The organism is Pseudomonas sp. P5_B3, assembly GCF_056400405.1.
This window is the reverse complement of record NZ_JBFULI010000027.1, coordinates 1-109573: the sequence shown is the minus strand read 5'-3', so window position 1 is coordinate 109573 and position 109573 is coordinate 1. Positions and strand designations below refer to the sequence as shown.

Below are 109573 nucleotides of genomic sequence, written 5' to 3'. Positions count from 1 at the left end.
CTGTCGGCTAAGAGCAAAACTGCCGGTGGTGAGAACCACGAATGATCACCACCGGCATCCCCAAACTTCTCCCCTCCTCGCACCCCGAGTCACTGCTCAGTCAGTACTCCTGTCTTCTAAACAGCTCGGGAAAACTGGGCGAGAATCCAGTCGCGTAGCCGGCAACACGCGTCGTCATTGATCCGGTCTTCACGAAAGGTCAGATAGTGCTGACTTTCATGGAGAACCACTTCCTCTTCGATCGGCCGAATCAGCGTGCCGTTTTCGATCAGGTTTGCAACCAGGTGATTCCATCCGAGGGCTACGCCCTGATGGGTCAACACCATGCTGATTACCAGGTTGTAGTCGTTCGCGTTGAACACGTGAGGACTGTCGTGGGGGCGTTTCTCGATATCGACATCGTGATAAGCCAGCCAAACGCCCCAGTCAACGTGCTCCGCTACCTGGGATCTGCCATAGGGACTGAGGTTCAGCAAAACCCCGTCGCGTAGTGCTTCCAGGCTGGACAGCTCAGGGTGCTGCTCTTTGTAACGAGGAGTGCACACCGGGTAGATGACGTCATGAAACAACGGATAACTGCGGTAGCCATCCTGAATCCTGGCCATTTTTGTGATGAAGATGTCCGGAGTTACACCCGGCTCCATCGACAAAAAGTTTTGAGTGGTGACCAGATTGAGGTCGATATCTGCGTTTTTGGTAAAAAAACCCGGCAGCTTCGCTGCGAGCCAGAGGGCTGAAAACGCGGGAGAACAGCAAAGCGTCAACGTGCGCTTGCCTGCATTGTTGGTACGAATGCGCTCCGCCGCCTGGGAAATGTTGACGAAAGATATCTGTGCCGCATCAAAAAAGATGGATCCGGCTTCCGTCAACTCGACTGCTCGCCCCACTCTCTTGAATAGATCCACCCCAAGGTACGCCTCAAGTTCCCGAATCTGACGGCTGATTGCCGCTTGAGTAACGCACAGTGCTTCTGCCGCACGGGTAAAGCTCTGATATTTTGCGGCGGCTACGAATGACTTCACTGCTTTCAGAGACGGCATTTTCAGCAGCGTCATGTCTGGATCGATGTGCTTAACCATAACCTAGAGTATTGAATATCCGGTTCGGGGCCCTTCGGAGGGCCGTTAGGGACGAGATCGGCGAGAGGGTTCCACCTGGAGCCTACGCTGGAGCGTAGCTCAAACACAGGGGCTAAAACAGGGCCAGCCGCATTCGTCTGCGCAACTGGCACTGCCGCGGTCGCAAATTGGCTTAATTAAATAATTGATAACATGACGTTATTGATTGGCTGGAAGAAATGTTGTTAGACGCTGACTCTATTAGGTAATAACTTGGTCCTCAAGGTACTGCTTAATTCAGCACCGATAAAACAAAAATAATAAACACCACATAATAAAGAGGATGGTCACAATGACTATTTCCCAACCTTTCTCCCAGCTTGACTGCCCCCACAAGCACCGTCTGAACTGATCAAGACACGTACACCTGAATTCTTGGTCTTATATCGTAATTGCAGCAGGAGGGGTTATGAGTCTTGGTGACGAGATACTCTCGGTAAAAAACATTTACAAAGTCTTTGGTGCTCAGCCAAAACTCGCGATGGAGATGCTGGCTCGCGGTGCTGATAAAAGTGAAATTTTCAGCAAAACCGGTCAAGTCGTTGGCGTTTTTGACGCCAGTTTTTCCGTAAAACGCGGAGAGATTTTCGTCATCATGGGGCTTTCCGGTTCCGGGAAGTCGACGATGGTCCGCTTGTTCAATCGACTGATCGAGCCAACCTGCGGAACAATCCATCTTAACGGACAGGAAATTACCGGTCTGTCGGATGCTGATCTGCTCAGCGTTCGTCGCAAAGACATGAGCATGGTATTTCAGTCGTTTGCCCTGATGCCCCACATGAGTGTGATCGACAACGTTGCTTTCGGTCTGGAAATCTCGGGTGTCGAGGAAAGTGAAAGGCATAAACGTGCACTCGAGGCACTCAAACAGGTGGGGCTCGATGGCCACGCCTACAGCTATCCGCACCAACTTTCCGGCGGTATGCAACAGCGGGTAGGCCTGGCCCGAGCGCTGGCCAATGATCCCGCTATCCTGCTGATGGACGAAGCCTTCTCGGCACTCGACCCGTTGATTCGCCACGAAATGCAGGGCGAACTGATCCGCCTGCAGGCAGAACAGCATCGCACCATCATCTTCATCTCCCATGACATCGACGAGGCGATTCGCATCGGCCATCGCATTGCGATCATGGAGGGTGGCCGGGTAGTACAGATCGGTACCCCGCAAGAGCTGCTTTGCAACCCGGTGAACGATTACGTCAGGGCTTTCTTCAAAGGTTTCGATGCCTCGAAGATCCTGAAGGCTGGCGATGTTGCCAGGATTTGTGCAGAGCATCCGTACGCCGTGGATCAATCCACGCCTACGCTGCGCGACGATGTACTCCTGCAGGACGTCTTTCACATCGTTGCTGATGCCGTTAATCCAGTTGCCGTGCTGGATCGCCAGGGTGTGTTCAAAGGCACGATCTCCAAGAGCCTGCTGCTTCAGACAATGAGCCGACACTAATAGGCTCTATTTGCTGGCTTGCCAGGCAAGGACATTCAGGTAATGACATGAACGAATTCAATTTTCTAGACCCATTTCAATCCATCAACGTCCCTTTGGGCCAATGGGTAGAAGTTGCCCTGAATTTTCTGGTTCATAATTTCCGCGAGGTATTTCGCTCGATCAGATGGCCAATCGACCAGGTACTTAATGGCATCCAGTTCGGATTGTTGGCTATTCCTCCGTCAATATTCATTATTATTGCAACGCTCTTCGGCTGGCAGATCGGAGGGAAAAAGATAGGAATCCTTTGCCTCGTCACCCTCACCCTCTTAGGAGTGATCGGCGTATGGAATGACGCCATGATCACCCTCGCCCTGGTACTCACTTCACTGTTTTTCTGTGCAGTTATTGGCATACCGCTGGGCGTCCTGTGTGCCCGGAGTGACCGGCTTGAGATGCTTCTGCGGCCGGTGCTCGATGCAATGCAAACACTGCCTGCTTTTGTTTATCTGGTACCCGTGGTGATGCTGTTTGGTATCGGCAACGTACCAGGGGTACTGGTCACGATCATCTTTTCGGTAGCACCACTGGTCAGGCTCACCAATCTGGGAATTCGCCAGGTACCGGAAGACAAGGTTGAAGCAGCCCGGGCTTTCGGATGCACCCCACGCCAGATGCTGAGACGGGTTCAACTCCCTTTAGCTGCACCGACGATCATGGCGGGTCTGAATCAGGCGTTGATGCTGTCACTTTCCATGGTGGTGATCGCATCAATGATTTCGGTTGGCGGGTTGGGGATGATGGTACTTCGCGGGATTGGCCGCCTTGATATGGGCTTGGCAACCGTCGGTGGATTGGGGCTGGTATTGCTGGCGATTTTCCTCGACCGACTGACCCAGGCAATGGGCGAACGCAGTAACAGGGCAACCAAAGGCGAGCACTGGTACCAGACAGGCCCGGCGGGTGTCATTTATCGCCTGAAGAAAAAAAATACTCTTACGAAAATAGAAGTCAGTCCCAAAGAAAACTAACTCCGCTCAGCGGCGCGTCGTGAACCAAAAGAAATGCCAACTTCTTTAATCCAGCCAAGGCAAACGATAATGAACTTCACAACATTCGGAATAAAACAGAAATTCATTCACTCTGTGGCGCTTTTAGTACTAGCGGTTTCACCTGTTTTCGCATCGGCCGCCACGGCGCAGCTGCCCGGAAAAGGGATATCAATCACTCCCATATTCCCGTCAATCGCCGAAGAGCGATTCCGCGGAGAGATTGCAATGGCAGGTCTCAAGGAATTGGGCTATGACGTTGAGACGCCTAAGGAAACCGAGTACTCCACCATGATGATTGCGATTGCCAATGGTGACGCTGATTTCTCGGTTCATCTGTGGGAGGAACTACACAAATCTTTCTACGAGAAGGCCGGCGGCGATGAGACGATGGTGAAAACCGGCGCTATTATGCCGGGCGTACTACAGGGCTACATGATCGATAAGAAAACGGCTGACGAGTATCACATCACCTCTATCGATGATTTGAAAAAGCCAGAGATTGCCAAGCTGTTCGATAGCAATGGCGACGGTAAAGCCGACCTGACAGGTTGCAACCCCGGCTGGGGCTGTGAGCTGATCATTGCCCACCATATGAAAGCCTATGGCCTGGAAAAAACCGTCACAAATAACCAGGGCTCCTATTTTGCCCTGATGGCCGACACTATTGCTCGTTATAAAGAAGGCAAGCCGATTCTCTATTACACCTGGGTACCTCAGTGGATTTCCGGTGTTCTGGTTGAAGGTAAAGATGTTGTGTGGTTAACCGTGCCGCGTACGGATCTTCCAGGTGGCAAAAACGATACCAACACTACCTTCAATGGTAAAAACCTTGGTTTCGCGGTAGACAGTGTCAAAGCGGTCATCAATAAAGAGTTTGCCGAGAAAAATCCGGCGGCCGTGAAGTTCCTGTCTGAAATGCAGATCACTACCGACGATGAAAGCGCGCAAAATCTGAAAATGCACAATGGCGAAAAAAGTGCAGCTGACATTACCCGGCACGCCAAAGAATGGATCGCGGCCCATCGCGCGAAATACGACAGCTGGCTGGCAGACGCACGCGCCGCGGCAAATACCGCCACCGCAAAGAACTAGTCCCTTCTTATAAATCTGCATAAAAGGTTGCCCTTCACCGGGCAACCTTTTATCCGTTTCGGCGTTCATCACTCGGGAATATTGAAATGCAGTTGTATTCATTCGTCCAGAATTTCAGTTACAAGGACGCGCCCCTGCATACACGCGAGTTGGTTAAAACTTGCCTGCTCGACATCATTGGCGTGGCCGCCGGTGCTCGCAATAATCAAACCAGCGTGATGCTCAAAACCTACGCTGACACCCACTACTCTGCCAACAAGCTGTCCAGTCGCCTCTGGTTCGACGGCAGAGCCGTACATCCCTTGGGCGCCGCGTATGCCGGCGGTTTCTGCGTTGATAGCCTGGATGCACATGAAGGTCACTTCACCTCCAAGGGACATGCGGGTGCGACCGTAGTCCCGGCCATTGTTGCATTGGTTGACGCGTATCGCAGTCAGGGCAAAGACATCAGCGGCGAGGAATTCCTCAGCGCACTGTGCATCGGTTACGAGACTGCCTTGCGGGCGGGCCAGGCATTGATGGCCACGGCCCCGGAATACCATGCCTCAGGTGCCTTTTCCGGGATCGGGGTCGTTTGCGCCGGTGCCCGCCTGCTGAAGCTTGATGAAACGACGTTCCGTCATGCGCTGGGTATCGCGGAATACTTTGGCCCCAGGTGCCCGATGATGCGCCTGGTGAGCTTTCCGACGATGTTGCGTGATGCCCACGGCGCCGGGGCGTATGCCGGACTGAACGCATTACTGATGGCGCAGCTCGGTGTCACGGGCGCTCCAGCCGCCACCGTTGAACCTTTGGAGATTTCCACTTTCTGGCAGGACATCGGGACCCGTTGGGAGATCGACGAGCAATATTTCAAACCGTGGCCGGTATGTCGGTGGGCGCAACCGGCACTCACGGCCATGACCGATTTGATGCGAGCACATCCAGTCATCACTGCTGAGTTGATCGAGACCATCGATGTCGAGACATTCCACGAGTCTGTGTGCTTGCAGGGGCATTTTCCGAAGAACGCGGATGAGGCCCAGTATGCGCTGGCGTTCCCGCTCGCTGCCTTGATCGTTCGCGGGAAGCTGGGGCCAAAAGAGGTCACCGGGGATTCCATTCATGCACCGGACATCTTGAACATCAGCGCGAAGATAACCCTTCATGAGGCGCCCGACCTGTCCGCCAGGTTCCCTGAGGAAATTCTCTCCCGCGTCACCGTTACCCTGAAAGACGGCACGCGTCTTACGAGCCCCACCGCGACGGCCAAGGGCGACCCCGGCAACCCTATGTCGAGTGCCGAACTCACGGCTAAATATCTTTTGCTGGCTGATGACAGCTTGGGATCCACGCTCAGCAATGCGATCAAGAACAGTGTTGAAGCACTGCCTGAGAGCGATGACTGCGAGTCATTCTTTGATTTGTTGCTGTCTGCTCCAAAAACCGCTGTCTAGATTGCGCAACGGTTTCGCAGCTATTGGTAAAGGTGTCAAAGAGGATTTATGCCATTCGTATTCGAGAGCGTGCTTAAAGACAAGAACATGGGGTACTCCTATACGGCGCAGAAACCATTAATGCCGCAGGCGGTGACTCGTGTAGCTTTCGTGCTTTTGAACAATTTCTCGATGATGTCGTTCACCGGCGCTATCGATGCACTGGTGACCGCCAACCTGATTAACGAGACACCGGCGTTTGAGGTGTTGACGGTCGGCATCAAGAACCGCCTTGTAATGAGCGATCTGGGAATAGCAATTTCAGCGGACCTGGAGTTATCCCAACTACCGGATCGTATCGACGTTCTCATTGTCGCTGGTGGTTTGCGAGTGAAGCTGATCAGCGACCCGCTGTTACGGCGCAAGCTACGTAACGTCGCATCTCTTGGCGCGACCATGGGCGGTTTGTGGAATGGTGCGTTTTTTCTGGCGGAAGCTCAGTTAATGGACGGTGTCGAGTGTGCCTTCCATCCAGATGGGCGAGCGATGATGGAGGATGKTTTCCCCAAAGTCCTGGTCACTTGTCGGACTCACGTATTGGATAGAAACCGTATCACATGCGCCGGCGCCAGCAGTTCGTTACGAATGATGCTGGAGCTCATCACCGCTAAACAAGGCGTGTCGCTGACCCACGCTGTCGAGGAAATACTCAGTTGCGATCAAACCGCTGAAGTCTCCGGGATATCGACTGTCATCGTTGACACTGACCCCACCTTGCCACAAACCCTGAAGCTCGCTTTAGAACTGATGCAAAAGAACATCGAAGAGCCACTATCGATCGACGAACTGGCTGAATGTGTGAAAATTTCCCGACGACAATTGGAGCGGCGTTTCTGCCGATTCGTGGGCGCCACGCCCACACGCTACTACCTTGAGCTGCGCTTGACTCGAGCGCGACAGCTTATTCTGCAGAGCAATCGGCCGATCACCGATATCGCGATTGCGACCGGCTTCTGTAGTTTCGCCAACTTCCATATGCGCTTTCGTGACTTCTTTGGCGTCGCGCCAAGCAGTTATAGAGCAACGTATGAGCGCAGGCGCTAAGTTTTCCGAAACCCGGGCACGCGACAAACATACGAAACCCGCACCGTCTAAGCCGAGTAAACGATGGCTGGCATCATCGATAAGGATTACCGAGAATTATGAATGCTCCATCGCCGGTATTAATACCCACGGCTAACCACAGCGAGCGGATGTCTACACGCATTGCCTTCCTCATCGCGGGCCTGCTCATGTCCGCTTGGGCGCCTCTGGTTCCATTGGTTAAAGCACGCGCCGGCCTGGACGATGGTGGCCTGGGGTTGCTGCTGCTTGGCCTTGGCGGTGGATCTATTGTGGCCATGCCCTTCGCTGGGTATCTCACTGCGCACTATGGATGCCGACCGGTCGTAATCTGGGCGACGATTGTCTTGTGTGCCGTTCTTGCGCTGTTGAGCACCGTGGCCTGGCTGCCTGGCTTGGTCATCGCTGTCACTATTTTCGGTGCCAGTATGGGCATGCTTGATTGCGCCATGAACATACAGTCCGTCATCGTCGAGAAAAACAGCGGGCAGGCACTTCAGTCCGGCTTCCATGGCCTTTACAGCGTCGGAGGCATATTGGGCGCCGGGGCGATGACCGCTCTGCTGACCCTGGGCCTGCATCCGTTGATTGCGGCGCTCTGCATCRTTGCCACCGTTTTGGGAGCGCTTTACAAGGCAGCGCCTGCTTTTCTGACTTATGGCACTGAACGGGGTGGACCAATGTTCGCGGTGCCCAGGGGTATCGTGCTGCTTTTAGGGACGCTCTGTTTCATCGTCTTCCTCACTGAAGGTGCAATGCTTGACTGGAGCGCAGTCTTCCTTGTCTCGAGCCGAGGGTTAGAGCCGAGCATCGCCGGCTTGGGCTACGCATCCTTCGCCGCTGCGATGACGGTGGGCCGCCTGACGGGGGACGCCATCGTCAGCAAACTGGGCGGCGTGCGCGTCGTTGCGCTTGGCGGGCTTTGCGCAGCCGCGGGCATGATTGTGTCGCTCGGAATCGATGGCTGGCCCGCGTCCTTGGTCGGCTACGCCTTGGTCGGGGCTGGCTGCTCGAACATTGTCCCGGTGATCTTTACCGCTGTAGGCCGGCAGCAACGTATGCCACAGGCGGTAGCCATCCCCGCTGTCATCTCGATGGGCTACGCGGGCATTCTGATCGGTCCCGTGTTTATTGGGGCGGTCGCCCATCTGAGCACCTTGTCGTTCGCACTGGGCTGTCTGATTGTTCTCCTCGTTTTTGTCAGTGCAACAGCACGATTTCTTCGTAATTAACCCAATCGTTTCCGGCGCGATTTCAGCATTGGCCATGGCGAATCGAACGCTTCGTCCAGAAAACCAGGAGGCATCTCGATGGATGTATCACTGAATTCTCAAAGTGGCCTGCCATGTTCAACTTTGACAGTGGGGTTGGCGGTAATGGAGCCCGATCTTTGCTATCCGTACCACAAGCATCCTCCGGCAGAGTTTAATGTCGTTTTATCGGAAGGTTACTGGTACCGAAAAGATGTCGGCTGCATGACACTCAGCTACCTTGTTAAACCAGACACGGAGCCGTCGGCAAGCGAAGCCATCATCAATCACCCCTCAAGTACGCATTGATGTTGCTACCCCTGCCCTCGTAGCGCCGCAATATCTCTCTTGGGGGGTACGCCAAACAATCGACTGTATTCGCGGCTGAACTGGGACGGGCTTTCATATMCGACCTTGAAAGCGGCGCTGGATACGTCCTGGTGTTCATTGAGCATCAACCGTCTTGCTTCATTCAGTCGCAGCCATTTTTGATACTGCAAGGGGCTCATTGCAGTGAGTCGGCGGAAGTGGTGGTGAAAGGTCGGAGCGCTCATCTGCACCCGGGCCGCAAGTTCGTCGACGCGAAGCGCCAAGGTGTAATTCAACTTCAGCCAATCGATGGCTTTCGCGATCCGATAACCTTGCCCATCGACAGACGTTATTTGTCGCAGCCGGCTCGCCTGATCACTCTGCAAGAGACGGTAGTGAATCTCGCGTTGGATCAAGGGTGCAAGGACAGGGATGGACTCCGGCTCATCGAGCAGTGCCAATAAGCGCTCGAACGAGGCCAGCATAGCTGGTGTCACGGAACCAATTCCTACCCCCTTCGCAACTGATCGATCACGGGTTGGCGGCAGGTCACTTTGCGCTATCAGCTCAGCCAGCATGCGTAGATCGAGTTTCAACGTCAGCCCCAAGCATGGTTGTTCCGGGCTTGCCGTCAGCACTTCTGAATTGGCAGGCAAGTCCAATGAGGTGATCAGAAACCGCGATGTGTCATAGGGATAGCCCTCGCCACCTACCCAGAGCTGTTTCTCACCTCGGGCTACGAGGATGATGCTTGGCTCAACCATGCAGACGATGGGCGGTGCTGGATGCTCGCGCCTGAAGAAGACGAGACCTGTAATGGCCGTTCCGAAATCACCTGGTTTCGATATCTGCGCGCCGATGATCTGCGCAAGCCTTTCTTGTGGCGATGTCTGTTGAGGAGCTGTGTCGGGGTTGTTCGTCATATTCGTCTTATACCTCTTCACAGAACTCTAACTCGCCAGCTCCCGAGCGTCCTGAAAAAAAACAGAGACTCATAGCATCAGGCAAGTAATCCAGCTAAATGCACTACAGAGAGCCTTGGCAGACCGGGAAAATGTCCATTCGACAAATCCTTTGAGGTCTCTCCCATGCTTGTACAAGCCTATGGCGCTCACGCGGGCGACAAACCCCTTGAGCCGATGCAGATCAATCGCCGCACGCCTGCAGCCCATGATGTTCAGATCGATATCGCCTTCTGTGGCATCTGCCATTCGGATTTGCACCAAGTGCGCGCCGAGTGGGCAGGCACGCAATTTTCGTGTGTACCGGGTCACGAAATTGTCGGTTGCGTATCGGCGGTGGGCGCACATGTAGCGGATTTCAAAGTGGGCGATCTGGTCGGTGTCGGCTGCGTCGTCGACAGCTGCAAGCACTGTGACGACTGTGACACAGGTCTGGAAAACTACTGCGATGAGATGGTCGGTACCTACAACTTCCCGACACCGGATGCACCTGGCTGGACGCTGGGCGGCTACTCGCAAAACATCGTGGTGCATGAGCGCTACGTGTTACGCATCCGCCATCCCGAGGCGCAACTGGCTGCCGTCGCCCCGCTGCTGTGCGCGGGCATCACTACTTACTCTCCTCTGCGTCACTGGAACGCCGGCCCAGGCAAGAAAATAGGCGTGGTCGGCATCGGCGGTCTGGGTCACATGGGCATCAAGTTGGCCCACGCGATGGGTGCCCACGTTGTGGCGTTCACCACCTCTGAATCCAAGTGCGAGGCGGCAAAGGAGTTAGGCGCCGATGAGGTGGTCGTATCGCGCAACCCTGAAGAAATGGCGGCACATACCAAGAGTTTCGACCTCATTCTCAACACCGTCGCAGCCCCACACGATCTTGATGCTTTTTTGGTTCTGCTCAAGCGTGATGGTGCGCTGACGCTAGTCGGCGCACCGGCCTCGCCGCATCCGTCACCCAACGTGTTCAACCTGATCATGAAGCGCCGAACGATTGCCGGCTCGATGATCGGAGGCATCCCGGAAACACAGGAGATGCTGGATTTCTGTGCCGAGCACAGCATCGTCGCCGACATCGAACTGGTTCGAGCAGACCAGATAAATGAATCCTACGAGCGAATGCTCAAGGGTGACGTCAAGTATCGCTTCGTGATCGACAACGCCTCGTTGGCTGACTAAACGCCTGAGTCAAAAACTCCAGTGAACAACCATTCAATCGAAAGGAATATGCAGTGAAAGGAATTTTGCTAGCCCTAGGGCTGCTTGTTATCTCTTTTTCTTCAATGGGAGCCAACATGTCGAACGGCGCAGACAACTTCTACTCCAGCGATAAAGTGATCGTAGAAAAGGTTAACTTCAAGAACCAATATGGCATGAAGGTGACAGGTAACCTGTTCACCCTCAAAGGACTCGAACCGCAATCAAAGAGTGCAGCGATAATCGTCGGTCACCCTATGGGTGCAGTAAAGGAGCAGAGTGCGAATCTTTACGCCACTAAAATGGCCGAGCAGGGATTTGTCACGCTATCACTGGACTTGTCGTTCTGGGGCGAAAGCGAAGGTACGCCTCGCCAAGCGGTTTCGCCCGATATTTACGCCGAGGACTTTAGTGCAGCCGTGGACTATCTCGGCACTCGCCCGATCGTCGATCGAGAGCGTATCGGTGTCATCGGTATCTGCGGCAGTGGCAGCTTCGCCATCAGCGCCGCCAAGATCGATCCACGTCTGAAAGCCATCGCCACGGTCAGCATGTATGACATGGGGGCGGCCAACCGTAACGGCCTCAAGCACTCAGTAACGTTGGAACAACGCCAGCAAATCATTCGCAATGCGGCGCAGCAGCGTAACGCGGAATTCTGGGGCGGCGAAGTTCGCTATACCAGCGGCTCACCACTAAAGCTGACCGGCAACGCTGTGGGTGATGAGTTCTATGATTTCTACCGCACTGCGCGCGGCGAGGTCACCCCCGCTGGCGCATCGCCGCAAACCACTACCATGCCAACGCTGACCAGCAATGTGAAGTTCATGAACTTCTACCCGTTCAACGACATCGAGACCATCTCCCCGCGCCCACTGCTTTTCATTACGGGCGCCACGGCGCACTCAAGGGAGTTCAGCGAGGACGCCTACAAACGGGCGGCCGAACCCAAAGAGTTGCTGATCGTTCCAGATGCCGGGCATGTGGATCTTTACGATCGGGTCAATTTGATTCCCTTCGCCAAGTTGACCACGTTCTTCAACAGTCATCTGAAGTAATCGGATCGGCGACCCACACGGGAACCGCTCCTCTCTCGTGGCTTCGCTTCGGGAGCCGCGACGCTTCACGCAATACAGGATTTATTCAATGACCCATCTTCCCACCTCCAGTGAAGCTCAACATTCATGGAGCGCTGTCCTGGCCATGTCACTTGCCGCCTTCGCACTGGTGGCATCGGAGTTCATGCCCGTCAGCCTGCTGACACCCATTGCCGCCGATCTGCATATCACCGAAGGACAAGCCGGTCAGGGCATTTCCGTTTCGGGGCTGCTTGCCTTATTCACCAGCCTTCTTATCCCTTTGGTGGCGGCGCGGGTTGACCGTAAACCGCTACTTCTTTCTCTGACGCTGTTGATGATCCTTTCCGGAACCGTGGTCGCGTTCGCACCGAACTACGGGGTATTCATGATCGGGCGCGCGCTGATCGGTGTTGCAATTGGTGGCTTCTGGTCACTGTCGGCGGCAACCGCCATGCGCCTTGTGCCTGATGACCAGATCACGCGTGCCATGGCAATCGTCAACGGCGGCAACGCTTTGGCGACTGTGATTGCAGCACCATTGGGCAGTTTTCTCGGCGCCTTGATTGGCTGGCGCGGTGCATTTTTGTGCATCATCCCAGTCGCGACAGTCGCTTGTGTATGGCTATCTGTAAGCCTTCCACCGATGAAATCGCAAAGCGGTTCAGGCACTGGAAACGTCTTCAGGTTAATGAAAAGCGTACCGGTCGCGTTAGGCATGGTGGCGGTCAGTGTGTTTTTCATGGGCCAGTTCATGCTGTTTACCTATTTGCGCCCATTCCTTGAAACGGTCACGCACGTCAGTGTCTCCATGCTGTCTTTTATGTTGCTCGTACTGGGCCTGGCGGGACTTGCCGGAACCTTCCTGATTGAAGCGTTCTTGAAAAATGGCCTGCATCGAACCCTCATCGTCATCCCGATCTTTATGGCGATGATTGCACTGGCGCTTGTTTCATTCGGTAGCTCGGCGACCACCACGACCGTCTTGCTTGGCGCATGGGGACTGGTTGCGACTGCAGCGCCCGTGGGATGGTGGACATGGCTGGCGAGAACGTTGCCAGACTCAGCTGAAGCTGGAGGTGGTTTAATGGTGGCGATCATCCAACTCGCTATTGCGTCTGGCGCAACTGTTGGCGGGCTGGTCTTCGACTCGAGCGGCTATCAAGTGACCTTCGAATTGAGCGCCACCTTGCTGGGCGTGGCGGCCGTTCTTGCCTTCCTGGCTGGACGTGCAGCATCGCGGGAGCCTGTTGCATCGGTAAGCATTGCTTGAAATAACTGTGCCCACTTGCCTTAGGCTAGACAAGCTTCGTTAAAAATGAACACTGGTAGCGACGTCCCTACCCCAAACACATTTGCAGTGGCACGCGAACTCTATTTATTCAGTTACCCAATTTAGCTCATGACTTAGGCCCGCCACGGTGGAAGAGCCCCTTCGAAAAGTGAAAAGGCTCGATGCAGGAAACTGTTGAAGCGAACGGCATCACGCCGCAGCCCTGCCTGTTGACCACCAATCAGGCACAGATGGGCCACCTGAGCAATCACTTCTGCTTCGCCTGGCATATGGACCAAGCGGCGGCACGTCCGTATCGCGAAGTCCAGTCGTCTTGTGTCAACACGCTGCTGAAACTCGCCTACCAACGGATCGTGCAGCGACCAGGCTCGGATGGAAACTTCCCGCCCAGGTTGTTTCTCAGCGGCAATACTCAAGTAGCGTTTCAAGGTTTCGCCCGCGCTACGCCCCTGCGCCGCATAAGCGAGCATGCGCTCCGTGTAGTCTTCTTCCCAAGCGGCCAGCAAGGTACGGACAAAGTCTTCGCGATTGCGGAAATGGTGATAAAACGATCCGCGGGTCACATTCAATCGGCGCGATAGACTCTCGGCCGAAACGCCAATATGCCCTATTTGGTCGAGGGCCTCAAAACCAGCCGCGATCCAATGGTGACGAGTTAGTTTTCTCACCCGTAATTTCACTCCATATTTAGCGCCATACAGACTGTGTATGGTGCGCAACCGATTGATACGCTGCGAACACCAGCAAAGATGGCCGTTGCGTTTTGCACGCCTGCACTTTTCATGGAGCTCGCCTTGAAGAAAATCGTTCTGGTTGCTTTCGACCAATTCACTGATATCGACCTATTCCTGATGTGGGACATTCTAGGCCGCAACACTGAGGACTGGCACGTCCGAATATTGGGTTCTAGCTCTATCGTGCGATCGGCGCACGGCCTGCCTGTTTCAGTGCACGGTCCGCTTTCCGAGGCCAATAGTGCCGACGCGGTATTGTTCGTCAGCGGCAAGGAAGGGATATCCGCTGCACTTGCCGCCCCAGATTTCCTGCCGTCGTTTGAACTTGACTCCAGACGCCAGCGAATCGGCTCCATATGCGCCGGAGCTTTCATTCTCGAACGGCTTGGGCTGCTCAGCGGCCAAGCAACTACACACCCGGATGCACGATCGAGCTTGCAAGCTCTGGGACTTGAGCCCGTGGATCAGCCTCTTGTATGCCAGGGGAACGTTGCAACCGCTGGCGGATGCCTTGCGGCGCTCTATCTGGTGGGATGGTTGGTTGAATCCTGGTTCGATGTCGACAAGCGCCGTGCGACGTTGCTTCCTGTTCTGCCTGCTGGGCAGCAAGAGCTCTATGATGCCTTGATCGGGCTCAGTATCCGACAAGGAGAAATTTGCGCCACAGGGCGACAAGGAGTGTTATACGACAAACCATCGCAACAAGAAACGCGACATGGCATGTCGTCTAATTGGTAGTTAGAACTCAGGAGAGATCCCCGATGCCCCGAGAATTTGAGCTCATTACGTCCGTGCCAGTCCCCTCGAGGTCCGGCATCTCCCACTTTTACAAGTCGATGAACCTTGCGGACGCTTTTACGATTCGGCTCCCTGCGGGCACATGTAGCAATCCAGATTTGCTGGCTCGATTCATCTTTTCCCACCAGCCATCCTGGATCGGATGGCTCATGAAAGTCCGAGACACTATTGTTGCCTGTTTCGGTCTCAAGACAGCCAAACACTTGGCAACACTTGCTAATCGGGTTGGAATCTTCAAGATCTACAGCACGAACCAGACTGAAATCGTGTTGGGAGAGGACGACAAGCACCTCGACTTCCGGATATCGATCCTATGTTCTGGAGAGGCAGAGCCAGAAGGCAGTCACCAACTCGTTGTTTCAACCGTGGTCCAATGCCACAACCGTCTAGGCCGGGCCTACATCTTCGTCATTGCCCCATTTCACCGCTTGGTTGTCAAGGCCAGCCTCCTCCGTGCAGCGCGCGTCGGTTGGCCTCTGGCTACCTGCCCCTAAGGCTGAGAGCGCTGTGTGCCCCCTGAGGTCTAACCCTTCCATCGAAAGGCTGTTCTGGCAAGCCTGGCCAAGTCTCTCATGTCAAACGTTAGGCCTCGATGGGCACGGCCCCGTCTTCCAAGTAGCGTTGCAGAATGACCCGATGCGCAGATGTCATTACTCAAAATTGGGGGATTCTTTTCGAGCCTCGGAGCTTCGATCAACTGGACGATTTGCCATGGAGATCGCGGGAAGCTCCTTCGAGGGTTTTCCATAAGTTGCGCATCGTAGGGTTCTCATTGGTGATGGAGCAGTATGAGCGTATCTCCAGTCGCGTGCTCCATTCATCACCACCCGCTTTTACCAACTGTCCTCGTTGAAGCTCGTCTATGACAGCGCTTTGTGGCAACCATGCCACCCCATAACCCTCGACTGCCATTCGCATCAGTAGCATCGTCATATCCGCCTCGTAGCACCGCTCCAACATGCATGCAGTCGGGCCATTCTTTATGACGATGTCGGCAACACGACCTAGAAAAGTCGTAGCTGTATAAGCGAGGTGAGGAACTGTTTTGCTGGAGGTGCCCGGTAAGGGATACAGCGGAATCCCATCGCTGTCAGGTGCGCACACAGGAATAAACGCGTCATGACCCAAGGTCAAACTCCCGAACTTTTCCGAATCGAGAAGTATGGGTGCCAGGGGATGGTGGTAGACGATCATCAGATCACAACTCCCCTCCTCCAGAGATATGACCGCGTCGTGGATGTTGGCGGCAACGACCCGCGCATTGAATTGCTCATTGTGCTGCTGAAATTGCTTCAGCCATTTCGGCAGGAATGTCATCGACAGACTGTGGCCGGCAGTGACCTGGATGGATCGCCCTGGCATCCGCTCTACCTCGCGAAGGCTTGAGCGCAGCCTCATTAATCCCGCCAATGCCTCACGGCTTTCTTCACAAAATGTGCGGCCAGCAGAGGTCAGTTGGACAGGATAGGTGCCACGATCCACCAACTCCGCACCTACCCATTCTTCAAGAGACTTTATACGCCTCGACAAAGCCGACTGGGTCACACAGCGAACCTCCGCAGCCCGAGAAAAATTCTTCCACTCCGCGACCGCCAGAAGATCATCCAGCCATTTGATTTGCATACCGACACCTCATGTCCCGAATGAGCAGTTTACTGCGCCCCAGCGAGGAAGAAGCAGCAGTTTCGAAAACTATTCTAAAAGCGCATGAGGCTATCGGGATTACTCATCACGCCCTTCCAGGCCCGACCCTAGAATCGAAAACGTTGGTGCGAGGCCACAGAGCTTCGACCGAATGACACTTGTCTCCTGCCAAGTAAAAAAAAAGCAAAAAAACCACTTGAGGAAAGCTCCGTGAAGAAAAATAAACTTCCGCGTCGGATCGCAATTGGCATCGCCTTGGGCGTGCTTGTCGGATGGGCGTGCCACCATTTCGCAGGGAGCGAACAAAGCGCCAAAGAGATCGCGTCTTACTTCTCGATGGTCACCGACATATTTTTACGCATGATCAAGATGATCATCGCGCCCCTGGTATTCGCGACGCTGGTCGGTGGCATTGCCAGCATGGGAAATTCCCGCTCCGTTGGACGCATTGGCCTGCGAGCCATGGCCTGGTTCGTCACCGCATCGGTAATCTCGCTGGCAATCGGCATGGGACTGGTCAACCTGTTCCAGCCCGGTGCGGGACTGAACATGGAGGTCGTCCAGCATGCGGCAAGCCCCGTGGTGAACACCGGGGATTTCAGCCTCAAGGTTTTCATCAGTCACGTGTTTCCCCGCAGCATTGCTGAAGCAATGGCCAACAACGAAATCCTGCAAATCGTGGTGTTCTCGTTGTTCTTCGGATTTGCCCTCGCAGGTGTGAAGCGAGCGGGTTACACAACGATTGTCGATGGCATCGAAGAGCTGGCCAAGGTGATGTTCAAGGTCACGGACTTCGTCATGGCTTTCGCACCAATTGGAGTTTTCGCAGCCATCGCATCGGCGATCACTACTCAAGGTCTTGGCTTGATAGTCGATTACGGAAAGCTGATTGCCGAGTTCTACCTGGGCATTGTGATTCTGTGGTGCGTGTTGTTCGCTGCCGGCTACCTGTTCCTCGGCCGCTCGGTGTTTACCTTGGGCAAGCTCATCCGCGAACCTGTTCTGTTGGCATTCTCGACTGCCAGTAGCGAGTCCGCCTATCCGAAAACCATGGAGGCACTGGAGAAATTTGGTGCGCCGAAGCGCGTATCCAGCTTCGTTCTACCGTTGGGGTACTCATTCAACCTTGATGGCTCGATGATGTATCAAGCGTTCGCCATCATGTTCATTGCTCAGGCCTACAACGTCGACCTGAGCTTCACACAGCAACTGCTCATCTTGCTGACGCTGATGATCACCAGCAAGGGAATGGCGGGTGTAGCCCGAGCATCGGTGGTTGTGGTGGCGGCTACGTTACCCATGTTCAATCTTCCCGAAGCCGGTATTTTGCTGATCCTTGGCATTGACCAATTCCTTGATATGGCCAGGACTGCCACCAACGTGGTTGGCAATAGCATCGCGACGGCTGTGGTTGCCAAATCAGAACCACATGAAGAAGCAGAAGACGCGCCCGGCACTGAGTCTCCGCTCCCAATTCATACTGTAGCCACCGCCTGAGAACCTAAACATGAAAGGTAAATCGAAGCCGTCCAGCGGGTCATCGTTTGCTCGCAAACTAGGTATCGTCGGCGGACTTGGCTCACTGGCCGGCGGCGATCTTTTCTACAAGTTGGTGAAGTCCAGAGCTGTTCTGGAAGATCAAGGTCGCTATCACTTCCTCTTTGAGCAACACCCCTTCAAAGACGTTCTGATGCCTCTGGATCGGGGCGCCAGCATGACCTCTAGAAAGTTCTATGTTTTCCAGGTTTGTCAGACCTTCGAGGCCAGCGAAGTCAATACAGTTTTACTGCCTTGCTTTGCCAGTCACACCTTTCGTGAGGAAATCCAGGAGGAAATTGGCATACCCGTTCTGGATATGATGACGGCGTTACGCAAGCACGTGGATCATGTCGCTGAACCTGGTACAACACTGGGCATAATCGCGTCCGACTATGTCAGGCACTCCGGGTTGTTTGAGCGCTATTTCGGCAATGACTTCAAGCTCGTTTATCCAAACAATAACGAGCAGTCTGGGTTGATGGACGCGATGTATGGCGTTAATGGCATCAAAGATGGGAACCTTGACGGTGTACCGCTGGAGTCTGTCTATAAGGCCTGCCTTTCGCTTCAGGATCAGGGCGCCACAATCATCCTGCCGGGCATGACTGAGCTCTCGTTGGTCTGCGGTGATCTTCAACGGCGTGGCTTGACTGTCCTGGATATCAACGAGATTTATGCCACTTTCGCCACCTTGGAGAAAGGCCAGTCGACCCGCCCGCCGTTCAAGCTTGGGATAGTGGGTGGAGTTGGGCCGGCAGCAACGGTCGACTTCATGGGTAAGGTTGTGGCGCACACACCGGCAGGTCGCGATCAAGAGCACATCAAAATGGTGGTGGAACAAAACCCCCAGATCCCTGATCGCACAGCCAACTTGCTGAATGACGAAACTGATCCGACGATGGCGATGTACGCAACGTGCAAGCGACTGGAAAGTGCCGGCGCCAATGCCATAGCGATTCCGTGCAATACGGCTCATGCATTTGTTGAGCGCATCCAGGCGCACCTGCGTGTACCTATTGTGAACATGCTGACAGAGACTGTAGAGGCAATCGTGCAGCGGTATGGCGCTGGCAAAATCGTTGGGCTGCTTGCGACATCCGGCACAATAAAAAGTCAGGTTTATCACGAAGCAGCGCGGCGAGCAGGGTTGCAAATAATCGCCCCTGGTGTGGATTACCAAGCGTTGGTCATGGAGTCGATTTATGGAAACCACGGAATCAAAGCAGGTTACACAGACGGCATCTGTAAAGACCAGCTCTTGATCGCAGCAGAGCACTTGTGTGAACTGGGTGCAGATGTGCTCATCCTGGGGTGCACGGAGCTACCACTGGTGCTAGAACATAGTGAATCCTACATGATCAAAAATCATGAGGTTGCACTGGTCGATCCAACAACCATTTTGGCATTGAAATGCATTGAGTTAGCCCAAGAAAATACAGCAAAGCCAAGTCAGCCAGATGGCTTATCGACTGAGAAAAACCCGCTCTAGAGTCAAATTCCGCTTTAGCAAAAAGGCCCTTATCGGGCCTTTTTTGTACTCAAACCAATGTCACTTGGTCAGCCACGACTCGACGGTGTCGGAACCATATGTCGCTTTCCACTCTTTCAAGGTTCGGTGATTCCCGTCTATTGTCTCACCGACAACATCTCTCGCAACTCCTTCAATGCCTGGCCAAATGATCAAGATCTGCCACAAAGCGTCCATCTATGTGTTCCCCAGCGGCTCACTGACTGGCGACAACGGCAATGACGCAATTATTTCAGCGTGGCAAACCTCGAGTATTTCATCAGCCAGAGAAGAATCATCTGGGCAGGCGCGCGACAACATGACCGCACCGATTGCATGCGCCAGCATGTCGATCATTTTTGCCCGTACCCCATCCTGCGGCGCGTCTTGCCTCGCGTTGTACTTTTCTTCGAGCGCTGCCAGCGTGCTTTCTACCCCGCTGGCAAAGGTGGCTTTCAACTCATCTGATTGACGCGCAGCGTCTCCACAAAGGGCCGCCATGGTGCAACCGCTGCCCCTGCCGTCTCGGTGATCCCTCGACACATACAAATCGATGAACTCAGCAACTTCGAGACCTTCGGAACTGGTCAGCGAATGCGAAAGACTGTTCGCTGCCGCTTCAGCCATCAAATCGGCCTTGGAGCCGAAATGCTTGTAGAAACCTCCTTGCGTAAATCCGGCAGCTGCCATGAGTTCCGCCACCCCCACGCCATCGTAGCCACGCTCGCGAAACAGCTCTGAAGCCGTCTCAACGATGTGAGCTCTATTGGCGAGTGATTGCGCCTTGGTGATCTTCATTTCCTGCGCCTCTGCATCTCAAAGCAATGCCTTCATCATACTCTGATGTCGATCATAATCAAAAGCATTGACAGTTTTGAGTTCGATCGACATCATAAATGCGCCAACACGAATATTCCCTGGCACGGCGCATGTCGCCTTCATTAATCAACGAGTATGGAAACGATATGAATGATAAGACGTTATTTGAGCCGTACACGCTCGGCTCGCTGACACTTTCCAACAGAATCGTGATGGCTCCGCTGACGCGTAACCGTGCGGGAGAAGGCTTCGTCCCGAGCGAGTTCGCTGCAACCTATTACAGCCAGAGAGCCTCTACAGGCCTGTTGATCTCCGAAGCCTCGCAGATCTCGCAGCAGGGACAGGGCTACCAGGATACGCCCGGTATCTACACGCAGGCGCAGATTGATGGCTGGCGCAAGGTCACCGATGCCGTCCACGCAAAAGGCGGACGAATTTTCCTGCAACTGTGGCATGTCGGACGCGTATCGCACGTTGACCTGCAGGAGAACGGCGCCGCTCCGGTAGCACCCTCCGCTCTCCGTCCCGCAACCAAGGTCTTCGTCAATAATAGCTTCGTGGACGTTTCAGAGCCGCGAGCGCTTGATATCAGCGAGCTTCCCGGGATCGTTAATGATTTTCGCCAAGCGGCGGCAAATGCCATCGCTGCGGGATTCGATGGCGTAGAGATCCACGGCGCAAACGGCTATTTGCTGGATCAGTTCGTCAAGGACGGTGCCAATATCCGCACCGATGCCTACGGTGGCTCGATTGAAAATCGCGCTCGCCTACTGCTGGAAGTGACGGCGGCGGTAGTAGCCGAGGTCGGTGCAGAGCGCACAGGCATCCGTATATCGCCAGTTTCGCCAGCCAATGGTGTCTCCAGCAGCGAACCGCAGGCCCAGTTTGACTACATTGTCGACCAACTCGATGCCTTGGGCATTGTGTACCTCCATGTGGTCGAAGGCGCGACTGGCGGGCCACGCGATATTGCGCCCTTCGACTTTGGTTCTTTGCGCCAACGCTTCAAAAACACTTACATCGCGAACAATGGCTACGACGTGAATTTGGCCACCTCTCAACTCAACGATGACAAGGCTGACTTGTTCGCCTTTGGACGTCCCTTCATAGGTAACCCTGACTTGGTGGAGCGCCTTAAAACCGCTGCCTCTTTGTCGGCGTTCGATCCTGCGACCCTGTATGGCGGCGGTGCAGAAGGCTACATCGACTACCCAACCCTTGCTGAATCCAGTACCCGGCACGGCTAAAAATCAGGTCAGCGCACGTCCTCCGGACACCACGCATGACTCGCCTATCGATATCCGAAACTGAGGATCAATTCATGAGCATCCCTACCACCGTTCTCATTACCGGCGCCTCCACTGGCATCGGCGCTACCTATGCCGAGCGCTTTGCACAGCGCGGGCACGACCTCGTACTGGTTGCCCGCGACAAAGGGCGGCTGGATGCTCTTGCAGCCCGGCTGCTAGAGAAACACAACATCACCATTGATGTTCTCCAGGCTGACCTGACCCAAATCAGCGATTTGACCACGGTCGAGGCCCGCCTGCGCGACGACGCCAGTATTGGCATCCTGGTGAACAATGCAGGCGCCGCACAATCCGGCAGCTTTATCGAACAATCCACCGACAGCGTTGCTCAGTTGGTTACGCTCAACACTACGGCACTGGTACGGCTTGCCAGCGCCATCGCCCCACGCCTGGCACAAGCCGGAAACGGCGCGATTATCAACATAGGCTCGGTTGTTGGCCTGGCACCTGAGTTCGGCATGACGGTCTACGGCGCGACCAAGGCGTTTGTACTGTTTCTTTCTCAAGGTATGAGCCTGGAGCTGTCGCCCAAAGGCGTCTATGTGCAAGCCGTTCTGCCGGCAGCCACTCGCACCGAAATCTGGGAGCGAGCGGGCATCGACATCAATACCCTCAGTGACGTCATGGAAGTGGGTGATCTGGTCGATGCCGCGCTGGTCGGTTTCGATCGTCGCGAGCCAGTGACCATCCCACCCTTGCAGGACGCCGCCCGTTGGGATGCCTTGCAGGCCGCACGCCAGGGCTTGCTGTCGCAGATCAGGCAATCCGATGTCGCCGAGCGTTATCAAGCCAAGGCGTAATCATCGTGCAGCAGGCGCTGGTGCGCAGCACTCGATTTAAAAGCGCCTGCAACACAGTCTCACTTGCAGCTTTTCGACCCGCATCACGGGGCAAACATGAATATTCAAGACACAAAACTTCATCCCGGATCGCGCACGCAGTTCGTAAATGCAGCGAACAAATGGATCAAGGTCGAAGGAACAGCGTTCGCTTACCGTGACATAGGCCCCAAGGGTGAGTTGCCGCTCGTTCTGCTTAACCATTGGGGCGCAGTGCTGGACAACTTCGACCCACGGATCATGGACGGGCTCGCAAGCACCAGGCGCATCATCGCCACTGACTATCGGGGAATCGGCGCATCAGGTGGCACGGCCCCTGCGMCGGTCAGTGAAATGGCAAGCGATGCCATCGCTTTGATTCGTGCGCTGAGTTTCGACAAGGTCGACCTGCTGGGTTTTTCACTTGGTGGGTTCGTGGCCCAGGAAATTGCTCTGAGCGCCCCTGACCTGGTGCGCAGACTGATTCTGACCGGTACCGGGCCTGCTGGCGGCACCGGCATCGACAAGGTCTGGTCAGTGAGCTGGCCGTTAATGCTTAAAGGTTTGCTGACGTTGCGCGATCCGAAGACCTACCTCTTCTTCACCTCGACGGTCAATGGCCGGCGAGCCGCCAAGGATTTTCTGAATCGCCTGAAGGAGCGCAGGAAAGATCGAGACAAAAATCCAACGCCAACCGCTTTTTTGCGGCAGTTAAAAGCCATTCAGGCATGGGGCAGACAACCCCCACAAAATCTCAGTCGCATACTGATACCGACACTGATCGCCAACGGTGACAACGACATCATGGTGCCCACGATCAACTCCACCGACTTGGCAAACCGGATCCCGAATTCACAACTGATCATTTACGAAGACGCAGGGCATGGCGGAATTTTCCAACATCATGCCGACTTCGTGGCCAACGCAACGGTATTCCTGGATGCCTGAGCGTATTCGACCATTCCCATTTGAATCCATGAGAGTTGAATCAACATGAAGGCATTTCTAATCGACCGTTACGGCAAGAATAATGGCCGTGTAGCCGAGGTGCCCGCACCTGAGGTGGGTGCACATGACGTCCTGGTTCAAGTGCATGCCACAAGCGTCAACGTGCTTGATTCAAAGATCAGTACAGGCGAATTCAAACTGATCTTGCCGTACTCATTCCCGTTGATATTGGGCAATGACCTGGCTGGGGTCGTGGTCAGCGTTGGATCCGGTGTGCGGCGCTTCAAGCCAGGTGACGAAGTCTACGCACGCCCTCCTCAGGAGCGCATAGGCACGTTCGCCGAGCTGATTGCGGTACAGGAAAATGCACTCGCGTTGAAACCTAAAAACATCAGCATGGAAGAGGCCGCATCCCTCCCGCTGGTGGCTCTGACGGCTTGGCAAGTGCTGGTTGAAACCGCCAAGCTGAAAAAAGGCCAGAAGGTCTTTATCCACGCCGGCTCGGGTGGCGTCGGTACAATCGCCATCCAACTCGCCAAGCATCTGGGCGCCTTCGTTGCGACAACCACCAGCACAAACAATGTTGAATGGGTTAAAGCGCTGGGAGCGGACGTTGTCATCGATTACAGGACGCAAAACTTCGAAAGCGTTTTGCAGGACTATGACGTCGTATTGAACAGCTTGGGCGTGGATGAGCTAGAAAAGTCGCTCACCATTCTGAAGCCTGGTGGCCAGCTCATCTCCATCTCGGGGCCGCCGACGCCGCAATTCGCTGAAGAGCAAAAACTGTCCTGGGGATTGGGTTTGGTGATGCGTTTGTTGAGCACCGGCATCCGCAGAAAAGCTCGCAGGCGGAACGTCAGCTATGCGTTCGTTTTTATGCGTGCGAGTGGTGCTCAACTGGGTGAAATCACTGCTCTGATCGAGTCCGGCATTATCAAACCGGTGGTCGACCGATCCTTCCCTTTCGAATCAACAGCCGAGGCTTTGAGCTATGTCGAACAAGGAAGATCGAAAGGCAAAGTTGTCATTAAGCTTGCGGGAAGTTCGCTATCGCCAGGAGTATTACCAACGGCGCAAACTGGCTGAAAACTGAGCAAGAAAAAGGGCCCTTCTCTGACCCTTTTGTACTCAAGCTGAACTCTCTTGGTCAGCCAAGACTCAGCGGTCGCGGTGCCGTGCTCAGCTTCCATTACTCCCGCATTTGTATTGCCACTGTATTTCTGGAGACCGTGACGAACCGATTGGGTCGATTGCTGCCCGGTACACGGTAGTTGATGATCGTCCGCCAGACACATTTTACGGCAAAAACCTATCTCTATGCCGAGTCGGCATACGGCTGCAGGTTAGTGAGATTTGAACCAGCTGGGGTGTAGCACTGGAAAATGCTCCTTTAACCAATCCACAAACGCATCCACCTGAGGTGCAAGATGCGTTCTACTTGGGTACAGCACGGAAACCAGGCGAGGCTTGGGACGAAATGCCCTGAGCACTTCAACCAGTTCTCCGCTTTCGAGGAAAGTCTCAACGGTAATTCCCGGCGCTTGAATAATGCCGAAGCCTGCAACACCGCATTGAACGTAGGCATTCGACTCATTCACGGTGATACCACCATGAGGAGTATGTGGACGATCTTCACCATCTACCGAGAAATGCCAAGGCAGCGGTCTGTGATTCTGACCAGAAAGAAAGCTGACACATCGATGGTCTGTTAGATCGTTTAGGGTTCTGGGTACCCCGCAGGCTTGGAGATAACCTGGAGACGCACAGGTCACCATGGTGGCGGTACCAATTTCTCTAGCTACCATGCTTGAGTCCGGGAGGTCACCGATTCGCAATGCACAGTCGATGCCCTCGGCTACGAGATCTACCGCACGGTCGGTCACGCCCAGCGAAAGCTCGATTTCGGGAAATGCCTCCGTAAATTCTCTCAGGTTTTCCATGAAGCTGTGCTGGGAAAATGCAGTGGGGATGTCAATGCGAAGCCGTCCCCGCAACGTCGACCCACTACGGTCGAACATGGAAGTGGCTTCTGCGATTGTTGCCAAAATCTCTTTGACACGCTCATAAAACCGCTCGCCCTCAGCAGTCAGTTTCACTTTACGAGTAGTGCGTTGGAACAGGCGGACACCCAGCGAAGCTTCCAGATCCTGAATGGTGCGTGTGACGTGCGGGCGTCCTGCCTGCATTGCCTCCGCGACTTTGGTGAAGCTTCCCAACTCAGCCAGCTTGGCGAATACCTGCATCGACTGTAGAAGCTCCATAAGTCTCTTTCTCGGGAAACATGATAACTGGATGATTGTTGCTGATCAGGATAACAATCCTGTTGGTTTCTGCACATTTATCTAGTGCCGCGAAATCTCAACAATGTCCTCAGCGTAAGGGAGGAGCTTTCCTCCCCTGCACATTCAAAATTGCTGGAGACTGAAAATGAAAGCGTGGCTTCTGAAAGATTTCGGATTGGACAATCTTGTGCAGGGGGAAGCTGAGACACCCGTGCCCAAAGCTGGAGAACTGCTGGTAAAAGTGGGGGCTGTATCGCTCAACTTCCGAGATAAGGCTATCGTTGACGGCATCTATGAGCCTCATATGGTGCCCAAGCCGCTAATCCCTGTAAGCGACGCGGCAGGTACTGTCGTAGCAGTCGGTGATGGCGTCAGCCGCTTCTCTATCGGAGATCGAGTTAACTCACACCTTTACTCACGTTGGTTGGATGGCATGCCAGGGCCTGATGAGCCCAACTACTGCTTCGGCTCGCCATTGCCGGGCGGTCTGGCGGAGTACATGATTATCCATGAAGACAGCGCGGTACGTGCGCCCGACAACATGTCGGATGAGGAAGCTGCGACCCTTCCAATTGCTGCTCTGACCGCATGGTATGCGCTCGTTGATTTCGGCCAGATCGAGGCAGGCCAAACCGTTTTGGTTCAGGGTTCAGGGGGTGTTTCTGTTTTCGCAGCACAAATTGCAACGGCACTTGGCGCCAAAGTTATCGTCACTTCCAGTCGAGATGACAATCTGCAAGCAGTGAAAAAACTGGGTGCTGTTGCGGGTGTAAATTATCGCACTAGCCCTGAGTGGGCAGAGGAAGTACTAAAGCTCACTGACGGCAAGGGGGTCGATCTCCTGCTGGATGTGGCAGGCGGGGATGGCATCAATCAATCGGTTGCAGCGACAAAGGCAGGAGGACGTATCGCACAGATCGGCTTCCTGACCGGCCAAACCTCTGCACTGAACCTGATGCCTTTGATCTTCCGGCAAACAACGATTCGTGGCATCGCCGTTGCTCCTCGCTCCTCATTTGATCGCATGAACGAATTCTTGAATGAGCACAAGATTCGCCCGGTAATCGACCACGTGTATCCATTTGATCAAGCACGCCAAGCGTATGAGCACTTGGCCAGAGGCGCCTTTGGTAAAGTAGTAATCAAAATTTCGTAAGATCAAGAAAGGACTGGGTYATCCGGCGGTTGAATACCGACTTCACTAACTAAAGTCGATGGCTGTGATCGAAGGGTTCCAGCGCAGAAGCCCTAGATAGTCGAGCACAAAGCCGCCGGACGGCTCAAGTAATTAAGGCGCTACATGCGTTTGGAAAATCTTGCTAACCACAGTCCACTTGCCTTCGACTTTCAGCAGATGAAAGAAGTCGGTGAAGGAGATGCCTGACATATCGTTGGCGTCGATGCGAGCACTAGCGGCAGTACCGACGATCTCTATGCGGGTAATAGCGGTCTTTGCGTCAGGAGATGGACGGAAACCCTTGTCGATCCCATCGAACAGGATTGGTATCGCGCCGCCGGCTAGCTTGCCATCGGCGCCGACGCTGTACATCGTCGCATGTTCGTTGAAAGCGGGCTTCATGATACTGCTCTTGGCCTGCTTGCAACCCTCAATATACTTGTTAAGCACCTCAGTGATAGCTTGGTATTCTTCTACGTAGGTAGGTTTGCTCACTGCTTTACTACTGTCTTGTTGGTCACTCGGTAGGCTATCTGCTTGAGCAATCGCGCCCAAGCTCGAAATCAGGGCGACAAAAAACAAACTCTTGATAGAAGTAATTTTCATTTATTCACTCTTAATTTAATAAGGATTGCGATTATTGATTTATGCTCAACTCTGCAAAAAGCACAGCAGGTGTTCCGAAAACTTTGGTGCTACTGTAGCTTCGCAATGAAATTAACGATGTGTTTTCAATAAAGAATTCCGCAGTTTCACCGAGGCCTGCGGACTCTTTGTTTTTGAAACTACTTGTTCAGGCTGGTCTTAAGTTCTTGAGATGCCTGCTCGATCGCGGTGCGGGGCGTCGGCAGATGGCTGAATGCGTTCGACAGCCCAAAATCGTGAATCATGCCGTTGTAGCGTACCGACTTCACAGGTACACCCGCAGCGTCGAGCTTGCGGCCGTAAGCTTCAGCTTCATCGCGCAGGACATCGAATTCGGCAGTCTGGATCAGCGTCGGCGGCAAGCCCTTCAACTGCTCGGTTGTCGCCTGCAGCGGCGAAGCGTAAATCTGCTTGCGTGCTTCGGCGTCGAGTGTGTAATTGTCCCAGAACCACGCCATCATGTCCTTCGTCAGGAAATAGCCGTTGGCAAACTCCTTGTACGACGGCGTGTCAAAGTTGGAGTCTGTCACTGGGCACAGCAACACTTGCGAGCGCAGTGCAGGTTCACCCTTCTCGTTCGCCATCAGGGCAACTACGGCGGCAATGTTCCCGCCTGCGCTGTTGCCGGCTACGGCGAGGCGAGTGCCGTCTACCTTAATATCTTCGCCATGTTCGGCGACCCATTTTGTCGCGGCATAGGCTTGCTCGGTGGCGACGCCATATGCCGCCTCTGGCGAGAGGCTATAGTTGACGAAGACCGCCACCGCACCCGAGCCTACCACCAGGTCACGCACCAGTCGTTCGTGGGTCGGGAAGTCGCCCAGCACCCAGCCACCGCCGTGGAAATACATGAACGCGGGCAGGGTCTTCTGTTGAGTACCGACCGGACGCACGATAGTCAACTTCAGATCGCTGCCGTTGACGCGTATTGTCATCTCGCTGACATCAGCTGCCGGCAACGCCACTTGGGGGGCCGCCTGGGCACCCGCCAGCGCGGCACGGGCATCGACCGGCGTCATGGAATCGAGAGTCTTGCCACCTTCAAGCGATTGCAAGAGTTTCGCCGTGTTGTGCTCAACTCCCGGGTATGTGGTGGCGGAGGCAGTACCGGGCGCAAGAGTAACGACCGTAAGAGCGAGAGCAGATGTAAGGGTTTTCATGACGTTTCCATTATTATGTCTGAGTGCTGGGAAGCCTCAACTACCGCAGACTCAAGGACGACAGAGGGTCAAGGCGCGACGTGGGTATGAAAGATCTTGCTGACGACCGTCCACTTGCCATCGACTTTCAACAGATGGAAAAAGTCGGTGAACGAAATGCCTGACATGTCGTTGGCGTCAATGCGCGCGCTAGCCGCCGTACCGACGACCTCGATGCGGACTATAGCTGCCGGTGCGTCAGGAGATGGGCGGAAACCCTTGTCGATCCCATCGAACAGGATTGGAATCGCGCCGCCGGTCAGCTTACCGTCGCCATCGACGCTAAACATCGTTGCTTGCTCACTGAAAGCTGGCTTCATGATGCTGCTTTTGGCGTGTTTGCAACCCTCAATGTACTTGTTCAGCACCTCGGTGATGGCTTGGTGTTCTTGTACGTAAGTCGGTTCGCTCATGTGTTTACCCTGCTTCATTGGATTGCTATTGATCACTGATTTGATTTACGCAGAAAAGCTTCAGGCTTTGGTATCAAGCCAGACAGATCCATAACGTGTGTAGGCCTCAGGAATCTCTATGACTTCCCTCAGATCATCTGCTGCGGTGCGCACCCAGAATGGATCGCGCAGCATTTGTCGCCCTACAAACACCAGATCAGCGCGGCCGTTTTGCAAGATTTCTTCGGCTTGACGCCCACTCTGAATCACACCCACAGCACCTGTAGCAATATGCAACTCCTTACGCAGTAATTCAGCGGCCGGTACCTGGTACCCCGGGTAGGTCTGCACCTTGACCATCTTGATTCCGCCGGAGCTGCAGTCGATCAGGTCAACACCCTGCTCTTTCATCCAGCGACCATATTCAAGGAACGACTCAGGCGTGTTTCCGCCTTCGGCGTAATCAGAGCTGGATATCCGTACGAACAGAGGACGATCTTCCCAGTGAGTTTTAACCTCTTCCAAAACTTCGCGCAGGAAGCGATAGCGACGCTTGGCATCACCTCCATATTCGTCGTCGCGCATGTTGGCTAGTGGCGAGAGAAACTCACTAAGCAAGTAGCCATGCGCGGCGTGGATCTCGAGCACATCGAATCCCGCTTCGCGGGCGCGCCGTGCGGCATCGCCATATAGCTTTACCAAACCCGGAATCTCATCAGCTGCGAGTTCGCGGGGAACAAGGCTGGTATCCGTGAAGGGAATCGCCGACGGAGCGATATGAATGAGATTAGGCAAATCGGCATTGCGCCCGGCATGGCCAATTTGAGCGCCAGCTTTTGCCCCAAAGCCGTGGAGCAGTTCAGTCAGCGCCTTCAGGCCGCCAATATGCTCATCGCTCCAGATACCCAAGTCACCGGCCCCTATACGACCATCAGCCTCGATAGCCAGCGTTTCTGGAAAAATCAGCCCCGCCTGACCTAAAGCTCGAGCACCATAATGAACTCGGTGCCAGTCAGTGACAAAGCCATCATCAGCGGCCATGTGCATGCACATAGGGGACATAACGACCCGGTTTTTCAGTTTCAGGCCTTTAATTTCATGGGGGGATAGCAACAAGCTCATCTGGCGGATTCCATAGTGGTTAATATGGAATCATGCTAACGTCCACAGCATCTTTACGTAAGTACGCACAATTTTGTGCTGTAGGCACATTTTTTATACCATGGAGATACCCAGTGAAGAAATGCGCTCCTCAGGGAGAAGTTGAAGCGTTTGCTTGCCCCGTCGCGTTTACCGTTGATGTGATCGGCGGGAAATGGAAATCGCTCATACTGTTCCACCTGATGTCCGGAACAAAGCGGTTCAACGAGTTGCGCCGGTTAATTCCGGATGTGACTCAGAGGATGCTCACCCTTCAGTTGAGAGAGCTGGAGACAGACAGAGTTATCCATCGCGAAATCTATCGCGAAGTGCCGCCCAAGGTGGAGTATTCGCTCACAGAATTAGGCAACACACTTGCGCCTTTGGTCAGTGCGATGCGGGAATGGGGAGCGGCGCATGAGAGTACGATCTTAGAGTTCAGGCGCTCTGCGGTCGATGACGATCAGTTTGAATCTCTGGCCTAGTTTTAGATTCTATTGCCTCAATGACTTTGTGTTTGATGGGCTGGCTCACATTAATGAGGCAGCAGTTGGACGATCTCATTCGCTTGCTGCGTCGGCAGCCGCGTCAGCAAATCTTTGAGATAGGCGAAGCCTTCAAAGGAACAAACTCAGTAACCTTTATGGGTCATCAGCGACTTCGCTACATCAATGATGTGCTGCCGCATGTCTTGAATAGGTTTCTTCATAGGGTGGATAGCCCACAGAAAACTAGACCGGTCGTCTATAGACGTTTTCCCGATCTAGCTTTCTTCCATCCCTCAAATCACCAAGCCTCACCTCAGTGCCCGACGATGGAAACGGAAACTGTTGCTCAGATCGAATTATTTGTTTGGAAATGACGAATTATTTGACCAGCATCGTTACTCCCCTGCCCCTCGGGTCTGTCACCGGTTCCGGGATACCGCCATTCACCTTGATCGCCTGAATATCACCATTGAAACCCTGGTTGACGAGATTGTAGCCCTTGGCGTCGAGATCCCTGGCTAACTGCCCCGTGATCGGAGAGTAAGGCTCCCAAAAAATGGTATTTGCCGGCAGCAATTGATGATGAAAGCGCATCGCGCTAACAGCATCCTTTAGCGGCAATTTGAAGTCATAGATATTGCTCACCACTTGAAAGATCGATGTAAAAATTCTAGGGCCACCCGGCGTGCCGATGACTAACGCGACCTTCCCGTCCTTCAGAAAAATGGTCGGAGACATCGAGGAAAGTGGTCTCTTTCCGGGCTCAATCGCGTTGGTGTCATTACCGACAACCCCCAACTGGTTGGGCACTCCGGCAAGGGCAGAGAAGTCATCCATCTCATCGTTGAGCAGTATTCCGGTTTTACCGGCAACCACTCCAGACCCGAAGAAGCCATTCAATGTGTAGGTGTTGGATACCGCGTTCCCCCATTTGTCGACAATCGAAAAATGCGTCGTTTCCGGTTTTTCCGGGAAGGTAATGTTCAAACCTGCGACTACTTTACTGGTGTCTGAGGTGGCCGAAACATTCACTTCCGCCGCCCGCCGCATTAGGTAATTCTCATCCACCAACTGTCTTACCGGAACCTTGTAGAAATCGGGATCGCCCAGGTACTGCGCTCGGTCGGCAAACACTCGCTTTTCGATTTCTGCTACGAGATGAATGTACTCTGGCGAGTTCAGCGGCACGCCACTAAAATCCGCGTTGCGCGCTTCTTTCATCTTCAATAGCTGAACCAGAGCGATCCCACCGGAGCTGGGCGGTGGCGCGGTCACCACCTGGAAACCATTCCAGTTTGCCTGTATCGGCTCTCGCCAAATGGCCTTGTAGTTCCGCAGGTCGGCTTCGCTGATAAGTCCGCCATGTTCCCTCATATCATTAACGATCAGTTCGGCAGTCTTGCCGGAATAAAAACCTGCAGTGCCGTGCTTCGCGATTCGTTTCAATACTGCTGCCAGTTCAGGCTGCTTAAAAAGCATGCCTGACTGCAACGCACCAAAATGCTCAGAGAAATTGGTTTTTCCAGCGAATCGCTGCTTATTTTCCGTTGCCGCCAAACCGGCTAGCATTTCATCAACTCGAAAGCCTGCATCTGCATAGTGGATTGCCGGCTCGACCAGCGCCTGCCAGCTGAGCTTGCCAAGACGCTGATGGGCTTCCCACAGACCGACGACCGTACCTGGGACGCCCACGGCCTTGTAGCCAAGCACGCTGCTTTGGGTGCTATCAGCAGGGATCACTTGACCATTGCCGGCGACGAACATGTCCCTGGTCGCCTTGATCGGTGCCCGCTCGCGGTAGTCAAGGAAGTAAGGTTTGCCCTCGTGATAGATCGTCATGAATCCACCACCGCCAATGTTCCCCGCTTCCGGATAGGTAACAGCTAGCGTGAATGCAATGGCCACCGCCGCATCGACGGCGTTGCCACCTTTGGCAAAGATGGCTTTGGCGGTTTCAGCCGCATAACGATCAGGTACTGCCACGGCAGAATGGGTCAACAGATGCGATTTAACAGTATTGCCTGAAGCGGCCTGAGCATTTCCCACGGTCAGGAAGCTGGCAAGTAAAACCGCACACAACAAAGCAAACTTACGGTGTGAATCGGGAAAGAATTCTTTGCGCATAAAGCACCTTATTTTTTTATTAATAATCGGCAGCAAAACGCGGAAATCCGAATTGATACAGTTAAGAAAAAATCTAACTGCACAGCTCAGAACCCGGCAAAGAGAACAGACATAAACATTTATTGTTGAATGGCGAAAACAGGAAGAGCCATAGACTTTTGATAGCCGATGACTCCTCATGAGTAACTATGCTTTCTGTGCTACGCGTTCGATTCGTGAAGGCTCAAGGGCCGCCTTCTCCCATTTGGCGATAACCAATGGTGCGATCGCATTACCCAGCACGTTCAACGTGGTTGTGCCGCTATCAATAATCCTAAAGATCCCCGCAATAAGCGCTACCCCTTCCAATGGAAGACCGGCAGACGCCAACGTCGCAGACAAAATAATGATGGCAAATCCAGGTACCCCGGCAGCACCTTTGGAGGTCAGCACCATTGTGACCACCAGCAGAATCTGCTGAGAAAGCGACAGGTCGATACCATAGAGTTGAGCGACAAAAATCGTAGCCACCCCAAGGAAAATCGACGCGCCATCCAAGTTGAATGCATAACCGACCGGAACCACAAAACTGACGATGCGGCGCGGAACGCCATAGCTTTCCAGCTTGGTCATCAACTGCGGCATAACCGCTGCCGATGCGGCACTCGAGAACGCAAGGATCAGCTCATTTCGGAAATACTTGATCAGCTTGAAAATGTTCTCGCCGATCAGATAGCAAATACCGCCGAGTACCACCAACGCAAAGACAATCAGCGCCAGGTAGACCACACCAATCAGCTTGAGCAAGGGCAATAGCGAGGCAAAGCCAAAGGTCGCAACGGTAGCGCCGATCATGCCAAATACGCCTATCGGAGCGTACGCCATGACGATTGAGACGACTTTGAACATCGCATCGGAAATACCCTGAACCACGGCGACCACTGGCGCGCTCTTCTCCCTGGGCAGCGAGTTCAATGCCATGCCGAACAACACGGCGAAGAACAGCACCGACAACAGCTTGGCTTCGGACATTGCCACAAATACGTTGTCCGGGACGATGTTCTGCACAATCACGAGAGCGCCCTTCGAAGGCTCCATCGTGATGGACGCAGCGCTATGCGTAATACCGGAAATATCAGTCCCTGTGCCAGGCTCGAAGATGTTCGCGAAACAAAGACCCATCACAATCGCCAAGCCGGTGATCGCAAAGAAATAGCCCAGCGACTTTGCGCCCATACGACCAAATGACTTGTTATCTCCGCCTCCCGCGATGCCCAGGATCATGCAACAGAACACGATCGGTACGACGACCATCTTCATCATCTTGATGAAGATATCGCCAAGCGGTTTCAGAATTTCTGCACTGACCCAAGATTGATACTGCGGATGGGTATTGAAATACCAACCGACGAGCACACCAAGCAACAGCCCGGCAATGATTTGCCACACCAAGGGAATACGTTTCATGTCTAGCCTTCTTGTTGGAATGAAAGGACTGCGTTAACTGGCAGTTGCTAGAGTCATGAGCTTCCAGCTCACTTGAGTTCAAATGGCACAACGCTGTTGTGCCAACACTTTTCTTATTTTGCGAAGAGCTGGCTCATATCCTTGAACGCCTTGAATTCRAGGGCGTTACCGCACGGGTCGAACAAGAACATGGTGGCTTGCTCGCCGACCTGCCCTTTGAAACGAATGTAGGGTTCGATCACAAACTCCGTGCCGAAAGACTTCAAGCGCTCGGCCAGCGCTTCCCATTCCTCCCAGCCCAGGATGATGCCGAAGTGCGGAACAGGTACGTCGTGGCCGTCTACCGGGTTGCTATGGACGCTTTCCTGGGAAGCGGTTTTGGGGTGTTCGTGAATAACCAGTTGGTGGCCATAAAAGTTGAAGTCGACCCACTGGTTGCTGGAGCGACCTTCTTCCAGGCCGAACACATCGCCGTAAAATGTGCGTGCGCCAGCGAGGTTGTAAACGGGGATTGCGAGGTGGAAAGGCGAGAGGCTCATCAGAACTCCAATACAGTTTTTTTGTTGGTGAAGGACGGAGCGTATGAATGCTGGCCGTTGGTTTTTCGCGACGCTTCAAGTTCCGCCGTCCCACCGACATCGGCTTATAGGCTCGGGCAGTTGCCGGGGGATAGACACATCGTAGGGCGGCCAACAAAGTAAAAAAATCAATATAATTTTCTTAGAAACACAATTAATATTTGTGAATGATTAAAGAACTCAAAACACTCATCGCCGTTGCACGGGAAGGTACGTTTGCCGCTGCCGGGAATAAAATCGGCCTCACCCAAGCAGCGGTGAGCGCCCAGATTCAGCGTCTGGAGGCCGAGCTCGGCTTTGAGATATTCGACAGGAAGGGACGCTCAGCCCACCTAAACAGGATGGGCCATCAAATACTCCTGCAAGCGCAAGAGCTGCTTCGGCTTTACGACAATCTGGGCTCCACCACGGTCGGACTTCCTGCGAGCGTTCTGGTGAACATCGGTGCTATCGCTTCCGTACAGCGCTCCTATCTTCCAGATGCACTAGCCAAGTTTCACCAACAATGCCCTCAATGCCGAACCCGCGTAATCCCGGGGCTATCGATGGAGTTGGTCAACCTCGTGGATGCCGGCGAAATCGACATGGCGGCAATTATTCGCCCGCCCTTCTCTCTTCAGAGCGATCTACGCTGGACGACCTTGGCGCTTGAGCCCTACCGGCTGATCGTTCCGCGTGAACTGCCAGGAGAAGATTGGTCAGCACTACTTTCCAGCGAACCGTTCATTCGGTATGACCGATCATCATTCGGGGGCAGGCAGGTGGATCGCTTCCTTCGGCACATGCATTTCACCTTGCGGGAGGTTTGCGAGCTGGATGAACTAGAGGCGATCATCAAGCTAGTGGCCAATGGCGTTGGTGTAGCGCTGGTGCCGCAGACAGCAACCCATCAGGAATGGCCCGTAGGTGTACGAGCGCTCGATCTCGGACAGCACACCTTCCACCGTGATATCGGGCTCGTACACAGGTCTCGACAGAGCTTTACCGAACCGGTGCGGATACTTGCCCAGCTTATAAGTGATCAAGTAAAAATTGGCTCCGAATAAATTCCGGGCAATAAAAAGCACCCGCGAGGGCCCTAGTTTGTATTCAATCCGAAATCACTTGGTCTGCCACGATTGAACGGTTGCTGAACCGTGCCCAGCATCGCCTTTCAGCGCTTCAGCGCGACAGCTTATTCTGCAGAGCAATCGGCCGATCACCGATATCGCGATTGCGACCGGCTTCTGTAGCGAACCGGGTTGCAAATAATCACCCCAGGTGTGGATTACCAGGCGTTGGTGATGGAGTCGATTTACGTCTTGATCGCTGCAGAGCACCTGTGTGAACTGGGTGCCGATGTGCTCATCCTGGGGTGCACAGAGCTACCCCTGGTGCTCGAGCATAGCGAATCCTGCATGATCAAAAATCATGAGGTTGCATTGGTCGACCCGACAACCATTTTGGCATTGAAGTGCATTCAGCTTGCCCGTGAAAACACGGACAAGCCTCAGTCACTGAGCAAGCAACAGTGTGTCGGTTGATAACAACGGAGCTACGTCAAAGACAGTGTTTCACAAGGTGATCTAACCCCTGCCCATTCACTCCTTGCTCGACTTGGGTATCGCTATACGGCTACTGGTCTTGACCTCGCGTAAAGCCAGACTGGACTGGATGGACGCAATACCCACCTGACGCCTGAGCACCTGCTCGATAAAGTCACTGTAGCTATCAAGATCCTCTGCCAACACTTGCAGCACGTAATCGGCATCCCCGGTGATCTTGTGACAGGACAACACTTCGGGCAATTGCGCAATCACCGCCTCGAAGGCGTCGGGAGCGTGATCGGCGTGGGTGGAAAAACGGATGTGCACGAACGCCATGATATCCAGCCCCAGCATTCGTCGATCAAGGTTCGCCTGATAGCCCTTGATCACGCCCGCCTCCTCCATTCTCTTACGCCGCCTCCAGCAAGGTGTCAGGCTTAACGACAAGCGCTCACTGAGCTCAGCGTTGGAAATACTCGCATCCTCCTGCAGCAATGCGAGGATTGCCAAGTCGGTATCGTCGAGGCTGATGCGTTTGGATAATTTTTTCTGCATGACGCCATTCCAGAGTAAAAACGCCCGAATAATCTACTAAACCACGAAAACAAAGCAAAGAAAGCGCATCCCGGCCGGAACAGAATATTTGCACTGGCTCACATTAACGGATGCGCAGAATGTTTACAGTTTTCAGTGATTCCCACCGCTTGCACCACGGCACCGAATTGAAAGACGGCGTGCTCAAGCCATCGTTCGAACAGCCCAGTCGGGCCGATACCGTCCATAAGCGTGTCCAGCAGGTAGGCCTTGGCCAGATCATCGAACCGCGAGCATTTGACCGGTCGTGCTACGTCAATGCGCACAGCGAGCGCTACGTCAGCTTTCTGGAAAGCGCCTGGTCAGAATGGTGCGCGACCGGGCGTACGCACGATGCCCTACCGCTGGTATGGCCAGTGCGTGACCTGTCCAACGAGCAAGTCCCGACGTTCATCGACGGCAAGCTCGGTTTCTACGCCATGGACGCCGGCTCCCCGATTACCGCGACCACTTGGCAAGCGGTGAAAACCAGTGCAGACATCGCCCTCACCGGCCTGGCACTGATCGATGAAGGCCATGACAGTGCCTTTGCCCTGTGCCGACCGCCCGGCCATCATGCAGCGCGCGAATACATGGGCGGCTATTGCTATCTCAACAACGCCGCCATTGCTGCACAGCAGGCCATTACCCAAGGTGCCAAACGTGTCGCCGTACTGGACGTCGACTTTCATCACGGCAACGGCACCCAGAACATTTTCTACAAGCGTAGTGACGTCATGTTTGTCTCGCTTCACGGCGAACCGGCGGTGTCCTACCCGTACTACTCAGGCTTCAGCCACGAAGTAGGCACAGGCCAAGGCGAAGGTTACAACCTGAACTATCCGATGCCGAAGAACACCACTTGGGAAAGTTATCGCAACGCCTTGCTCCACGCCTGTAAGAAACTCCAGCAATTTGGGCCTGAAGTGCTGGTTATTTCACTGGGCGTCGACACGTTCAAGGACGACCCCATCAGTCACTTCCTGCTGGAAAGTGAAGACTTCATCGGCATCGGAGAGCTGATCGCGAGCGTCGGCTGCCCCACTCTATTCGTCATGGAAGGCGGCTACATGGTCGATGAGATCGGGATCAATGCGGTCAACGTACTGCATGGCTACGAGAGCAAACGCGCCTGAGTCATCCATCCCCTGAATCGCAACGCTTCAACTATTGAATCGGAGAATAAAAACATGACTCTTTTTATAGACGTCGATCATGCTGCACGCCTGTTCGCCACGGTGGGAATCCGCCGGGCAATCCGCGAAATGGCCACTTATATCGAAGCGGACTATTTGCGCTGGGCGCAGTTTGATAAGTCGCCCCGTACCGCCAATCATTCGGCCGACGGTGTGATCGAGTTGATGCCCACCGACGATGGCCAACAGTACTCCTTCAAATACGTGAATGGTCACCCAGGCAACGGTCAAAGCAATTTGCTGACGGTCATGGCCTTCGGTGTCCTGGCCGATGTCCACAGTGGCTATCCAACCTTGCTCAGTGAACTGACGCTGACCACAGCCGTGCGCACTGCTGCTACCTCCGCCCTGGTTGCGCAGTCCCTGGCGCGCTCTGGTGCAAGCTCCATGGCAATCATCGGCAATGGCGCCCAGAGCGAATTTCAGGCTCTCGCCTTCCACGAAATGCTGTCCATCAAGGAAATCCGCATTTTCGATATCGATCGCGATGCTTCACTCAAGTTGAAGCACAACCTGGCCGCATTCCCGGGGATTGAAGTGATTCTGGCCAACTCGGTACAGGAAGCGGTCAAGGGTGCGCACATCGTCACCACTGTCACTGCAGACAAGGCCTATGCAACGATTCTGACGCCCGAGATGATCGAGCCCGGCATGCATATCAATGCCGTGGGTGGTGACTGCCCAGGGAAAACCGAACTGCACGCCGACATCCTGCGCAATGCCCGGGTCATCGTTGAATTCGAACCGCAAACCCGGATTGAAGGCGACATTCAACAGCTGGAAGCCGACTCTCCCGTCGTCGAATTCTTTCGGATTGTTCAGGGCGAAGTCCCAGGCCGCGAGAACGACGCACAGGTCACCGTGTTCGATTCGGTGGGTTTTGCCCTCGAAGACTTTTCGTCGCTGCGCTACGTGCACGATCTGGCGCGGGAGCATGCCATCGGTGAGCGCATCCATCTGGTGCCGACGCCTGCCAACATAAAAAACCTATACCAACTGCTTGATCAACCGCCAGCAATCGTCCCCTCACGCCTGCGCACAGTGAGCTGATAGCCATCGGTGATGCCTCTGAGCAAAGTGCCAAGGGGCTATTCACCGTGTGAGTGGACGACCAACCCTGCCGCCCGCAAACCACCACCGTCAGTAGCCGTTGCATCTCCAACAAGAACGCTAGACACCCACTTTTCTGCCAAAACTCAAAAACATAAAATCAAGAGGTTTTGTAATGAAATCGACTCCGTCCGAGCGGGTTGAACAGCCCGCGCTGCAGCGCACGCTCAGCAATCGTCACATTCAGTTAATGGCCATGGGAGGTGCCATCGGTACCGGTCTGTTTATGGGTTCCGGGAAGATCATCGCCCTCTCCGGCACGTCGATCATCCTCATCTATATGATCATCGGTCTGTTTGTCTACTTCGTCATGCGCGCCATGGGCGAAATGTTGCTTTCCAACTTGAACTTCAAAACCTTCGCGGATTTTGCCGGTGCCTATCTTGGCCCACGCGCAGCATTCTTTCTCGGCTGGTCATACTGGCTAAGCTGGAGCGTTGCAGTGATAGGTGATGCAGTCGTGGTGGGTGGATTTTTTCAGTATTGGTTCCCCGATGTACCCGCCTGGATACCGGCGATCGGCATGCTGATGACACTGTTCGCTTTGAACGTTCTGACTGTCAGGCTCTTCGGTGAAGTGGAGTTCTGGTTCGCGATCATCAAGATCATTGCCGTCGTCACCCTGATTGGCGTCAGTATGGTGATGATTGCCAGCTCCTTTGTATCACCCAGTGGCGTCACCGCATCCCTGAACCACTTGCTGGATAAACAGGCCGCCTTCCCCAACGGCTTGTTCGGTTTCTTTGCCGGGTTCCAGATGGCGATTTTCTCATTTGCGGGCACCGAGCTGATCGGCACCGCAGCCGCCGAAACGCGCTCCCCCGAAAAGACCCTGCCTAAAGCCATCAACTCGATTCCGCTGAGAATCATCCTGTTTTATGTGCTGGCACTGGCCTGCATTATTGCAGTGACTTCCTGGCAACAGGTTTCGCCCAACAAGAGCCCCTTCGTCGAGCTGTTTCTGGTTGCAGGGTTTCCCGCAGCAGCCGGTATCGTCAACTTTGTGGTGCTGACATCCGCCGCCTCATCGGCCAACAGTGGCGTATTTTCATCCAGTCGCATGCTGTTTGGACTGGCCAATCAGGACAACGCTCCGGGGATTTTCCGGCGTCTGTCGAGCAATAGCGTGCCTCTGCTGAGCCTGGCGTTCACCACACTGTTGATGCTGGTGGGCGTGTTGTTGCTGTTCATCGTTCCAGAAGTCATGACCGCATTCACCATCGTCTCTACCGTGTCGGCGATCCTGGTGATTTTCACCTGGTCGACCATTCTCGCGTCGTACATTGCCTATCGCAAAACTCGTCCTGAACTGCATGCGAAATCGATCTACAAGATGCCTGGCGGCGTGCCGATGGCCTGGTTTTCCTTGGGGTTTCTGGGTTTCGTTCTCTGTCTGCTGGCATTGAGACCCGACACCCGAATTGCCTTGATGGTCATGCCGGGGTGGTTCATATGGTTGGCAATTGCTTACCCGTTGACCTGTTCCAGAAAACCCAAACCCGCTGACGGTTCGGCAAATCAATACAGCTGATGTTCGCCTGGTGCCTTTCGGTGCCGATGAGTGAAGAGCGCGTCAGCGACGCAGCACTTCTGGGATGACTACAGGCTAAAGAGCCCCAACTGAAGGCCGTCATATTTCATTGACGGCCAACTCTACGGATGAACGATTCGGTTTGCTGACAAATGGTGAGACGCCGTAAGCAAAACTTCACCAGCTATCCTCAGTTAGTCGTACTGCTTCGATGGCCATCTCGATCCCCATGCAACGCCAGTGCGGGACAGCAAACTAGGCGAAGCTGGGTATCCAGATTCCAGTGGCTGAATGCATCGGAAAGCCAGGTATCGACCCATGCCTGTAAAACCCAATGGGTATTGTCTGCGTGGTGTTTCCGTAATCGCGCCAACTGTTGCGGCTCAACAAACTGGCGCTCGGCCTGACGAATTCCATCAAGCGTTGCAGCCTCAACGAATGTCTGCGCAGATTCAGTGATGATGCCCTGGCAATATTCTGGATACGCTGCAACGCAGCCAACCGCCATGACCAGGTTTACAAACCCTGAGATCATCTGGATGTAGTACTTTCATCAGGTCAACAGAACGGAAGCTGTTATGGAAAATAGCGCAGGCAAACGAGTTGTTGTCATTGGCGCAGGCATTGTGGGCGCGTCCTTGGCGTATCACCTGGCTGGCAAAGGCGCGAATGTCGTCTTGGTCGAGGCTGAAGGTATAGCGTCCGGGGCGACCGGAAGCTCATTCGCCTGGATCAACACCTCGCACAGCGGGCCCGATCCAATCGCAGAATTGCGTAGCGCCGCCACCCAGGAATACCGCCGCCTCCAATCCGAGCTACCGGGTCTGAAAGTGCGATGGACAGGCTCCCTGTCTTACAGCGCGAGCCTGGATAGAGAGCTGCAAGACTCAGGCAAACAGCCTTCGGCAACCCTGGTATCTCGCCCCCAGATACTCGGTCTTGAGCCGAACCTCAAGAATCCCCCTCAACATGCCTTGTATGGAGCTGAAGAAGGCGCACTGGATGCAGTGGCAGCAACTCACGCTTTGATCGCAGGAGCCCAGAATCATGGCGCGAAAGTTCTTACGCATACTCGGGTGCTTGGCTTTCCAACTCAGAACGCAAAGGTGACGGGAGTCGAAACCGTAACGGGGATCATCGATGCAGACATTGTCGTACTGGCAGCGGGGACAGGCATCACGAAGCTGACTGAGACGTTAAAGATGTCCCTTCCAATAGAGGCCTCTGCGGCAATACTCATCCGCTACAAGACACAACCCAATCTCGTGAACACCATCATCTCCAGCCCTCAAATGGAAGTAAGGCAAAGCACCGACGGTACGCTGCTGGCGGCGGAAGATTATTTGGGAGACTCCTTGGAAAACCAGCCAGTAGAGATAGCGCTACGAACTGCTCGGGCCATCCAGAACGAACTCTATGGGATTACTTCGATTGATCCGCAATTGGCTTGTGTCGGACTCAGGCCAATTCCTGTCGATGGCATACCCATCATCGGCTACCTACCCGATATCGGCGGAGTGTACGTTTGCGCAATGCATCCTGGCGTCACTCTGGCGGCGATTGTGGGCCGTCTTGCCAGCGAGGAGATAGTCGACAACAAGGCATCCTCGGCCCTTGGCTCGTGTCGTCCCGACCGATTCTTCCAGACATAAGATCACTTGTCTTTCTCGCAAGCCCGGTTCTCGCGAACAACAGCTTGAGTTCGAAACTGTACTTTTCCAGGCGAGTCCCTCAACGTGCTACCAGCGGAAGTAAGTCGATTCTGTTCAGTCGTGACAGACAGAAAACGGCCCAAAAGCCTTTGGCTGCCGTAAGGATTTATCCTTCTGACCGGCAGCCGATATCAGTAGCTTAGGGCATTTCAGATCCATCCCTTTTAGCCGGGGTCTTTACTGAAGAAACCGGTCGTTTGAGCAAACTCAACAAACCGCTTGTTTGCAACAGATAAGTATTCGTTCGCTCGCCAGCACAAACTGAAACTCATGGTCTGTGCCGGCTTGAACGGAATACCCAACATGCCGGGCACGCATTGTTGAATGGAACGCAGCAGCGTAGAGGCGCCCATTCCATCCATTGTTGCCTTGATGACCAGTGAGACGAAATTGGTTTGCAATGCTATTCGGTAGCGGGCTCCGGAAGCTTCGCAGAAGGCGTCGAACAGATGGCGTTGCAGGAATGTTTGGTCAAAAAGCACCATTTTTTCATCTTGCAGACGCCAGGCCTCGATAAAGGCTTCGCACGAAAGTGGGTGGCTATCGTTCATGCACATCACCATCTCGTCGGTGCCTAACAACACGGAATCCCATCCGCTCTCGACTCGACGAGATTCCAACAACGCGACGTCGATGTCACGGCTTTCCAGCCGCTGGCTGATGTCATCCGCACTGCCTTCAATCACCGTCATCACGATTCCTGGATATCGTTTACCAAAGGCGTTGAGCACCTGTGGAATGTAATTGATCCCGAACATTGGAGGCACGCCGAGTCGAATCTCACCACTGTGCAAATGCGCCATATCCCGTAGCTCTTGGCGTGCCATGTCCAATTCGAGCAAAGCGACTTCCACACGTGCAAGAAAGCTTTGTCCTTCAGCCGTCACAGTGATTTGTCGTGCCGCGCGGTTGAAAAGCGTAACGCCCAACTCCTCCTCCAAGCGAGTGATGGCCATGCTCAGTGCTGGTTGGGCGATATGCAGGCTTTGCGCAGCTTTGGTGAAGCTACCTTGCCGCGCGACCTCTACGCAGCACATCAATGCTTTGAGATTCATGCCGGTCGTACTCGGTTCGAAACCAAAAGCATAACAATTAGTGATGAAATTAATCACAACATAATATTTTTCGTGATGATGGTGGCCCGTTAACATACTTGCGATTACTTCATTGTCGCCTTCTTGAGACCGCCGTCATGACCTTAAATGGATTTTCCTAGATGCCAATCCGTGGCAGTAAAAGCCAATCCTATGAAGGCGAAGGATGGTTCAGGTAGATGACTCGTTTTTTTCAAAGATGGATGTGTACCTAATGCTCAAGTTCAATGCTCATCTCGGCTTTCAATTCAACGACCTGCCTTTTCTGCAGCGTATCGAAGCTGCTGCCGCTGCTGGATTTCGGGCGGTGGAGTTTCCCTCTCCTTATGAATTTGACGCCAGTAACTTAGCCGCTCATTTGACTCAGTACTCTCTTCCTCTGATCCAGTTCGCTGCACCGGCCGGAGTCACCAAAGGCATTGCTGCCCTGCGAGGCAAGGAAGAAGAGTTTCGTGCAGGTTTGGCCTTGGCCGCCCGGTATGCAAAGGTGTTGGATTGTTCGAATGTGCACATCATGTCTGGGATTACGGCACAAGTTGAGGCTACACCTAGCTTCGTGAGCAACCTGGAATATGCAGTCAAATACTTTGAAGATCAGGGGTTGCGGCCCCTGATTGAAGTGATCAGCCCAAAGGAAATCCCGGGGTACTACATGTCTGATTTCAGCAAGGCGCAACGGGTGCTGGAGACCTTCCCGAGTATTGGGCTGATTCTCGACCTTTACCATGCACAGCTTTTGACCGGAGACGCTGCAGGTGTTCTGGCTCGGTTTTATGACCGAACCGTCCATGTGCAGATTGCGGACTGCCCAGGTCGCCACGAACCGGGTACAGGCATAATCAATTTTGCTGAATTGTTCGCGACTCTGGAGCATCGTGGTTACGCAGGATGGATCGGGTGTGAATACCGTCCTTCCAGCACTACTGTTGCAAGCTTAGGCTGGCTCAAGACGCAATTGCTTAGCGCTTGAGTGAGCCGCGTTACTTTGATGCACTCCACAGATGGAGTGTTTTCAGAAGCGCTTGATGAGGCTATCGTTCAGCGATACGGTGCTGGCAAAACCCTCAAGTGTCCAGGTGCGTAAAGCACGTAGAAGCGATTGGGAGCCGACGCGCGAATAGCCCATCATGGCCCTGCATCGAATCGATGCCGAAGTCAGAGGCCGAATATACGTGTGCAGTCGGCACGGGCGCCAAAGCGAAGGAAGCTTCCCAACGAGGAGGAGTCCATATACGGTCACTGCTCGCATTAAAGAAACCGCGAAATATTCGCCATCGCACGCGTTATGTAAATGTCCTTCTCCCCCACTGGGGCAACGTAATGAAGCGCACTGCGTGCGGCCTCGATACCTGCAAGACGTGAGATGAACCAGGCGGCCAGATAATGCGACGACAAGCACCCGCCAGCGGTTGCGACATTGCCCTTGGCCACGAACGGTTGATTGAGCACTGCCACGCCAGCCTCCTCAACCCAAGGCTTGGTGATCAGATCCGTGCAGGCCGGAACGTCGTCCAGCAGGCCCAGCTTTGCAAGTATGAGCGTGCCCGAGCACTGGGCGCCCAGGAGTTGGCGCGCAGGATCAAGCTTCAGGCGAGACATCAGCGCGGCATTCGCGACGACGTCCCGGGTCATTCTCCCACTACCCACCAGCACAGCGTCCGCGCCACATGCGTCCTCCAACGACATCTGCGCCTCGATCATCAGGCCGTTCATCGACAGCACCTTGTCCGTGGGGCTGGCGATAGACACTCGCCAACCAGGCTGTTGAACCCGGTTGAGGATGCCGAACGAGATGAGCGAATCAAGTTCGTTGAAACCTTCGAAGGTAAGGATGGCGATGTGCATTATGAGCCTCGTACCAGTGAAATCTTGTGGCCCATCGTAAAATCCAACAACCAATACATTCAACAAATTGTAATGGATACACTTTGACTCTCTACAGCAATATGGCAGTAACAATCTGCATCACCGACTCCCGATAAAGATCTACGCTCTGTACTGATTACAAACGTGGTCACAGGCGAATCTGATGGCATTCATCGACACATACGTAAAAGAAATTCTCGGTCTTGAGGTCGTTCTGTTCCATGCGCGTAGTCGTCTGGAAGCAGAGACAGACAGCGAGGCCTTGCACGATTTAAGGATCGCCGTCAGACGAATCCGAAGTCTGCTAACGCCATTGCGCTCATTGAAGGAAATGACCGTACTTCGCGAGGCTGCCACCGAGGCGGGTCGGCTGACGACACCGGCGCGGGATCTGGAAGTAATGGCCAGCGAACTTGAGCTTCAGGGCATGCCTGAAGCGGCGGCCACCAGGCGTTCTCGCTTAAAAACAGATTATCGAAAATTACTCAATGATCCCGCGCTGGATGGATTGTTCGTAGCCTTGGATCAATGGCCTTCTGCATTCAGGGCATCAGAGCCAGGCAATGATTCAAGGGTAATGAAACAGGTCATCGTCAAGGCGCTGACCAAGCAAATCGATAAGCTCCATCGCGCTTTGGACGATGAGCAGTTTGACCGGCACGAGTTACGAATTTTGGTAAAGCGCACTCGCTACCTTACCGAAGCATTCCCACAATTGTCCCCGCTGTCGACGACGGCGGCGAAATCCTTGAAGGCGGTGCAATCGGCACTGGGATCATGGCATGACCATTTCCAGTGGTGCCTCAAGGTAAAACTTGAGCCTGACCTTAAGCCGCTGGAGCACCTGTGGGCGGAGGCTTCCATCGGCGAACTTCGACAAGCCGAGGACGAAATGCAAAAACTGAAAATGCTGCTTCCAAAAATCTCAGGCAAAAAAATGGCCGTCCCAAAGGCGGCCAAGAAAACAGGAGTTGATTCGAAGTAAGAGCTATCGATTGCGCGCGAGTTATCGTACTGGCATTTCGATTTCAATTTTATGTTCAGCGCACGGAATCAGATGCGGAACCAAGGCGTGCCATCCCATCGTCAGACGCTGAAGTTTCAACCTTGCTCTTGCGATCAACCGGCTCTTTCCAAAGCGGAAAACAGGCTGATAAATTCCAATGAAAGCTTATGGCGTGGCGCCAGGTGGATCATGGGTACCGTCGCTTCATGGGACTCACGCATTTTGACCGAGCTACTCAAATAATCAGGTAACACGGGCAAGCCTTCGGCCACCAACTCGTCGATCAGCATCTGGTGCAAGCTGGCACGTGCCACAAATTGGTTGACCACCACACCTTCCACGATCAGCGACTCATTATGGTCAGCTTGCAACTCAGCCACTTGCGCGATGACGTTGTAGAGCGCCTGACGAGAAAAGCTGTCGCAATCGAATGGAATCAGCACACGGTCGGCGGCGATCAGTGCGCTGAACGTGTAGAAATTCAGGGACGGCGGCGTATCGATATAAATACGTTCGTAATCTTCGGAAAGCTCCACCAGCAAGCGGCGCAGCTTGTTGATCTTGAATTTGGACTCAAGCTTTGACTGCAGGTCGGCAAGCTCGTGGCTGGCCGTGACCAGGTGCAGATTGTCGTAGCGAGTATTAGTGATAGCCACCCGATTCTTTTTGCTGGCCGGGCCGCCGGATAAGGTTTGCTTGAAAAAATCGGCAATCCCCATGGGGATATCATCGCCTGTCAGCCCTGTCAGGTATTGAGTCGAGTTAGCCTGAGGATCGAGATCCACCAGCAACGTCCTGTAGCCTTCGGCAGCACTGACAGCCGCGAGATTGCAGGCGATGCTTGATTTGCCAACGCCTCCTTTTTGATTGAACACAGCTCGACGCATGAGGGAGGTAACCTGAAAAAGATCTCCCTCGATCATAGGATTGAAACATTTCAGTAATATTTCTACGCGACAATTTTGTTTCATTTTTAAGACAGCGGCTGCCATGCCCTGACTGCGTCACCCGACTGCAGTTAACAAGAGGCGTGTCTGTACTTACGGCAATACAAGGAGGTCGACGATGCAATGCTCGCCGGATGAAATACGCCACCAGATCCTGGATGCCGAACCCCTGTTGAAACGACTCGATATCGAGATGGAAGGGATTCAGTTTGATCCGCTGGTGCCTTCAAGCGTCACTGCTGCCTACGCCAAGGTAGATCGGGTGATTGAGCATCTGTTGGCCCGGTTCAAAGCAAACCCCATCCTTGGGCCGTTAACCAAAGAGCTGAAGTCCCAGTACCTTGACGGAATTCAAGACAAGGTAGCGAATGCCAGAAGGTTCGAATGATGTCTTGTTGGATGACTAAACCAACATAAAACTGAAAACGACTGAAAGCATTGATCTAGAGCCTCTGTTTCATTTTGATACGTCTTCAAAATGCATTACTCTCTGACGCACTAAACGCAAAGGGACTGTGCCAATGAATGTCAAAATCGAAGTGAATGAGCAAGGAAGCGGATGCAAGGTCTGGCTCGACGACAAAGCTGTGTCATTTCAGAACCTGGAAGAAGCGCAGGCCTATGTTGCTCAGCTGCAAGGGCGTATTGAGGCAGCATCCAGTTCGTTCGCTTTGAGGGATAAGGGCTCTGAAAACACCTAAGTGCCGTACAGATGCAGCGCATCAACGCAGGTGCTGGTTGTCGAAGCAGTACCTGCCCCATGCCGCGCTCGCTACGCTTACTGCATTGCGGTAGCGATCATGTTCAGCCCAATCATCCTCGTTAGAGGGGTACGGCGTGGATTCGATGTGCTTGCGATACGCGGTGTAGGCATCTGCAAAATCCTGTTCAAGTCGCTGAGATTCAATCCGATAGTCGCTGCCCATTGGTAGACACTCCCAGGTTCGATACTCGTTCAACGTGGACGCTAACCAGCGGCGTGAGTTGCCAAGTTATGGCCCGAGTCAGACGCGAAGTGTTTGAGCAACGACCTGATTGCCCCCCGAACAGAACGCTTGTCCAAATCCTTTGCGCTGAACCAGCGGCAATCATCAATCTCGTTGCAGGCACAAGGCTTCTGATTGAACGTCCGCCGGGCCTCGAACAAAAAATGAATGACCTTGTCGTCCTCGTACTCACAGACATAAGAGATTTGATCGATAGCCAATCCTGTCTCCTCTGCCATCTCCCGTAAGGCCGCTTGCAAAGGCGTCTCGCCCTGTTCAACGCGTCCACCCGGTAGATTCCACTTGGCGTTGCGTTTGCGCACAAAAAGGATTTGCTCATCCTGGCGTAGGATGACTGTCGCCCGTCGTTTAAGGTCTTTGAAATTCGCGTCAGTGGAGTGCTGGCTGCCCATGAGTGATGCCTTCAATCTGTCCCTTGGCGAGGTAAGTCAAATCACGCACGGATCAATGACTCTAAAACCATCCTCCCTCATGTAGGTGTCAATATCATGACCGACACCTCACTCTAACGGGCAACTGCCATTCCAAGCGGAAGGCGCGCTCGCGAATATGTACCTACAAAACACTGCAGACTTTCTCGATGCCATCAATTGGAGATAATGAGTCAGAAACGTCCACCGATGTTTCGGTAACGTGACCCTGGTTTGACGTGAGCGCGTATCTACTTCTTCGCCCGCCGGTGAAGACGTCACGCAAACTTGATGGATCCGCCTTGGATATCGTCCCGCGCCATTCGCAAGTCATTGGCGTCTTGGTTGAGCCGATGAATCAGGTTGAGTAACCGCTGGCGAAGCACTTCGTCTTGCAGTTGCTCGGCCGCACGCATCACATCCAGCGCCGCGCTCTCATTGTTGGTGGCGACAGCGTCGAGCAGTTTGCGCATGGTTCTTGATGGCCGATTCATCTCCAACCCTCCCAGGTTTCGGTGGTGCGAATCATATGGCCGGAATGTTTCGTTAGTGTTTCAGCTGCACGGACTGGTAGTGCTGGAAGACCAGACACCAACCCGCGCTCTACGGCTATCTCACCGCATCAAGGCCGACGCAGCGAACTTCGCCTACGGGGCATCGAAGGACTCTATAGATCTCAGAAATAACCTGCATCGTTGCGTCTTCGATCGTTCCTTCATTACGGCATAAAACCCAGCCGTGATCTGCAATCGCTCGTTCGAACGCCTTGGTACAAGCGACATGTTCTTCCAGCTTATGGATCACAGTACTGCTCAGCCCACGCCGTCGTGCCGCTGCCCTCGCCCATGAAATATCAGGGGCGGTGACAACCCCGACATGCAGGTCTGGCACTCGCACGTTTCGATCGATGTTCAACTGTAGAATCTCTGCAAACGGGACTATCCGGCGAAACGCGGCATCAGACGGGTACCAGCGATCGATCAAGATAATGCTGCCTGGTGGCTGTTTAGCCAGCACGTGCCGGGAAATCCAGGAACGGCTATCAGCAAAGCGCTCACAAATCTCCAACTCCAAATCCCGGGTGGGATTTCTGACGAGTTTGTTAACGAGGGTCATTGTTTCACCCCTATAGGGATCGCTTTTTCTCTCGCAAAGTCGGATCACTTTTTTGTTGTCTGCCCTCAGTACTTTCGTAACGGCCTCCAACAGTGTGGTTTTGCCGGCTCCCTTGGGCCCATCCAGAGAAACAAACAGCGGACGATTCATTCTTCAAACAACGATTGATATACGGTTTTTTTGCCCTGTTCGTTCGGTGGAACCGCTTGGCGCGACTACGCGAATCGAGTGGAGGGATCCCTTATGAACAGACATTGATGAACACTCTAACCCGGTTTCTGGCTAACGGGCCTCAAAATCCAGGGTTACAGCCGCTTATGTGGACGGAACCTCTACTTGTTCACTTGCGAATGAATGGGTGAAGGCCTTACAGAGGCTAATCCGTTGCGCGCCATCAAGCAGGAAGCCTTAAGCCTGGTCCAATCATCCCCATTTGGCCGCCAGTGTTCATTAGTAAGTGTTCAACGCGGTGAACAATCAAACCGAGGCTTTTAAATCCACGCCCAGTGCCTGGGCAAATGCCTTCACCAAGGGGCTGCGCACAGTGTTATGGCGCAGGATCAGACTGAACGGCGTGACGATGTTGATCAGGTCCGGGCACACCGCGCGAAACTCTCCCCGCGCCACCATTGGCGCGGCGTAGTGCTGGGGCAGGAACCCCAGGAAACGACCCGTCTTGATCAACAGCGCAACAGCCTCCACCTGGGTTGCCGAGGCGGAAAAGCTGTCGTAGTGGGCAAATTTCAGTTTGTCGCGATGAATCGCGTAGCGATGGTTGATGCACTCGTAATCCTTGAGCACATTACCGCCCATGTCCGCGTCCGCCATGGAGAACAGCGGGTGGCCGAGCGCGCAGTAAACCTCCGAGCGTTCTTCGTATAGCTCGTAATAATCAAACTCTTCGCGCTTTTGATAAACCGGCACAATTCCCGCCACCAACCGCCCCTCGACGACACCTCTTTCAACCTCATCAAGTTGCGTTGCCTGCAGTTGAAATCGGACCTTGGGAGATTGTTCGTTAATACGTCTAAGTGCGGCAACTAACGGCGAATTTGCGTCAGAGATTGTGTTATCAATAACCCCCACACCAAGATCACCGACAAGTTCGTTTTGCGCTGAACTAAGGCGGTCGCGAAAGTTGTCGACCGAGGCAAATAAGTCTATCGACGCCTGATACACCAGACGCCCTTCTTCCGTCAGGTGAAAGCCCTCTCGCCCCCGCGTGCAAAGGCGCATGCCGATACGGATTTCCAGGTCGGAAATCTGTTTGCTGATGGCTGCCAGCCCCACATTCAGCTCATTTTGCGCGGCGCTGAAGCCACCCGCCTCGACCACGGCCTTGAACACTTTGAGCAGTTTGAAGTCCAGCCCACTGAGGGCCAGCGGTGCCCGTTGCAGCGTTTTCGGCGGCGGGTTTCCGGAATTGGAAAGTGGGGTTTCCATAATGCTTATTTACCTCTGGCGCCCTATTCAACAATCTGTGCCCAACAACAAAAACATCGTTGGCCTAATAATAATGAACACAGAAAACCAGGCTTGGCAACCGCCAATAAATCCCGAACATCAGTGCCAAACCACTGATCTCAAAACATTAAAAGCTGACACTTCGATCAGCTCTCGCAACGATGCAACTGCCCTCTTGAAAACTGCTCTGGCCTGATTTCGTTCGCTGACTTTTTAGCGACGTTGCGGCCCGGCATACCCATTTCAGTTCGCGATACCGACGAGGAAAACAACAATGTCACAAACCACCGACCGTCTCTGGGGTGCTCGCTTCAAAAGCGGCCCGTCCGAAGCCTTGGCGGCCCTGTCCCGTTGCCCTGAGCGTTACTTCCGGCTCACCCCGTACGACCTCGCCGGCTCCAAGGCCCATGCCCGGGAACTGCAGCGCGCCGGACTGCTGAGCGAGCAAGAAACCCAGACCATGCTCGACGCCCTGGAACGTATCGGCGCTGACTTCCGCGCCGGCAGCATCGCCCCGACCCTGGACGACGAAGACGTCCACACCTTCATCGAGCGCCTGCTGACCGAGCGCCTTGGCGCCCTCGGCGGCAAGCTGCGCGCCGGTCGTTCGCGTAACGACCAGACCGCCAACGACCTGCGGCTGTTCCTGCGTGACCACGTGCGCACCCTGGCCGTTGAAGTGCTGGCCTTGCAGCAGGCGCTGGTGGACCAGGCCGAGCAACACATCGAGAGCATCTGCCCCGGCTTCACCCACCTGCAGCAGGCACAACCGATCGTGTTTGCTCATCACCTGCTGGCCCACGCCCAGTCGATGCTGCGCGACGTGCAGCGCCTGGTGGACTGGGACGCGCGCACTTCGCTGTCGCCACTCGGTGCGGCGGCCATGGCTGGCTCGGCTATCGCTCGTTTACCTGAGCAATCGGCAAAAGAAATGGGCTACAGCGGTGTTTGCGAAAACTCCATCGACGCCGTGGCCAGCCGCGATCACGTCGCCGAGTTCCTGTTCATCGCCAGCATGCTTGGCATCAACATCTCGCGCCTCGCCGAAGAGTTTTGCCTGTGGTCGTCGCGGCAATTCCGCTGGGTCGCGCTGGACGATGCCTACGCCACTGGCAGCTCGATCATGCCGCAGAAAAAGAATCCGGACATCGCCGAACTGGCGCGGGGCAAGGCGGGTCGCCTGATCGGCAACCTGACCGGCCTGTTGTCCACCCTCAAATCCCTGCCGCTGTCTTACAACCGCGACTTGAGCGAAGACAAGAACGGCGTGCTCGACAGCGTCGACACCCTGCTGCTGGTGCTGCCGGCCATGGCCGGAATGGTTGCGACCATGACAGTCAACGTCGAAGAGCTGCGTCGCCAGGCACCGCTGGGTTTCACCCTCGCTACCGAAGTCGCCGACTGGCTGGCGGTGCGCGGCGTGCCGTTCAAGGAAGCTCACGAAATCACCGGTGCGCTGGTCAAGGCCTGCGAGAAACACGACGTCGAATTGTGGGAAGCCTCCCCGGCACTGCTGGCGGAAATCGACCCGCGCCTCACACCGGAAGTACGCGAAAGCCTGACCCTCGAAGCCGCCATCGCCGCCCGCAGCGGCTGGGGCGGGACCGCGCCACAACAGGTGCGTGAACAGATCGGCCGGCTGAAAACCGCCCTCGCCGCCCAGCAGCAATGGACCGAGGACTATCAGGGCTTCCGCCTCTGAAGCAGCACACAAAACCTGTGGGAGCGAGCTTGCTCGCGATTACGGTTTCACATTCAACACCAACGTGGACTGACCCACCGCTATCGCGAGCAAGCTCGCTCCCACAGGGATAGCGTTGAAACCGAGTTCGGAGAAACAACATGAGCCAGACACAGGCAGAACGACTCCAGGCGGAGCGCAAACTGGCGGAAAACCAGTTCGACATCACCCAGTACGATCATGTGCCCCGGCGTTACTACGGGCGGATTTTCTTCGCCACGGTGATCGTCATCGCGATCATCGGCCTGGTGCGCGCCTTTGCCGAAGGCAAGATCGAATGGTCGTACATCGGCCAGTTCCTCACCTCCCAGGCGATCATGTGGGGCTTGCTCAACACCATCGTCATGGCGGTGCTGGCGATGGCGCTGGGCATCGTGTTCGGCGTGATCACTGCGATCATGCGCATGTCGGCCAACCCGATCCTGCGCTATGTGGCGCTGACCTACACCTGGCTGTTTCGCGGTACGCCGCTGATTCTGCAACTGCTGTTGTGGTTCAACCTGGCGCTGATCTTTCCCACCATCGGCATCCCCGGCCTGTTCGAAATGGACACCGTGAGCCTGATGACCCCATTCGTCGCGGCCCTGCTCGGCTTGAGCATCAACCAGGGCGCGTACACCGCCGAAGTGGTGCGCGCCGGCCTGCTCTCGGTGGACACCGGGCAGTATGAAGCCGCCAAGTCGATCGGCATGCCGCGCCTGCAAGCACTGCGCCGGATCATCCTGCCCCAGGCCATGCGCATCATCATTCCGCCAGTGGGCAACGAGTTCATCGGCATGGTGAAAATGACCTCGCTGGCGAGCGTCATCCAGTACTCGGAACTGCTCTACAACGCCCAGAACATCTACTACGCCAACGCCCGCGTGATGGAGCTGCTGATCGTCGCCGGCATCTGGTACCTGGCCACCGTCACCGTCCTGTCCTTTGGTCAAAGCCGTCTGGAGCGTCGTTTCGCCCGCGGCGCCGGCAAGCGTTCCTGAGGAGCCGCACATGAGAAGCATCGTCAAGGCCGTGAGCCTGAACAAATATTACGACCAGTTCCACGCACTCAAGGACATCAACATCGAAGTCGAGCAAGGTGAAGTGCTGTGCATCATCGGCCCGTCCGGCTCCGGCAAGAGCACCCTGCTGCGCTGCGTCAACCAGCTGGAAAAGATCGACAAGGGCGGCCTTTGGGTCGACGGCGAACTGGTGGGCTACCGGATCGTCGGCAACAAGCTGCACGAACTCAACGAAACGCAGATCGCCCGCCAACGCCTGTCCACCGGCATGGTGTTCCAGCGTTTCAACCTGTTCCCGCACATGACCGTGCTGCAAAACATCATCGAAGGGCCGTGCCAGGTGCTCAAGCGTTCACCCAAAGAGGCGAATGAAGAAGCCCTGGAATTGCTCGCCCGCGTCGGCCTGGCCGACAAACGCAACAGCTACCCGATCGAACTGTCGGGTGGTCAGCAGCAACGCGTCGCCATTGCTCGTGCATTGGCCATGCGCCCCAAGTTGATGCTGTTCGATGAACCCACTTCGGCACTCGACCCGGAACTGGTCGGTGAGGTGCTGTCGGTGATGCGCGATCTGGCGCAGACCGGCATGACCATGATCGTCGTCACCCATGAACTGGGCTTCGCTCGCGAGGTTTCCAACCGCATGGTGTTCATGGACGGCGGGCAGATCGTGGAGGCTGGAAGCCCCGAAGAAATACTAATAAGTCCGCAAAACCCTCGCACCCAAAGCTTCATTTCTGCCGTTCGAACCTAAGGGCCTGGCTCGAAAATCAAGAGCCGCCTCACAACACTCATAAGAGAACGACCATGAAGAACTTCGTTATTCCAGCAGTACTCGCCGGCGTTATGGCATCCGGCTTCACTTTCGCTGCCGAATTGCCGGCCAGCATCAAGGCCAGGGGCGAGGTCGTTGTGGCGATCATGCCGAACTACCCGCCGATGGACTTCAAGGACCCGGCCACCAACACCCTCACCGGCCTCGACGTTGACCTGGGCAACGCCTTGGCCGAACGTCTGGGTGTGAAGATCAAATGGCAGGAAACCGGTTTCGAGCAAATGATCAACGCCCTGACCACCGACCGCGTCGACATGGTGATGTCGGGCATGACCGACACCGCCGAGCGTCAGGCCAGTGTGACCTTCGTCGACTACTTCACCAGCGGTCCGCAGTTCTACACCTTGCAGAAAAACAAGGACACGAACGAGATCATCGACCTGTGCGGCAAGAAAGTCGGCACCAGCCGACGTACCACCTTCCCGGCGGAAATCGCCGAGTGGAGCAAGGCCAACTGCGAAGCCGACGGTAAGCCTGCGATCAACGTGATCGGCACTGAAGGCTCGGCAGACGCCCGCGCGCAACTGCGTCAAAGCCGTATCGACGCGGCCATGCAGGGCAGCGAAACCCTGCCGTACCTCAAGACCCAGGAAAAGGACATGTACAAAACCGTGGGCCTGCCGATTTCCAAGCAGTTCACCGGGCTGGGCGTGAGCAAGAAAAAACCTGAGCTGAGTGAAGCGGTGAAAGTGGCGATGCAGAGCATGGTCGATGACGGCAGTTACCAGGCGATCCTGAAGAAGTGGGATCTGGAACTGGGTGCGATCAAGACGGTGACGGTGAACGCTGGCAAATAATCGCACAGACGACCTCATTCCACTGTAGGAGCGAGCCTGCTCGCGATAGCGGTGTGTCAGGCGACGAAGATGTTGAATGTGCCGGCCTCATCGCGAGCAGGCTCACTCCTACAAGGGGCTGGTGTTTACTTGAATATTGTTGGAGCACCGCAGATGTCCTCCTCCCCCCAACCCACCTGGCCCGGCCGGCACAAAGCCTGCCTGGCCCTGGCCTTCGACCTTGACGGCCCCACCGGCGATGCCATGCTCAACGGCTCCATCTGGCGCAAGCCCGAGTATTTCGGCTTTGGCGGTTATGGCCCGTACCGGGCGCTGCCGCGGATTCTCGATCTGCTCGACGAATTCCGTCTGCCGACGACGTTCTTTGTCCCGGCCTGGGTCGTGGAGAACTGGCCGAAACAGTGTCAGGCGATTGTCGAGCGCGGGCATGAGGTGGCTTATCACGGCTACAAACACGAATCCTTCTACGCCCTGACGCTTGAACAGCAAAAGGACGTGATGAAGCTGTCCCGCGAGGTGTTCTGGAAGCACCTGCACATCCGCGCCGAAGGTTTCCGCACGCCGTCCGGCGACTGGCGGGCCGAAACCCCGGCGATGCTGGTGGAGGCCGGCGTGACTTACTCCAGCAGCATGCGCGGCGATGACCGGCCGTACCTGGTGAATGTACCGGGCCACGCCACGCCGCTGGTGGAAATCCCCGGTCGCTGGGAAATGGACGACTACGCCTCCATCGCCTATACCCGCGCGCCGGACTTCCCTTCGGGGCTGGACCGCACCGCCAGCTACGCCCTGACCCTGGACAACTGGTGCCGCGAATACGACGGCGCCATGGATGAAGGGCTGTGCCTGACCACCCTGTTCCACCCCAAGATCACCGGCAAACCAGGACGCATCCTGTTGCTGGAAAAACTCTTCGAACACATGCGCCAACGCGACGACGTCTGGTTCGCCACCTGCCGCGATGTTGCCCAGTGGTGGCTGAAGGAGCATCACCATGGCTGATTCCACTGTCTGGCCCAAGGGCTATCGCTGCGCCGTGGTACTGACCGTCGACTACAACGACATCCACGGCATTCTCACCCAGGCCCCGCAAGTCGCCGGACGCGACAAGACCCTGTCGGTCTGGCGCTACGGCACCCAACGCGGGGTCGAGCGTTTGCTCGCTTTGTTCAAGGAGCTCGGAGTTCCCAGCAGCTGGTTCGTACCCGGTATCGTTGCCGAGGAAAACCCCGGGCATATTCGTGCAATCCAGGCGGGCGGGCATGAGATTGCCTGCGCCGGGTATCACCATCAGAACTACGACAGCCTCGACCTCGCCGCGCAGAGCGCCGACATCGCCAAAGGATGCGCGGCGTTGACGGCGTTGACCGGCCAGCGTCCCACCGGTTTGCGCATCCCGGCCGGCAACGGTTCACCGGGCTTCATCGAGGCGTTGAGGGATCAAGGCATTCGCTGGTCGTCGTCCTGGCGTGGTGATGACTTGCCGTTCGCTCACCCGACCGCGCCCGACGTGATCGAGTTGCCCCTGCATTACGAGCTGGAGGACGAACCCTACTTCGCCTTCAATCTCAGCCCGGCGGTGCCGCCGGCGCAATCGCGGATCGCATCCTACAGCCACACCCTGGGCAACCTGCAAATGGACTTCGCCGGGTTTCATCGCTTCGGCCTGTGCTACGTGCTGCGCCTGCATCCGGAAGTCATCGCTACGCCGGGACGCATTGGTGTGTTGCGTGAATTGCTTGAGGGGATTTTGCAGCACGATGACGTATGGATCGCTACCGGTGCAGATGTCGCCCGGTGGTGGGCGCAATCCGCAACGCCGATCACTGAAGATCATCCGGCGTCGGTGTATGAGCGGCATTATCGGGACTACGTGCTATGACAGAGCGCATGCAACGACTGGCGAAATTTTGCGTGGATACGCGGTTCGAGGACCTGCCGCCCGCTCTGGTGGAACAAGCCAAGCGTCACATCCTCGATACTGTCGGCGCGACCCTCGCCGGGGCAGACAGCGAAATAGCGAAAACGGCACGGCAGGTATTCCAAGACGAAACGGGCGACACCTTGGTCTGGAGCACTCGCCAGCGGGTCGGCGCCGCTCAGGCAGCCATGCTCAACGGCATCGCCGCCCATGCCCTGGAACTGGACGACACCGGTGGCTGCGACCACTCCGGCGCCGTAGTGCTGCCGGCGGTCATGGCGGCGGTGTCGATGGCCGGGCAACCGGTGAGCGGCCGCGAGTTCATCACGGCCGTGGTGATCGGTTACGAAGTCGGGCGCCGGGTGCTCGAAGCCTGCGGCGGCTACTCAGCCCATAACGGCGCTGGCTGGCACTCCACGGCGACCTGCGGGGTGTTCGGCGCGGCGGCGGCCAGTGCACGGATTTTTCGATTGAATGCCGGGCAAACCTTGTCGGCACTGGGCATCGCCGGCAGCTTCAGCGGTGGTTTGTGGGCTTTCATCCACGACGGCTCGCAAAGTAAAAAACTGCACAGTGGCCGGGCCGCCGAAGGGGGGTTGCTGGCGGCGCGGTTTGCGCAGCAGGGCATCAGTGGCCCAACAAGGTTGTTCGAGGATGTCTGGGGCGGTTTTTTGCAGACACTTGCCAGCGCCACCTCAACCCCCGAAGCACTGGATGCCGATCTCGGCGCCGTATGGAAACTCGCCCGCTGCTCGATCAAGCCCTACGCCTCGTGTCGCGGCACGCATTCGGCCATCGACGCGTTGGGGCTTTTGCTCGACCAATTGAATGTGCCAGTGGATCAGGTCGAAGACATACAGGTTTCGCTGTGCAGTTTTCTCAAGGACATGTGTGGCGGCCAGGATGTCGGCACCCTCGCGGCGGCGCAGATGAGCCTGGCGTATGCACTGGCGGCACGGCTGGTACATGGCCATTGTCGATTGCAGGCCTATGACGATGACGCGCGCAACGATCCACGCATTGTCCAGTGGATGTCACGCATTCGCCTTGATGTGGACCCGCTGCTGTCCGCGGATGGCGAGCCTGTGGTGACACTGCGGACCGTGGACGGTCGGCAAGCGAGCCTGTGCGTTGAAGTGCCGTTGGGCGCGCCGGGTAATCCGCTGAGTGATGCGCTGCTTGCGGAGAAGTTTTTCAGTTTGGCGATGCGGGTCATGTCCCGGGAACGGGTTGAGGAACTGCTCGGGCAGTTGTGGCGGATTGAAGAACTGGAATCGGTTCGTACTCTGGATCGGTGGTTGACTTGATGTTTGTGCCATCCGCAAGGGCCTCATCGTCGGAACGCCGCCCGGAGCAAGCCCGCTCCTACAGGTACTGCAGCGCTTTTGTGGGAGCGGCGGTGCGACGATTCGACTTGCCCGCGATGGCAGCGACGCGATATTGCGGCGAACACCAACAATCTGAATAAGGACATTTGCACCACCGTGGCCACTTACTCGCTCGTTATCCGCCGCTTGATGATCGTTTCATTGACCATCGTGGTCAGCCGCGCCATCACCAGCCCCTTGCTCACGCTGTTCCTGAGCAACAAGCTGGGCCTCAACCAACAGGACGTCGGCTTGCTGCTCGGTATCGCGGTGTTCATCGCCACCCTGCTGGCTCTTTATGGCGGCTATATCATCGACCGCCTGGAAAAGCGCCGGCTGCTGATCCTGGCGATGCTCTCCAGCGCCATCGGCTTCGTGCTGCTGACCTTTGCCGAAAACCTCTACCTGACCACCGCCACCCTGGTGATCACCGAGACCGCGTCAGCGCTGTTCCTCATCGGCTCCAAAGCGATCCTCAGCGAAAACCTGCCCATGGGCCAGCGAGCCAAGGCGTTTTCCCTGCGCTACACGCTGACCAACATCGGCTATGCCACAGGTCCCATGCTCGGTGTGGTGATTGCCGGGGTCTATCCGATCGCACCGTTCCTGATTGCCGGTGGCATCGCGTTCTTCAGCATCTTCCTGATGACAGGCATTCCCAGGGATTCGGCGCAGCCACCCGCCATTGGGCAACCCCAGAGTTTCCTGAAAACCCTGATCACCCTGAAAAACGACCGCACCCTGATCATGTTCACTTGCGGCTGCCTGCTCAGCACCGTGGTGCACGGGCGTTACACCCTCTACTTGTCGCAATACCTGCTGGTGACCCACGACTCCAAACGCGCCCTGGAAATCATGGCCGCCCTGCTCGCCTGCAACGCCATCAGCGTAATCCTGCTGCAGTACCAGATCGGCCGGTTCCTCAGTCGCGAGAAGCTGCGCTACTGGATTGCCGCGGGCACCAGCCTGTTCATCCTTGGCCTGATCGGCTTCAGCCTGGCCGACAGCATGGTGAGTTGGTGCGTGGCGATGTTCATCTTCACCCTTGGTGAAATGATCATTTACCCGGCCGAATTCCTCTTCATCGACACCCTGGCCCCGGAAGAGCTGCGCGGCAGTTACTACGGTGCCCAGAACCTGGCGGCCCTCGGTGGCGCCCTGAGCCCGGTGATTTGTGGTTTTCTATTGATGCACACCCCCGCACCCACAATGTTCTATGCCTTGAGCGCACTGACCGCGATGGGTGGGTTCCTGTGCTTCATGAGCGGTCGTCGGGTGGCTCCAGTGCAAAAATAATGCACTGGAACTGCATCAATATGAACCTTTCAACCGTCAGTCCCACCTTGGGCACCGGGTCAATACATGCACCACGCCATCCGCCAGCACCATCACCCCCGGCACACCCGCTGCACGCAAGGCCTGTTCGTCCAGTCGGGTGACATCACGCAGCTGGACCCGCACTCGCGTTATCGCAATGCGTTGTTGCGACGCCAGGTTATCCAGCCCACCCAGCGCGGCGACCACGCTCGACGGCAGGTCCGTAGAACGCAGGGCCGCCACCTTCGGCTCATCCACCAGCAGATCCGGGGTCAATGCCTTCCAGAACGCCCGTTGCATTTTCTCGAACATGTTCAGTTCTCCAACACCTGTGAAGTTTCGACCATCGCCTGCTGCTGCGAAGACAAGGCCTCGCGGACCTGCTCAGCGCTCTCCAGCCCGAGTATCTGATGCGCGACTGCCTGACAGTCGCTGAGCTCGACCTCGCGAATTGCGGCTTTGATCGCCGGAATCAGTGGCACGCTGACCGACAGTTCATCCACCCCCAGCCCCAGCAACAGTGGCACCGCCAGAGTCTCCGAAGCCAGCGCCCCACACACCCCGACCCACTTGCCATGGGCATGGGCGGCCTTCACGGTGCTGGCGATCAGACGCAGTACCGAGGGGTGAAAACTGTCGGCCTGGCTGGCCAGACGTGGGTGATCGCGGTCCATGGCCAGGGTGTATTGGGTCAGGTCGTTGGTGCCTATGGAGAAGAAATCCACCTCGGGGGCAAACAGGTCCGCCATCAATGCCGCGGACGGGACTTCGATCATGATGCCCAGTTTCGGCAGCGCCTTGAGCCCGAGCGCCAGCGCCTCTTCTTCCAGCATCTGCCGCGCCAGGCGCAGCTCCGACAACTGGCTGACCATCGGCAGCATGATGTGCAGACGGGCCAGACCGGCGCTGCTCAGAATTGCCCGGAACTGCTCGCGCAACAGCTGCGGACGCTCCAGGCACAAGCGAATTCCGCGCATGCCCAGAAACGGATTGGCCTCGCTGTCCATTGGCACGTAGGCCAGCGGTTTGTCGCCGCCCACATCCAGTGTGCGCACCACCAGATTGCGCTCTGGCCCAAGGGCCCGGGCAATGGCGCTGTAAGTGACCGCTTGCTCGTCATGGCTGGGCGCGTTGTTGCGCTCCAGATAAAGAAACTCCGAACGCAGCAGACCGACACCCTCGCCGCCTAGCGCCATCGCCTGCTCGACCTCAAGCAGCGAGGCAACGTTGGCCGTCACCTCGAAATGATGGCCGTCACGGGTACAGGCCGCCAGCGAAGCCTGCTCGAGTTCGCGCTGATGCCGTTGCCGTTGCTGCTGACGTTTGCCATGCAGCTGTTCGATAGCCGACAGATCAGGGTCCAGGTGCAACTCACCCTTGTCCGCATCGAGCAGCACTCGGGTTCCGCTGGCCAGCGACAGCACCTGCACCGGTAAACCACACACCGCCGGCAAACCCAAGGCCTGGGCGAGTATCGCCACATGGCTGGTCGCACCGCCGCCCACGGTGGCGAAACCCAACACCTTGTCGGTATCCAGGGCAGCGGTCTGCGACGGTGTCAGTTGTTCGGCAATCAAAATCGCCTGGTCCGGCAACTCCCAGATACCGTCCGGCACACCGAGAATCAGCTTGAGCACGCGCTGGCCAACATCCATCAGGTCCAACGCCCGCTCGGCCAACAAGGTGTTGTCCAGCGACTTGAACAGCGTAGCGGTGGCTTGAGTGGCACTGTTCCAGGCAAACGCCGCGCTCTTGCCCTCGGCAATCAGGGCCTGGGCTTGCTCCAGCAGGCTCGGGTCTTCCAGTAACTCCTGATGTGCCTTGAAGATATCCTCCTGCGCCTTACCTTTCGCGTTGTCGCGCAAGTGTTGCAGCGCCTGCGTCGCGCGGGTCAGCGCACGCTCCAGCGATTCTCGCTCCACGCGTTGATCCGCGGCAAACTCAGGCACCTCCAGGGTGCGCTCAGCCACCTGCACCACCTGCCCAAAGGCCGAACCCGCCGAAGCACAGACACCGCGCAACAGCTTCGTCGACACCTCCTGCGCCTGAACCACCGGCGCTACGACCGCCACCGCAGTCACGGCCTCACCGCAGCCATCCGCTAGTAGTTGGGCCAGTGTGCTTATTGCCAATTCGGCATCTTCGCCCACCGCACTGACCTGCAGCGCATCGCCGTGAACCGTCTGCAACGCCATGATCGCCACCAGGGACTTGGCGTTGGCGCTGTGCTGCTGCTTGTGCAGGCAAATGCTTGCCGCAAAACCTTTCGCCGCCTGCGCAAAGATCGCCGCCGGCCGCGCGTGCAGGCCATTGGCGTTGGGCAGGTGGACCGGTTTGGAGAACAGCGCTTCGCCCTCCTCCTGCGCAACGCTGGAACGCGGATCGCCGAGGCTCAGGCGCAACACGGGCTGTGCACACGCCACCAGACCATCGTCAGGTGTCAGCAGGCTGAAGGGCTCGCCACTGACCAACAGCATCAAGGTCAACAGGCTGCGGGCATGCAGGGCTACATAGTCGGCATCGAACTCGAACAACGGCTGTCCGGCCTCGACACGCTGGCCCTGCTCGACCAAGGCGCGGAACCCCTTGCCCGCCAGGTTCACGGTGTCCAGACCAATGTGCAGCAACACCTGTACGCCGCTGTCATCGGTGATGCTGATCGCATGGCCACTGTGTTGAAGGTTGCTGACCACGCCGGCCAACGGCGCGCAAAGGGTCTGCGAGGTCGGATCGATGCACAGGCCGTCGCCGATCACCCGGCTGGCGAACACCGGATCCGGCACGTGATCAAGTGGCACCAGCACCCCGGACAGCGGCGCCAGCAATTGCAATGGTTGGGTTATGGTCATGACTTCACCTGCGGTTTTGTTCTTTGAAGTGCCGATGGAGCGCGTGCTCCGACAGCATCGCTTATTTCCACCAGTACTCGACTTGCAATCCGACGTTCGCACCATGCAGCGCCGTGCCGAACGCGCCGGTATCGGACAACGCCGAACCTTGTGCCAGTTCGTTGGCTGCACGCTTGGCCGCTTCGTTCCAGCTGGCATAGGTGTAGTACAAACGCACTTCGGGACGTTCCCAGAACCCCGGGCCTTTTGGCGACCAGGTTGGGACAAAGGAGAATTTACTCAACTTGCGCGTACCTCCTGGGGCCTCGACCTGATCGTGTCCCAGCTCAGTCACCAACTTGAATTGGTCAGTGATCGCGTAAGCCGGGCGAACGCCCAGGGAAATCCAGTTCTGGCCGTTACCGTCCGGGCGGATATCCTTCTGATAGACCGCTTCGACCTGACCACCAAAACGCGGTGTCACTTGCCAGTCGAAGAACTCCACCAGCCGGTAGCTCTTGTTGCTGTCGTCCAGGCCCACATCGCCGGTGTAACCCAACCCGGTGCCAGGCCCTTCGCCGTATTGCAGCGCCAGTTTGTTCTTACCGCCGAGGAAGTCTTTCTGCACATGCTGGGCGGTGATGGCCCAACCTGCGTGCGCATCGCTGCGGTCAGGTTTTTCGATGTAACTGAGGCCAAACTCCAGTTCACCGCCGGGGTTGGTCTGAAAACCTGCGACGTTGAAATCCTGCCGGGTGACATAATCCTTCTGGTACAGGTTGTCCTTGCGCGAAAAGGCGTAGCTGTATTTCAGGTCGCCGATCTTCACATCCTCGATACCACCACCCGTCGCGCTCTGGTTCCAGTAGTAGAAGTCGGAAATATGGATGTCGTTTCGTTTGTAATAACGCCGCCCGACCCACAACGAACCACCATTGAGACTCGGCAGGTTCGACCATTGTGCATACATCTGCGGCATGCGCACCGAGCCGTTATCACCGTTGAACGTCAGGTCTTTGTCGTACTGGTTGTACAACGAAGCCATGCCGTCGACGCTCAGCACCGAGCCGTCGTCCAGGGAGTACACGTCCTGACGCAACTCCAGCTCGGCGTATTGCTCGCATTCGTTGCCCAAGCGGTATTTCGACTGAGCACCCTGCAGTTGAAAACACTGCTGAGGACCGCTGTTGACCGAGGTCCCGACGCCGCTACGCAAATAGCCGGCGAACTCCAAAGCCTGGGCCGAGAACGGCAACATCAGGCATGCGCACGATGCTGCAAGTTTGCGATTAATTATGGTTTTCAAGAGCCACCTCATTATTTTTATTGTGCTCATCCGGTAAAATCTGCGCGCAAGAAACCCCACGCAGTGCTCTGCGCGTTGTTTGAAGAGCGTGTTTTTTAGTGGTCGGTCAGGTGCAGGACGAACGACTCGTACGGCCGCAGGAACAGCTGCCGACTACGTGTCACACAATCCGGGAAGTTGCTGATCACCAGGCGTTGCAACATGCAGTCGGTGATTACCCGCTCCGGCAACTCGACTTCACACGCCGTGCCATAGAAGTTATTCACCACCAGCAGACGCTCGCCTTCGCCTTCACGCAGGTACACCCAGACCTGCGGGTGCGTGGGCAAGAGCTGGCGATACACGCCGTCCTGAATCAGCGGTTCGCTGTGGCGCAGGGCAATCAACTGGCGATAGTGGTGCAGCACCGAAGTCGTGTCGTCGAGTTGGTTTTCGACGTTGATCTGCGTGGCGTTGGCCGGCACGCCGATCCATGGTTCGGCACTGCTGAAACCGGCATTGGGTTGCGTGTTCCAGTGCATCGGGGTGCGACTGTTGTCGCGGGATTTCTGCATGATCGCGCTCATGCTCGATGCCTCGGACTCCCCGGCATCACGCTTGAGCCGGAAGATGTTCAGCGTCTCGACATCGCGGTACTGCTCGATGCTCTCAAAGCCCGGGTTGGTCATGCCCAACTCTTCACCCTGATAAATGAACGGCGTGCCCTGAAGAAAATGCAGCGCGGTGCCGAGCATCTTCGCCGACACCACGCGGTGTTCGCCGTCATCACCAAACCGCGAAACCACTCGCGGCTGATCGTGGTTACACCAGAACAGCGCATTCCAGCCGCCACCGGCCTGCATGCCGGTCTGCCAGTCGGAAAGGATGCGCTTGAGTTCGAGGAAGTCGAAGTCAGCGCGAACCCACTTCTGCAAGTTCGGGTAATCAACCTTCAGGTGATGAAAGTTGAAGGTCATCGACAGTTCTTTCGAGTCCGGCCGCGAGTAACGAATGCAATGTTCCAGGCTGGTGGAGGACATCTCGCCGACGTTGATCAGGTCATGGCCTTCGAAGACTTCGCGGTGCATTTGCTGCAAGTAGTCGTGCACGTTCGGGCCATCGGTGTAGAAACGCCGACCGTCGCTGTTGTCCTCGGGAAAGTCCGCCGGCTTGGAGATCAGGTTGATCACGTCCAGGCGGAAACCGCCCACGCCCTTGTCACGCCAGAAGCGCATCATCTTGAAGACTTCAGCGCGCACCTGCGGATTATCCCAGTTCAGGTCGGCCTGAGTGTGGTCGAACAGGTGCAGAAAGTACTGACCGGTTTGCGCCTCGAACTCCCAGGCGGAACCGCCGAACTTGGACTCCCAGTTGTTCGGCTGATCACGCCAGATGTAGAAGTCACGGTACGGGTTATCAAGGCTGCTGCGCGCTTGCTGAAACCAGGTGTGCTCGACGGAAGTATGGTTGACCACGATATCGAGCATCAGCTTGATGCCCCGCCTGCCGGCTTCGGCGATCAGCAACTCGCAGTCAGCCATGGTCCCGTAGCTCGGGTCGATGGCGTAGTAGTCGCTGATGTCGTAGCCATTGTCGCGCTGGGGCGAACGCAGGAACGGGGTGATCCACAGACAATCGACACCCAGCCATTGCAGGTAATCGAGCTTGGCCACCACCCCGAGCAGATCGCCCGTGGGGTTGCCGGCGTGGCTGTGAAAACTCTTCGGGTAGATCTGGTAGATCACCGAACGCTGCCAGTCTTGCATGGCGTATTCCTTCAATTGATTTTGTACTGGCCCTGAGGGCCTCATCGTCGGATCGCCGCCCGGAGCGAGCTCGCTCCCACAGTTGATCGCATTCCAATGTGGGAGCGAGCTCGCTCGCGATGGCGATCTATCAGGCGACCCGGTAACCCGGCCGGACAATCTTCATGCTCAAGCCACAGGTCAAAACGAACGGCACGACCATGGCGATGACCATCCCGACCACGAACATCGGAATGAACTGCGGGATGATCGAGATGAAACCGGGCAAGCCACCGACACCGATCGCCGAGGCCTGAACCTTGTTCAGCGACAGGAACATGCAGCCCAGCGCCGAGCCGATCAACGCTGCGTAGAACGGAAACTTGTAGCGCAGGTTGACGCCGAACATCGCCGGCTCGGTGATGCCGAAATAGGCGGAAATCGCTGAGGTCGAGGCCATGCTTTTATCCCGCGCACTGCGGGTCATGTAGAACACCCCGAGCGCCGCGCTGCCTTGTGCGAGGTTGGACATGACGATCATCGGCCAGATGAACGTGCCGCCCTGCGTCGAGATCAGTTGCAGGTCCACGGCGAGGAACATGTGATGCATGCCGGTAATCACCAGCGGCGCATACAACAGACCGAATATCGCCCCGCCGACCATCGGTGCCAGGTCGAACAAGGTCACCACGCCTTCGGTGATCAGAATCCCCAGGTGACGGGTCACCGGACCAATCACGGCCAGCGCCAACACCCCGGTCACGACGATCGTGGTAATCGGCACCACCAGCAGTTGAATGGCATTGGGTACCCGCGCCCGCAGCCATTTTTCAATGACGCTCATGACGTAGGCGGCCAGCAGGATCGGCAGAATCTGACCCTGGTAGCCGACCTTCTCGATCTTGAACCAGCCAAAAATATCGAAGTACGGCAGGCTCTGGCCGTCCAGCCCGGCCACCGCCTTGCCGTAGTTCCAGGCGTTGAGCAGGTCCGGGTGAACCAGCATCAGACCCAGCACGATGCCAAGGATTTCACTGCCGCCAAAACGCTTGGCTGCCGACCAGCCGACCAGCGCCGGGAGGAACACGAACGAGGTGTTGGCCATCAGATTGATCAAGCTCCAGACACCGTCCAGCGTCGGGTAGGCCTCAAGCAGGGTCTTGCCGGCAATGAACATGCCTTTGGCGCCGATCAGGTTGTTCACCCCCATCAGCAGACCGGCAATGATCAGCGCCGGCAAAATCGGCATGAACACATCGGAGAACACCCGCACCAGACGCTGCATGGCATTGGTTTTATCGACGCCCTTTTTTTTCACGTCGGCGATGGTCGACACGGCGAGACCGGTTTGCCGCCGCAGCTCGGCGTAGACCTTTTCCACTTCGCCGGGGCCGATGACCACCTGGAACAGGCCGACGGTAAAGAACGAGCCTTTGACCAGATCGATCTGGTTCAGCGTGGCGCTGTTGACCAGACTCGGGTCCTTGAGGGCCAGGCGCAGCCGTGTGACGCAATGCGCGGCCTGCTCGAGGTTGTCGCTGCCACCGAGGCTGTGCATCAGCTCAGTGACGATATTCGGATAGTCGTGGCTCATGCTTGTTCTTCCACTGTAGTTTTTTGTTATTGGCAGCACGCCGAAGCGAAAAGTACTCGTCTGTACGAGTTATTGCAACAACTCGTACAGACGAGTTTGATTTTGTTTATCCTGAACCCGGCAGGCGGCGATATTTCCTACCTTCGAAGTCAAAGAATCCCAAAGCCGCATAGACAAACCCCTACCCTGCCCTTAAGGTTCGAAACCTTGAGTACAGCGCGGCATAGAGCCATCCCCATGAGTAAATACAACCAGATCTACAGCGATCTGCTTGCCAGCATCACCACCGAACGACTGGAGCGCGGCGCCCGACTGCCTTCCGAAACCGAATTGATGGAGAGTTACCGGGCCAGTCGCGGTACTGTGCGCCAAGCCATAGAACTGCTTCAGGAACGCGGCTTCGCGCAAAAAATTCACGGTAAAGGCACCTTCGTGCTGTCGCCTAATCCGATCGAATTCCAGCTCGGCGGCATCGTCAGTTTCCAGGAAACCCACCCAAGGCTGGGCAATGACGTCAGCACCGAGGTGGTGGCGTTCGAACAGTTTCCCCTGCAAGGTGCCTTGCGTGAACACCTGAATGCCGAAGAAGGTAGCCTGATCACGCGGATCAAACGCGTGCGTCGAATCGATGGCAAACGGGTCATCCTCGACATCAACCACTTCGTCGCCGATCTCATTCCGGGGCTCAATTGCGAGATTGCCGAGCATTCGATCTATGCCTTCATCGAACAGACGCTGCAACTGCAAATCAGCTATGCCCAGCGCACTATCGAAGCCGTACCGCGAAGCAAGGACGACCAGCAGCACCTTGATCTTGAGGGGCAGAGCCATGTGATCGTGGTCAGCAACCAGACCTTTTTGCAGGACGGCCGGCAGTTCGAGTACACCGAGTCGCGGCATACCCTGGACAAGTTTTACTTTTCGGATGTGGCCAGGCGATGAAAGCATCGGCAGCGATCTGGAACACGTCTGTTTTACAGCTTCTTGGTTTCCAAGGGTTCGGTAACTTTCAAGTACTGAGCGACTGCTCTATCGCAATACAAAAGAGTGAAGTCGTCGTGGTGTGCGGCCCTTCCGGCTATGGCAAATCAACGCTGATCAAAACGGTAAATGCACTGGAGCCTTTCCAGAAAGTCGAAATTGTTGTCGACGGTATCAGCCTCCCGGACCCGAAAACCAACCTGCCCAAGCTATGCAACCGGGTTGGCATGGTGTTTCAACACTTCGAGTTGTTTCCACGCCTTTCCGTGACGCAAAACCTGACGCTCGCCCAGATGAAGGTGCTCACCAACGCAACTCAAAGGCATTTTTCGCGCCCGGCTGGATGCTGCTGCCCAAGCGTGCACACTCGCGAGAAAGGGTGTCGTGCAGCCATTGACGGTCATCCCCTTCGGCGCGACAGAGGCGAAAGCGCCGCAAGCGGGTGGGTATCAAGTCCAGCGACTGCAGGTGCCCGCCCGGGTCCAGCGAGGCAAAGTATAGAAGCCCCAGGTCGCCGCGAAAGGCTGTGTAACCCTCGATGCCTTCGTAATCGTTCAGAAGATCACCGCAGCCATAGAGAATCAGGTGTTCGCGGTACACCTCGATGCCTTTGACGTGGTGCGAGGAATGCCCGTGCACCACGTCAACTCCGGCCTCGTCGATCAAGGCATGAGCGAACCGGACTTGCTCGCGCGGGATATCGAACCCCCAGTTGCCGCCCCAATGAATGGAGGCGACCACCAGATCCCGCGGTTTTTTGCCCTCGAGAATCCGTTTGGCCACATGGTGCAGGCTTTGCATCGACAGATCCTCCAGCCGCGCGACGCCCGCGCCCTTATCCGTGGCGGCCCAGTCCGACGCAATGCCGCTGTCGGGTGCGCCGAGGCCAAACACCAGCAAGCGCCGCCCGCCAGGCAGCAGCAACACGGCAGGCGCTTCGGCAGATTGCAGGTTGTGCCCGGCGCCGGCGCTGCATATACCATTGCTCGCCAGGGTCTCCAGCGTATCGGCCAGGCCGGCTGCCCCCCAGTCCAGCACATGGTTGTTGGCCAGCACGCAGCAGTCGATGCCGGCTGCGCTGATGGCCGGGAAGTTCTCCGGGCTCATGCGGTAATTGATGCCCTTTGGCTCCGGTCGTCCGCGGCGGGACACCGCAGTTTCCAGATTGATGATGCGTGCGTGTGGCTGGCGAAGTTCGAACTCATCCAGCGCAGCGCCCCAGACATAGGTGAAATCGACTGGGCGGGGAATCGAACCATTGATTCGTTCTGCCAGCCGGACGTAATCGCCGGCATTCTTGACGTAAGCTTCGTAAAGCCGCGGATCGCCAGGATGCGGCAGTACTGCGTCGATGCCGCGAGCAGTCATGACGTCGCCGCAGAGAAACAGCTTAAACGTATCGGTAACAGCTGCCATGGCACCCTCCCGAATATAAGTCGGGGGGATGTTTCCATCCCCCGGCTTATTATTACGCTGACATGTGAACAGGTAGAAACAAGCGTTTTACGCAGGGCTAATGGCCTCTATGCCCCATCCCGCTACTGATCCGGCCGCAGATTCGCTACTATGATTCCCCGCCTTCCTTGTCTGCGGATTTCTTCATTCTGGAGCCCGAATGCCTAGTCAAAAGGACATCGCCGCCGAAAGCGGCGCACCGATGATCCCTGAGCAGCGCCGTGAATTGATGCTGCGCCAGTTGCGCAAGCATCAGGTGCTGAGCGTTCATCAATTGATGGAAATGTTCGACTGTTCGCACATGACCGTACGCCGCGACATTGCGTTGCTGGAACAGGAAGGTCGTGCTTACTCGGTAACGGGTGGGGTGCGGATTGCCAGCCAGCTGCACAGTGAGCCCAGCCATCAGACCAAGGCGGTGGTCGAGTTGCCGCAGAAGCAGGCCATGGCCAGGCTCGCCGCCCGGCTGCTGCATGCCGACATGACGATTTACCTGGATGCGGGAACCAGCACGCTGGAAATTGTCCCCTACATCAAGGCGCTGTCCGGCATGACCGTGGTGACGAACGACTTCGGCATTGTCCAGGCGCTGATCGAAGCGCCCCATGTCACGGTGATTCATACCGGCGGGCAACTGGATCACTCCAATCAATCGTGCGTGGGCGGCCTGGCGGTTGCCACCTTGCGTCAGGTCGTCACCGATATCGCGTTCATATCGACCAGCTCATGGGATTTGCGTCGCGGCCTCACCACGCCTTCGGCGCTGAAGGTTGAGGTCAAGCAAGCCGCGATGCAATCGGCTGCGCAAGTGGTGCTGGTGGCCAGCAGTTCGAAATACGGCACCTTCAGTATGTACAGGATTGCCGGGCTCGAGCAGTTCGACATCATCCTCAGCGATGACGCGTTGACCCCTGCGGCAGCCGACGGCATCCGCAAGCAGGGTGTCGAACTGTTGCTGCCGGCTGACAATACACCGGAGTGAAACGACGGGCTCCTGCTTCCGGCGGAGCCCGTCGCCGCCCTCCTCTATAGTGCCTGGCGAGCCTTCCAGTCGCGCAACCACTGTAAACCGGCAGACGTATTGCCTCGCGGCCGGTATTCGCACCCTACCCAGCCGTCATAACCCAACTGGTCGATCAGCTCGAACAGATAGGGATAATTGACTTCCCCCAGGCCCGGTTCATGCCGGTCGGGCACGCCGGCGATCTGGATATGGCCGATACCATCGAAGTCCCGACGCAGTTTGGTGGCCAGGTCGCCCTCGACGATTTGGCAGTGGTAGCAGTCGAACTGAACCTTCAGGTTACTGGCACCCACTTCCTTGCAGATGGCCTGGGCCTGATCCTGGCGGTTGAGGAAAAAGCCAGGCATGTCTCGCGTATTGATCGGCTCGAGCAATACTGTCACGCCTGCCTTGGCCGCCCGGGCGGTGGCATAGGCGAGGTTTTCCAGGTAAACGCCGTGATGCCGTGGGCGATCGCTTTCCGACGGCAAGAGCCCGGCCATCACATGGATGCGTGAATTGCCCAGCACACCGGCGTATTCCAGGGCGCGATCAAACCCGCTACGAAATTCACTCTCCCGGCCGGGCAACGACACCGTGCCCCGCTCCCCCGCAGCCCAATCACCGGGCGGCGCGTTGAACAGTGCCTGTACCAGGCCGTTGTCGCTCAAGCGTTGCTTGAGTTCTTCCGCGCTGTAGTCGTAGGGAAACAGATACTCCACTGCTTCAAAACCGTCAGAGGCAGCGGCGGCGAAGCGATCCAGAAACTCATGTTCCGGGTAGAGCATGCTGAGGTTGGCAGCAAAACGAGGCATGGTAGCTCCTGAGATAAAGGGTTAGACAAAAGGCCAGATCAACAGGGTAATACAGAAACCCAAGGTGCCGAGCAAGGTGGTCAATACCGTCCAGGTGCGCAAACCGTCGGCCACATTCAGCCCCGCCAGCTTGGTGAAGATCCAGTAACCGGCGTCATTGATATGGGACATGGCCAACCCGCCACCGCCCATGGCCAGGCACAGCAGGGCCATGTGGTTCGGGGTGAGATTGAGGGTCGCAATCAGCGGGCTGATGATGCCGGCAGTGGTCACCAGCGCCACCGTGGTCGATCCCTGCACTGCGCGTAGTAGCATGGTCAGCAGAAAGCCCAGGGCCAGAACCGGCAGACCGGTGGTGCGCAGCATATCGGAGACCACGGCACCGATTCCGGTGTCCACCAGCACCTTGCCGAACACACCGCCGGCACCGGCAATCAGAATCACCATGGCCACACCGGGCAAGGCCGAACCGATCACGTCAGACACCTGAGTGCGGCTCCAGCCCCGACGCGAACCCAGCAGCCAGGCACACAGCAAGGTGTCGATCAGCAGCGCCACCAGCGGTGCGCCGAGCACGGTCATGATGCCGCGCAGGACCGATTCGGCAGGCAGCAACGAGGTGGACAGAGTCCCCAGCAGAATCAGAATGATCGGTAGCGCGATCAGGCTGACGATCAGGCCAAACCCTGGTGCCGGCGCTGGCGGCAACTTGGAAACGATGCTGCTGACGGACTCTTCCAGGCCCATGTGTGATACGGCTTCAGCCGCTCGCTCAGCGCTCTTGTCGTTGCCGTTGGACCAGGCGACCAGATCCTCGTTGGTGACATGCGGGCCATAGACTTCCGCACGAATATCGTCGGTCATTGGATACACCCGACGGGTCATGCGCCCGGCCACGCGGTAGCCGACATAGCAAAGGAATGCGGTGAGCGGCAGACCGAACATCAGCACGCGGCCCAGGTCCGCACCCAATTGACTGGCGGCGGCCACTGCGCCCGGGTGTGGCGGCAGAAAGGCGTGGACAGTCAACAAGGCCGCGCACATCGGCAGCGCAAACACCAACAGCGGCTTACGCGCACTTCGGGCAACACCATAGGCCAGCGGCATCAGGATGATCACGCCCACTTCGAAGAACACCGGTACCCCGACCATGAAACCGGCAATCGTCAACGCCAGGGGCGTACGCCGGTTGCCGAAACGGGTAATCAGGGTCTTGGCCAGCGCCTCGGCACCGCCGGAGAGCTCGATGATCCGACCGATCATCGCACCCAGGGCAATGATGATGGCGATATGGCCCAGGGTCTTGCCCATGCCGCCTTCGATGGTGGCGACCAGATCCGCCGGTTTCACCCCGGCCACCAGCGCCACCAGAATGCTCACCAGCATCAACGCCACGAAGGGCTGGAACTTGTACTTGAGCACCAGGAACAACAACAGCGCGATGCCCACCCCGGCAGTAATCATCAGGATTAACGGGCTCATTTCACAAACCCTCCACGCCGGGTAAATGAAAGAGTACAGCCAATGGATCTGAACATGCCGCAGTGAAGGTGAGTCATACCTGGATTTCCTGTTGTTATTGTTTTTTCAGGCAAGCCGGGGCCGTCGAGAGTCCCTGTGCGTCTCCCGGGCAGTGCCTGTGTTATCGATCTGTCGTGTTCTATCGTGTTCTATCGTTTTAAAAGAATTCAGCGCTCTACCAGTGCGCACCGAAGGTCTCTCGCAGTTCGTCCAGCGCCGCCTGATTCAGCGGTTCCGGCTTGGGATTGCTCATCAGCCAGAGTCGCGCGGTTTCCTCGAGCTCTTCCAGGGCGTAGCTGGCCCTGGAGACCGAACTCTCCCAGACCACTGGCCCAAGCCGTTCGAGCATCACGCCGCGAACACTGTTGGCCAGTTGCGCGACCTGTTCGGCAACCTTCGGCGAACCGGGTCGCTGGTAGGCAATCAACGGGATATGTCCGACTTTCATGACCTGATATGGCGTCAGCGGCGGCAAAATGTCGTTCGCCTGCCAGACACCTGCGAGCGTCAACGCCACCAGATGGGTGGAGTGGGTATGCACCACGCCGCCGACATTCGGGTTGCGGTCATAGACCTGGCGATGCAACGCAAGGGTCTTCGAAGGCTTGTCGCCGGACACCCATTCGCCGGCCAGATTGACCTTGGCGATGGTCGCCGGATCGAGGCGCCCGAGGCAGACGTCCGTCGGCGTGATCAACCAGCCGTCATCCAGGCGCGCGCTGATATTGCCGGCGCTGCCAACGGTGTATCCGCGCTCGTAAAGGCTGCGGCCAACCTCACAGATTTCTTCGCGCAGGGCGTTCTCGTCGCTCATTGCGCAGCTCATTGTGCACCCCCGGCCCGGGCGAGTTGGTTCAAGGCTTTACTGAAGAAATCCCGGCCACCGAAGTTGCCCGACTTGAGAGCCAGCGCTAAAGGTTCGTCGGTATTGCTGACAGTCGCCGGTACACCCGGATCGATCTGCGCGCCGATTTGCAGCAGCTGCACGCCCAGTGCCTGAACCACAGCGCCCGAGGTTTCTCCGCCGGCGATCACGAAACGGCGCACGCCGCTCTGGCGCAGACCCTGGGCAATTTCGCCAAAGGCGTTTTCCACCAGGCTACCGGCCTGCTCGACGCCCAGTTGCTGTTGCACCAACTTGACCTCATCCGGTGAGCTGGTGGCGTAGATCAATACGGTTTGCTCGTTATCACGGGCAAAGGCCAAGGCTTGCGCCACCACCGGTTCCCCCGCCGCCAAGGCCAACGGATCAATCCGCAAAGCCGGCCGGCCGGCTTCGAGCCAGGCGGCCACTTGCCCATTGGTGGCGATCGAAGCACTGCCGGCCAACACCACTTCCCCGCCGGACACCGCCGGAAGTTTCGAGGCGTCGAGATCGCGCAGTTTGCCGGCGCGACGGAAGTTTTCCGGCAGGCCCAGGGCCAGCCCCGAACCACCCGTCAACAGCGGCAGATCGGCGCAGGCGGCACCGAGGGTGTACAGATCGCCGTCCGACAAGGCATCGGCGATGGCCATGCCGACACCTTGAGCCCTCAGCTCTGCGATGCGCGCCCGCACCTGCTCTGTGCCGCGGGCAATGGTGTCGTAGCGCAACAGGCCGACATTCAGGCGGGTTTGCGATTGCAGCACGCGAACCAGGTTGGCATCGGTCATCGGCGTCAGCGGGTGGTTTTGCATGCCCGACTCGCTGAGCAACTGATCCTGCACAAACAAGTGACCGCGAAAGATCGTCCGGCCATTCTCCGGGAATGCCGGGCACGCCAGGGTAAAGTCGCTACCCAGTGCGGCCAGCAGTGCTTCGCTGACCTGGCCGATATTGCCGGCCGCGGTGGAGTCGAACGTCGAGCAATATTTGAAAAAGATCTGCTCGCAGCCTTGCTCGCGCAGCCATGCCATCGCAGCGAGGGACTGCTCGACTGCTTCGGCGACCGGTGTGGTGCGCGACTTCAGGGCAATGACGATCGCATCGGCATCAAGCCCGGCAGCCACTTCCGCGCTCGGGATGCCAATGCTTTGCACGGTGCGCATACCGCCGCGCACCAGCATGTTGGCAAGGTCCGTGGCGCCGGTGAAATCGTCGGCGATGCAGCCCAAAAGCGGGCGTGCGGTGGAGGTAGTCATGGGGTGTTCCTCAAACAGGCTCAGGCTTGGCAGTCGGCAATTCGATGCCCGGGAAAATCTTGATCACCGCCGAGTCGTCCTCACGACCGAAGCCGGCACTGGAGGCCTGCATGAACATCTGGTGAGCGGTGGCCGACAGCGGCAGAGGGAATTTGCTGGCCCGGGCGGTATCCAGCACCAGGCCCAGGTCCTTGACGAAAATATCTACCGCGGACAACGGCGTGTAGTCAGCCTTGAGTATGTGCGGCACGCGGTTTTCGAACATCCAGGAATTACCGGCGCTGTGGGTGATCACTTCGTACAGCGCATCGGCATCGACCCCTTCACGCAGGCCCAGCGCCATGGCTTCGGCAGAAGCGGCAATATGTACACCCGCCAGAAGCTGGTTGATGATCTTGACCTTTGAACCAAGGCCATGGACGTCACCCAGGCGATACACCTTGCCGGCCATACCCGCCAGGATCGACTCAGCCTTGATATAGGCGTCGGCCGGGCCCGAGGTCATCATGGTCATCTCGCCAGCGGCAGCCTTGGCCGCGCCACCGGAAATCGGTGCATCCAGATACAGCAGGCCCAACGCGGCCAGGCGCTGACCAAGATCCACGGCGTAAGTCGGAGCGACTGTGGCGCAGCCGATCACCAGGCTGCCCGGCCGCAGAGAGGCCACGGCCCCACCCTCACCAAACAATACGGTCTCGGTCTGCTCGGCGTTGACCACCACGGTAATGACCACGTCACACTCAGCGGCCATGTGCGACGGTGACAGGCAAGCCACACCGCCCTCCCCGGCGAACTGCTCTGTTACGGCAGTGCGCACATCACAGGCATGCACATTGAAACCGCTGCGCAACAACGAGCGGGCAATGCCCAGCCCCATCGCGCCCAGACCGACCACACCGACATTCTTGTTATTCATGGGGTACTCCAGAGGAAAGCAGCGACTGCTTCCACGCCTGCAAGGCGCAAATATTGGCCGCGTTGTAGATACGGTTTCGACAGACAGAATCAGCACCGGGCGAATCAACCACATGAGGGGCGCTGTCGTTCAGGACGTGAGTCGGGATCTCATCGAACATCAAGGCAATCCTGTTTTTGTCGTGTTATCAGGTTGTCATACCGGCTGATGAAGATCATCTACCAGTGATCAGATTATGTGAAGTATTTTTTTCACATAACATTTTTTAACACGGCTTTCGCCATGCAGAAAAGAAGAGATGCTTCACTGGCCTCGGCCAGCCGGCGAACTGGGTCGTGGTCGATATCCTGCGTTCCGAGGGCGGTGTGATGGTCGAACACCGGGATGTGATTCAGGATGAGGCGAGGCGCGAAAGTTCCGCCGGCGGGTACTCTGTGGTGACCAGCTATCACACAATCAAGCGGTCGCTTTTGGTGATAGCGATATGTTATAACATGTGAGCATATACGCTGTCAGTCGCCCCTGGCACGCCCCTTCACTCCCTGCTTGCGACATTCGATGACAATTTCTACTCACATCCCACCCATCACACGCTTGAACCAACGCCTGCTGTCCATTGATGCCCTGAGGGGATTGGTAATCCTGCTTATGCTGCTGGATCACGTGCGCGAAACGTTCTTTTTGCACCGTCAGGTAGCAGACCCGATGGACATTGAGTCCACTGAGCCGGCGCTATTTTTCAGCCGCACACTTGCCCATTTGTGTGCGCCGGTTTTCATACTGCTCACTGGACTTTCCGCTTACCTGTATGGCCAAAAGCACCAGGGCAAGGGCGATGTGTCAGCCTTTTTGTTCAAGCGCGGTCTGTTCCTGGTACTGCTGGAGTTCACCCTGGTGAATTTCGCCTGGACATTTCAGTTCCCACCTACGGCAATTTACATGCAAGTGATCTGGGCCATTGGCATCTGCATGATTGCCCTGGCCGGACTGGTCTGGTTACCCAGGCCCATTCTGTGCTGCCTGGGTCTGGTGATCGTGGCCGGGCACAATCTGCTGGATGATGTGCACTTCGCGACGGGCTCGCCAATGCATATACCTTGGGCGATTCTGCATGATCGCGGCTGGATCGGATTCTCCGACGGCTTGCGTCTGCGCACCTCTTATCCTGTACTGCCGTGGATCGGTGTGATCGCTCTTGGATACAGTATCGGCCCTTGGTTCGCTGGCCAGGTTTTGGCTGCGGAGCGTCAACGTGCTCTGCTAGTTGCAGGGGCCGGGACATTGATCGGATTTGTCGCACTGCGTGCAGTCAACGGTTATGGCGAGGTGCATTGGGTCGCCCATGAAGGCCTCACACAAACCCTCATGAGTTTCTTCAACATCACAAAATATCCACCTTCCCTGCTGTTCCTTTCGCTGACCTTGGGCATGGGCCTGTTACTGCTTCGTGCCCTGGAACGGGCTCAACAACGCCAGTGGGTCAATGCATTGGCAGTGTTTGGCGCGGCGCCGATGTTCTTCTACTTGCTCCACCTTTACGTACTCAAGGCGCTGTATCTGGTCAGCGTGGCGTTGTTCGGATTGAACCGGGGGATTTTTTTCGGCTTCGACAGCATTTGGGCTGTGTGGCTGACGGCGGTGATCCTGGCTTTATCCCTGTATTTACCCGTGCGCTGGTTCGCGGCATTGAAGGCACGCCGTCGCGATATCGGATGGCTCAAATATTTCTGATCAGGACATGTGGTCAAAAAGGGGCGCCTGGAGAGTAGTGCCTGTCAGTTAAGCCCCGGACCTTGTGGGAGCGAGCTTGCTCGCGATGGCGGACTGTCAGGCACCCCTTGTGTGACTGTCCAACCGTCATCGCGAGCANNNNCATCGCGAGCAAGCTCGCTCCCACAAGGTTTGCGGTGTTCAAACGCTTAACTGACTGGCATTAGCCCCTGGAGACCCTTTTTTCAAGATGCCCCGCCCTGAAAACCTTTATCAAAGCGGAATGAGGCTCCGTAGGCAGAATCCGGTAAATGGTTGGCACCATCGTCCCGTAACCGCGAACGGAAAGTACCGCTCTGTGGCCGGGTACGATACAAGCCACGTTTTTGCAGTTCAGGAATGACCAGTTCAACGAAGTCTTCGAGGCTGCCTGGGCTGATCAGCGGGTTGAGCATGTAGCCGCTGGTGCCGGAAATACGGGCGTGCTCTTCGATGCGATCGGCCACTTGTTGCGGCGTTCCCACCAGAATCAGATCGCTGCCCCGGGTGACGTTGGCAAAGCGCTGTTTGACATCGCCGGCGGTCAAGGGCTTGCCACTGCCATCGGGACGCATCACATAGGAGGTCATGCCTTCGGTGTGAGTCGACAACGCGTCGCCGTCCGCGTAGCGGCTGATGTCGATACCGGTATCACCGGCATAACTGACCAGTTGCGCCTGCAAGTGGTAGTTGCTTTGCAGTTCGTCATATTTGCGTTGGGCTTCGATCTCGGTCCTGGCCGTGACGATGCGCAGTACCGTCAGTGATTTGACATCATCGGCGTGACGACCCCGTGCCCTGGCCTGCGTCCATATATCTTCCAAGCCCTGGCGAATTTCCAGCGGGTTGGACTTGGCGATGAAAATCAGTTCGGCGTGCTTGGCCGCAAACTCGCGACCACGGCCTGACCAACCGGCCTGGATCAGCAAGGGTGTACGTTGCGGTGACGGGGACGTCAAATGCGGCCCGGCCACCCGGTAATGCTCGCCGACATGATTGATCGGGCGCACGCGATCGCCCTTGGCATAGACCTGGCGAGACTTGTCGGCAACCACAGCGTCATTTGCCCAGCTGCCTTCCCAGAGCTTGTAAACCACATCGAGAAATTCATCTGCGCGTTCATAGCGATCATCGTGCTTGATCATCTGCTCCAGGCCGAAGTTGCGAGCGGCACTGGTCAGGTAGGAGGTAACGATGTTCCACCCGACCCGGCCATTAGTCAGGTGATCCAGTGTGCTGAAGCGCCGGGCATGGGTGAAAGGATGCTCGTAACTGGTGGTGACAGTGACGCCGAAAGCCAGGTTTTCTGTCACCGCAGCCAATGCCGGAATGATCATCAACGGATCGTTGGCCGGTGCTTCCACCGCCCACTTCATCGCCGCGTCGGCATTACCGCCAAACACATCGTAGAAACCCAGCACATCACCAAAAAACAGCATGTCGAGATGGGCCTGGTCGGCGATGCGTGCCAGGTTCGACCAGTAGCCCAGGGAGTTGATGGTCAGTCGTTCGTCAGCCGGGTGCGTCCAGAGGCTTGGCGCGCCGCCACAGCCAACACTGGCTTGCTCGTATAACGCAAACAACAGAGGTTTTGGATCGGACATCGTAGTACCTGTAAAAGTCATTAAAAGGATGGGTCCGCGCTGATGCTTGAAACCTTTGCCGTAGTGGCGTTCAAGACGGTTCTGTATCAACTCCAGTCCAATGGACAGGAGCCAGTAGATAACGGCTGCGGTGGTGAGCATTTCGATGTAGCGGTAGGACGAGCGACCGTATGACTGCGCCAGGAACATCACTTCCCAGACGCCCATCACCGATATCAACGATGAGTCCTTGAGCATTGAAATGAACTGACTGGTTGTCGGTGGAATGATCGTGCGCATGGCTTGCGGCAGGACGATGTGCAGGAAAGTTGCCGCCGGCCCCAGCCCCAGAGCCATCGCCGCTTCGCGCTGCCCGGGTGCCACAGCGATGATGCCGGCTCGAAAGATCTCGCTGAGGTAGGCACCATAATTGAGCGATAGCGCGATGATCCCCGCGCTGATGGCGCCAGGAACCACACCCAACTGCGGCAGACCCAGGTAGATCAGCAGAATTTGAATCAGCAGCGGAGTACCGCAAAAAAAAGACGCATAGAAACTGGCAATGCCGAAAGCCACCGCACTGCGAGACAGGCGCGCCAGCGCCGTCACAAAGCCAAGGAGCGACGAAAGCCAGATCGAACAGAAGCACAAGAACAGCGTCAGCGCGGCGCCCTGCAAGAAACCGTCAGGCCCCAAATGCAGGCCGACCAGATTGGGCAACTTCTGCACAATGATCGAGAACTTCAGATCGAAGCTCATGAAAAACACGACGCACAGGCCGAACAGCACCGTCCAGGTCAAATACAGGCGAGTGCGAAAACCAACTAGCTGGCTGAAACGACGCGTCTCGGTTTCGGGGGCGACAGTCGCCTTGGCCGGGTGTGGTTTGAGGGCTGTCATTGGCTGATATCGGCACCGATCCACTTCTGTGAAATCTTGCTTAAGGTGCCATCGGCCTTGAGCTGGGTGACGACCTCAGTGACTTTGGCATTCCATTGCGGATCGCCCTTTTCGATCGCTACCACGTTGGGCTCCGCATACAGCGTGGCACCAGCGAAAGCCGTCGAGCATGTAGCCAGTAATGCCAAGCCAAAAGGTAAAAACGCCTTAGTTTTCACAGACAAGTGCTCCAATCGATTCAAAATACTGAATAGATTAAAACGCACTATAAAAATAGCTTGTACTTCATTTATGGAATATGCGACTACGTTCAAGCTATATCGGATCGAGCGGTCCAGGCGCTTGCACCGCAGCCCCTTCGTGGCAAGCGCTTTGCGCAGCCAAACAACCGAGCGAATCAGGCATTTTCGTCTAACGTGAGTGGATGCGTTTGCATGATCCACTTCCTCTGAAAATGGAGTTTGACGATGAAAACTATCGCTTCCTGGCTGACGATTACGCTTTTTGGTCTTGTGCTTGGCGGCTGTGCCGCGGTCGGCGCCGGGAGCGGAGGCGCTGGCGAGATGGAGATTCGTTCGGGGAAAATCGAGCAGATTACACAGACCCAGATGCAGACCAATCACGATAGCGGTGTCGGCGCCATCATGGGGGGTATTGGCGGTCTGGCCCTGGGAAGCCTGATCGGCCACGGTACCGGCCGGGATGTGGCGATGGTCGCCGGTGCCCTCGCTGGCGCGGCGGGCGGCAATTACGCCGAAAAGAAAAAATATGATCAGCCCGTGGACGCACAGCAGATCATCGTTCGCACCCATAGCGGCGTACTGGTTCAGGTGACCCAGCCGATCAACCCGGGGCTGAAAAATGGCATGAACGTTTATGTCGAGGGTGCCGGAAACGAAGCGCGGGTGGTGCCGCAAAGTTAAGGGCGGCGACTGGACATTGTACAGCCGCCCCATGATCCATGACTGCGCGCAATCCTGACTCGAATGGCGCGCGGCCATGGGTCAAGGATCATGGGCTACTTGAATACCGGTACGCTGGCTGACCCGCTGGGCTTTTTCAGGTACTCACGCAACCGAACGCCAATCTCGGCAATTTTCGCCTCTCCCGCACGCAAGGCTTGCGGGTTGGTGTGCACCGAGTAATTTCCCAGCGCCAGATCATAGGGATGAGGTATGGCTGAGCCGATCACGAAGACCGTATCTTGTTGCAGCGCCTTGAGCGTCACGGCGCCGTTGCCGGGTTCGAAGATGGCCATCTCTCCTGCGTTGACCAGGCCTGGTGCGGACAAAGCGCCGCGGCTGACGCTCAACCACAACGACTCATGTTCTCCAGGTGGAACATAAGTCCAGGATTCCCCGGCACGTAGTGTGACCAACAGGTAATTCATTCCGGCAGGAGCACGGACCGGGCTCTGGACACCCTGGTAGGTGCCGAGAATCAACCGCGCCGGCCCGACTTCAGGCATCACGCCTGACTCCAGGTACTGACTGTCGACACTGGCGTTTTCCAACTCGGGCGGTAGTGCAACCCACAGTTGAAAACCCTGAATCCGTTTCGATGTGCCCACCGACATTTCCTTGCCGTGCCACACCCCGCCTCCGGCACGCATCCATTCGACACCGCCGTAGTCGATCATCCCCTTGCCCGAATCCGCATCCTCGAAGCGCAAATTACCTTCGGTGATGACGGTGACGGTGGCGATTCCCGAGTGCGGGTGCATTGGCATGCCGTTGATGAATGAGCTCTCGCCTTCGAACAGATCAAGGAAAACGAACGGCTTGATCAAATGGCCCAGATCCGAAGGACTCATCAGCCGGACAATTGCGCCATGCCCGCTGCCGGTGGTGCGATAACTGATTGCGCGGTGAGTTTCGGGTTCGCGTGCGCAGCCAGGATCAATCGCGAAGAGAGGTTGTTGCTGAAGGTTCATCATGATCTCTCGAACTGGGAAGCCTCGCGGCCCGATACCTCAAACAATAGATCGGGGCCGATTGCTTGATTAGCCGATACAATTGGATTGCACTCGTCCACCATCGACAGGAATGAACGGCCATGCTCGACCTCAATGACATCGCCATGTTTGTGCAGGTAGTCCGCTGCGGCAGCTTTGCAGAGGCGGCGAGACGGCTGGGAATGCCGCCCAATACCGTGAGTCGTCGCATCCAGCAGCTCGAAGCACACCTCGGCACTCGGCTGCTACAACGCTCCACCCGCAAGCTCACACTCACCAGTGCAGGCCAGGACTTCCATGAGCGTTGTGCAGGCGCAGTCGACGGTTTGCTCGAAGCCGGACAGGAGTTGATAACGGGTAGTAACGAGCCCAATGGCCTGGTGCGTGTGGCGGCTCCAGCCGACTTCTTCGACTTCTTCCAGATGGACTGGGTGACCGGGTTTCTCGCCGCGTATCCACGCGTGAGGCTCGACTTCATACTCAGCGATGCGAAGGCCGACTTGATCGCAGAGCAGATCGATGTCGCGTTTCGCGGCGGCGCCTTGCGCGATTCCGGTTTTGTCGGCCGTCAGATCCTTGACCCACGCAGCGTCGGAATGGTCGCAAGCCCCGCCTACATTGCCGCGCACGGCTCACCCCGCACGCTGCAGGACCTGGTAAACCACGATTGTGTGATCTCAGCGCAACCCGGCGGCCACGCCACATGGCGCTTGATCGGCCCGCAGGGTGAGGAGGAAGTGCAAGTCACTGGGCGCTTCAGTGGCAATACCGCACAGGCACTGCGCAGGGCCGCCGTGGCCGGCCTCGGCATCGCGCTACTGCCGCCGGTGATGGCCAGGCTCGATGTTCAGGCCGGTGTGCTCGTCCCGGTGCTGGCGCAATACCAACCCAAAGGCTATGGCCTGAACGTGCTGTATCCAAGCCGCCGACAGTTGCCGCTCGCGGTATCGGCCTTCATCGACCTGGTGATCGAGAAGTTGAATGCGTCGCACGCACCAGAGGTGCACCTGTAGCGAGCGGCAGTCGATGCCCATGGATCTATTCCGCTGGTGGCCCTAGACTTTGCAGTCCCCGCCCTCCTCGCCGATTGTTGAACAGGTTTCATGACTGAACATGCCAATTACCATCACGTGTCCGAAGTACCAGGCCTGGTGCTGGGGTCCGCACGCTTTGTGGATACCGGCTTCGATCGCCATTACCACCTCGATTTCCACATTGGCTTTGTCACCGAAGGCATCCAGCGTCATCGATCCAAAGGCGAGTCGTTTCTTTTAGGTCCGGGCAGTATTGCCCTGATGCCACCGGGTGAAATCCACGATGGTCTGCCCGAGGGCGGCGACGCCTATACGCTCAAGACATTCCGTCTGTCCCAGGCGCTGGTCGCGAGTATGACCGAGGAGATCAGCGGTCAACCGAGAGAGCTTGAGTTGACCAGTGTGTTGCTTGAAGACACGGGAGTTGTCGGCAGCCTGCACGGGTTGCACGAAGCGATGCAGCAGGCCGTCGGACCCGGCAGCCTCGCGGTGCAGACGCAATGGATCACCCTCCTTGAACACCTGTTGAGCCAGTCACGGGCGATCAAACCCGAAACGATCACAGGCACGCTATCGCCCCTGCAATGGTCTCGCGTCAGGGACTATTGTTTCAGCCACATCGATCAGCGAATCACCCTCGATGATCTCGCTGGATTGTGCGGACTGGGTCGCTTCCCGTTCCTCAAACAATTCAAGCGGACCATCGGCATGACGCCGCACGCATGGCTGCTTCGCCTGCGTCTAGAACGGGCTTGTGGCCTGCTATCACGTAGCGGGCAACCGATCATCGAGGTCGCCCACGCCGTCGGCTTTTACGATCAAAGCCATTTCAACCGCGCCTTTCGACAGGCATTCGGCGTCGCGCCCTCGCGCTACAGGACTTAGGCCGTCGGCCATCAAGCGAACGTCAATTTTTTACAAGCGCGGCAACCTTCCCTCTCCATAGGATGCGCCAATACGGGCGAAACACCTTCGCCTGCGCAGCCGAGAACTGGATGATGAACGGTGAAACAAACAGACCGCCCGCACTGGGTTTTTCAAGTGACAACATCGCTGGCGCATCGCCGGAGGTGGCACAATCCATCGTCAAACACAGCACGGGCCAGGCGAGCCCCTATGGAACAGACGCGTTGACTGAACAGGTCAAGCGCAAGTTCTGCGAGATCTTCGAGCGTGAAGTGGAGGTCTTGCTCGTGCCCACCGGCACCGCCGCCAACGCCCTGTGCCTGAGCGCGATGACGCCGCCATGGGGCAACATCTATTGCCACCCGGCCAGTCATATCAACAACGATGAATGCGGCGCGCCGGAGTTCTTTTCCAACGGTGCGAAGCTGATGACCGTCGACGGCCCGGCGGCCAAGCTGGATATCGTCCGACTGCGCGAGCGGACTCGCGAAAAAGTCGGCGATGTACACACGACCCAGCCCGCCTGCGTCAGCATCACTCAGGCCACCGAAGTCGGCAGCATCTACACCCTGGACGAAATCGCAGCCATCGGTGACGTCTGCAAGTCATCTTCCCTGGGATTGCATATGGATGGCTCCCGATTTGCCAACGCCCTGGTGTCGCTTGGTTGCTCCCCTGCGCAGATGACGTGGAAGGCAGGCGTGGATGCCCTGTCGTTTGGTGCCACGAAGAATGGTGCGCTGGCGGCGGAAGCGATCGTCCTGTTCAACACCTCGCTCGCGGCCGAAATGAATTACCGGCGCAAGCGCGCAGGCCATCTCTTTTCCAAGATGCGTTTCCTTTCGGCGCAGATCGATGCGTACCTGACCGACGACCTCTGGCTGCGCAATGCACGCCAGGCCAACGCTGCGGCCCAGCGCCTGGCGCAGGGCCTTGGGGGTTTGAGCGGTGTTGACGTGCTCGGCGGCACCGAGGCGAACATCCTGTTCTGTCGCCTGGACTCGGCAATAATCGAAGCGCTGCTGAAGGCCGGGTTCGGTTTCTACCATGATCGCTGGGGACCCAACATCGTTCGCTTTGTCACCTCGTTCGCCACCACCGCCGAGGATGTTGATCACCTGTTGAACCAGGCGCGGCGAACTGTTGATCGGGTACACGAGTAACGGGTCGCGAAACTACGCATTTCCCAGACGTAAAACTTCAGGACTGCCGTATTTGTGCACACGTATGGCATTCATGGAGGTCTCGACTATTCAAAAAAGGGAGAACGCATTGCGCTGCGAGGGGTCGGCCTTCGCAGCGCAGGAGGTATCAACGACGGCGCGCGTCGAGGCTGAAGCGACCGGCACCGAAGGCCACGACCTGCAACAGGCCACCGGCCATCGCGATGTTCTTGAAGAAGTGGATGAACTGGTTCTGATCGCCCAGTGCGTTATGGAACGCCAGTGCGGTGAACACGCTGAACACTGCCAGGACTGCGGCAACGGTGCGGGTACGATAACCGGCGATCAATGCCAGGCCACCGCCGATCTCGACAATGATCGCCAGCGCCAGCGCCAATTGTGGAAGCGGAAGCCCGACCGAACCGATGTAGCCGACCATCATTGCCGGAGCGGCGAGTTTCGAAAAACCGGAAAGGATGAAGATTGCACTGAGCAGTACGCGGCCGATCAACGAGGCCGAGGATTGGGTCACATCGGAACGGGTCTGTTCAGAGGTGGTTGATTGAGCGATGTTTGCAGAAGTCGTCATGGGGTATTTCCTTCAAAGTTTGCGCGACTCGCCATGAATCGCCGCTATGAAGAAATCTTGCGCCTCACCGGTTAATCTGAATAGCTGACTAATTTAGATCATTAGATTCGATAAATTAGAAAAGCAGACCCACGTAGCCGGTATAGGAGTTCAATCGTGCAATTTGCCAAGCGCCGTCTGATTCAAGGAAACAGCCATGATCTCTGACCCGGGAACACCGACGCTGGACCAACTGCGCGTGTTCCTGACGGTCGTGGAAGTCGGCAGCTTTGCGGCGGCCGCCAGAAAACTGCACCGCGCCACTTCGGTCATCAGCTACTCGATCGCCAACCTTGAAATGCAGCTCGGTGTGTCGCTATTCGACCGCCAGACAACCCGCAAACCCCAGCTCACCGATGCCGGTCGCACCGTTCTGGCCGAAGCCAGGACCATTGCCAACGGCATCCATGGACTACGCGCCAAGGTCAAAGGCTTGCTTCAGGGGCTCGAAGCCGAAGTCCACGTGGTGCTCGATGTCATGCTGCCCCCCGAGCGCGTGGTGGATGCACTCAAATCCTTTCGCGAAGAGTTCCCTACGGTTGCCCTGCACTTGCATATGGAGGCGCTCGGTGCCGTCACCGACCTGGTGATCAACGGTGGCGCGATCATCGGTGTCAGTGGCCCCATGAACGAGGGCATCGACGGTATCGAAAGAATTGGCGTCGGCAGTGTCGAGTTGATTCCGGTGGCGGCGCCGAATCATCCACTGGCATCAAGCGATGTGAATATTCCGGGCGCCGGGCGAGAGTTCACGCAACTGGTGCTGTCCGACCGCTCGCTTCTGACCAAGGACAAGGATTTCGCCGTCCTCAGCAACCGCACCTGGCGCCTGGCGGACCTGGGCGCCAAGCACATGCTGCTGCGTGAAGGCATTGGCTGGGGGAACATGCCCCGTCCGATGGTCGAGGAAGACCTGCAGGCCGGTCGGCTGGTACGTCTGAACCTGCCGGAATACCAGAGCGGGATTTATGCCTTTGACGTCATTTACCGCACGGATCTGCCACCAGGACCGGCCGCGAGATGGCTGATTGAGCGATTCGTTCAACAAAGCTCAGCGCAGGAGGCATCCGCTTGAGGGGGCACTTGTCGATTCACGACTCGTCGGCAACCACTCTCACTCTGTGGCAATCGGACGGCCCAAGTTTTTGACCGCTCGAGGAGCGAACTTCTATCGGCATCAGGGACTGGCCGAACGCATTGTCCAACAACACAGAACGGGTCTCTTCCCGCGTGAACAGGAAACGTTCGCCCCACTGCCTCATGCTGACCACCACCGGAAAGATCTCCCGTCCTTTCTCCGTCAGGACGTACTCCTTGTAGGCACTGCCATCCGAAGCAGGTTGAACGTCGAATACACCGACCTCAACCAGCGCTTTCAGGCGCGATGCCAGGATGTTTTTGGCCACTCCCAGGCTTTTCTGGAATTCGCTGAATCGGCGAATGCCGTCAAACGCGTCGCGAATGATCAAGAGCGACCATCGATCCCCAATGGCTTCCAGTGTTCGTGCTACCGGACATTCGCTGCTGTGCGATGAAGCGTCTTCGACCATCGTATTTACCTTTTGGATAAGGACCGCCAAGCCTGTCGTTCAACTTTGAGCAATGTGGTTGCAATTTGAAACTAGATGCAGCAACAATTGAATCAAGTTTTTAATTGAAACCAGTTTAACGCCGCGGAGGCTCATGTGACAGCAGATGCCGACTCAACCACCCAGACTTTCGTCACGCAGGCTTCGGGGCTTTCTCCATCGCTCACGTTTTTATTTTCGCTCACCTGCGCGCTGGCAGTCGCCAACGTTTATTTCGCGCAACCCTTACTCGATTCAATGGCTCAGAGCCTGGGTGTGGCCTCATCGATGATCGGGTTTGTGGTGACGGCTACCCAGGTCGGTTACGCGCTCGGGTTGCTGTTCATCGTCCCGCTGGGTGACTTGTTGAACCGTAAAGGGCTGATTCTGACTCAAGTGCTGCTGTCCGCGATTGCGCTGGCGGGGGTCGGCGCCGCACAGCAATGGTTGACCCTGTTGGGGGCCATGATCGTTGTGGGTTTGCTGGCCGTGATGGTTCAAGTGCTGGTGGCCTATGCCGCCGTGCTGGCAACCCCGTCACAACGTGGCCAGGCCGTGGGAACCGTAACCAGTGGCATTGTCCTGGGCATACTTCTGGCGCGATTCACTTCCGGGCTGATCGCAGATCTGGCGGGCTGGCGCACCGTGTATTTCGTTTCCTCTGGATTGATGCTGACCCTCGCGGCGCTGTTCTGGAAAGTGCTGCCTCCCGCGGTGTCTCCACGCAATCGATACACCTACCCGGCACTCATCCGGTCGCTCTTCACGCTGTTCATGACCGAACCGGTCTTGCGCATCAGGGGCCTGCTGGCCTTGTTGATCTTTGCCGCTTTTTCGGTGCTCTGGACATCCATGGTGCTGCCGTTGAGCGCCCCGCCGCTGTCGCTTTCACACACGGTCATCGGCATGTTTGGCCTGGCAGGCGTCGCCGGTGCACTTGCTGCCAGAAGATCCGGTCGCTGGGCCGATCAAGGTATGGGGCAAAGAGTCACGGGCATTTCGCTGGCGATCCTGACGCTGTCCTGGTTGCCCATCGCGTTTGCGCAGACGTCACTGATCGCCCTGGTTTGCGGAGTGGTCCTGCTCGACTTCGCCGTGCAGGCCGTACACGTCACCAACCAGAGCCTCGTCTTTGCGGCACGACCCGACGCGCAAAGTCGCATGGTCGGTGCGTACATGTGCTTTTACTCGGTGGGCAGTGCACTGGGAGCTGCCGCCGCGACGCAGGTTTATGCGCTATGGGGCTGGATAGCTGTCAGTATGCTGGGCGCCTCGATCAGCGCGACTGCCCTGGTGCTGTGGTTTTTTACGTTGCGATTCACAATGATCGATCAAGGACCTGCGCGAAACCTTGGAATTGACCAACACGCCCTCATAACAATGGCTATACCCAACGCCTCCGAGAGGAACGACAGACCATGACCAGACAAACCGAAACTGCCATTCTCGCCGGAGGTTGCTTCTGGGGCATGCAGGATCTACTGCGGCGCTATCCCGGTGTGCTACACACGCGGGTCGGGTACACCGGCGGCGATGTGCCGAATGCCACCTACCGCAACCATGGCAACCACGCCGAAGCTATCGAGATCGTCTTCGACCCTGCCGTGATCAGCTACCGGCAGATCCTTGAGTTCTTCTTCCAGATACACGACCCCAGCACGCCCAACCGTCAGGGTAATGACCTGGGCCCCAGCTACCGTTCGGCGATCTACTACCTCAGCGAACAGCAACGCGACAGCGCCGAGGACACCGCTGCCGATGTCGATGCTTCACACCTGTGGCCAGGCCGGGTTGTCACCGAAATCGAACCGGCGGGACCTTTTTGGGAAGCGGAGCCGGAGCACCAGGATTACCTCGAGCGTATACCGAATGGCTACACATGCCACTTCATCCGCCCGAACTGGAAACTCCCCAAGCGCGCCTGAGAGTCGTGCTTGTGAAGCGCAGAGGTGACCACTTCCGGTCGGTTTCAGCCGGTCGTCGAAGGCAGAAATCGACTCATTGCTGCCCTCCGCTAAGGGCAGCCAGGGATTGTGAATTCAGCAGGTCGATGCAACACAACTAAATTCTGTGTAAGCGACATGCAGACGGCCTCAGCGATTGAGCCTGGTAATTTTTGAACCCTGCAATCCCAGCCCGGCCATTAAGCCCTTTTGATCAAAGATGAACGCATAGACATCGGACTGAGCCGTCGAGGTAGTCATCGATTTGGCCATGCCCGAATCTACGACCACGATGCTTGGGCCCACGCCGACCTCAAACCCATTAACATTTTTCAGGTCGTTCATCGCTGAATAGGTCATGAAGAACATCACGTATCCAAACCGCTGCACGCCCGCCTGAAGGCCGTATGAGGCTGCTGTGGTCGCGTAGTATCCCGTGACTTTTCCGTTCTCAATCAATTCGCCTTCGCCATGCTGTGCGCCGGCGATGAGGCCCGCTTTCAGCACATCAGGGAAAACGAGGATACCCTTGGCTCGCTGCGCTAGGGCGCGCGCTTGCGGCGTTTTGGCATACAAACTCTGTAACGCCGCTTTCGCCTCACGGTCCATTTCCGCGTTAGCAGCCATCGCATCAGAGGCGGAAGTTGATTGACCCATCTGGCAGCCCGCCGTGATCGCGAGTATTGAAATCATTGCCATCATTCGAAGGTATTTGATCATGAGCAATACTCCGTTTCTGTACCTGCCATTGAGGAACCTGCGTGGCGATAGCCGTTGCGGATCAAAGACTGACGGGGTCGATCTTTCCCTTAGACTTTAATCCTAATAAGCAGTTGGTCAAATGCCATGCACATGCATGTGCCTCAGACGAAATCGACAGTCAGCTGTTGGCCGTTCTCTGCCGATCATGGTTACAAAGCGTGCTGGTCAAATCCGATGCAATCGGTGGTCAGAACGAATGCAAATGACTGGTCAGGTCGAATGCAAGCGGGTGATCAAGTAGAGTGCAATTTCGCAACTGAATATCGGATTAGTGTTGTGGGGACTTGTAAGGGGTGATGATGGGGCTCAACAAACCAGTGCAGGACCTGAAGCGCGATCTGCAGGGTGTCGCCTCTGATCTGAAGTGGTCGGCCGTGGAGTTAGTCCGGATTGCCGAGCGGCTAAGCCACGCAGGTAATGGACCAGACGCTGAGGCGCTTCGAAGGATGATCACAATCTTCCAGCAAGGTGAGAATCGGTTAGATGGCTGGATTAAAGAAATCGGTGCAGGTCAGGTAGTCCGGCCGGCGAAGGCAGACCACTGCCAATGATCGCGGAAGGGATTGGCAGGAGGTTGTCATGGCACTTAACAAACCCAATCAAGAGTTACGCCGCGACTTGAAAGCCGCTGCATATTCCCTCGAAGAAGCTGCCCTGGAAATGTTCAGGCTTGCAAAACAGCGCGGGGATACAGAGCTTCTGGAGGCAATGGAGACGATCGAAAAGCTGCATGAGCAAGCTGATCGGCTGACTGCTTACACAGATGAGGTGAAGGCGGGAAGGATTGTCCGGAAGGCTGAATAGCCATGCGTCTGGCGGGCGTATTCGCGCTAGATCTGAAATACAAGCAATGCCCTGTAAACGGTTACTCAATGAAGAAGAAGCTGACGGACAGTAAAGCAGCAGTGACTGCTGCTGAAATTGAGCGTTCTATCCAAGCCCTGAACAAAATGGCTGAACGCCTATGGGGGGATGGCCGGGAAGCCGAGGCGAAAGCTCTCCTCGATGCCTTGGACGCATTAAACCGGGCGCTTGATCGGATCAGGATTGGAGAGAGTCGCAGGGTTCTCCATTGAACGGCACAAACTAGCTGGCGGGTTATGAAGGCGAGAAGAAGTGTGCGGGGGAAGGCGGAGTAGGCCCGTGGTATGACGGCGAGATGTTGTAGCGGCTTGGCGGTCGTACCGATGTAACTCAAATGCCCGGTCCAGAGCCGGGCTTCTCGTATCTGCCCCTGTCATGCCTTCGTCACACCTACCAAGCACAATGCAGTCAGCCAAAGGGATTTGGCCCATCTACAGAGAGCCCGGCTAATGTGCCGGGCTTTTTCGTTTCTGCGACATGCTTTTCACCAATCGCTCACATGGTGGAGCGCAGATTAACCCTGCTCCTTTGAAGAATTCCCATTTGGCCCGCCCGCATGCGGGCCATTTTTTTGGTCGCTGCCACGATTTCTACAAGAACTGGAGCAGCGACCATGTCAGATGACTGCGAAATTGCACTCCACTTGACCACCCGCTTGCATTCGACCTGACCAGTCATTTGCATTCGTTCTGACCACCGATTGCATCGGATTTGACCAGCACGCTTTGTAACCATGATCGGCAGAGAACGGCCAAGAGCAGTCATTCGTGTTTTCACGCATGGTCCGCATGCATTTTGTATTTAACGGTTCTTTTCCCATTGGTCATTACTCATCGCCAAGCGAAAGCCCAGATGCGACATGGAGTTCATAGGATCTGCGCCCTGCCGGGCACTGGTTCGAAAACTCGTGCAGTAGCTGTCACTACAAAGAAAAGATCCGCCTCGGATTACACGCTGCGGTGCATTGGCCGTCACCCCAAGTTCGGGGTCATAGCTGTCGGATGGCCCCACCGGGTTTACCGCTGCTTCACCCGCCGGTTGACGTTTCAGCCCAACTCTAAATGCGTCGGCACGATACCAGTCGGCGACCCACTGCCAAACATTCCCGGACATATCGTAGAGTCCATAGGCGTTAGGTCGGTAACTGCCTACCGGCTTGGTACCAATTTTGAATTTGTTACTGGCTCCGGTCACGGGAAACGGCTGAATCTCATCCCAGGTATTCGCCATCTTTTCTCCACCAGGCGAGAAGTCATTCCCCCACGCATAATTCGCTTGTTCCAGTCCGCCTCTTGCGGCGTACTCCCATTCGGCCTCGGTGAGTAGGCGCTTGTGCGCCCATGCGGCGTAGGCCTTAACATCTTCACGTGAAACCTGAACAACTGGATGGTTTTCCTTGCCTTCGATGGTACTGTCAGGCCCCAGCGGGTGACGCCAGTCAGCCCCCGGGACAAATGCCCACCACTGGCTGAAATCATTGAGCGGGATTGGTCTGTCTGTGCCGACAAAAACCAATGCGCCAGGCACCAAGTCGCTGTCATCCGGCTCAGGCGTCCCTGGTGGCAGTTGGACTTTCAGATCTTCCCATTTGGGTTTGCGTTCGGCGGTGGTGACGTAATGCGTTTCAGAAATGAAACGGGAGAAATCGGCATTGGTGACGTCGTAGCGGTCGATCCAATACCCGTCGAGTCGAACCTTGTGCGCCGGCCCCTCGTTTGGACGAGCCTGCTTATGATCGCTCCCCATCAAAAATTCTCCGGCAGGAAGCCAGACCATTTCCAGGGGGCCATTTTTTCCATCACCCAGCGTCAAAGGCATAGGGCCACGAATGTGCTGATACACCACAAACGCCAGGCAAACCGACACGATCCCGGCGCAGACAATGGCGATACCTAAACGCCGTTTCCTGATAAGCATTTGCGTTCCTCTTGATTTCAGTCTGCGGCCATTGCTGAACCTGCCTGGTATCAAAATCAGGTATAGACACCACTCCTCCAAAGTCAACGACCACTCGGGTTAACGTTGAGATGGACTGGCGAGAGAAGAAAACGGTTCTACACTCCGAACTTGGGGTTTCGGGGGTTTACAGGAGCTGGCCATGGCCACTGCACACTGGAATAAACCTTTATCGTTACGCCAGCGCATCAGTTCAGGACTGGCAGTTGCCTTACTTGCGCTCTCTTGCGCCAATGCAGCGACACAGGAAGTCAACGGCACGCCCGGTTCACCCAGTGCGACCACGACCCTTGACGGGAATTATCTGCCCGCGCCACCAGCACCGTTCGGCGGCGTCATCAATATGGACGTCAAGGAGTCCAAGCCCTATTGGCCACCAACCGTGGTGCCGCCCAAGGGCGCGCCCAACGTGCTGCTGATCATGACCGATGACCAGGGTTATGGCGTGTCCGGCACCTTTGGCGGCGTCATCCCCACGCCGGCCATGGACCGGATCGCGAAGGCCGGGCTGCGCTTCACGCAGTTCCACTCCACCGCACTCTGCTCGCCGACGCGGGCAGCGCTTATCACCGGGCGCAACCATCACTCCGTGGGCTTTGGTGTGATCACCGAGCAGTCCACCGGATTCCCGGGCTACGACTCGATCATTGACAAGAACAGTGCCACGATCGGCAGGATCCTGAAGGAAAACGGCTATTCTACGTCGTGGTTTGGCAAGAATCACAACACCCCCAACTACCAATACAGCCTGGCTGGCCCCTATGACCAATGGCCGAGCGGGATGGGCTTCGATTATTTCTACGGATTCGTGGGCGGCGAATCCGACCAGTGGAAGCCTTTTCTCTTCCGCGATCATACCCAGATCGAACCGTGGGTCGGGAAGCCTGAGTACAACCTCATCACCGATATGGCGGACGAAGCCATCAAGTACATGAATGGCTTGAATGCGGCCGCGCCTGACAAGCCGTTTTTCGTCTATTACGTGCCCGGTGGCACGCATGCACCGCATCAACCGACACCGGAATGGATCGAGAAGTACAAGGGCAAGTTCGACATGGGCTGGAATGCCCTGCGCGATCAGATCTTCGCGAACCAGCAGCGGCTCGGCGTGATTCCGGTGAATACCAAACTCACCCCTTGGCCGGATGACCTGCCGAAGTGGGACACGCTCAACGCCGATGAAAAGAAAATGTTTGCCCGCCAGGCAGAAGTGTTTGCCGCTTACGTGGCTTATACCGATCATGAGATCGGCCGTGTTATCCAGGCCGTGGAGGACATGGGCAAGCTCGACAACACACTGATCATTTACATCAACGGCGACAATGGCACCAGCGCCGAAGGTTCCACCATCGGTACCCCGTTCGATATGGCCGCAATTCAAGGCATTAATGTTCCGGTCGCGGAGCAATTGAAATTCTACGACATCTGGGGCTCGGACAAGACTATGCCGCATATGTCGGTGGCCTGGTCCTGGGCCTTCGATACACCATTCAAATGGACCAAACAGGTGGCGTCGCACTTCGGTGGAACCCGGCAAGGTATGGTCATGTCATGGCCTGACCGTATCAAGGACGCCGGTGGCATCCGCACACAGTTCCATCACGTGATCGACATCGTTCCAACGATCCTGGAAGCCACGCACATCCTGGCACCGGTGATGGTGGATGGTATCGCTCAGAAGCCCATCGAAGGTGTGAGCATGGCCTACACCTGGGACAAGGTGAACGCGAACGTCCCGTCCACGCGCACCACTCAGTACTTTGAAATGCTTGCCAACCGCGCCATCTACCACGACGGCTGGATCGCCTCCACGACCCCGCCTCTGGCGCCCTGGCTTCTCGGCTTGGGCAAGATGCCCGACGTTGTCAACGGATACAACTGGGAGCTTTACAACATCGCGGAGGATTTTTCGCAGAACAATGACCTCGCCGCGAAGATGCCCGACAAGCTGCGCGACATGAAGGAGCTTTTCCTGATCGAGGCGGCGAAATATAACGTGTTCCCGCTGGATAACGACTTACTCCAGCGCGCCACCACGCCGCGACCAAACGCGACCGCCGGCCGGACTGTCTTTACGTACTCGAGTGAATTGTCCGGGCTGCCCGAAAGCAGCGCCCCCAACACCCTCAACAAGTCCTACTCCATCACGGCCGAGGTGGAAATCCCACCGGGCGGCGCCGAGGGGATGCTCAACACACTCGGTGGGCGCTTCGGTGGCTATGGCTTCTACTTGGTGAAGGGCAAGCCTGTCTTTGCCTACAACCTTCTGGCCGTTGAACACTTCCGCTGGGAAGGCCAGGATGCGCTCACGCCCGGCAAGCACACCGTTGTGTTTGACTTCAAATACGACGGGCACGGTTTCGGCAAGGGTGGCACCGGTGTCCTGTCGGTGGACGGTAAGGAAGTCGACCGCAAATCGATCCCGCACACCATCCCGTTCCTCGTGACGGTCGACGAAACCTTCGACGTCGGGGTGGATACCCGGATGGGGGTGGACGACAACGACTATCTACCGCCGTTCCGTTTCACCGGCAAGCTCGACAAGCTGACCATCAAGCTGGATGCTCCAAAGCTGACTGCTGAGGGACAGCTGCTTTACGATCAAGAAATGCAGCAGGTCAAGAACGCGGCGCAGTAGTTCCTGCCTCTCGCTCGCAAAACGCATGGGTCGCCTCTGCACGGGACGGCCCAAGCGGAGTGAATGAGCACATCAAACGAGCGTATATGAACGCTCCGCCACAAGTTGTGGGCGAAAACTCTACCTACCAGTGCCGTCGGCGCAGTTGCAACTCACGACAACCCCACATGATGGAACAGCAAACCGGTGACTAAGGTCCGCATGCCAGTTGGTTTGATTCGTTGAAGTGGGAGTCGTCGCTTTGCGCTGCCCGTGCTGGCAACTACGAGGCAGTGTTCAACCGGCGTGGTGCCGCCCGGTACCTATTTTACAGGTCAGCTACGAAGCAGCGGTATGTCCCTCTGTTAATGACAGCTTTGGGTCGGTTGCTGCCCTTGGTGACAGGCAGAAATCGGCCGATTCTGTTGAAAAAGTCGGTTCTTCCAGATTGACCGCATACTGACCGCTGAAAACGCCTTTTTTGCGCGCCGCTACGCGAAATCTGAGCCCGGAATCCTCTGCTCAATGTAGAGGTTTCAATCTCAAGCGCGTACTTTTCTATCGTGGAAACTATGGCCGACTTTTTCAACAGAATCGGCCAATAGCAGACCTCGGGCGCGCTGCTAGACTCCGCAATGAGGCCAAAGACAATGCCGCCATTCCTACTCGCCTCATTTCGTGTTTCTAGCGCGACACTCAAGCAAAACAGGGAGTTACGCATGAGCAAGGAACGTTATGCGACAGAAACGACGGAAAATACTACGCTACTTCTGCCGTCTACTTATAGTTAGCCACCATCAACAAGGAAGCCTCATGGAATCTCATAATCCCTACTCCCCACCCACCGCAGTGGTTCTCGAACTAAACGAACAACCGACTGACGAAATGATAGAAAACCTACCGATTTCTGCAGCTTGGAAAGAGCGCTTCAAGGCAATCGCTCATGCAGGCGGGCCAAAGCTACCCAACCTCAAAAATCTTCCAAAGCCGGAGCGAAGAAAAGCCTTCTCTTTTAACATATTGGCGTATCTCTTCGGCCCAATATATTACCTATCCAAAGGAATGTGGAAGAAATCAATCACATACTTAATCTTGTCAGTTGCCATTGTTATAGCCCTAAGTCTTCTTCTAGATGCGCTCGGATACCCCGAATTATCCAATGCCCTTAAATATGGAGTAAGTGCATTTTATGCACTCCGCGCAAACATAGACTTTTACAAAAAAACCGTCCTACATAGCAACGGATGGTGGTAACAGCTAACAATGCGCTCAACCACCGCCTACTTCGTTTGAAAACTGGGCGCATATTCATTTCTTCTACTCTAATCGGCCTCTCCAAGACGGCAGCCCTGGGTTTATTTCAGCCGAGTCCAGCAGACAGGCTTTGTCCGGCAGCTGCCTCTCGTCAACGTCAGTTTCCGGCCAGAAGCAGTCAGTCAGCGCGCTTACAAAAGGAAGGACGATTCAGTTTTCCATTCAGCTGACCTTGCTGCGATACCAGACGGCAGTAGGTTCATTATCAGCTTGGGGTTTTCGTATTTCGAACTGCTGTGACTCGCGCAGGGCATGCTTCCAGTCGCTGCAACCGTAGCGCTTGGGCGTCTGCTCTGGATAGGTACCACCAATCCAGTGGATGGCTGCTTCCAGTCGAGTCCAGCCACCTTTGGCAAGCTTGGTTTCCGCTTCACGTAAACAGCGGCATATCCCACTGCCAGGCCAATAGATTGAACCGTCCTCCCTGATACCATCGATGAGCGCATCTTCAAATGCTTGGCTTAGCATAACCGAAGCCACTTTAGCTGCTGCCACATCAATGGTTTTGGCCCAACATTGCAGATTCAGACAATGCCGATTGATGGTTTCGTAGCTTTCCTCCAGAAAACCATCCGCCGCCTGGCAGCCTGATTCAGTCCAGAGATCGAAACGCTCAATGAAGTGGTGAACCAGTTCATTGCGCAGGTCGACCAGCTCCTTGAGGGCGGCCTTCGTTGCCTCATAGTGCTCGGCTGGCATTTCCAACTGGAGTCGATAGCTGAACCAGATCTGGTCACCGACATCGGCTTCCGTCTGTGATTCTTCATTTTGGGGCGACTGGGTCAGAAAGCTTTCGGTCAGCATTCCGACCAACGTGCCCATGGTCTTTTTCTGGGCACATGCGATCTTTTGCCCACGGATGGTATGCAGCCGATCCGCAGGGCCGCTCAACTCGCCATGCGCGACTATGACTTTCAGCAGCCGTTCGTATTGTTGCAAGCGCAACAGACAGCGCCCGAGCTTGCGCTGCACTATACGTTGAAGGTCAGGTACATCATCCGAGGGCATGGTAGTGACTTCATCCATGATTAACGACTCAGGCATAAGTGGTAGGGCTGGAGCGATTCACTGCAATCCGCTTGCCCTGCCAGGAAGGCTTGCAACGCGTAAATCGGACGCTTTTCAATCTCAGTGTAGGCAGAGTCAATCCGCTCGGACTTTTTCAACAGAATCGGTCGACAGCTTCGGGTCGACTTCTGCCGGTCACGACAGGCAGAAGTCGGCCAATAACTGCCTGCTGGAACCGGCTGAAATCGACCCGCAGCAGTCTTCGCTAACGATTGAACTCACAGGCCTGGACAGCCGTTCGGGCAGGTCCGGCGGCATGATGGGTCAGCCCGTAAAGAAGTACTTGCCTTTGACTTTCCTGGGATTGACGAAGACGAAGTCTGGAAAGATTTTTCCTCGGACGTACCAAACATAAGCCAGGATAACGATACTGATAGCTAATGCGATAGTGGTTGTTGCCGGACTCGATGTAAACCCCGCAAGCGATCTTGGGAATTGGGGAAACGATAGGAGTATGTACGCGTTGTAGGCGCCGACGCGATGGTTGTAGAAGCCCCATACCAAAAACAAGGGAATCAAGGTCATTGAAACACCCATAACCCATTTGGCCGTTGGCCCCATCCTGGCGCCGATATACAATCCCAGAAAGAATGCAATCAAAGCCTGGGCGAGCATTATCGTGATGAGAATATTGACCTTGCGATCGTGCTCGTCACAACGAATTGGATCTGCATACGAAGCTATAAAGTAGGCAAGATGACTGTCTTTTACACCCCGCCCGGAGAGTTGTGAAAACACTTCCGACTTTGCAGTGCCGGCGGCGAGTAGTTCGCGAACTTTTTCCTGAACTTCTTTCTTGCTCAAAGTTGAATGTGAAATACTTTCTCTTTGCGTCAACTTGACAGTTTTCTTAGCAGGAAACACCAGGACAGCTATGGCCCCGATAAAGGCTAGCGTGCCCAAGAAAACGCCCAAGTAAAAACCCCCACCTAGTGAGTAAGTACCTGGCTTCACTCTACCCGGCTTTGCAGGGTCGACAAGAATTTCGATCACTTTTCCTTCCCTGAGTGTTGCAATTGATCTTTCGACCGACTCCAGGCTGGTCCTACAGGGCCGCTGCGATATTTCGAGCGGATAAGTGTATTGCTGTCCGTTCAACTCAAAGGTCACGTTAACCAGAGGGCAATAGGTCATACCCTTACTGCGCATCTCCTCAGAAATGGAGACAGTGGCGACAGTGGCATGCAACTTCTGCCAAGTCTTCGTCTCGTCCACCTCCTTGAACGAGGAAAGAGACACGAGAAGGCAGAGCAAGGCAAAGAAAAATAAAACAACGAACAGGGCAGCCCTTAGCAAGAAGGTCTTCATAAGGCTCCTTGGCCAACGTGAAATGCAGGTCAGTTGGGAAATGACGCCTTGGCAGCAAGTCCCCCTGCGCGCAGTGTAATGATGCACTGAGGTTAGTCCGTAGATACTCAAATGCAATGCAACTTCCCGCGCTTGCGTTACTAGCCGGTTTCTGCCGGTTCCCACCGGCAGCTTCACGCCCTGAGGAAGTCAGTCAACCTAAATCGAGGTTCTTCAGGAGCGGTGAACCACGCTTGCTCAAGGCATTCAAGTAGGTGGTTTCATCTAGCACGAGGAATCACGCCAGGAAGGGCCGGGCAGCATTCCACTTGCCCGCGAAAGCTGCGCCGCGTTCTGTCTGATACGTCGCGTCGTCTGCATCGCGGGCAGGCCCGGCTCTTGCAGGTGCATGTTCCACCCTCGCTGACAGCAATCAGGCCTCGCGCTGAGGACAGTCCAATGGCGACGAACATGTTCTGCAGGTGACGTGACGACCTGGATCAATACTCGGGTTGAAGCTATACCGAAAGGGTTCAGAGTGGGGATGGACCACACGCTCGCTTAGCGACTGAGGAGTACTTCGCGGTGTCGAATCAGCTGGTCATACGCAACATGACCCGTCCCGAGCTGGACGAGCTCGTCGATTGGGCTGCCCGTGAGGGTTGGAATCCCGGCCTTCACGATGCCGAGCTGTTCTGGGCTACGGACCCTGCCGCCTTCATCGCGGCGTACCAGGGCGGCGAATTGATCGGCGGCGGTGCGATCACCTCCTACAATGGCGAATTCGGTTTCATGGGTTTTTTCATCGTCCGGCCTGAATATCGCGGTCAAGGTCTGGGCAATACCCTCTGGCACGCACGCCGCGAGCGACTCCTCGCCCGCCTGCACCCAGGTGCGAGCATCGGCATGGACGGCGTCTTCGCGATGCAGGACTACTACGCCAAGGGTGGTTTCGTCTTCTCCCATCGCAACATGCGTTTTCGTGCCAGGATCACCGAACGCCCGGCGACCTCGCAGGTAGACGGCCAGGATATCGTTCCGTTGGCCACCTTCCCGTTCGATCAGGTTGTCGATTACGACCGCACCTGCTTCCCCGCCACGCGCGCAACCTTCCTGAGCGGGTGGATAACCCAAGCCGATGCACTCGCCGTGGGTTGCCGGCGCGAGGGCGGGCTAAGCGGCTATGGCGTAGTAAGGCGCAGCCGGGAAGGCTACAAGATCGGCCCCTTGTTCGCCGATGACGCCCTGGCAGCCAATGCCCTCTACGCGCGCCTGGCGGAATTTGCCGAGGGTGGCCCGCTGTTTCTCGATGTTCCGGAGAATAACCCCGCCGCGATGGCGCTCGTGCACCAACAGGGCATGATCGAGGTTTTCGGCTGCGCACGCATGTACCTCGGCCCTCCTCCGGCGATCGCGCACGAACGTGTGTTCGGCGTCACGACCTTCGAGCTGGGCTGATGTCCGCTCGCGACCTCATCGGTTATGGCGGCTGCCCACCCCACCCGCGGTGGCCCGGTGAGGCACGCGTCGCGGTCCAGTTCGTACTCAACATCGAAGAGGGCGCGGAGTCATGCATCCTCAATGGCGATGCACAGTCGGAGGCCTGGCTTCACGAGCTACCGGGGCGCCCGCCACGTGTGGGGGAACCGGACTTGAGCGTCGAGGGCATGTACGAATACGGATCGCGCGCAGGCGTGTGGCGCATTCTGGATCTGTTCAGCGCCCGAGGCCTGCCGCTGACCGCCTTCGCCGTCGGCCGGGCACTGGAACTCACCCCGGCGATCGGCCATGCGCTCTGCGCCGCAGGGCATGAGATTGCCGGGCATGGCTACCGTTGGCTGGACTATCGCGACATGCCTGAAGACCAGGAGCGGCGCCATATCCGCCTCACCCTCGACGTGATCGAGCAGATCTGCGGTAAACGCCCCACAGGTTGGTACACAGGAAGGGTCAGCCAGAACACCCGCCGCCTGTTGCGTGAGGAAGGCGGGTTGCTCTATAGCTCGGACGCCTACAACGATGATCTGCCCTATTGGCTCCCAGGCGCGCCCGCCCACCTGGTGATCCCTTACACACTGGTCAACAACGACGCCCGCTATCTGCTGCCCAATGGTTTCGCCTGCGGTGAAGACTTCTTCCGGCTGCTCAAGGATGCTTTCGACCTGCTGTGGCAGGAGGGCGCGCAACACCCCAAGATGATGAGCGTCGGCCTGCATGGGCGGATCAGTGGCCATCCTGGTCGTGCGATGGCGCTGGCGCGCTTTCTCGATTACGTGCAAGGCCACGACGCAGTGTGGATCTGCCGGCGCGAAGAGATTGCCAGGCACTGGATCGCCCGATTCCCCGCCTGAGTGGCAAGTGGTTCGCAACGACCTGAGCCACGCCTTACCTATGGGGCACCGACGGGATTGGCTACAACGTTGAAAAGGTCCGCGCCGTCCTCGGTGAGCAGGCACCGGTGAACTCATGGGACCTGCTGTTCAAAGAAGAGAACCTGGCCAAACTCAGTCAATGTGGGGTGGCAATACTGGATTAATCCACAATGAACAACTTTGCTCCAGCCGTGGTGAATGAACGATGCCCTTCAGCATCATTACCCACCTGATAACTCATGCCCGCCGTCAGTGTGAACTGACGACCATCCTCCAACTCTGTATGCAACTGACCTTCGAGACATAGCAGGATATGGCCTCTCCGGCACCAGTGATCGGCCAGGTATCCCGGGCTGTATTCGACCATCCGCACGCGCGCTGCCCCAAACTGGCAGGTTCGCCAATAGGCCGTGCCTGTCAGACCTGCATGCGCCACGGGCTCTATCGTTGACCAATCGGTGGTACCGAACGGGATTGCAGTGAGATCCATTGCCGCCTCATCGACCTACAGTGAATGCGGAGCGTATCAATCTGGCGTTGGTGCCGAATAGTCACAGACGGTCCGTATTTATTGGATACAGGGGACAGTGGTAAAACCCTGGCGACCGAGCAGTGAACTGGCCAACAGCGCCTTCAAACCCATCGGCCTGGCAAAATGATAACCCTGGGCCTGCCCCGCCCCCATTTCGCGCAGCAGGTCCAGCGTTGCTTCATCCTCGACGCCTTCGGCCACCACACTCAGGTCCAGCGATTCGGCCATCCGCACAATCGCCCGGACAATCGCGCGACTGCGGGAACTGGTGGTCAGTTCGAGGATGAACGACTTGTCGATTTTCAATCCGCTGAAACGGTATTGATGCACATAGCTCAGGGATGAAAACCCTGCACCGAAGTCATCGAGCACCACCGACATGCCGTTGTCCGCCAGTTGCTGCATGGTCTGTCGGGCAATCGCCGGCTCGGCTACCAGCGCCCCTTCGGTCAGTTCCAGACAGATCCGTGACGGCGAGACCCGGTGTTGCGCCAACAGTGTCAGCACCTCACTGGCGAAATCGGGACGCGTCATGCTGTAGCTGGAGCAATTGACGTGCACCGGCGGCCAATCGGCGTGCCCGGGCTGCGCGAGGATCGCTGCAATGCTGGCAAGCATGTACAGGTCCAGTCGACCGATCAGGCGCAAACCCTCGACATCCGGCAGGAATTCGCCAGGCGCAATCACCCGGCCGCCCGGCTGATGCCAGCGGATCAGCGCTTCAAGGGCCAACAGCTCGCCGGTTTCGACGCTGACGATCGGCTGGAAATACGGCAGCAGTTCGTCGTTGCGCTTGAGTGCGTTGCGCAAGGCCCCTTCTCGCTCGACCTGGTCCGAGACTTCACGGCGCACCTCCTGGTTGAACACCGCGTAGCTGTCGCGCCCGGCACTCTTGACCCGATACATCGCCGCATCGGCATCGCGCAGCAAGTCGGCGGGCTCGTGATGGAACTGACTGTCGGCGCTGACGATACCGATACTGCAGGACGAGAAAACTTCATGGCCATTGATGAAAAACGGCAGGTCGAACGCCACCAGGATCCGTTCGGCAATTTCGATCATCACCTCCAGCGGCGCCTCGGGAGCCAGCACCGAAAACTCGTCGCCCCCCAGGCGCGCCAGCATGTCGGTGTCGCGCAGGCAACCACGTAAACGGTGGGCCGCCTGCATCAACAGCAGGTCGCCAAAATGGTGGCCGAGGCTGTCGTTCACCATCTTGAAGCGGTCGAGATCGATGAACATCACCGACAGGTGCCCGCCTTCGTTGCCGAACCGCGACCAGGACAGATTGAGGCGCTGTTGCAGGTAGGTGCGATTCGGTAGCCCGGTCAGCGCATCGTGGGAGTTCTCGTGCTGCAACTTGGCATTGGCGTGATCGAGCTCGCGGGTGCGGCTCTGCACCCGGGCTTCCAGCTGGAGGTTGGCGGCATGGATCGCTTCGGCGGCCGTGCGTCGCGACAACGCTGTGTCGATGTGCCGTGACACGAACGTCAGCAGCTCCTGGTCACGCTGGGTATAGCTCACCTGCGAGGTATAGCTTTGCACCGCCAGCACGCCTCGCACCACGTCGTCTTCGAACAATGGAATGCCCAGCCAGGAGTAGGAGCGCACAGACTCATGGGCAATTTCGATTTCACCATGCGCGGACAATCGTTCAGCCTCGCCGGCGTCAATCAGGCAGGGTCGACGCTGACGGATCACGTACTCGGTCAAGCCCCGGCGCCCTCGCCGTGCCGCCGGGCGGGTCGTCTGCCGTTCATCCACATAATAGGGAAACGTCACTTCACCGGTCGCGTCGTCGAACAGCGCAATGTAGAAGTTCTGCGCAAACAGCAGGTCATCGACGATGCCATGCAAGGATTGAAACAACTCGGCCGTGTCACCAGGCTGGCTCGACAGTTCGGCTATCTGGAACAGCGCGTTCTGCAGGTGTTCGGCGCGCTCTCGGTCTGCGACTTCCTGCCTCAAGGCGTCGTTGAGTGCCGAAAGCTCCAGGGTACGACGCATCACTGTTTCTTCCAGGTCCTCCCGATGCAGAATCCGGTCCAGCGCCATGGCCACGTGACGGGCTACCACCAGAAACAGCGCGCGGTCTTCGGCGCTGTAGATGCGAGAAACGTCGTAGACCTGCATTGCCAGCATGCCAAACACGTCATCCGAGGCGTTTTTCAATGGAGCGCCCATCCAGAACTCGGGACGATCACCCACGCAGTAGAAACGGTTTTCGGCCTGAGCCGCGAGAATGCCGGCAGAGTCAATCAGCAACGGCTGGCCGGTGGTCAATACCTGGCCGGTCAACGACAGATGCGCAGGGTCAAGGTATTCGTAGTTCTCGGCTTCCAGGGCATCAGCGTCGATGATGTCGACGTAATACGGGTAGTCGATCTTGCCGGTGTGCGGGTTATACAGCGCGAGATAGAAGTTCTCGGCGTCGATCAGGCTGGCCAGCAGCCGGTGAACCCCCACCAGAAACACTGACCGGTCACGGGTCGAACTGGCGAGATAGGTAATTTCATACAGCACACGCTGCGTGATCTGCGCACGGGCAAGGGTATTGGTCTGTAGCTCAATGCCCAGGCGCTGGGCAAGTTCAGCGAGCGCCGGCTCTGCTGCATCGTCGACTGGCGCGAGTAGCCAACCCAGCACACTTTCGCCTCTTCCGGTCGGCCAGCGGTGCACGTTGCGGGCCAGGCAAAAGGCTTCGAACTCGTCATTCGCAACGCTAGAAGGCCACTGTACCCGTGGGTCGCCCTGGCCAACCCGATGCATCTGTTCACCGGTGCGGTAAAACACCCAGGCGCTGGTATGGGCCCCGTTGCGCACAGAATCCAGCAATTGTCCGATCGTGTCGTCTTCACCGACAGTACCCGGGTTCTCTATGGGCTCAGGTACGGCACCTTCGCACGTGCGCGATTGCCATGGGGAGCCGGTCAATGTACGAAAACTCATCAGCGCTCCCTGAGCCAAAAACTGCCGACACTCGCTTACTGATTGCCAGCAGTGTGCCGTAAAGCTTTCCGTTTAAAGCTTATAGCGGTTTTTTTCAATGACTTTATGCACTTTGCTGCCAGGTATGAGACGGGCCACAAACTAAACGTATCAGTCGTCGTTGTCATCGCGATCACGGTAGCGACGGTGATCGCGATCATAGTCACGAGAATCATAGCCACGACGATCATAGTCACGGTCATAACCTCGATCATCGTCCCCTCTTTGGTAGTAACCACGTCGATGATCATGATCGTGATATCGACCGTACCGTTCTCCGTCATCCCAGTGCGGGCCGCAGCCTCCCAACAAGACGGCGCTGGAAATGGCCACGATCAAGAGTACTGCGCGATTCATATGAACGTCCTAAACGTCGGAGGTATGGAATGGTTACAACTATGACCATTCAGTAACTCAATGATTCCTCGGGGAAATACAAACGAGTGATGGTCACTCTCCCATCGAATCCCCGTCGAGACAGCCAGAGCCTGTCATGAATAGCCAAGGGACTGTCGTCAAATGAAAAGCGCCCCTGATGCGGGGGCTATTTACTGGCAGCACTGAAAAAACCTCTGGCGATCGAGCCGACGTAAGCGACTGCTGCGCCTGAGTCACGAGTTGACTGGTACGCCAGGCAGGAGAATAACAATATGAAATTCGTGAAGAGCCTTCTGGCTGCCGTACCCCTCATGGCGCTGGCCATCGATGCCCAGGCCTATGTATCGAACCGGGAAGCCGCTCGGCTGGGCACCAGCCTGACGTGGGTGGGTGCCGAAAAGGCCGGTAATGCCGATGGCTCCATCCCGCCCTACAACGGTGGCCTGACCACTGCCCCCGCAAGCTTCAAGACCGGCGACAGCATGCGCCCGGACCCCTTTGCCCACGAAAAACCACTGCTGGTGATCAACGGCAAGAACGTCGAGTCGTACAAAGGCATGCTGACCGCCACCACCGTAGCGTTGGCCAGGCGTTACCCCGGCTTTCGCATCGATGTGTATCCGACCCACCGCACTGCATCGCTCCCGCAGGCGGTACTGGACAATAGCCGCCGCAATGCCACTGCCGCCAGGTCCCTCAACGGCGGGATCGCCATCGACAATGTGCTGCCCGGCGTGCCGTTCCCGATCCCGCAATCAGGCGCTGAAGCGATGTGGAACTTCCTGCTGCGCTACCAGGGTGTCAACATCCATTCCAAGTACGACTCCTGGAGCGTCGACACGGCGGGCGTACCGAGCCTGGCGGTCACCGGCGAGGCATTCGTCTCCTTCCCGATTTACGAGAACATGTCCAAGCCCTTCAACAGTTCCGACATTTACTATCAGTTGAAACTGTCCTATACCGGCCCCGCGCGCCGGGCCGGCGAGTCGATCATGCTCAAGAACGCCACCAACCCGACGCAGTTTCCTGGCCGGGCCTGGCAGTACATGCCTGCCCAGCGCCGCGTCAAACAGATTTCGATCCTGGCCTACGACACACCCAACCCCGGTACCGCCCGAGCACTGGAACTGTATGACTGGACGCTGGTCGGCAAGCAGGAAATGATCGTGCCCTACAACACCTACAAACTGACCTACGCTCGCGATGCCAAATCGCTGACCACGCCAAACTTCATTGCGCCGGACTTCGTACGCTGGGAAAAACACCGGGTCTACGTCGTGGAGGGCAACCTCAAGCCCGGTGCAAACCACATCTACCAGAAGCGTCGCTTTTACCTGGATGAAGACACCTGGGCCGCTGTGGCCTCCGATCAGTACGACACCAGTGGCCAGCTATACCGTGGCTCCTTCGCTTTCTTCAGCCAGAGCTATGACCAACAGGTCCCGGACGCCACCCCTTTCATGACGTACGACCTGTCGAAAGGCACCTATAACATCAATGGCGTGGTGGGCCCTCATGGCGGCATCCGCTATATCGAGCCGTTATCGACGGCGCAGTGGGTGCCAGAGTCCATGGCGGGCACCGGTATTCGCTAGGGACCGATAAATCACAAAGCCCCGGTTCGAAAAAGCCGGGGCCCGGGATTTCGGCTGGGCCGAGGCTTGAGGGCTGGGCCCGTTTCAGCGCCTGACCGGCGGGATATCCCTGCCGGCCGACGATAGTGAAATATCAGTTACCCGCAGTCGTCATGGAGACAGGCATCTAGCGCTTGCCCTTCATGCAGACGACGGAAAGATAAGCACCCCAAAGCACACCACACAGGGCAAGTATGAGCTCCGGATTGAAAATGTTCTGATCGGCCGGCGCCACCAGGATTTCGCTATATAGGCACAAGGCGCCCGCGATCAACGCAAGAAAGTATCCGGTCCGGGTTCTGGTCCGGCGCAGCAACAGAACCTTTTTCAGCCCCTCGTCTTTCCATTCTTGAAGGGGTATGCATTGGATCTCCTCCAGCAGCACCACACCCCACAGCAACGCGCACAACCAATAGCCTATCATCATGATTTCCTCCACTTAGAACATTGATTCAACAGGTAGAACATTAATTCAACATGAATACAGCGCGCACTCCGCGCTCAACTTACAAAGATCGATTCCAGAGTCTTTTCTGACTCGTGCAATTTGCTCTCACGCAAATCCATATCCTGAAGCAGGTGAGAAGGTTCGAGCGGCCGCTGCCAGGGGCGGTGATGCAGGACCATAGACGGGGAGTCCGAGTGGAGCACGCCCGGTCTCGTTGCCAGTGGTCGCATCCCGCTGGACCACTTCAGCGGTGTCGAAGTCATACTCCCAGTGGCCTGCCTCATTCCACTTGTGGAGAAAGTAGGTATAAAACGGCACAAACAGTCCCTGGTTCGGCTCAGCGTATTGCAACCCGAACACGTACTCAGGCTGGTTCTTCATTTCACGACCGCTATGGCAATGCTGGACCCAGGCCAGGTCGTCGAGAACGACAACCTTCCAGAACGGGTCGTGATCGTAGAACTTCAGCGAAACTTTCTTGCCGCTTCTGCGGCACTCGTTCAGGAACGCAATGCTGGCGGCAAGTTCCTCTTGAAAGGTCGAGGTTGTAACTTCTTCCGGAAGTGAGTCGACTCGCTTGCGCGCCGCTACGCCGAGCGGATTGAGCAACATGACGCGGATTTCATACGCCGTCGTGAAGACCTCCTTCAACAGGCTATCCGGGGCAATCAGGGTTTCGTACCCCGTGAGCGAAAGGATGGAGGCGTCACGCGCCGCCGGTAAAGAGCGAACCAGATTGCGTTCCTGAAGGGTCGAAAGCCATCCCTTGCGCGGATGCCTGGTGAAGAGCAGCGAAGCCATCTTCGCGCTCGTCAGGCGATGGCGGTTGTCCCACGCGCGTTTGCACAGATAGAACAGAACCATCAAGGTTGAGGCCAGCACGATTTCTGTCGCCAGCAACAGATTCGCGTTCAACTCCACGCGTGGCCACCATACATAGAGGATGTACCGCGCCGCATCCGGCGTGGCAAACGCCATGGCCATTGCCAGCAAGGTGATGACGCCATGTGACATGACGTGCCGCAGCACGGCTAGAAAGTCGTGTTCTTTGCTGATTGGTTCCATGGGGTACTGCTCCCATTTGGTGATGATTGCCAGCAGGAAAAATCTTCCGGTAACAGGTACTTGGCTAAACGCTCCAACATGCGGCGCATGATGGCCAGTTCATGGTTTTTGTCGTAGAACGCGTAGGCACCCGCTTTTGTGAAGTACTTCCAATG

The 109573-nt window shown here is 56.5% G+C and carries 104 protein-coding genes and 8 pseudogenes; 58 read left to right on the top strand and 54 right to left on the bottom strand.

The features are described 5' to 3' along the window. Positions 1–116: 116 nt before the first annotated feature. Positions 117–1079: a LysR family transcriptional regulator gene (locus AC1DRN_RS17205; RefSeq protein ID WP_223462299.1), complete on the bottom strand. Its 963-nt coding sequence runs from the start codon at positions 1077–1079 to the stop codon at positions 117–119. 448 nt (positions 1080–1527) lie between these two features. On the opposite strand from AC1DRN_RS17205, the gene AC1DRN_RS17200 reads away from it, so the two are divergent. From AC1DRN_RS17200 to AC1DRN_RS17170, 7 genes are all read left to right on the top strand, one after another. Further along, positions 1528–2565: a quaternary amine ABC transporter ATP-binding protein gene (locus AC1DRN_RS17200; RefSeq protein ID WP_223462298.1), complete on the top strand. Its 1038-nt coding sequence runs from the start codon at positions 1528–1530 to the stop codon at positions 2563–2565. A 47-nt stretch (positions 2566–2612) separates the two neighbouring features. Beyond that, entirely contained in the window at positions 2613–3578 is a 966-nt protein-coding gene (gene proW / locus AC1DRN_RS17195) for a glycine betaine/L-proline ABC transporter permease ProW (protein WP_263289793.1), read from the top strand. Positions 3579–3647: 69 nt separating this feature from the next. Then, entirely contained in the window at positions 3648–4691 is a 1044-nt protein-coding gene (gene proX / locus AC1DRN_RS17190) for a glycine betaine/L-proline ABC transporter substrate-binding protein ProX (RefSeq protein WP_223462297.1), read from the top strand. 86 nt (positions 4692–4777) lie between these two features. Beyond that, positions 4778–6127 carry an MmgE/PrpD family protein gene (locus tag AC1DRN_RS17185; protein WP_457265838.1) on the top strand — a complete coding sequence of 450 codons (1350 nt, stop codon included), beginning with the start codon at positions 4778–4780 and terminating at the stop codon, positions 6125–6127. Between the two features lie 48 nt (positions 6128–6175). Continuing rightward, a complete protein-coding gene (locus AC1DRN_RS17180) occupies positions 6176–7210 on the top strand; it encodes a GlxA family transcriptional regulator (RefSeq protein ID WP_477786756.1) in 1035 nt (344 codons plus the stop codon). A gap of 98 nt (positions 7211–7308) precedes the next feature. After that, a complete protein-coding gene (locus tag AC1DRN_RS17175) occupies positions 7309–8460 on the top strand; it encodes an MFS transporter (RefSeq protein ID WP_477786755.1) in 1152 nt (383 codons plus the stop codon). Positions 8461–8538: 78 nt separating this feature from the next. Next, entirely contained in the window at positions 8539–8787 is a 249-nt protein-coding gene (locus AC1DRN_RS17170; RefSeq protein ID WP_223462293.1) for a dimethylsulfonioproprionate lyase family protein, read from the top strand. Positions 8788–8792: 5 nt separating this feature from the next. Here AC1DRN_RS17170 and AC1DRN_RS17165 read toward each other — a convergent pair whose 3' ends face one another. Next, positions 8793–9710 carry an AraC family transcriptional regulator gene (locus tag AC1DRN_RS17165; protein WP_477786754.1) on the bottom strand — a complete coding sequence of 306 codons (918 nt, stop codon included), beginning with the start codon at positions 9708–9710 and terminating at the stop codon, positions 8793–8795. A gap of 165 nt (positions 9711–9875) precedes the next feature. Here AC1DRN_RS17165 and AC1DRN_RS17160 point away from each other — a divergent pair, with 165 nt between their 5' ends. The 3 genes from AC1DRN_RS17160 to AC1DRN_RS17150 all read left to right on the top strand — a co-directional run bounded on the left by AC1DRN_RS17160 (position 9876) and on the right by AC1DRN_RS17150 (position 13292). Next, positions 9876–10925 carry an NAD(P)-dependent alcohol dehydrogenase gene (locus AC1DRN_RS17160; protein WP_457265836.1) on the top strand — a complete coding sequence of 350 codons (1050 nt, stop codon included), beginning with the start codon at positions 9876–9878 and terminating at the stop codon, positions 10923–10925. A 53-nt stretch (positions 10926–10978) separates the two neighbouring features. Further along, positions 10979–12001, top strand: a complete 1023-nt coding sequence (locus AC1DRN_RS17155; RefSeq protein ID WP_223462290.1) for an alpha/beta hydrolase — start codon at positions 10979–10981, stop codon at positions 11999–12001. 88 nt (positions 12002–12089) lie between these two features. Continuing rightward, positions 12090–13292 carry an MFS transporter gene (locus tag AC1DRN_RS17150; protein ID WP_457265835.1) on the top strand — a complete coding sequence of 401 codons (1203 nt, stop codon included), beginning with the start codon at positions 12090–12092 and terminating at the stop codon, positions 13290–13292. 134 nt (positions 13293–13426) lie between these two features. Here the strand turns inward: AC1DRN_RS17150 and AC1DRN_RS17145 are convergent, their stop codons facing one another. Then, complete coding sequence (locus AC1DRN_RS17145) at positions 13427–13981, bottom strand: TetR/AcrR family transcriptional regulator (protein WP_223462288.1); 555 nt, start codon at positions 13979–13981, stop codon at positions 13427–13429. Positions 13982–14107: 126 nt separating this feature from the next. Here AC1DRN_RS17145 and AC1DRN_RS17140 point away from each other — a divergent pair, with 126 nt between their 5' ends. Then, entirely contained in the window at positions 14108–14785 is a 678-nt protein-coding gene (locus tag AC1DRN_RS17140; protein ID WP_223462287.1) for a DJ-1/PfpI family protein, read from the top strand. A 23-nt stretch (positions 14786–14808) separates the two neighbouring features. Further along, complete coding sequence (locus AC1DRN_RS17135) at positions 14809–15339, top strand: DUF2867 domain-containing protein (protein ID WP_457265834.1); 531 nt, start codon at positions 14809–14811, stop codon at positions 15337–15339. 199 nt (positions 15340–15538) lie between these two features. On the opposite strand, the gene AC1DRN_RS17130 is transcribed toward AC1DRN_RS17135, so the two are convergent. Further along, positions 15539–16468 carry a LysR substrate-binding domain-containing protein gene (locus AC1DRN_RS17130; protein WP_457265833.1) on the bottom strand — a complete coding sequence of 310 codons (930 nt, stop codon included), beginning with the start codon at positions 16466–16468 and terminating at the stop codon, positions 15539–15541. Between the two features lie 231 nt (positions 16469–16699). On the opposite strand from AC1DRN_RS17130, the gene AC1DRN_RS17125 reads away from it, so the two are divergent. Together AC1DRN_RS17125 and cuyB are read left to right on the top strand one after the other, a co-directional pair. After that, positions 16700–17986 carry a dicarboxylate/amino acid:cation symporter gene (locus tag AC1DRN_RS17125; RefSeq protein WP_477786753.1) on the top strand — a complete coding sequence of 429 codons (1287 nt, stop codon included), beginning with the start codon at positions 16700–16702 and terminating at the stop codon, positions 17984–17986. Between the two features lie 10 nt (positions 17987–17996). After that, on the top strand, positions 17997–19517 hold the full coding sequence (gene cuyB / locus AC1DRN_RS17120; protein WP_457265831.1) for a cysteate racemase: 1521 nt from the start codon (positions 17997–17999) through the stop codon (positions 19515–19517). Positions 19518–19577: 60 nt separating this feature from the next. Here the strand turns inward: cuyB and AC1DRN_RS17115 are convergent. Together AC1DRN_RS17115 and AC1DRN_RS17110 are read right to left on the bottom strand one after the other, a co-directional pair. Further along, positions 19578–19670 (bottom strand): annotated as a pseudogene (locus AC1DRN_RS17115) (transcriptional regulator); the annotation flags it as partial. A 63-nt stretch (positions 19671–19733) separates the two neighbouring features. Continuing rightward, positions 19734–20333: a TetR/AcrR family transcriptional regulator gene (locus AC1DRN_RS17110; protein ID WP_223462283.1), complete on the bottom strand. Its 600-nt coding sequence runs from the start codon at positions 20331–20333 to the stop codon at positions 19734–19736. Positions 20334–20500: 167 nt separating this feature from the next. Here AC1DRN_RS17110 and AC1DRN_RS17105 point away from each other — a divergent pair, with 167 nt between their 5' ends. From AC1DRN_RS17105 to AC1DRN_RS17090, 4 genes are all read left to right on the top strand, one after another. Next, on the top strand, positions 20501–21601 hold the full coding sequence (locus tag AC1DRN_RS17105; RefSeq protein WP_223431524.1) for an alkene reductase: 1101 nt from the start codon (positions 20501–20503) through the stop codon (positions 21599–21601). Between the two features lie 74 nt (positions 21602–21675). Further along, positions 21676–22464 (top strand): SDR family NAD(P)-dependent oxidoreductase, encoded by a 789-nt coding sequence (locus AC1DRN_RS17100; protein ID WP_457265830.1) that lies wholly within the window; start codon positions 21676–21678, stop codon positions 22462–22464. A 96-nt stretch (positions 22465–22560) separates the two neighbouring features. After that, positions 22561–23430 (top strand): alpha/beta fold hydrolase, encoded by an 870-nt coding sequence (locus AC1DRN_RS17095; RefSeq protein ID WP_477786752.1) that lies wholly within the window; start codon positions 22561–22563, stop codon positions 23428–23430. A gap of 45 nt (positions 23431–23475) precedes the next feature. Further along, the gene (locus AC1DRN_RS17090; protein WP_477786751.1) at positions 23476–24519 is read left to right on the top strand and encodes an NADP-dependent oxidoreductase; all 1044 of its coding nucleotides are present in this window, start codon (positions 23476–23478) and stop codon (positions 24517–24519) included. Between the two features lie 257 nt (positions 24520–24776). On the opposite strand, the gene AC1DRN_RS17085 is transcribed toward AC1DRN_RS17090, so the two are convergent. Next, the gene (locus AC1DRN_RS17085; protein ID WP_477786757.1) at positions 24777–25676 is read right to left on the bottom strand and encodes a LysR family transcriptional regulator; all 900 of its coding nucleotides are present in this window, start codon (positions 25674–25676) and stop codon (positions 24777–24779) included. 184 nt (positions 25677–25860) lie between these two features. Between AC1DRN_RS17085 and AC1DRN_RS17080 the strand changes: the two genes are divergently transcribed. Continuing rightward, entirely contained in the window at positions 25861–26871 is a 1011-nt protein-coding gene (locus AC1DRN_RS17080; RefSeq protein ID WP_283190687.1) for a zinc-dependent alcohol dehydrogenase family protein, read from the top strand. Positions 26872–27003: 132 nt separating this feature from the next. Here the strand turns inward: AC1DRN_RS17080 and AC1DRN_RS17075 are convergent, their stop codons facing one another. The 4 genes from AC1DRN_RS17075 to namA form a co-directional block, all read right to left on the bottom strand. Continuing rightward, positions 27004–27387 (bottom strand): nuclear transport factor 2 family protein, encoded by a 384-nt coding sequence (locus AC1DRN_RS17075; RefSeq protein WP_457266368.1) that lies wholly within the window; start codon positions 27385–27387, stop codon positions 27004–27006. A 290-nt stretch (positions 27388–27677) separates the two neighbouring features. Continuing rightward, positions 27678–28697, bottom strand: coding sequence for an alpha/beta hydrolase (locus tag AC1DRN_RS17070; protein ID WP_457266362.1), 1020 nt, complete (start codon positions 28695–28697; stop codon positions 27678–27680). Between the two features lie 68 nt (positions 28698–28765). After that, positions 28766–29149, bottom strand: a complete 384-nt coding sequence (locus tag AC1DRN_RS17065; RefSeq protein ID WP_223462277.1) for a nuclear transport factor 2 family protein — start codon at positions 29147–29149, stop codon at positions 28766–28768. Between the two features lie 60 nt (positions 29150–29209). After that, entirely contained in the window at positions 29210–30250 is a 1041-nt protein-coding gene (gene namA, locus AC1DRN_RS17060; RefSeq protein WP_457266363.1) for an NADPH dehydrogenase NamA, read from the bottom strand. A gap of 113 nt (positions 30251–30363) precedes the next feature. On the opposite strand from namA, the gene AC1DRN_RS17055 reads away from it, so the two are divergent. After that, on the top strand, positions 30364–30753 hold the full coding sequence (locus AC1DRN_RS17055) for a winged helix-turn-helix transcriptional regulator (RefSeq protein ID WP_223462275.1): 390 nt from the start codon (positions 30364–30366) through the stop codon (positions 30751–30753). A 50-nt stretch (positions 30754–30803) separates the two neighbouring features. Here AC1DRN_RS17055 and AC1DRN_RS17050 read toward each other — a convergent pair. The 5 genes and pseudogenes from AC1DRN_RS17050 to AC1DRN_RS17030 form a co-directional block, all read right to left on the bottom strand. After that, positions 30804–30881: pseudogene (locus tag AC1DRN_RS17050) on the bottom strand (transposase domain-containing protein); the annotation flags it as partial. Between the two features lie 21 nt (positions 30882–30902). After that, positions 30903–30977 (bottom strand): annotated as a pseudogene (locus AC1DRN_RS17045) (TetR/AcrR family transcriptional regulator); the annotation flags it as partial. A gap of 157 nt (positions 30978–31134) precedes the next feature. Next, on the bottom strand, positions 31135–32880 hold the full coding sequence (gene ggt, locus AC1DRN_RS17040) for a gamma-glutamyltransferase (protein WP_457266364.1): 1746 nt from the start codon (positions 32878–32880) through the stop codon (positions 31135–31137). Between the two features lie 186 nt (positions 32881–33066). Continuing rightward, a complete protein-coding gene (locus AC1DRN_RS17035) occupies positions 33067–34326 on the bottom strand; it encodes a cation:dicarboxylate symporter family transporter (protein WP_457266365.1) in 1260 nt (419 codons plus the stop codon). A 113-nt stretch (positions 34327–34439) separates the two neighbouring features. Next, positions 34440–34865, bottom strand: a complete 426-nt coding sequence (locus tag AC1DRN_RS17030) for a VOC family protein (RefSeq protein ID WP_223462272.1) — start codon at positions 34863–34865, stop codon at positions 34440–34442. Between the two features lie 206 nt (positions 34866–35071). On the opposite strand from AC1DRN_RS17030, the gene AC1DRN_RS17025 reads away from it, so the two are divergent. Continuing rightward, on the top strand, positions 35072–35950 hold the full coding sequence (locus AC1DRN_RS17025; RefSeq protein ID WP_223462271.1) for a LysR family transcriptional regulator: 879 nt from the start codon (positions 35072–35074) through the stop codon (positions 35948–35950). 186 nt (positions 35951–36136) lie between these two features. Beyond that, positions 36137–36427 (top strand): annotated as a pseudogene (locus AC1DRN_RS17020) (cysteate racemase); the annotation flags it as partial. A gap of 57 nt (positions 36428–36484) precedes the next feature. Here the strand turns inward: AC1DRN_RS17020 and AC1DRN_RS17015 are convergent. Continuing rightward, a complete protein-coding gene (locus tag AC1DRN_RS17015) occupies positions 36485–36985 on the bottom strand; it encodes an Lrp/AsnC family transcriptional regulator (protein ID WP_056724899.1) in 501 nt (166 codons plus the stop codon). A 119-nt stretch (positions 36986–37104) separates the two neighbouring features. Here AC1DRN_RS17015 and AC1DRN_RS17010 point away from each other — a divergent pair, with 119 nt between their 5' ends. The 3 genes from AC1DRN_RS17010 to AC1DRN_RS17000 all read left to right on the top strand — a co-directional run bounded on the left by AC1DRN_RS17010 (position 37105) and on the right by AC1DRN_RS17000 (position 40840). After that, on the top strand, positions 37105–38139 hold the full coding sequence (locus tag AC1DRN_RS17010; RefSeq protein WP_223462270.1) for a histone deacetylase family protein: 1035 nt from the start codon (positions 37105–37107) through the stop codon (positions 38137–38139). Between the two features lie 54 nt (positions 38140–38193). After that, complete coding sequence (locus AC1DRN_RS17005; protein ID WP_223462269.1) at positions 38194–39249, top strand: ornithine cyclodeaminase; 1056 nt, start codon at positions 38194–38196, stop codon at positions 39247–39249. Positions 39250–39424: 175 nt separating this feature from the next. Beyond that, positions 39425–40840, top strand: a complete 1416-nt coding sequence (locus tag AC1DRN_RS17000; RefSeq protein ID WP_457266226.1) for an amino acid permease — start codon at positions 39425–39427, stop codon at positions 40838–40840. A 190-nt stretch (positions 40841–41030) separates the two neighbouring features. Here the strand turns inward: AC1DRN_RS17000 and AC1DRN_RS16995 are convergent, their stop codons facing one another. Further along, entirely contained in the window at positions 41031–41375 is a 345-nt protein-coding gene (locus AC1DRN_RS16995; protein WP_457266225.1) for a hypothetical protein, read from the bottom strand. A gap of 43 nt (positions 41376–41418) precedes the next feature. Here AC1DRN_RS16995 and AC1DRN_RS16990 point away from each other — a divergent pair, with 43 nt between their 5' ends. Further along, positions 41419–42492, top strand: coding sequence for an NAD(P)/FAD-dependent oxidoreductase (locus AC1DRN_RS16990; RefSeq protein ID WP_457266224.1), 1074 nt, complete (start codon positions 41419–41421; stop codon positions 42490–42492). Positions 42493–42716: 224 nt separating this feature from the next. Here the strand turns inward: AC1DRN_RS16990 and AC1DRN_RS16985 are convergent, their stop codons facing one another. Further along, on the bottom strand, positions 42717–43607 hold the full coding sequence (locus AC1DRN_RS16985) for a LysR family transcriptional regulator (protein WP_223462266.1): 891 nt from the start codon (positions 43605–43607) through the stop codon (positions 42717–42719). A 253-nt stretch (positions 43608–43860) separates the two neighbouring features. Here AC1DRN_RS16985 and AC1DRN_RS16980 point away from each other — a divergent pair, with 253 nt between their 5' ends. Next, positions 43861–44616 carry a hydroxypyruvate isomerase family protein gene (locus AC1DRN_RS16980; protein ID WP_457266223.1) on the top strand — a complete coding sequence of 252 codons (756 nt, stop codon included), beginning with the start codon at positions 43861–43863 and terminating at the stop codon, positions 44614–44616. 278 nt (positions 44617–44894) lie between these two features. Here AC1DRN_RS16980 and AC1DRN_RS16975 read toward each other — a convergent pair whose 3' ends face one another. Further along, on the bottom strand, positions 44895–45491 hold the full coding sequence (locus tag AC1DRN_RS16975) for a DJ-1/PfpI family protein (RefSeq protein ID WP_457266222.1): 597 nt from the start codon (positions 45489–45491) through the stop codon (positions 44895–44897). Positions 45492–45675: 184 nt separating this feature from the next. Here AC1DRN_RS16975 and AC1DRN_RS16970 point away from each other — a divergent pair, with 184 nt between their 5' ends. Next, entirely contained in the window at positions 45676–46497 is an 822-nt protein-coding gene (locus AC1DRN_RS16970) for a CHAD domain-containing protein (protein ID WP_457266221.1), read from the top strand. 134 nt (positions 46498–46631) lie between these two features. Here the strand turns inward: AC1DRN_RS16970 and AC1DRN_RS16965 are convergent, their stop codons facing one another. Then, entirely contained in the window at positions 46632–47405 is a 774-nt protein-coding gene (locus AC1DRN_RS16965) for a ParA family protein (protein WP_457266229.1), read from the bottom strand. 178 nt (positions 47406–47583) lie between these two features. On the opposite strand from AC1DRN_RS16965, the gene AC1DRN_RS16960 reads away from it, so the two are divergent. After that, positions 47584–47853 (top strand): hypothetical protein, encoded by a 270-nt coding sequence (locus tag AC1DRN_RS16960; RefSeq protein ID WP_223462261.1) that lies wholly within the window; start codon positions 47584–47586, stop codon positions 47851–47853. Positions 47854–47986: 133 nt separating this feature from the next. Beyond that, on the top strand, positions 47987–48166 hold the full coding sequence (locus tag AC1DRN_RS16955; RefSeq protein WP_223462260.1) for a hypothetical protein: 180 nt from the start codon (positions 47987–47989) through the stop codon (positions 48164–48166). Between the two features lie 21 nt (positions 48167–48187). Here AC1DRN_RS16955 and AC1DRN_RS16950 read toward each other — a convergent pair whose 3' ends face one another. The 5 genes from AC1DRN_RS16950 to AC1DRN_RS16930 form a co-directional block, all read right to left on the bottom strand. After that, a complete protein-coding gene (locus tag AC1DRN_RS16950; RefSeq protein WP_223462259.1) occupies positions 48188–48391 on the bottom strand; it encodes a hypothetical protein in 204 nt (67 codons plus the stop codon). A 41-nt stretch (positions 48392–48432) separates the two neighbouring features. Further along, positions 48433–48864, bottom strand: coding sequence for an NUDIX hydrolase (locus tag AC1DRN_RS16945; protein WP_223462258.1), 432 nt, complete (start codon positions 48862–48864; stop codon positions 48433–48435). Between the two features lie 296 nt (positions 48865–49160). Continuing rightward, positions 49161–49376 (bottom strand): hypothetical protein, encoded by a 216-nt coding sequence (locus AC1DRN_RS16940; protein ID WP_223462257.1) that lies wholly within the window; start codon positions 49374–49376, stop codon positions 49161–49163. Positions 49377–49491: 115 nt separating this feature from the next. After that, positions 49492–50148, bottom strand: a complete 657-nt coding sequence (locus AC1DRN_RS16935) for a dTMP kinase (RefSeq protein WP_223462256.1) — start codon at positions 50146–50148, stop codon at positions 49492–49494. 327 nt (positions 50149–50475) lie between these two features. Further along, complete coding sequence (locus AC1DRN_RS16930; RefSeq protein WP_223462255.1) at positions 50476–51441, bottom strand: LysR family transcriptional regulator; 966 nt, start codon at positions 51439–51441, stop codon at positions 50476–50478. A gap of 295 nt (positions 51442–51736) precedes the next feature. On the opposite strand from AC1DRN_RS16930, the gene argH reads away from it, so the two are divergent. The 8 genes from argH (at position 51737) to AC1DRN_RS16890 (ending at position 60420) form a co-directional block, all read left to right on the top strand. Beyond that, complete coding sequence (argH, locus tag AC1DRN_RS16925; protein ID WP_457266220.1) at positions 51737–53164, top strand: argininosuccinate lyase; 1428 nt, start codon at positions 51737–51739, stop codon at positions 53162–53164. 140 nt (positions 53165–53304) lie between these two features. Beyond that, positions 53305–54183, top strand: coding sequence for an amino acid ABC transporter permease (locus AC1DRN_RS16920; protein WP_057396441.1), 879 nt, complete (start codon positions 53305–53307; stop codon positions 54181–54183). Between the two features lie 10 nt (positions 54184–54193). Next, entirely contained in the window at positions 54194–54958 is a 765-nt protein-coding gene (locus tag AC1DRN_RS16915) for an amino acid ABC transporter ATP-binding protein (RefSeq protein ID WP_008001408.1), read from the top strand. 53 nt (positions 54959–55011) lie between these two features. After that, a complete protein-coding gene (locus AC1DRN_RS16910) occupies positions 55012–55836 on the top strand; it encodes an ABC transporter substrate-binding protein (RefSeq protein WP_457266219.1) in 825 nt (274 codons plus the stop codon). Between the two features lie 153 nt (positions 55837–55989). Continuing rightward, the gene (locus AC1DRN_RS16905) at positions 55990–56838 is read left to right on the top strand and encodes a polysaccharide deacetylase family protein (protein ID WP_223462252.1); all 849 of its coding nucleotides are present in this window, start codon (positions 55990–55992) and stop codon (positions 56836–56838) included. Continuing rightward, positions 56831–57718, top strand: coding sequence for a polysaccharide deacetylase family protein (locus tag AC1DRN_RS16900; RefSeq protein ID WP_223462251.1), 888 nt, complete (start codon positions 56831–56833; stop codon positions 57716–57718). Before AC1DRN_RS16905 ends, AC1DRN_RS16900 begins: the two co-directional genes overlap by 8 nt. Next, positions 57715–59064: an MmgE/PrpD family protein gene (locus AC1DRN_RS16895; RefSeq protein WP_457266218.1), complete on the top strand. Its 1350-nt coding sequence runs from the start codon at positions 57715–57717 to the stop codon at positions 59062–59064. Before AC1DRN_RS16900 ends, AC1DRN_RS16895 begins: the two co-directional genes overlap by 4 nt. A gap of 177 nt (positions 59065–59241) precedes the next feature. After that, entirely contained in the window at positions 59242–60420 is a 1179-nt protein-coding gene (locus tag AC1DRN_RS16890) for an MFS transporter (protein ID WP_457266217.1), read from the top strand. Between the two features lie 36 nt (positions 60421–60456). Here the strand turns inward: AC1DRN_RS16890 and AC1DRN_RS16885 are convergent, their stop codons facing one another. The 5 genes from AC1DRN_RS16885 to treP all read right to left on the bottom strand — a co-directional run bounded on the left by AC1DRN_RS16885 (position 60457) and on the right by treP (position 67893). Further along, positions 60457–60753, bottom strand: coding sequence for a PTS sugar transporter subunit IIB (locus tag AC1DRN_RS16885; protein ID WP_457266216.1), 297 nt, complete (start codon positions 60751–60753; stop codon positions 60457–60459). A gap of 2 nt (positions 60754–60755) precedes the next feature. Then, positions 60756–63290: a phosphoenolpyruvate--protein phosphotransferase gene (gene ptsP / locus AC1DRN_RS16880; protein WP_457266215.1), complete on the bottom strand. Its 2535-nt coding sequence runs from the start codon at positions 63288–63290 to the stop codon at positions 60756–60758. A 61-nt stretch (positions 63291–63351) separates the two neighbouring features. Further along, entirely contained in the window at positions 63352–64575 is a 1224-nt protein-coding gene (locus AC1DRN_RS16875) for a maltoporin (protein ID WP_457266214.1), read from the bottom strand. A 95-nt stretch (positions 64576–64670) separates the two neighbouring features. After that, positions 64671–66320 (bottom strand): alpha,alpha-phosphotrehalase, encoded by a 1650-nt coding sequence (gene treC, locus AC1DRN_RS16870; protein ID WP_457266213.1) that lies wholly within the window; start codon positions 66318–66320, stop codon positions 64671–64673. Positions 66321–66450: 130 nt separating this feature from the next. After that, a complete protein-coding gene (gene treP / locus AC1DRN_RS16865; RefSeq protein WP_457266212.1) occupies positions 66451–67893 on the bottom strand; it encodes a PTS system trehalose-specific EIIBC component in 1443 nt (480 codons plus the stop codon). A gap of 237 nt (positions 67894–68130) precedes the next feature. Here treP and treR point away from each other — a divergent pair, with 237 nt between their 5' ends. After that, a complete protein-coding gene (gene treR / locus AC1DRN_RS16860) occupies positions 68131–68835 on the top strand; it encodes a trehalose operon repressor (RefSeq protein WP_457266211.1) in 705 nt (234 codons plus the stop codon). Beyond that, positions 68832–69179, top strand: a pseudogene (locus AC1DRN_RS16855) (ATP-binding cassette domain-containing protein); the annotation flags it as partial. The gene treR and the pseudogene AC1DRN_RS16855, both read left to right, overlap by 4 nt. Here the strand turns inward: AC1DRN_RS16855 and AC1DRN_RS16850 are convergent. Next, positions 69178–70290 carry a CapA family protein gene (locus AC1DRN_RS16850; RefSeq protein ID WP_223462242.1) on the bottom strand — a complete coding sequence of 371 codons (1113 nt, stop codon included), beginning with the start codon at positions 70288–70290 and terminating at the stop codon, positions 69178–69180. The pseudogene AC1DRN_RS16855 and the gene AC1DRN_RS16850 sit on opposite strands and share 2 nt — an antisense overlap. A 199-nt stretch (positions 70291–70489) precedes the next feature. Between AC1DRN_RS16850 and AC1DRN_RS16845 the strand changes: the two genes are divergently transcribed. Continuing rightward, complete coding sequence (locus AC1DRN_RS16845; RefSeq protein WP_457266209.1) at positions 70490–71311, top strand: DeoR/GlpR family DNA-binding transcription regulator; 822 nt, start codon at positions 70490–70492, stop codon at positions 71309–71311. 44 nt (positions 71312–71355) lie between these two features. Here the strand turns inward: AC1DRN_RS16845 and otnI are convergent, their stop codons facing one another. The 6 genes from otnI to AC1DRN_RS16815 all read right to left on the bottom strand — a co-directional run bounded on the left by otnI (position 71356) and on the right by AC1DRN_RS16815 (position 76865). Continuing rightward, positions 71356–72147 (bottom strand): 2-oxo-tetronate isomerase, encoded by a 792-nt coding sequence (gene otnI, locus AC1DRN_RS16840; RefSeq protein ID WP_223462240.1) that lies wholly within the window; start codon positions 72145–72147, stop codon positions 71356–71358. A gap of 21 nt (positions 72148–72168) precedes the next feature. After that, positions 72169–73629 (bottom strand): GntT/GntP/DsdX family permease, encoded by a 1461-nt coding sequence (locus AC1DRN_RS16835; RefSeq protein ID WP_457266208.1) that lies wholly within the window; start codon positions 73627–73629, stop codon positions 72169–72171. 214 nt (positions 73630–73843) lie between these two features. Next, the gene (otnC, locus tag AC1DRN_RS16830; protein WP_457266207.1) at positions 73844–74482 is read right to left on the bottom strand and encodes a 3-oxo-tetronate 4-phosphate decarboxylase; all 639 of its coding nucleotides are present in this window, start codon (positions 74480–74482) and stop codon (positions 73844–73846) included. Between the two features lie 8 nt (positions 74483–74490). Continuing rightward, the gene (gene otnK, locus AC1DRN_RS16825) at positions 74491–75789 is read right to left on the bottom strand and encodes a 3-oxo-tetronate kinase (RefSeq protein ID WP_457266206.1); all 1299 of its coding nucleotides are present in this window, start codon (positions 75787–75789) and stop codon (positions 74491–74493) included. A gap of 10 nt (positions 75790–75799) precedes the next feature. Beyond that, positions 75800–76705 carry an L-threonate dehydrogenase gene (gene ltnD, locus AC1DRN_RS16820; protein ID WP_223462236.1) on the bottom strand — a complete coding sequence of 302 codons (906 nt, stop codon included), beginning with the start codon at positions 76703–76705 and terminating at the stop codon, positions 75800–75802. Then, the gene (locus AC1DRN_RS16815; RefSeq protein ID WP_223462235.1) at positions 76698–76865 is read right to left on the bottom strand and encodes a hypothetical protein; all 168 of its coding nucleotides are present in this window, start codon (positions 76863–76865) and stop codon (positions 76698–76700) included. Before AC1DRN_RS16815 ends, ltnD begins: the two co-directional genes overlap by 8 nt. Positions 76866–77263: 398 nt before the next feature. On the opposite strand from AC1DRN_RS16815, the gene AC1DRN_RS16810 reads away from it, so the two are divergent. Further along, on the top strand, positions 77264–78436 hold the full coding sequence (locus AC1DRN_RS16810) for an acetyltransferase domain-containing protein (RefSeq protein WP_457266205.1): 1173 nt from the start codon (positions 77264–77266) through the stop codon (positions 78434–78436). Positions 78437–78660: 224 nt separating this feature from the next. On the opposite strand, the gene AC1DRN_RS16805 is transcribed toward AC1DRN_RS16810, so the two are convergent. The 3 genes and pseudogenes from AC1DRN_RS16805 to AC1DRN_RS16795 form a co-directional block, all read right to left on the bottom strand. After that, positions 78661–80058, bottom strand: coding sequence for an LLM class flavin-dependent oxidoreductase (locus AC1DRN_RS16805; protein WP_457266228.1), 1398 nt, complete (start codon positions 80056–80058; stop codon positions 78661–78663). A gap of 36 nt (positions 80059–80094) precedes the next feature. Beyond that, positions 80095–80937 (bottom strand): annotated as a pseudogene (locus AC1DRN_RS16800) (amino acid ABC transporter permease); the annotation flags it as partial. Beyond that, positions 80934–81380: a transporter substrate-binding domain-containing protein gene (locus AC1DRN_RS16795; RefSeq protein WP_457266204.1), complete on the bottom strand. Its 447-nt coding sequence runs from the start codon at positions 81378–81380 to the stop codon at positions 80934–80936. The pseudogene AC1DRN_RS16800 and the gene AC1DRN_RS16795, both read right to left, overlap by 4 nt. A gap of 24 nt (positions 81381–81404) precedes the next feature. Here AC1DRN_RS16795 and AC1DRN_RS16790 point away from each other — a divergent pair, with 24 nt between their 5' ends. Beyond that, on the top strand, positions 81405–81860 hold the full coding sequence (locus tag AC1DRN_RS16790) for a glycine zipper 2TM domain-containing protein (protein WP_223460554.1): 456 nt from the start codon (positions 81405–81407) through the stop codon (positions 81858–81860). A gap of 95 nt (positions 81861–81955) precedes the next feature. Here the strand turns inward: AC1DRN_RS16790 and AC1DRN_RS16785 are convergent, their stop codons facing one another. Next, positions 81956–82870 (bottom strand): pirin family protein, encoded by a 915-nt coding sequence (locus AC1DRN_RS16785; protein WP_457266203.1) that lies wholly within the window; start codon positions 82868–82870, stop codon positions 81956–81958. 122 nt (positions 82871–82992) lie between these two features. Between AC1DRN_RS16785 and AC1DRN_RS16780 the strand changes: the two genes are divergently transcribed. The 3 genes from AC1DRN_RS16780 (at position 82993) to AC1DRN_RS16770 (ending at position 85994) form a co-directional block, all read left to right on the top strand. Continuing rightward, positions 82993–83904 (top strand): LysR family transcriptional regulator, encoded by a 912-nt coding sequence (locus AC1DRN_RS16780; RefSeq protein ID WP_457266202.1) that lies wholly within the window; start codon positions 82993–82995, stop codon positions 83902–83904. 90 nt (positions 83905–83994) lie between these two features. Continuing rightward, on the top strand, positions 83995–84810 hold the full coding sequence (locus AC1DRN_RS16775; protein ID WP_223460561.1) for an AraC family transcriptional regulator: 816 nt from the start codon (positions 83995–83997) through the stop codon (positions 84808–84810). 110 nt (positions 84811–84920) lie between these two features. Then, complete coding sequence (locus AC1DRN_RS16770; protein WP_457266201.1) at positions 84921–85994, top strand: threonine aldolase family protein; 1074 nt, start codon at positions 84921–84923, stop codon at positions 85992–85994. Positions 85995–86142: 148 nt separating this feature from the next. Here AC1DRN_RS16770 and AC1DRN_RS16765 read toward each other — a convergent pair whose 3' ends face one another. Next, positions 86143–86583, bottom strand: a complete 441-nt coding sequence (locus tag AC1DRN_RS16765; protein WP_223460565.1) for a DoxX family protein — start codon at positions 86581–86583, stop codon at positions 86143–86145. A gap of 196 nt (positions 86584–86779) precedes the next feature. Between AC1DRN_RS16765 and AC1DRN_RS16760 the strand changes: the two genes are divergently transcribed. Next, positions 86780–87697 carry a LysR family transcriptional regulator gene (locus tag AC1DRN_RS16760; RefSeq protein WP_223460567.1) on the top strand — a complete coding sequence of 306 codons (918 nt, stop codon included), beginning with the start codon at positions 86780–86782 and terminating at the stop codon, positions 87695–87697. A gap of 16 nt (positions 87698–87713) precedes the next feature. Here the strand turns inward: AC1DRN_RS16760 and AC1DRN_RS16755 are convergent, their stop codons facing one another. Then, entirely contained in the window at positions 87714–88172 is a 459-nt protein-coding gene (locus AC1DRN_RS16755) for a winged helix-turn-helix transcriptional regulator (protein WP_457266200.1), read from the bottom strand. 135 nt (positions 88173–88307) lie between these two features. Between AC1DRN_RS16755 and AC1DRN_RS16750 the strand changes: the two genes are divergently transcribed. After that, positions 88308–89612, top strand: coding sequence for an MFS transporter (locus AC1DRN_RS16750; RefSeq protein ID WP_457266199.1), 1305 nt, complete (start codon positions 88308–88310; stop codon positions 89610–89612). After that, positions 89609–90115 (top strand): peptide-methionine (S)-S-oxide reductase MsrA, encoded by a 507-nt coding sequence (gene msrA / locus AC1DRN_RS16745; protein ID WP_223460573.1) that lies wholly within the window; start codon positions 89609–89611, stop codon positions 90113–90115. The genes AC1DRN_RS16750 and msrA overlap by 4 nt, the downstream gene beginning before the upstream one ends. Positions 90116–90283: 168 nt before the next feature. Here the strand turns inward: msrA and AC1DRN_RS16740 are convergent, their stop codons facing one another. After that, on the bottom strand, positions 90284–90853 hold the full coding sequence (locus AC1DRN_RS16740; protein WP_223460575.1) for a lipid-binding SYLF domain-containing protein: 570 nt from the start codon (positions 90851–90853) through the stop codon (positions 90284–90286). A gap of 341 nt (positions 90854–91194) precedes the next feature. Here AC1DRN_RS16740 and AC1DRN_RS16735 point away from each other — a divergent pair, with 341 nt between their 5' ends. From AC1DRN_RS16735 to AC1DRN_RS16725, 3 genes are all read left to right on the top strand, one after another. Then, positions 91195–91446, top strand: a complete 252-nt coding sequence (locus tag AC1DRN_RS16735; protein ID WP_043302427.1) for a hypothetical protein — start codon at positions 91195–91197, stop codon at positions 91444–91446. 28 nt (positions 91447–91474) lie between these two features. Then, positions 91475–91699 (top strand): hypothetical protein, encoded by a 225-nt coding sequence (locus AC1DRN_RS16730; protein WP_008019294.1) that lies wholly within the window; start codon positions 91475–91477, stop codon positions 91697–91699. A gap of 68 nt (positions 91700–91767) precedes the next feature. Further along, entirely contained in the window at positions 91768–91971 is a 204-nt protein-coding gene (locus tag AC1DRN_RS16725; RefSeq protein ID WP_043302433.1) for a hypothetical protein, read from the top strand. 589 nt (positions 91972–92560) lie between these two features. Here AC1DRN_RS16725 and AC1DRN_RS16720 read toward each other — a convergent pair. Next, entirely contained in the window at positions 92561–93676 is a 1116-nt protein-coding gene (locus tag AC1DRN_RS16720; protein WP_457266198.1) for a formylglycine-generating enzyme family protein, read from the bottom strand. Between the two features lie 181 nt (positions 93677–93857). On the opposite strand from AC1DRN_RS16720, the gene AC1DRN_RS16715 reads away from it, so the two are divergent. Together AC1DRN_RS16715 and AC1DRN_RS16710 are read left to right on the top strand one after the other, a co-directional pair. Next, positions 93858–96353 (top strand): arylsulfatase, encoded by a 2496-nt coding sequence (locus tag AC1DRN_RS16715; RefSeq protein ID WP_457266197.1) that lies wholly within the window; start codon positions 93858–93860, stop codon positions 96351–96353. Between the two features lie 792 nt (positions 96354–97145). Next, on the top strand, positions 97146–97586 hold the full coding sequence (locus tag AC1DRN_RS16710; protein ID WP_457266196.1) for a DUF2628 domain-containing protein: 441 nt from the start codon (positions 97146–97148) through the stop codon (positions 97584–97586). Positions 97587–97808: 222 nt separating this feature from the next. Here AC1DRN_RS16710 and AC1DRN_RS16705 read toward each other — a convergent pair whose 3' ends face one another. Next, a complete protein-coding gene (locus AC1DRN_RS16705) occupies positions 97809–98672 on the bottom strand; it encodes an OST-HTH/LOTUS domain-containing protein (protein ID WP_223460587.1) in 864 nt (287 codons plus the stop codon). A 306-nt stretch (positions 98673–98978) separates the two neighbouring features. Next, positions 98979–100022, bottom strand: coding sequence for a DUF3592 domain-containing protein (locus AC1DRN_RS16700; protein WP_457266195.1), 1044 nt, complete (start codon positions 100020–100022; stop codon positions 98979–98981). A gap of 564 nt (positions 100023–100586) precedes the next feature. Here AC1DRN_RS16700 and AC1DRN_RS16695 point away from each other — a divergent pair. From AC1DRN_RS16695 to AC1DRN_RS16685, 3 genes and pseudogenes are all read left to right on the top strand, one after another. Then, positions 100587–101459: a GNAT family N-acetyltransferase gene (locus AC1DRN_RS16695; RefSeq protein ID WP_457266194.1), complete on the top strand. Its 873-nt coding sequence runs from the start codon at positions 100587–100589 to the stop codon at positions 101457–101459. Then, the gene (locus tag AC1DRN_RS16690) at positions 101459–102352 is read left to right on the top strand and encodes a polysaccharide deacetylase family protein (protein ID WP_223460593.1); all 894 of its coding nucleotides are present in this window, start codon (positions 101459–101461) and stop codon (positions 102350–102352) included. Before AC1DRN_RS16695 ends, AC1DRN_RS16690 begins: the two co-directional genes overlap by 1 nt. 26 nt (positions 102353–102378) lie before the next feature. Next, positions 102379–102534: pseudogene (locus AC1DRN_RS16685) on the top strand (polyamine ABC transporter substrate-binding protein); the annotation flags it as partial. Here the strand turns inward: AC1DRN_RS16685 and AC1DRN_RS16680 are convergent. From AC1DRN_RS16680 to AC1DRN_RS16670, 3 genes are all read right to left on the bottom strand, one after another. Further along, the gene (locus AC1DRN_RS16680; protein WP_223460595.1) at positions 102534–102863 is read right to left on the bottom strand and encodes a DHCW motif cupin fold protein; all 330 of its coding nucleotides are present in this window, start codon (positions 102861–102863) and stop codon (positions 102534–102536) included. The pseudogene AC1DRN_RS16685 and the gene AC1DRN_RS16680 overlap by 1 nt on opposite strands. A gap of 78 nt (positions 102864–102941) precedes the next feature. Continuing rightward, positions 102942–105854 (bottom strand): sensor domain-containing phosphodiesterase, encoded by a 2913-nt coding sequence (locus tag AC1DRN_RS16675; RefSeq protein WP_457266193.1) that lies wholly within the window; start codon positions 105852–105854, stop codon positions 102942–102944. A 150-nt stretch (positions 105855–106004) separates the two neighbouring features. After that, complete coding sequence (locus AC1DRN_RS16670) at positions 106005–106250, bottom strand: hypothetical protein (RefSeq protein ID WP_223460599.1); 246 nt, start codon at positions 106248–106250, stop codon at positions 106005–106007. A gap of 293 nt (positions 106251–106543) precedes the next feature. On the opposite strand from AC1DRN_RS16670, the gene AC1DRN_RS16665 reads away from it, so the two are divergent. Further along, positions 106544–107866: a DUF1329 domain-containing protein gene (locus AC1DRN_RS16665; protein ID WP_457266192.1), complete on the top strand. Its 1323-nt coding sequence runs from the start codon at positions 106544–106546 to the stop codon at positions 107864–107866. Between the two features lie 166 nt (positions 107867–108032). On the opposite strand, the gene AC1DRN_RS16660 is transcribed toward AC1DRN_RS16665, so the two are convergent. The 3 genes and pseudogenes from AC1DRN_RS16660 to AC1DRN_RS16650 all read right to left on the bottom strand — a co-directional run. Beyond that, positions 108033–108332, bottom strand: coding sequence for a hypothetical protein (locus AC1DRN_RS16660; RefSeq protein WP_108215702.1), 300 nt, complete (start codon positions 108330–108332; stop codon positions 108033–108035). A gap of 126 nt (positions 108333–108458) precedes the next feature. Next, positions 108459–109418: a hypothetical protein gene (locus tag AC1DRN_RS16655; protein WP_223460605.1), complete on the bottom strand. Its 960-nt coding sequence runs from the start codon at positions 109416–109418 to the stop codon at positions 108459–108461. Continuing rightward, positions 109385–109573, bottom strand: a pseudogene (locus AC1DRN_RS16650) (hypothetical protein); the annotation flags it as partial. The pseudogene AC1DRN_RS16650 and the gene AC1DRN_RS16655, both read right to left, overlap by 34 nt.

Coding starts and splice junctions, on each gene's coding strand:
- AC1DRN_RS17205 (WP_223462299.1), bottom strand. CDS start 1,079: ATGGTTAAGCACATCGATCCAGACATGACGCTGCTGAAAATGCCGTCT.
- AC1DRN_RS17200 (WP_223462298.1), top strand. CDS start 1,528: ATGAGTCTTGGTGACGAGATACTCTCGGTAAAAAACATTTACAAAGTC.
- proW (WP_263289793.1), top strand. CDS start 2,613: ATGAACGAATTCAATTTTCTAGACCCATTTCAATCCATCAACGTCCCT.
- proX (WP_223462297.1), top strand. CDS start 3,648: ATGAACTTCACAACATTCGGAATAAAACAGAAATTCATTCACTCTGTG.
- AC1DRN_RS17185 (WP_457265838.1), top strand. CDS start 4,778: ATGCAGTTGTATTCATTCGTCCAGAATTTCAGTTACAAGGACGCGCCC.
- AC1DRN_RS17170 (WP_223462293.1), top strand. CDS start 8,539: ATGGATGTATCACTGAATTCTCAAAGTGGCCTGCCATGTTCAACTTTG.
- AC1DRN_RS17160 (WP_457265836.1), top strand. CDS start 9,876: ATGCTTGTACAAGCCTATGGCGCTCACGCGGGCGACAAACCCCTTGAG.
- AC1DRN_RS17150 (WP_457265835.1), top strand. CDS start 12,090: ATGACCCATCTTCCCACCTCCAGTGAAGCTCAACATTCATGGAGCGCT.
- AC1DRN_RS17135 (WP_457265834.1), top strand. CDS start 14,809: ATGCCCCGAGAATTTGAGCTCATTACGTCCGTGCCAGTCCCCTCGAGG.
- AC1DRN_RS17130 (WP_457265833.1), bottom strand. CDS start 16,468: ATGCAAATCAAATGGCTGGATGATCTTCTGGCGGTCGCGGAGTGGAAG.
- cuyB (WP_457265831.1), top strand. CDS start 17,997: ATGAAAGGTAAATCGAAGCCGTCCAGCGGGTCATCGTTTGCTCGCAAA.
- AC1DRN_RS17110 (WP_223462283.1), bottom strand. CDS start 20,333: ATGAAGATCACCAAGGCGCAATCACTCGCCAATAGAGCTCACATCGTT.
- AC1DRN_RS17105 (WP_223431524.1), top strand. CDS start 20,501: ATGAATGATAAGACGTTATTTGAGCCGTACACGCTCGGCTCGCTGACA.
- AC1DRN_RS17100 (WP_457265830.1), top strand. CDS start 21,676: ATGAGCATCCCTACCACCGTTCTCATTACCGGCGCCTCCACTGGCATC.
- AC1DRN_RS17090 (WP_477786751.1), top strand. CDS start 23,476: ATGAAGGCATTTCTAATCGACCGTTACGGCAAGAATAATGGCCGTGTA.
- AC1DRN_RS17085 (WP_477786757.1), bottom strand. CDS start 25,676: ATGCAGGTATTCGCCAAGCTGGCTGAGTTGGGAAGCTTCACCAAAGTC.
- AC1DRN_RS17080 (WP_283190687.1), top strand. CDS start 25,861: ATGAAAGCGTGGCTTCTGAAAGATTTCGGATTGGACAATCTTGTGCAG.
- AC1DRN_RS17070 (WP_457266362.1), bottom strand. CDS start 28,697: ATGAAAACCCTTACATCTGCTCTCGCTCTTACGGTCGTTACTCTTGCG.
- AC1DRN_RS17065 (WP_223462277.1), bottom strand. CDS start 29,149: ATGAGCGAACCGACTTACGTACAAGAACACCAAGCCATCACCGAGGTG.
- namA (WP_457266363.1), bottom strand. CDS start 30,250: ATGAGCTTGTTGCTATCCCCCCATGAAATTAAAGGCCTGAAACTGAAA.
- ggt (WP_457266364.1), bottom strand. CDS start 32,880: ATGCGCAAAGAATTCTTTCCCGATTCACACCGTAAGTTTGCTTTGTTG.
- AC1DRN_RS17035 (WP_457266365.1), bottom strand. CDS start 34,326: ATGAAACGTATTCCCTTGGTGTGGCAAATCATTGCCGGGCTGTTGCTT.
- AC1DRN_RS17025 (WP_223462271.1), top strand. CDS start 35,072: ATGATTAAAGAACTCAAAACACTCATCGCCGTTGCACGGGAAGGTACG.
- AC1DRN_RS17015 (WP_056724899.1), bottom strand. CDS start 36,985: ATGCAGAAAAAATTATCCAAACGCATCAGCCTCGACGATACCGACTTG.
- AC1DRN_RS17010 (WP_223462270.1), top strand. CDS start 37,105: ATGTTTACAGTTTTCAGTGATTCCCACCGCTTGCACCACGGCACCGAA.
- AC1DRN_RS17005 (WP_223462269.1), top strand. CDS start 38,194: ATGACTCTTTTTATAGACGTCGATCATGCTGCACGCCTGTTCGCCACG.
- AC1DRN_RS17000 (WP_457266226.1), top strand. CDS start 39,425: ATGAAATCGACTCCGTCCGAGCGGGTTGAACAGCCCGCGCTGCAGCGC.
- AC1DRN_RS16995 (WP_457266225.1), bottom strand. CDS start 41,375: ATGATCTCAGGGTTTGTAAACCTGGTCATGGCGGTTGGCTGCGTTGCA.
- AC1DRN_RS16990 (WP_457266224.1), top strand. CDS start 41,419: ATGGAAAATAGCGCAGGCAAACGAGTTGTTGTCATTGGCGCAGGCATT.
- AC1DRN_RS16985 (WP_223462266.1), bottom strand. CDS start 43,607: ATGAATCTCAAAGCATTGATGTGCTGCGTAGAGGTCGCGCGGCAAGGT.
- AC1DRN_RS16980 (WP_457266223.1), top strand. CDS start 43,861: ATGCTCAAGTTCAATGCTCATCTCGGCTTTCAATTCAACGACCTGCCT.
- AC1DRN_RS16975 (WP_457266222.1), bottom strand. CDS start 45,491: ATGCACATCGCCATCCTTACCTTCGAAGGTTTCAACGAACTTGATTCG.
- AC1DRN_RS16970 (WP_457266221.1), top strand. CDS start 45,676: ATGGCATTCATCGACACATACGTAAAAGAAATTCTCGGTCTTGAGGTC.
- AC1DRN_RS16965 (WP_457266229.1), bottom strand. CDS start 47,405: ATGCGTCGAGCTGTGTTCAATCAAAAAGGAGGCGTTGGCAAATCAAGC.
- AC1DRN_RS16960 (WP_223462261.1), top strand. CDS start 47,584: ATGCAATGCTCGCCGGATGAAATACGCCACCAGATCCTGGATGCCGAA.
- AC1DRN_RS16955 (WP_223462260.1), top strand. CDS start 47,987: ATGAATGTCAAAATCGAAGTGAATGAGCAAGGAAGCGGATGCAAGGTC.
- AC1DRN_RS16950 (WP_223462259.1), bottom strand. CDS start 48,391: ATGGGCAGCGACTATCGGATTGAATCTCAGCGACTTGAACAGGATTTT.
- AC1DRN_RS16945 (WP_223462258.1), bottom strand. CDS start 48,864: ATGGGCAGCCAGCACTCCACTGACGCGAATTTCAAAGACCTTAAACGA.
- AC1DRN_RS16940 (WP_223462257.1), bottom strand. CDS start 49,376: ATGAATCGGCCATCAAGAACCATGCGCAAACTGCTCGACGCTGTCGCC.
- AC1DRN_RS16935 (WP_223462256.1), bottom strand. CDS start 50,148: ATGAATCGTCCGCTGTTTGTTTCTCTGGATGGGCCCAAGGGAGCCGGC.
- AC1DRN_RS16930 (WP_223462255.1), bottom strand. CDS start 51,441: ATGGAAACCCCACTTTCCAATTCCGGAAACCCGCCGCCGAAAACGCTG.
- argH (WP_457266220.1), top strand. CDS start 51,737: ATGTCACAAACCACCGACCGTCTCTGGGGTGCTCGCTTCAAAAGCGGC.
- AC1DRN_RS16920 (WP_057396441.1), top strand. CDS start 53,305: ATGAGCCAGACACAGGCAGAACGACTCCAGGCGGAGCGCAAACTGGCG.
- AC1DRN_RS16915 (WP_008001408.1), top strand. CDS start 54,194: ATGAGAAGCATCGTCAAGGCCGTGAGCCTGAACAAATATTACGACCAG.
- AC1DRN_RS16910 (WP_457266219.1), top strand. CDS start 55,012: ATGAAGAACTTCGTTATTCCAGCAGTACTCGCCGGCGTTATGGCATCC.
- AC1DRN_RS16905 (WP_223462252.1), top strand. CDS start 55,990: ATGTCCTCCTCCCCCCAACCCACCTGGCCCGGCCGGCACAAAGCCTGC.
- AC1DRN_RS16900 (WP_223462251.1), top strand. CDS start 56,831: ATGGCTGATTCCACTGTCTGGCCCAAGGGCTATCGCTGCGCCGTGGTA.
- AC1DRN_RS16895 (WP_457266218.1), top strand. CDS start 57,715: ATGACAGAGCGCATGCAACGACTGGCGAAATTTTGCGTGGATACGCGG.
- AC1DRN_RS16885 (WP_457266216.1), bottom strand. CDS start 60,753: ATGTTCGAGAAAATGCAACGGGCGTTCTGGAAGGCATTGACCCCGGAT.
- ptsP (WP_457266215.1), bottom strand. CDS start 63,290: ATGACCATAACCCAACCATTGCAATTGCTGGCGCCGCTGTCCGGGGTG.
- treC (WP_457266213.1), bottom strand. CDS start 66,320: ATGCAAGACTGGCAGCGTTCGGTGATCTACCAGATCTACCCGAAGAGT.
- treP (WP_457266212.1), bottom strand. CDS start 67,893: ATGAGCCACGACTATCCGAATATCGTCACTGAGCTGATGCACAGCCTC.
- treR (WP_457266211.1), top strand. CDS start 68,131: ATGAGTAAATACAACCAGATCTACAGCGATCTGCTTGCCAGCATCACC.
- AC1DRN_RS16850 (WP_223462242.1), bottom strand. CDS start 70,290: ATGGCAGCTGTTACCGATACGTTTAAGCTGTTTCTCTGCGGCGACGTC.
- AC1DRN_RS16845 (WP_457266209.1), top strand. CDS start 70,490: ATGCCTAGTCAAAAGGACATCGCCGCCGAAAGCGGCGCACCGATGATC.
- otnI (WP_223462240.1), bottom strand. CDS start 72,147: ATGCCTCGTTTTGCTGCCAACCTCAGCATGCTCTACCCGGAACATGAG.
- AC1DRN_RS16835 (WP_457266208.1), bottom strand. CDS start 73,629: ATGAGCCCGTTAATCCTGATGATTACTGCCGGGGTGGGCATCGCGCTG.
- otnC (WP_457266207.1), bottom strand. CDS start 74,482: ATGAGCGACGAGAACGCCCTGCGCGAAGAAATCTGTGAGGTTGGCCGC.
- otnK (WP_457266206.1), bottom strand. CDS start 75,789: ATGACTACCTCCACCGCACGCCCGCTTTTGGGCTGCATCGCCGACGAT.
- ltnD (WP_223462236.1), bottom strand. CDS start 76,705: ATGAATAACAAGAATGTCGGTGTGGTCGGTCTGGGCGCGATGGGGCTG.
- AC1DRN_RS16815 (WP_223462235.1), bottom strand. CDS start 76,865: ATGTTCGATGAGATCCCGACTCACGTCCTGAACGACAGCGCCCCTCAT.
- AC1DRN_RS16810 (WP_457266205.1), top strand. CDS start 77,264: ATGACAATTTCTACTCACATCCCACCCATCACACGCTTGAACCAACGC.
- AC1DRN_RS16805 (WP_457266228.1), bottom strand. CDS start 80,058: ATGTCCGATCCAAAACCTCTGTTGTTTGCGTTATACGAGCAAGCCAGT.
- AC1DRN_RS16790 (WP_223460554.1), top strand. CDS start 81,405: ATGAAAACTATCGCTTCCTGGCTGACGATTACGCTTTTTGGTCTTGTG.
- AC1DRN_RS16785 (WP_457266203.1), bottom strand. CDS start 82,870: ATGAACCTTCAGCAACAACCTCTCTTCGCGATTGATCCTGGCTGCGCA.
- AC1DRN_RS16780 (WP_457266202.1), top strand. CDS start 82,993: ATGCTCGACCTCAATGACATCGCCATGTTTGTGCAGGTAGTCCGCTGC.
- AC1DRN_RS16775 (WP_223460561.1), top strand. CDS start 83,995: ATGACTGAACATGCCAATTACCATCACGTGTCCGAAGTACCAGGCCTG.
- AC1DRN_RS16770 (WP_457266201.1), top strand. CDS start 84,921: ATGATGAACGGTGAAACAAACAGACCGCCCGCACTGGGTTTTTCAAGT.
- AC1DRN_RS16765 (WP_223460565.1), bottom strand. CDS start 86,583: ATGACGACTTCTGCAAACATCGCTCAATCAACCACCTCTGAACAGACC.
- AC1DRN_RS16760 (WP_223460567.1), top strand. CDS start 86,780: ATGATCTCTGACCCGGGAACACCGACGCTGGACCAACTGCGCGTGTTC.
- AC1DRN_RS16755 (WP_457266200.1), bottom strand. CDS start 88,172: ATGGTCGAAGACGCTTCATCGCACAGCAGCGAATGTCCGGTAGCACGA.
- msrA (WP_223460573.1), top strand. CDS start 89,609: ATGACCAGACAAACCGAAACTGCCATTCTCGCCGGAGGTTGCTTCTGG.
- AC1DRN_RS16740 (WP_223460575.1), bottom strand. CDS start 90,853: ATGATCAAATACCTTCGAATGATGGCAATGATTTCAATACTCGCGATC.
- AC1DRN_RS16735 (WP_043302427.1), top strand. CDS start 91,195: ATGGGGCTCAACAAACCAGTGCAGGACCTGAAGCGCGATCTGCAGGGT.
- AC1DRN_RS16730 (WP_008019294.1), top strand. CDS start 91,475: ATGGCACTTAACAAACCCAATCAAGAGTTACGCCGCGACTTGAAAGCC.
- AC1DRN_RS16725 (WP_043302433.1), top strand. CDS start 91,768: ATGAAGAAGAAGCTGACGGACAGTAAAGCAGCAGTGACTGCTGCTGAA.
- AC1DRN_RS16720 (WP_457266198.1), bottom strand. CDS start 93,676: ATGCTTATCAGGAAACGGCGTTTAGGTATCGCCATTGTCTGCGCCGGG.
- AC1DRN_RS16715 (WP_457266197.1), top strand. CDS start 93,858: ATGGCCACTGCACACTGGAATAAACCTTTATCGTTACGCCAGCGCATC.
- AC1DRN_RS16710 (WP_457266196.1), top strand. CDS start 97,146: ATGGAATCTCATAATCCCTACTCCCCACCCACCGCAGTGGTTCTCGAA.
- AC1DRN_RS16705 (WP_223460587.1), bottom strand. CDS start 98,672: ATGGATGAAGTCACTACCATGCCCTCGGATGATGTACCTGACCTTCAA.
- AC1DRN_RS16700 (WP_457266195.1), bottom strand. CDS start 100,022: ATGAAGACCTTCTTGCTAAGGGCTGCCCTGTTCGTTGTTTTATTTTTC.
- AC1DRN_RS16690 (WP_223460593.1), top strand. CDS start 101,459: ATGTCCGCTCGCGACCTCATCGGTTATGGCGGCTGCCCACCCCACCCG.
- AC1DRN_RS16680 (WP_223460595.1), bottom strand. CDS start 102,863: ATGGATCTCACTGCAATCCCGTTCGGTACCACCGATTGGTCAACGATA.
- AC1DRN_RS16675 (WP_457266193.1), bottom strand. CDS start 105,854: ATGAGTTTTCGTACATTGACCGGCTCCCCATGGCAATCGCGCACGTGC.
- AC1DRN_RS16670 (WP_223460599.1), bottom strand. CDS start 106,250: ATGAATCGCGCAGTACTCTTGATCGTGGCCATTTCCAGCGCCGTCTTG.
- AC1DRN_RS16665 (WP_457266192.1), top strand. CDS start 106,544: ATGAAATTCGTGAAGAGCCTTCTGGCTGCCGTACCCCTCATGGCGCTG.
- AC1DRN_RS16660 (WP_108215702.1), bottom strand. CDS start 108,332: ATGATGATAGGCTATTGGTTGTGCGCGTTGCTGTGGGGTGTGGTGCTG.
- AC1DRN_RS16655 (WP_223460605.1), bottom strand. CDS start 109,418: ATGGAACCAATCAGCAAAGAACACGACTTTCTAGCCGTGCTGCGGCAC.